Origin of the sequence: Shinella sp., assembly GCF_052438155.1 — a bacterium.
Lineage (GTDB): Bacteria > Pseudomonadota > Alphaproteobacteria > Rhizobiales > Rhizobiaceae > Shinella.
Map to the genome: position 1 here is coordinate 278,401 of NZ_JBQVPI010000003.1, position 110,977 is coordinate 389,377.

A 110,977-nucleotide genomic window follows, 5' to 3' on the forward strand; every position below is an offset into this window, starting at 1 on the left:
GAAGATGCTGGAGATCGACGCCGTCGGCATGTACGACACGGCGGCCGAGGACATGGGCAAGATCTTCATCACCACCGAACTCGGTGGCGGCGGCACGGCCACCGCTAAAAGCGCCGCCATCGCCAAGACGGGCGTTGCCAATGTGCTGAAGGCAGCCGGCCTCCTCAAGGGCACGGCCGCGGCGGCACAAACCACCTGGCTCGACATGCCCGACGGCAATTGCTTCTCCTTCGCCGAGGACGGCGGACTTATCGAATTCTTCTTCGATCTCGGCGACGACGTGAAGAGCGGCGACATCGTTGCCCGCATCTATCCCGTCGGCCGCACCGGTGCCCAACCGCTGGAGGTGAAGGCAAAAATGAGCGGCATTCTCACCGCCCGCCATTTTCCGGGCCTGGTGAAATCCGGCGACTGCGTCAGCGTGCTGGCGACGGTCATAGGCTGAAAAAGAAGCGGGCGGCAAGGCGGCGGGATTGGTCCCGTCAAAACCTCGGGCGAGCCGCTACCGGTTGGCCAGTCCACCGCCGCCGGGACCACTTTCGTCGTGTTGGTTGCCGGGCGTCCGGATTGACCGTTTGCTTGGAGTGCATTGCAGTCCCTGTGGGGAGCTACGCACGGGGAAGTGATGGATGGTATTGAGTGTTTTTCTCGCGGCTTCTTTCGTCGATACGGGCGTGCCAAACGGATGATGTCAAGCGGCGACAACGTTTTCCTCAAAGAGGACGTGAGGGTCACGCAAACCAATGACCCGATGGGCAACGGTGCGGTCATTCTGGCCACCAGCTGCTTGAACCACTTCGCTATCCGCGGTCCGATTCTGGGCAATGGCGTAGCATCGTGCCCGCGACGACGGGGCGAACGCTATATCGCCCCGTCGCTCGTGAACGCCATTTGCGCCTGGATCGACGAGATCGCCCCATGGCGTGCGTGAGTGGTTCTCGGCCGCTGCGGCGCACGGCGATCCTGGTGCGGCATGATCCTTCTTTTCTCTAGCCCGCTACCGTGCGGAAGTCTTCCAGCGGACGATGAGAGAGACGCTGACCAGCAGCAGAGCCGCTGCGAAGACCACCCCGACAAAAGCAGAGTCGAATGCACTGCGGGCGAGTGTGATGATCCGTTCTGCCTGTCCGGGGTCGAGCCGGTCGGCGAGCATCAGGGCCTCGTCCAGGCTGTCGCGCGCCTTCGTGGCGTGCTCGGTTCCCGCGGGCAGAATCATGGAGCGTGAATACAGGGCGGACATAAGGCTGCCCAGCACGGCAATACCGAGCGCGCCGCCGAGTTCGAAGGATACTTCCTCTACGGAAGCGGCCATGCCAGCCCGTTCCTCGGGGGCGGAGAGCATGATCACGGTGGATGCGGCCGTCATGGATGCGCCGACGCCGAAGCCCATCACCGCGAGCGCAGCGAGCCAGAATGCTGTCGGCCCGTTGTGGATGGCGAGGAACACGGCGAGCGCCAGGCCTGTCAGCAGAAGGGAGGCCCAGAGCACGCGTTCGCCACCGAGACGGGGCAGCGCTAGGCCGGTCAGTGGTCCGGCGAAGAAGGACGCGATGGGGATAGGCAGAATGAGAAGGCCTGCCTCGAGCGGGGAATAGCCCAGAACAAGTTGCAGCCGCTGGCTGAAAACCAGCTCCACGCCGATCAGCGCTGCCGAGGCGACAAGCGCCGTTACCACGCCGGCCGAAAAACGCGGATTGGCAAAGAGCGAAAAATCGATCAGCGGCGCGGCACTGCTGCGCTGGCGGCGGATGAACAGGGCCATGGCGGCAAGGCCGACGACAAGAGTAACGCCAGCCATCTCCCAGGAGGGATCACGCCGGCCGGCTTCCTTTATGGCGTAGGTAATGCCCACAAGGCCGATCATCACCTGGATCGAGCCGACAAGATCCCACGGACGGCTCTTGTCGCCGGGGCGCCGGCTTAACAGAAATCCGCTCGCGGCCAGAGCAATCAGCACCACCGGCACATTGATGAGGAAGACCGAACCCCACCAGAAGTATTCGAGGAGCAACCCGCCGACGACAGGGCCGAGTGCCGCACCGCCCGAGGCGACCGCAGCCCAGATGCCGATCGCAAGCGCGCGTTCCCGTTCATCGGTGAAGGTCAGCCGGATAAGCGACAGCGTTGCCGGCATCATCATGGCCGCGCCAACGGCCAGAGTCGCCCGCGCCGCGATCAGCAGCGCGGGCGACGGCGCAAAGGCGGCGCCGATGGAAGCTGCGCCGAACACCACCAGGCCCGCCATGAACATCTGCTTGTGGCCGAGCCGGTCGCCGAGCGTGCCGAGCCCCGGCAAAAGACCGGCCACGACCAGGGGATAGGCGTTGACGATCCAGAGCTTTTGGGATGCATTCGCCGAAAGAGCCTGCGTCAGGGCGGGCAGCGCCGTGTATAGCACCGTCATGTCGATGACGATCAGAAACAGGGCACTGGAGACGACGGCGAGAACGAGCCAGCGTTTACCGCGAGACATTGACGTAATCCTTGGGTTTTGAGCCTTCGCATGGCTTTTACGGTTGCCCTGCGCTCGGGCAGCTATATAAATACGATCGTATTGAAATGGAAGGGGCAAAATGGCGGGACGACCGCGCAGCATAGATCGCGACAAGGTATTGGATGCGGCCGAGAGCATCGTGGTGGAGAGCGGCGCTGCCGGCCTGTCCTTCGAGGCGGTGGCGCGCGCGGCCGGCATCACCAAGGGTGGGGTGCAATATTGCTTCGGCACGAAAGAAAACCTCATCCGGGCGATGATCGAGCGCTGGGGTAACGGTTTCGAGGCCGAAGTGACGGCGCATGCGGGCAGCGACCGGTCGCCCCGCGCGATCATCCGCGGGCATCTGGCCGCAAGCCGCGACAGCGACGAGGCGGAGCATTCCCGCTCTGCAGCCATGATGACGGCGCTGCTGCAAAGCCCGGACCAGGTGGCCTCGACCCGGATCTGGTACACCCAACGCCTTGCGGAACTGGACATGGAGAACGAAGCCGACAGGAAGGCAGTGCTTGCGTTCCTCGCGGGAGAGGGAGCCTTTCTGCTCAAGGCCTTCGGTCTCATCGACCTGACGCAGGCGCAGTGGGCAGCGTTGTTTTCCGATATGCTCGCACTCGCGGGCGAGGGGAAGGACAAGGCGCCGCTCTAGATGCGCTGACCGTCAGCCGTTGTCGTCACGCCCGCCCCCATATTCCAGAGCCTGCTTCAGATGCTGGCGCAGCAAGGCTTCGGCCCAATCAAGGTCAGCGTTTTCCACCGCGTCGAGGATGGCGAGGTGCTCGCGACAGGACTGCTCTATGCGCTCGGCGGGCAGTTCGAAGAAGGCGGCGGATTCCTGCATGCGGCGCAGGTTGTTCTGGTGGCGGACCGAATCGGTCAGGAAGCGGTTACCTGAAAAACCAGTCAGGTTTTCATGGAAGAAGGCGTTGACGCGGAACCATTCGTCGCTGCCCGAGCGGCTGGCCGGGTCGCTGAGGATGCGTTCATGCGCGCGGCGAATCTGCCCGGCTATGTCCTTGTCAACCTTGAAATTTGGTGTGCGCAGCGCCGAACATTCGACAATGGCGCGGAATTCGTAGCTTTCGCGGTAAGCCTCCTCCCCGACCAGCGTGTCGACGAAGCGCCAGCCGTGGCCGGGCAGGCGTTGCGCCAGGCCTTCGGCGGCAAAGCGCATCAGGAGCTTGCGCACGATGCCGCGCGACACGCCGTAGCGCGGCATGAGTTCGGCTTCCGAAACATCCTGCGGCAACGCGCCCTGCGCCCGCTCGCGCAGCATTTGCCGGTACAGATCCTCGATCGGTGAATTCGGCAGGATTTCGCTCAGGTTGAGCGTCGAGACGTCGCGCGCGACGCGAAGCCCCCGTGTTTCCATCGGCTGGAGCACGCCCTTTTCCACGAGAAGATCGAGCGCGCCGGTTATCGGGGAGCGCGATACGCCGAAGATCCGCGCGAGTTCCGGCGCGGACACGCGGGTGCCGACGCTCAAGCCCGCATCACGGATCCTGTCGATGATCCGGCGGGCCAGATCGAGCTGCAAGGTGCTGGGTCCGTCCGAGGGGTCGGCGTCCGAATAATCCATGTCATCCTCATCTCTGTTCGCATTATAGCGATAACACAACGCAACGTGATCTCATAATTTCCCAAAATTAGTGCTTTTCATTTAGACAAAATGCATTACGCTGCAATCAAAGACGGACATCAAGGCACAGGCATATGGCAGAGATCACCCCCTTTCCCCTTATCGAGATCAGTGGTGCGCCGCGGGAGCGTGGCCGGATGTACGGCGAGAAGGCGCGGGAGCGCATCCGCCTCTCCGCCGGCCTCTATACCGAGCAGCTCCACCGTCTCGGCTTCGACGACGCCAATATCGAGCGGCTCGTTACCCTCTTCCTGCCGCGTATCCGTGACTGGGCGCCGGATCTGGTGACGGAAATGGAAGGCATTGCCGAGGGAGCAGGTATCGGCCTGTCTGCCATCGTGCTGGTCAATGCGCGCACCGAGGTGCTGCAGCTTGCCAGGCTCGAAGCAGGTGTTGCCGATGATGAGCCGGACGGCTGCACCGGCGCCGTGCTTCTGCCGGAGGTGACGCGGGATGGCACCGTCATCCATGGCCAGAACTGGGACTGGCGTGCGGAGTGCGCCGACACCTCGGTGGTGCTGCGCATCCTGCGTGACGACGGGCCGGACATCCTCACCTTTACGGAGGCCGGCGGTCTTGCCCGCAGCGGCTTCAATTCCGCCGGCATCACCATCACCGCCAACTATCTGGAAAGCGACCGCGACTATCGGGAAATGGGCATTCCGCTGCCCTTCATCCGCCGCCGGGCGCTGGAGGCACGGCATTTCGCCATGGCGCTGCGCGTCGTCGCCATCACGCCGAAATCCGGTTCGAACAACATGATGCTGAGCACCGCGGAAGGCTACGCGGTCGATCTGGAATGCGCGCCCGACGAAGCCTTCCCGATCCACCCGCAGGGCGGGATGATCGTGCATGCCAACCATTGGCAGAGCGCTGTCGCGCTTTCGAAGTTGAAGGAAACCGGCCTCGCCAACGTGCCCGACAGCCTCTACCGCGATCATCGCGTGCTGAAGGTCTTGCAGGAAAACGGCGGAAAACTTGGTGCGGATGATCTGAAGCGCGCCTTCTTCGACGATTTCGGCGCTCCCTTCTGCGTCTGCCGCGCGCCGCTTGCCAAGGACGGCGGCAACCTGTCGGCGACGGTCGCGATGATCGTCTGCGAACCGGCGAAGGGTGTGATGGAGATCGCGCCGCTGCCGGCGATCAACCGCACGTTCACGCGTTACGAACTGGCGATGGACGAAGACGCTTTGGTTCGGGCGGCCGGCGCTGCCAGTGAAACACTTGGGGGAGGGAAACGATGGTCCGCTTCATCCTGACCCGGATCGCCACGGCGATCCCGACGCTGTTTCTTGTCTCCATCGCCGTTTTCGCGCTGATGCGGATGATCCCCGGCGATCCGGCGGCGCTGATGCTGGGCGATCTCGCCCAGCCGGGCCAGTTGGAAGCCTTGCGGCGCGAAATGGGCTTCGACCAGCCGATCGTGCTGCAATATTTCTACTGGCTCGGCAACGTGCTGAGCGGCGATTTCGGCCAGTCGATCTCGACGCGCCAGCCGGTCCTGCCTTTGATGCTGGAGCGGTTCTCGGTTTCGGCGACCATCGTTGTCGTCGCCGTCTTCTTCGCCACCGTGATTGCCGTGCCGGCCGGCATGTTCGCCGCGTGGCGGCAGAACCGCGCCGGCGACATCGCGGTCATCGCGACCTCGACGCTGCTTCTTTCCATCCCCAGCTTCTGGCTCGGGCTGATGCTGCTGCTGATCTTCGGTCTGCAACTCGGCTGGCTGCCCGTGGTCGGCTACGTGCCCTTCAGCCGTGATTTCAGTAGCGCGCTGCTCTTCATCATCCTGCCGGTCGTGACGCTGGTATTGGTCGAATCCGGCTCGATCACCCGCATGGCGCGGGCAAGCACCATCGAGGTGGCGCGGCTGGAATACATCACCCATGCGCGGGCCAAGGGCCTGTCGGAAGCGACCGTCATGTGGCGGCACGCCTTCAAGAACGCCTTTGCGCCCACCATGACGCTGATCGGCCTCGTTCTCGGCAGCCTGCTTGCCAACATCGCCGTCATCGAGATGGTTTTCACCATTCCCGGCATCGGCCGTCTGATGGTGGATGGCATCTATGCCCGCGACTATCCCGTCGTGCAGGGCTGCATGCTGTTCACCGCCTTCCTTTATGTGCTGGTCAACCTTCTGGTCGATCTCCTCTATCCGCTTCTCGATCCAAGGGTGACGGCATGATTGCGCGGGCGCTCGGCATTCCTGCCATGCGATTCAACGGCCAGATCGGCATCGTTTTCGTTGGCCTCCTCGTTCTCGTCGCGGTCTTCGGACCCTGGCTAGCACCCTACGATCCGCTGAAGCTCGATCTACTTGCCCGATTGCAGGGGCCATCGTCGGCGCACCTGCTCGGCGCCGACGAGTTCGGCCGCGACATGCTGAGCCGGCTGATGTACGGCGCGCGGACCAGCGCCTGGATCGCCTTTGCCACGGTCGTCTTCGCCATCGTCTTCGGCACGATCGTCGGCATCCTCGCCGGCTTCCTGCGTGGCTGGACGGACCGCATCCTGATGATGATCAACGATGCGCTGCTTGCCTTTCCCGCCCTTCTGCTGGCGCTCGGCTTCATGGCTGTGTTCGGCGCCAGCCGCAACGGTATCATCATCGCCCTCGGCATCGCCTACATGCCGGTCGCCGTGCGTGTCGTGCGTGGCACGGTGCTGTCGATCCGCGAGCGGGAATATGTCGAGGCCTCGCGGGTCATGGGCAACAGCGGCATCGTCACCATGCTGCGGCATGTGCTGCCCAATTGTCTGGCGCCGATCATGGTGCTGGCGACGACGATGTTCGGCTGGGTCGTGCTGTCGGAAAGCGCGCTTTCCTTCCTCGGCCTCGGCGTACCGCCGCCGGCGCCGAGCTGGGGCAACATGCTCTCCACCGGTCGCCCCTACATCAACCAGGCGCCGCACATCATCATTCTGCCCGGCCTTTGCATCTCGATCACGCTGCTCGGCGTGAACCTTCTCGGCGATGCGGTGCGCGACTGGCTCGACCCGAAGATGCAGGATTGAACCGATGGCTGTTGCGAAGCAAACTGCGTCCGTTCTCGCCGTCGAGAACCTTTCCGTCCGCATGGGCCCCAACGGCCATACTGTGGTCGATAACCTGAACTTTACGCTGCCGGCCGGCGAAATGCTGGCGCTCGTCGGCGAATCCGGCTCCGGCAAGACCATGGCGGCGCGCTCCTTGCTCGGCCTCCTGCCGCCGCCTTTCGAACCGACGCCGGAAAGCCGCATCCGTTTTCGTGGAACCGACCTCACCACGTTGCCGCCAGCCGGGTTGCGCGAAATCCGCGGCGCCAAGATCGGCATGGTATTCCAGGAGCCGATGGTCTCGCTCAACCCTGCCATGACCATCGGCAGGCAGATGGCCGAGGGGTTGGCGCTGCACCACAAGCTCGGCAGGCACGAAATCCGCGACCGAAGCCTCGCCATGCTGGAGCGCATCGGCATCCAGGACCCGGCCCGCTGCCTCGCCGCGTATCCGCATGAGTTCTCCGGCGGCATGCGCCAGCGTATCATGCTGGCCTCGGTCATGCTGCTGAAGCCTGCGCTCCTGATTGCCGACGAGCCGACGACGGCGCTCGATACGCTGATCCAGCGCGACGTGCTCGATCTGATGGTGGAGCTGACGCAGGAGAACGAAACCGCCGTCCTGCTGATCAGCCACGATCTCGGCATGGTCTCCCACTACGTGCGCAACGTCGTCGTCATGCACAAGGGGAGGGCGGTGGAGCAGGGCGAGGCTGCCCAAGTGCTGCATGCCCCGAAACATGACTATACCAGGCGCCTTGTCGATGCCCTGCCACGTCGCAGCGCGGGCGGCAGCCGGTTATCGAGCGCTTCGGCCGAGCCGCTGATTGCACTCAAGGACATCGTCATCGATTATCCCGGCCGCCCGAAACTCTTCGGCAGGGCGGCGGGCAAACGTGCCGTGCATGGCGTCGACCTGACGATCAACCGGGGCGAGACGCTGGCACTGGTCGGGGCCTCCGGCTCGGGCAAGACGACGCTTGGCCGGGCAATCGTCGGGCTCGTCACGCCCTCCGCGGGCGCGATGGCCTTCCGCGGCACACCTCTTGTCTTTGGACGCGATGCGGCAAGCCGCGCGTTACGACAGCAGATCCAGATCGTCTTCCAGGATCCCTATTCCTCCCTCGATCCGCGTCAACGTATCGCCGATATCGTCGGCGAGCCGCTGAAGCTCGACCCACGGTTGGATGCTCGGCATCGGCAGGCGCGGGTGGAGGAAGTGTTTGCCGAAGTCGGGCTTGCGCCGGAATTTGCGCAGCGCTTCCCCCACCAGCTTTCCGGTGGTCAGCGCCAGCGCGTCGCGATCGCCCGGGCCATCGTCAGCCGCCCGGCCTTCCTGGTCGCCGACGAGCCGGTGTCCGCGCTCGACATGACGGTCCAGAAGCAGATTCTGAAACTCTTTCGCGACCTGCAGGCGCGCTACGGTTTCGCCTGCCTGTTCGTCTCGCACGATCTTGGCGCCGTGGAGCAGGTGGCCGATCGCGTGGCGGTGATGGAAAACGGCCGCATCGTCGAGATCGGCACGCGCGACGAGATTTTTGACAGCCCGCGACACGCCTATACACGCCGCCTTCTCGACGCGGCGATGCTGCTCGACCGGACGTTCGCAGGCGCTTCGTCCGGCGTGGTTAAGCACCCCATCCTGCCGAGCGCGGCAGCTTTGTGAATGATCGGAGAGGAGACTATTTATGCGTAATGTCAGCGGTCACGGCCAGAAACTTTCCTACTATGATTTCGGCCATACGACCGTCTATGCCTCGCGGCTCGACCAGCGCTTTGCCTATTGCGCCTATGTTCCCGATGACTACGAGGAGGACGGCGACAAGACCTATCCGCTGGCGGTGATCGTCCACGGCACGGAGCGCGGCATGCAGGCCTACCGGGATGCCTTTGCCGATTTCGCCGAGGCCAATGGTGTCATCATCCTGTGCCCGCTGTTCCCGACGAACATCTGCTTTCCCGGTGATCTTTCGTCCTACAAGATGCTGCGGGCCGGGGACCTTCATTATGATGCGATCATGCTCGATATGATCGCCGAGATGCAGGAGAAATACCGCATCGAGGGCGACCGGGTGATGATGTACGGCTTCTCCGGCGGCGGGCATTTCACCCATCGGTTCCTGTATCTCCACCCCGAACGCCTGCTCGCCGCCTCGATTGGCGCGCCGGGCGTCGTGACGCTGCTCGATTTCGACCACGATTTCTGGGTCGGCGTGCGCGATTTCGAAAAGGTCTTCGGCAAGCCGGTCGATCTGGAGGCGATCCGCAAGGTCGCGGTGCAGATGGTGATCGGCGGCGATGACCTCGAAACCTGGGAAATCACCATCACCCCGGACGACGCCTGGTACATGCCGGGCGCCGACCGTGCCGGCGCCAACCGCAACGATCGCATGCGCTCCCTGAAACAGAGCTTCGAGCAGCACGGCATTCAGGTGCGTCACGACATCGTGCCGGGCATCACCCATGACGATCATGAGCTTATCGGCAAGGTGAAGGACTTTTTTGCAGAAACGCTGGGCGCAATCCGCGAGCGCTCCTGACGATAACAAAGCGGGGAACAATCGGAGATCACCATGAAGCGCACATTCCTGATTTCGACGGCGCTGGCAGCGGGCCTGCTGTTTGGCGCCGCGGCCGAGGCCGCAACGCTCAACATCCGCATCAATGCCGATATTCGCGGCACGGAGGGCATCGACCGCGATGCCAACACCGACACCGTGCTGCACCACATTTTCGAAACGCTGGTGGGCTTTCGCGCCGATCTGAGTATCGGCCCGGCACTTGCCGAAGCCTGGACTGTTTCGGATGACGGCAAGACCTACACTTTCACGATCCGCGAAGGCGCGACCTTCCACAATGGCGATCCAGTGACCTCGGCGGATGTCAAATGGAACTGGGACCGCCGCGTCGCCACCGGCGTCGAATGGTTCTGCAATGCCTTCTTCGACGGGTCGCAGGGCCTGAAGGTGGAAGCCGTGGAAACGCCCGATCCACGCACCGTGGTCTTCCGCATCAACGAGCCGAGCGCGCTGTTTCTTGCCCAGCTTGCCAACATCCAGTGCAACGGCTGGGTCGCCAGCCCGAAGAATGCCGGCCCGGACGGCAAGTGGATCGCTGATACGGCAATCGGCAGCGGCTCGTTCAAGCTGAAGGAATGGGTGAAGGGCCAGTACATCACGCTGGAGAAATATGACGGCTACAAGCCCTCGAAGGAAAAGGCGAGCGGGTATGCCGGCAACCGCACGGCGCTGGTCGATGAAGCCAAGTTCATGATCATCCCGGATACATCCGCCGCCGAAACCGCGCTCTTTGCCGGTGAGGTCGATGTGCTGCCGAACTTCGAATCCCAGCGCATCGAGGACGCCAAGTCGCGTGGTCTCCAGGTTCTGACGACGGCGGGGCTTTCGCTGACGCCAATGCTGATCCAGACGACCGACCCCTTGATGTCGAACGTCAAGCTGCGCCAGGCAATCGCCCACGCGATCGATTTCAAGCAGATCGCGGCCGCGCGCACGGCGGGTCTCTCTGAGTTCAATCCCTCCGGCGTGCCGCAGGCGAGCGCCTATTTCGATGAGGACTTTTTGAAGTGGCCGGAATACGATCCGGAAGCCGCCAAGGTGCTGCTCGCCGAGGCCGGCTACAAGGGCGAGGTGATCAAGATCCAGTCCAACACGCGCTACCAGGGCATGTATGAGAACAGCATCCTGGTGCAGGCCATGCTGGCGGCCGCCGGCATCAATGCGGAACTGGAAGTGCTGGATTGGGCAGCGCAGCTCGATAATTATCTGGCCGGGAAATTCCAGATGCAGTCCTTCGGCTATTCCGCCCGCCTCGACCCCTCGCAGTTTTACGGCGTGATCATGGGCGACAAGGATGCCGAGCCGACGGCGCAATGGGACAATCCGGAAGCCTGGGAACTCTACATCAAGTCGACCAAGACCACGGATTTCGAGGCTCGCAAGGCCGTGTTCAAGGAAATCCACGTCCTGATGGTAAAGGACCTGCCGATCTTCGGCCTCTACTATGAACCGGTTGTTGCGGCCGTCGGCGCCAAGATCGAAGGCTTCGACGTCTGGGCCGCCGACAAGGAACGGGCCTGGGGCGTGAAGAAGAACTGAGCCCTATCGTGCCGGTGGGGGGCGGGACGGTCCGGCAGGCCGTTTCGCCCTCATCTTCTAGGAGGATAGCGACGCTTTGCAGAAGGCTGCACAAAGATGCGACAACAGCATTCTGCAAAGAGGCCCCTATGACCGCCTATCCCATCGAGTTGATCCGCGCCTCCTTCCCCGCATTGGAGAATTCCAGCACCGCCTTTCTCGACAACCCGGCCGGAACGCTCGTTCCCAAGGTGGTCATCGATGCCGTAGCCGAGGCTATGGCGACGGCATCGTCCAATCTCGGCGGACGGTTTGCCGCCTCGCAGCGGGCGGATGCGGTCTGGCGCGCGGCGCATGAGGCGGCGGCGGAATTCGTCAATGCCAACTCCTGGCAGGAAATCGTCATCGGCCCGAACATGACGACGCTGGCCTTCCAGATGGGGCGGGTAATCGGCCAGTCCTTCGCGCCCGGTGACGAAATCATCGTCACGCGCATGGACCATGAAGGCAATGTCTCGCCCTGGCTCTCGATGGCCGAAGCCTACGGTCTCGTGGTGAAGTGGCTGCCGTTCAACAAGGAAACCTGGCGCATCGAGCCAGAAGACCTTACCGCCCTCCTGACGCCGCGGACAAAATTCCTAGCCCTCAACTATGCCTCGAACATGACCGGCAGCATCAATGATGTTGCCGCGCTGACGGCGGTGGCGCAGGCGGCCGGCTCACTCGTCTGGATCGATGCGGTGCAGCTTGCGCCGCACCGCCTGCCGGACGTGCAGGCGATCGGCTGCGATTTCCTCGTCTGCTCCTCTTATAAATTCTTCGGCCCGCATCTCGGCGTGCTGTGGGGGCGCGAGGCGCTGTTACGCTCGCTGCCGCCGCATCGTGTCCGCTGCCAGAGCGACGATATTCCGGACCGCTTCTGCACCGGTACGCCGCAGACCGAGCTTCTCGCCGGCCTTACCGCGACGATCGACTATCTCGCCTGGGCGGGTGAGATGACGGGGAGTTCGGGCACGCGGCGCGAGCGGATGGCGGGCGCCTACCAGTCCTTCGATGCTTATGAGGCGGGCCTTACCCGGCGGCTGATCGGCGGGCTGACGGCGCTGCCGGGCGTCCGGCTGGCCGGCATCGGAAATCCCAATCTCTTCGCCCATCGCGTGCCGACGATCTCGTTTACGCATGACCGAATCTCGACCCATCGTTTCGCCGATGCGCTGGCGGCCGAGGACATCAATGTCTGGTCCGGCCACAATTATGCGCTGGAGCCAGCCCGTCATCTCGGCCTGTCCGAGGAGGAAGGTGTTGTCCGTATCGGTATCGCTCACTACAATACCGCCGAGGAGATCGAGCGCACGCTTGCGGCGATCGACAAGCTTGTCGCCTAGAGCTGGCTGTCGTAAGGGGTATAAGTAGCCGTTTTCCTTCGGGAAACTCACGGATGGACCCATGACCGAAACAGTCGCCGCCAGTTGGGTCGAGCCCTTTGCGCACGCGCTCGACCGCTACGACCAGCCTGACGGCGCTGCGGCGCTTCTGGCGGCCATCGGTTCCGTTGCGCGCTTCCAGCTGGCCTTGTCGGTGGTTCATCGCAAGAATGGCGGCCCGAGCTACGTCTTCGACACATTCTCCGGCCAGCGGGCGAAGCGGGCAGTGCAGCTCTTCATCGCCGGTACCTATCTGCTCAATCCGTTTTACAACGCTTATCTCGCCGGCCTGCCGGCGGGCATCTACCTGATGCGGGATCTCGCGCCCGACGACTATCTCGGGTCCGACCTCTATCGCGGCCTCGACATCCGTCGCCACGAGGATGAGGAGTTGGGCTACCGTACCCATGGCTGGCCGGAAGGCATGGAGGAATTGCTCATCGCCATGGACTTGCCGGGCGGCGAAATGGCGGAGATCAGCCTGTCGCGCATCCGCAGCGAAGGCGGCTTCGACGCGGCGTCCATCGCCCGGCTGCGCGAAGCGCATCCGCTGATTGCCGCGGTCTTCCGTCGCCTCTGGGGGCACCTTTCGCGCGGAGAAACCCCTCCACAGGCTCGCCCGATCGACCATCTTTTCAACGATTTCGGCCGTGATCTTCTAAGCCCGCGAGAGCGCGAGGTGGCCCTCCTGATCCTCAAGGGCCATTCCAGCGAGTCGATCAGCTATCACCTGGGCATTTCGATCGCGACGGTGAAGACGCATCGCCAAAAACTCTATGCCAAGCTCAATCTGTCCACGCAGCAGGAACTGTTCTCCACATTCCTGCGCAGCCTCAATCTTTGAGGTGAGGAGGGCGAACCGGGTTCGCCCTCCTCTTCTCGTTCAGCCCTTGAGATTTTCGCGGATGGCGGCAGAGATGGCGGCGAGGCCCTTGCGCAGCTCGTCCTCGGTCGGCCAGGCATAGCCGATGCGGAAATGCCGGTCGTTCTGCTCGAACCAGCTGCCGCGGCCGACATAGGCCTGATGGCGGCTGTAGAGGCTGTCATGGAAGCCGGCGAGATCGATATTCGCTGACGGCACGATGCGTGGAAAACAGACGCAGCCGCCCGACGGTTCGATCCATTCGACGAGCGGTTCGGAAGCGATCCAGTCCTTGACGATGGCGAAGGCGCTGGCGATGCGGGCATTGTTGAAGGCGAGCCATTCCGTCCGCTGGCTGAGCGCAACATAGGCGATGTACTCGTCAACCATGCTGCCGGAAATGCCGATCTGCTCACGGGCGGCGAGGAAGGTTTCCATCAGGGCGGCGTCACGCGTGATCAGCCAGCCGATTCGGATGCCGGGGATACCGTAGGTCTTGGAGAGCGAGGAAACGCTGATCACCCGATCGGACAGGCTCGCGGCGACCGGCAGCATCGGGCCGGAGGTCATTTCGCGGTAGGTCTCGTCGAAGAGCAGCCGGGTGCCCTTGCGCTCGATGAGGGCTACCAGCGCCTTCAGCTCGCTCTCGGAGATCATCACGCCCGTAGGGTTGTGCGGATAGGTGACCGAGACGTATTTCGTCTCCGGCCGGATCGCCGCCTCGATCGCCGCAAGGTCGAGCCGGTAGCTGGTCTCGAAGGTGAGATCGACGATGCTCATGTCGGCGCCGATGGTGCGCGGCGTTTCGAGGTTCGTGGCATAGTTCGGCCGCACCACGACGATGTGGTCGCCTGCGTCAAGCATCGAGGTTGCGATGATGAAGAGCGCGCCCGCCGCACCCGCGGTGACGAGCACGTCGTCGGCGGCGAGGTCATCTCCTGTGCCGGCGATCTGCGCGCGCAGGTCCGGCGCGCCACGATGGTCACCGTAGCATAGCAGGATATCATCCAGCTTGAGGTTGAGCTCACCCAGGCGCCGGTCGGCGACCGAGCTTTCCGACAGGTTGTACTGGATCGTGTCGTAGCCAAGCTGTTCCGGCGATTCCAGCTCGATGGGCATGCGGGTATATTTCATGGGGTTCTCCTCTGACCTGTATGGGACAGGGCTAGATCAACCGCGCGTCACATTCTATCCACCCCGAGGGTGATGGCGGCCATCATCCCTTGGGTGGATGTCCTCCTTCTCTTTGCCGGCGCATCGTTGTGCATCGACGGAGTGAGGGCCGTCGCAAGCAACGACTTAACAAAGAAGGGGAATGCCATGAAATTCGTGATCGGTCTGATGTCCGCTGCAATCGTCGGACTTGCCGGCGCCATGCCCGCCCATGCCGAAACCCTGCGCGTCGGCATGGAGTGCACCTATGCGCCCTTCAACTATCGCACGCCCGAAGGCGAGATGGCGGGTTATGACGTCGATGTCGCCAAGGACATCGCGACGCGCATCGGCGTGGAGCTCGACTACGTCTGCCAGGAGTTCGACGGTATGATCCCGGCGCTGCTCGCCAGCAAGTTCGATCTCATCGTCGCCTCCATGTCGATCACCGAGGAGCGCGCGAAGAAGATCAACTTCTCGATCCCCTATCGCGTTTCGCTAGGCCGCATCCTCGGCTCGAAGGACGCGAACCTGAAGCTGTTCGACGACGCCGGCAAGCCGATCCCGGAGGCCTTCACCGGCCTGCGCTTCGGCGTGGAACGTGCTTCGACCTACGCGAAATGGGTGGAGGCGAAGTTGCCGGGCGCGGAAGTCGTGTTCTATGACGGCGCCCAGCCGATGCTGCTCGACCTTCAGAACGGCCGCCTCGATATCGCCATCTCCAATCCCATGAAGGCCTATCTCGATTTCCTCAGCAAGGAAAACGGCGCCGGCTTCGAGTTCGTCTCGCCGCCGATCGACGAGGTCAAATATTTCGGACCGGGCGTAGGCGTGGGCCTGCGCAAGGGCGATGACGCTTTGCTCGCCAAGGTCGACAAGGCACTCGAGGAGATGACCAAGGAAGGCTCGCTCGAAAAGTACGGCATGAAATACTTCCCCTTCTCCATCCAGCCGGGGAACTGGAAGGGCGTTGGTCAGTAAACATGACCTCCGGGCGCCGCGCGAGCTGCGGCGCCCGTTCCGCATGAAGCTTATGGAGGTATGGCATGTCGGTCCTCGACGGCTGGTGGGATGATTTCTTCTTCGGCCTGGTGACGGTGTTACAGGTCTTTTCGGTGTCTCTGGTGATCGCGGTCGTCTGCGGCCTGCTCGGCGCCTCGGCCAAGCTTTCCAAAAACCGCATCCTGCGCGGCGTCGCCCAGGCCTACACCATCGTGTTCCGCGGCGCGCCGGAGCTGCTTTTGCTTTTGCTCTTCTACTTTGGCATGGCGATCGCGCTTACCCAATTGGTTCAGTTTTTCGATCCTTCGGTGAAATTCATCGATCTCCCGCCATTCTGGGCAGGGTCCATCGCCATCGGCCTCATCGTTGGCGCCTATATGACGGAGACGTTCCGCGGCGCCTTTCTCGGTGTCGACCGCGGCCAGGTCGAGGCGGCGCGGGCGCTCAGCTTGAAGCGCCACCAGATCTTCCGCTATGTGCGACTTCCGCAGATGTGGCGGCTTGCCCTGCCGAATTTCGGCAACCACATGCTGTCCATCATGAAGGATACGGCGCTTGTTTCCATCATCGGCCTTGAGGAAATCCTCTTCGTCGCCAAGATGGCCAATTCCCTCCTGCACCGTCCCTTCCTGCTCTACGTGACCGTCGCGCTGATCTATCTGGCGATAACGACAGTGATCACCTTCGCCGTCGGTTGGCTTGAAGCGCGTGCGAACCGTCATCTCAGAGGTGCCCGATGAGTTTCGACCTGTCGCTGATCGCCTCCAGCCTGCCGAAAATTCTGCAGGGCCTCGGGCTGACCCTCAATCTCCTGGTCGTCTCGACCCTGTTTGGCCTGGTCCTTGCCGTCGGCATTCTCCTGATGCGGCTCTCCCGCCGGTCCTGGCTGGTCTGGCCGGCCAAGGCCTATATCTACTTCTTCCGCGGCACGCCGTTGCTGGTCCAGCTCTTCATCATCTATCACGGTCTGCCACAGTTCGGCTTCATCCGGCAGAGCGTGCTCTGGCCGATCCTGCGCGACCCCTATTGGTGCTCGGTGATTGCGCTGTCGCTCAACACGGCGGCCTATGTCTCGGAAATCCTGCGAGGCGGGGTGCTCGGTGTCGACAAGGGGTTCGTCGAGGCGGGCAAGGCGCTCGGCCTTACCAAATTCCAGAGGACGACCCGCATCACCGCCCCGCTCGCCGTCCGGCTGGCACTTCCCGCCTATAGCAACGAGATCGTCTCGATGCTGAAATCGACCGCGCTCGCCTCCACCGTCACGCTGATGGAAATGACAGGCGTCGCCCGCACCATAGTCGCCGACACCTTCGCCCCCTACGAGATCTTCATCGCCGCGACGATCATCTACCTGGTGCTGGTCTGGATCATCCAGACGGCCTTCACGCTGATCGAAACCTACGCGAACCGCCATGTGAGAAAGACCTGATGGCCGATATCATTGTCCTCGAGAAGATGAACAAGTTCTACGGCACCTATCAAGCGCTGAAGGACATCAATCTGACGATTGCCAAGGGGGAGAAGGTCGTGGTCTGCGGTCCTTCGGGCTCGGGAAAATCGACCATGATCCGCTGCATCAACCGGCTTGAAGAGCATGACGGCGGCCGCATCATCGTCGGCGGCGAGGAACTGACCAACGACGAGAAGAAGATCGACCTCGTCCGCCGCGAAGTCGGCATGGTGTTCCAGAGCTTCAACCTCTTTCCCCACATGACCGTGCTGGAGAACCTGACGCTCGCGCCGCGGCTGGTGCGGAAGATGGCGAATGCGGAGGCTGAGGAAATTGCCATGAAGTACCTCAACCGCGTGCGCATTCCCGACCAGGCGCACAAATATCCCTCCCAGCTTTCCGGCGGCCAGCAGCAGCGCGTCGCCATCGCGCGGGCGCTGTGCATGAACCCGGAGGTCATGCTGTTCGACGAGCCGACCTCCGCGCTCGACCCGGAAATGATCTCCGAAGTGCTCGACGTCATGACAGACCTTGCCCGCGAGGGCATGACGATGGTCTGCGTGACGCATGAGATGGGTTTCGCCCGCTCGGTCGCCGACCGCATCGTCTTCATGGACCAAGGCGAGATCGTTGAGGTCTCCACCCCACCTGAATTCTTTGCATCCCCGAAATCCGAGCGGGCTCGCACCTTCCTCGGACAGATTCTTGCCCATTGAGAGCTGACATGACCGATATTGCCGAAACCTTCCTCGCCTTCTCCGAAAAGCTCGCCGACAGCTCGCGCGCCCTTCTTCTGGCCGCCGCCGAGGAAGCGCCGCGCGTCGACCTGAAACAGGATGCCAGTTTTGTCACCGCCACCGACCGTGCCGTCGAGACGCGGCTTCGCGAACAGATTCGCGCAGCCTTCCCCGATCACGGCATCATGGGCGAGGAGTATGGCAGCGAGCAGCTCGATGCCGAATTCGTCTGGGTGCTCGATCCGATTGACGGAACCGCCGCCTGGGTCGCCGGCATCCCCGTCTATGGCACGCTGATTTCCCTTGCGCGCGGCGGCAAGCCGTTGCTGGGCGTGATCGACCTTCCCGCAACCGCCGAGCGCCTGACCGGCATTTCCGGCCGTGGCGCGTGGCACAACGGAAAGCCGATCCGCTGCCGCACGGGCACGGCGCTTTCCGATGCCTACATGACCTCCTCGAATCCCCGCTTCGTTCCCGCGGCGGACCGCGCACCCTTTGCACGTCTCGACGATGCGGTGCAGTTCACCCAATATGGCGGCAGCTGCTACAGCTATGCCTGCCTTGCCCGCGGCCGCACCGACCTTGCCGTCGATGCCGGTTTCGACGCCTACGACCTCTTCGCCCCGACCGCGATCATCGAAGGTGCAGGCGGCATCGTGACCGACTGGCAAGGCAAGCCGCTCGATCTTGCCTGGCAGGGCCGTGTGATCGCGGCTGGCGACCGGGCGCTGCACGCCGCTGCACTCGAACTCCTTGGTTCCCGAACATCTGTCTGAGGACTTCTGAAGGCTCCACTGTTTTCTGTCCGCGCCGTGGTCACCGAGGCCCTGTTGGGTCTCGGTATCAACCGCGTCTGTGTCGGTGTGGGCCTGATCTGAACGCTGGCGATCCGGTCATGTCAGGATCAGGCGCTCCATGAGGGCCTTCAGGTCCCTGGCGATGGCGAAGCTGTTGTCCTGATGTTGCCGGTTGCAGAACAGTTCGCAGCTCCACCAGCCCGCATATCCGGTCGATTTCACGGCATCCACCCAGCTCTGCAGGTCAAGAACGCCCTGTCCGGTGGGGACGTCGCGCAGCACCGGTTCGTTCGGGATGCCGCCGGCATAGGGCAGGGAATCACACAGATGCACGCCGTAGATCAGCTCCTTGTCCAGGCGCGCGATCCGCTCCGGCGTGTCGCCGGATGTGTAGGCGTGCCAGAAGTCGATGACGATCCGCACATTGTCGCGCTTGCAGCGGTCGAGAATGCGCATTTGTGCGTCGATCGTGTTGAGCGGTGTCCAGGACAGCGCCTCGAGGTAAACCAGCAATCCATGCGACGCGGCGATGTCTGCAACGGCCTGAAGATTGGCGGCCGTCAGCTCGCTCTGGTCGTCCGTCGGCAGATCGACAAGGCCTCGGTAAAGCTCGGGATAGCGTGTCGAAGCACCGGCCTCGAAGACCCGGATGTCCAGCGGACCCGTAATGGCTTCGATGCCTTTCGCGCCGGCGGCGGAAGCGAGTACGCAGAGGTCTTCGGCCTCGCGCAGCATCTGTTGGCGGGCATCACCCTGCCGTTCGAGGTCGATCAGGAAGCCGATACCGGGCAGGAAAAGATGACGAAGACGCGCCTCCAGGTCCTGTGTCGTGAAGCCGGCATCGAGAAATGCCTTGATCTTGTTGCCGGAGGTTTCGAGGCCGTCGAAGCCAAGGCTTGTTGCGATCTCGATGTCGATCGCCAGCGTGTTCGGCTTGGAAGCCATCGAATGGAAGATGAGCTGGTTCTGGGTGCGGGGCATGGCTTTGGATCTCTCGTGTTCGATGGTGCGTCACTGACAGCCGGCGGCGACAGGGCGTTTTTTTTGAGCTGCCCAGACCGCTTCTGCGGTGCGCAGGGCGATGACGTTGTCGTCGCCGAGCGACATCCATGTCGCGGGGTTCTGCGGCAGGGCGAGGAAGGCCTCTATCGTCGGGACGTGCTGGTCTCGGTCGCGCACCGGGATGAGTTCGTTGCGGCCGTTCAGCCGACGCACCAGTGTGCCGGAGCCTTTTCCGCTGAGTGTCCCGTGTGCGATAAGCGTTCCGCGATCGCCGGCGAGCATGACGGTGCTCTCGAATTCCGCGGTGGTGAAGCTTTCATAACATTGGAAGATCGCACCACCGGACATCCCGATCGCATAGGACGACTGGCCGGCCTCGGTGCCTGGCGGCGTGGCCGAGAGGGCTGCGACCGTCGCCGGCTCCTGGCCGGTCAGGAATCGCGCCAGGTCGATGCTGTCGACGGACAATTCGAGAAGCGCATCGCTTCGATCGGCACGCTCGTCGAGATGGCGGTTCGGCGGGGGCTGGTAGGGCGCGCCGCGGGCGATGACCAGCGACTGCAGCGTGCCGATCTCGCCGTCCTGCAGCAACCGGCGCATGGTCTGATGGGGCGCCAGCGTGCGAAAGGGCTGATTGAGCGCGAGAATGATGCCAGCCGTCTTGCATGCTTCGACGAGGTTGGCGGCCAGACGGCTCGTGCCGGCAATCGGGCCGTCGCAAAGAACGTGTTTGCGTTCCGCCGCAGCCGCCAGGATGTAGTGCTTGCGGCGGTCGCGAACCGCGCTGACATAGGCAAACCCGACACACGGATCCTGCAAGGACCGCCGGGCGTCGACCGCGACGCCGGGGATTTGCATGTCCTGCGAAAAGTCCGTTGCATAGTGCCTGTTCCGGCTGACGACCCACAGGGGCTGATGTCCGGCCGAGCGGATCGCCGCGACCATGTGCTCTGTTGCGATAGTGCCGGTACCCATGACCGACCATCCAAGTTCTCGCCTGGAATGCACGTCGCGTCCTCCTCTTTGTCATCCGGAGATTGACCCGTCGTCGCGCGCTCTACAACTTCGCAGGCGATTGAAGTCATTAGCGATATGAAGTAAGTTGAGCGTCACAATGCGTCACATATCGGGGACTGGAATGGATCAACTGGGACGAGACGGCGCTGCGCTGGCGGCAAACCTGAAAACGCTTTGCGAGCAGCACGGCTCGGTCGCGGCCGTCTGCCGCAAGATCAACGTCAACAGGCAGCAGTTCAACAAGTACCTGTCCGGCACCCATATCCCGTCGGCCACCAATCTGCGGATCATCGCGAACTATTTCGGCCTCAGCGTGCCGATGCTGTTTACGGACCCGGACGAGTTCCGCACGCTGGTGGAGGGCAATTTCTTCCATGCCATGGCGACCGCGCGCCAGTTGCCGGAGTTTTCGCGTTTCGTCTCGGAGATGATCGTCGAGAACAATGCCGACCACAACGATATCGTGGGGATCTACGACCGCTACCAGTTCTCCTCGATCTACAAAGGGTTTGTGTTGCGGTCCGCGCTCTGCATCTATCGCAACAAGGAGTTTCTGCAGCACTATTACGTCGAGCGGTTCCCGAGCTTCGACGACCCGAAGAAGACGGAGTATGTCTTCAAATATTACGGGTTCTGCTTCCCTCTGGCCGATCGCCTCTTCACAGCGGATTTCGAGGGCATCCAGTCGAACGAACTGACGTTCGGCGTCTATGCGCAGGTCAAGCGGAACTCCAAGAAGTTCATGTTCGGCATTTCCAGCGGCATCGCCGCGACGGTCTTTCGCCAGCCCTATTCCACGAAGGTCGCGCTGCACTACCGAGGTCCAGGCCTGCTGCGCCGCGAGCATCTCAAGGACCTGACGGTTCTCGACCGCAACGACCCCGCGATCCCGCGCGAGGCGCTGCAATATCTCGGCGACGGATCGGATATGATCCAGATGAGCTGATGAAAGCGCCGGCATCGGCCGGCGCTTTCATCAGGGGTGAAGCTCGACGGCGAGCCAGACGCTGTCCGTGTCCGCATAGTAGCGGTGCCACGGATAGGTCCACTGGTTTTCACCCGTCACCCGGCAGAACGGATCGTGCGAATAGCCGATCGGCATCACGACATCCTCATAGAGGGTCGCCTCGTCACGCTGCTTGAACTTCTGCATGCGGCCCAGCCCGTGGATCTGCGTGTGCGTTTCCAGGAAGGGGTGCTCGTTGTGAATGAAGCAGTCGGTATCGCCGGGTGACCACCAAAGATTGAGCTTCATCGTGAAGGTTTGCGGTGCTTCGGCGCTAGCGCGCTCGTTGGTGAAAACGTGCGGGTCGACGGTGACCGTTCCGATTTCGTCCTGCGGCGATATGTAGAGCGGAGTGTCGCGCGGGAAGCTGCGGATCCTGTTACCCAGCCAGTCCCAGCCGCGGAACATGCAGCCGCCGAGATTGGTCGGCTTGATGACCTTGATGATCGCAACACGCTCCGCCGAACGGATGCGGCCACCCTTCAGCCAGGTGGACTTCCAAGCCGGCACGATCGCGGGATGCTCATCGCCCGTTATCATCGGGGACGGGCTGATATTGACCACGACGGCATCGGCCACATCGTAGTCGGAAACGTTCTCAACCAGCTGAGCGGAAATGAAGTCGTCCGCGAAGGCGAGGTCTCTGGTAAGGTTCTGCACGGTGGTGCCCCTGAATTCTGCAAGTGTCCCGATAGAGCAAGCCACAGGGTGCGTCCGGGAGAAAGTGCGCGGCGCATTTTATTTATTCGCACCTTGGCGCGATGTCTGCTTCATAGTGCGAATGGGCATGTGTTTCAGTCGGGATTTCGGCCGCAAGCTTCGGCGGACAATCGTTCCTGTTTCACCTTCTGAAATCGGCCGAGCGAGCCAGGGCACGGCCTAGCCTTCAGCAGGTTCTGACGCGGAAGCACGCGTGTTCTGCGTCAGGTCGCGTCAGCGTTTCGATTGATGCGAACTTGCGGCTTGCCCCGCCCCGTCGAACAATAAGCCCATCGCTGGAAGAGCTCCAATCGTTTGGTCTCCGGCACAGAACGATAACGAGATTAAAGAGGGTCGATCCATGAAACTGACAGGTGGCCAAGTCGTCGCGAAGGCGCTCAAGGAATACGGCGTCGAGTATGTTGCCGGTGTGCCGGGTCACGGCATCTGGTCGTTGTTCGACGCGTTCCTGCAGGAGGGATCCGAGATCCCGTTCATCCAGGTGATGCATGAACAGAGCGCCGTCCACATGGCCGACGGCTACTACCGCGCCTCAGGTAAGCCGATGGCATGCTCGACCTCTGTCGGCCCGGGTGCCGCCAACACGATCATCGGTCTGGCGACCGCCTATTGCGACTCCACCTCGCTGTTTTATGTCTCCGGTTCGCCGCAGACCTACATGCATGGCCACGGCACCATGCAGGAGCTGGAACGCCAGCAGGATAACGCCTTCCCGCGCATCACCGAGCAGGTGACCAAGCGCGCCTGGCAAGCAAATTCGGTGCAGGTCCTCCCAAGCATTATGCACCGTGCCTTCAGCGAAATGCTGACGGGCCGTCCCGGCCCGGTTCATGTCGAAGTGCCGATGAACGTGCAGGTCGAGGCAGCCGACGTTACCATCCATCCGCTCCAGAAGCGTCTGCCGGTCGGAATTGCCTATCCGGACCCGAAGGCCATCGAAGCGGCGGTGAAAGTGCTGTTGAATGCCGAGCGTCCGGTTATCGTCGCCGGCGGCGGTGCGATCACGGCAAATGCCTCGGCCGAACTGACCCGTCTCGCCGAAAAGCTGGGTGCTGCCGTCTCCATCACCTGGAACGGCAAGGGCGCCATCTCCGAGGATCACGCACTGTTCATCGGCGCGGTCGGTCAGACGGGTACGACCTGTGGCAACACGATCACCGCATCCGCCGACGTCGTCGTTTCCGTCGGCTGCCGCTTCACCGACTGGTCGGCGTCGTCCTATGCCAAGGGCGTCTCCTTCTCGATCCCGTCGGCAAAGCTCATCCACATCGATCTCGACCCGCGTGAGATCGGCAAGAACTACGAGACGGAAGTCGGCATCGTCGCCGATGCGAAAGTGACGTTGGAGGCGATCCTCTCGCTGATCTCCGACGCGGATTCGCAGAAGATGCTGTCGCGCCGTGAAACTTTTGTCGCCGATGTGCAGAAGGCGAAGGCCGATTGGCGCGCCCTGGTCGAACCGCGCGAAAACAGCCAGGAAACGCCGTTCACCTCGCAGCGCCCGCTGATGGCGCTGCGCAAGGTTCTCGATCGCAACGGCATCGTCGTCGTCGGTTCCGGCAACACGCAAGGGGCCGTCAAGCAGAGCTTCCCGATCTACGAGCCGCGTACCCACCTTACCTCCGGCTCCTATTCGCCGATGGGCTGGGCGGTGCCGGCAGCGCTTGGCGCCAAGCTCGCCTGCCCGGATCGCCAGGTCGTCGCCATCGTCGGCGACGGGGACTTCATGATGTCGCTGCCTGAAATGGGCACGGCCGTCATGAACGGTATCAACGTCGTGTTCCTCGTGCTCAACAACCAGGGCTACATGTCGATCCGCGGCGGCCAGCGCAAGTTCATGGGCCGCCACATTGCCTCCGAGTTCAACCATCACGCCGGAAATGGCGCGCCTTACTCGGCCGATATTACAGCCTCTGCCCGTGCTTTCGGCCTCCAGGCGTGGAAGGTCGAGAAGAACGAGGACCTTGAAAGCAGCCTGAAAGCGGCGCTGGAATGCGGCGGCCCGGCCCTCGTCGAAGTGATCGTCTCGCGCGATGCCGCCGGTCCGTTCGCCACCGGCTGGTGGGACTTCCCGTCGCCGGCCTACTACGAGAAAGAGCAGGCCGCGTACGAAGACATGCGCGCCCGCGAACAGCACCTCTAAACATCCCGAGCAGGGGAGGCGCAAGCTTCCCTTGCTCTCCCAAGACCCTTGATAGCGCGGCGCCGACGGCGGCCGTGAACGAAGAGACTTTGTCATGATCCGGCACATCAAAACAGCCAAGGCTTCCATCGAACAGGGCGGTATCGACAGCGCAGTCACCAAGGCGGTCGAGGGCCTTCTTGCACAGGTCCGGGACGGTGGCGACAAGGCGGTTCGCGCGCTTTCAGTGCAGTTCGACAAGTTTGACCGCGACTCCTACCGGCTGACGAAGCAGGAGATCGAGGGATGCATCAACGCGCTGACGGTCCGGGAGCGAGAAGACCTTGATTTCGCGCAGGACCAGATCCGCCGGTTTGCCGAAGCGCAGAAGGCCGCGCTAAAGGATATCGAGATCGAGACGCTGCCGGGTGTCGTGCTCGGTCACAAGAACGTACCCATCCAGAATGTCGGCTGCTACGTGCCGGGCGGCAAATACCCGCTGCTGGCATCCGCCCACATGACAGTGCTGACGGCGCGCGTTGCCGGCTGCGAGCGGGTGATCACCTGCGCGCCGCCCTTCCAGGGCAAGATTGCCGACAAGATCGTGGCGGCGCAGGCGCTTGCAGGCGCTGATGAAATCTATTGCCTTGGTGGCGTCCAGGCGATCGCCGCAATGGCCTACGGGACTGAAACGATCGCGCCGGTCGACATGCTGGCCGGCCCCGGCAACGCCTATGTCGCGGAAGCCAAGCGGCTTCTCTTCGGCCGCGTCGGCATCGACCTCTTCGCCGGCCCGACAGAAACGCTGATCATCGCTGACGACAGTGTCGATGGAGAACTGGTGGCGACCGATCTGCTCGGCCAGGCCGAACACGGTATCAACTCGCCGGCGGTTCTCATCACCAATTCGGGGAAGCTGGCGCGCGATACGCTTTCCGAGATCGAGCGCCTGCTCGACATCCTCCCCACGGCGGCCGTCGCCGGCAAGGCCTGGGAAGATTTCGGCGAGATCATCCTCTGCGACACGATCGAGGAGATGCTGGCGGAAGGCGACCGCGTGGCCTCGGAACATGTCCAGGTCATGACCCGTGACCCGGACTACTTCCTCGACAACATGAAGAACTATGGTGCGCTGTTTCTCGGCGCCCGCACGAACGTCGCCTTCGGCGACAAGGTAATCGGCACCAACCACACGCTGCCGACCAACAAGGCCGCCCGCTACACCGGCGGCCTCTGGGTCGGAAAATTCCTGAAGACCTGCACCTATCAGAAAATCCTGACCGACGAGGCGTCCGCAATGATCGGCGCCTACGGCTCGCGGCTCTGCCTGATGGAAGGTTTTGCGGGACATGCCGAGCAGGCCAACATCCGCGTTCGCCGCTATGGCGGCCGGAACGTCGGCTACGCGATGCCCGCTGACCCTGTTTAACAACCGCGCACAAAAGCCCGCCAAGGGCTGCGCTCAAAAACCCAACCAGAGAGGACCAACTCATGTCGAAATTTATAGCTGCCGTTCTTGCGGCGACCATGCTCGTGCCCGTTGCGGCCCGTGCCGAAGGCGAGATCGAGGTTCTGCACCACTGGGTCTCGCAAAGCGAGGTCGACGCACTCAACGTCATTCGCAAGGAACTCGAGGCCAAGGGCTTCACATGGAAGGATTCCGCCGTCGGCGGCATGAGCGGCGCGAACGCGCAGCAGGCGCTGCGCTCGCGTCTTACAGCGGGCAACCCGCCCGGCGCCATGCAGTTTCTCGGCTGGGAAGGCGTGCAATGGGCGGAGCAGGGCGTCGTTCGCGACCTGAACGACCTCGCCAAGGCCGGCGGCTGGCGTGAAGCGCTTGCGCCTCAACTCCTGCCGTTCGTGACGTCGGGCGACGCCTTTATCGCGGCCCCGATCAACATGCACCGTCAGAACTGGGTCTGGGCGAACAAGAAGATCTTCGACGATGCCGGTATCGCCGTTCCCAAGTCGTGGGCGGAGCTGATCACGGCCGGCCAGAAGCTTCAGGAGAAGGGCATCGTTCCCATCGCGATGGGCGATGAGCCGTGGCAGATCGGGATCATCTTCGATGCCCTCCTGTCGGACGTCAACGGCCCGGAATTCTATCAGAAGACGGCGATCGACCTCGATCCCGAAGCGCTCGGCAGCCCGGAGATGGTCAAGGTGTTCGACACGTTGCGCGAAGTGCGCGGCCTCGTCGACAACAACTTCGTCGGCCGCGACTGGGCGGTTGCGACCGGCATGGTCATCAACGGCGAAGCCGCCATGCAGTTCATGGGCGACTGGGCGAAGGGTGAGTTCCTCGCAAAGGGGCTGAAGCCCAACCAGGATTTCTACTGCTTTGCGACGCCCGGCCAGGTCACGTCCTTCCAGTACCTGATCGACAGCTTCGGCACGTTCATCGTCAAGGATGAGAACGTGCAGAATGCGCAGACAGCGCTTGTCGAAACCATCATGGATCCGAAGGTCCAGAAGGGCTTCAACCTGATCAAGGGCTCGATCCCGGCCCGTAGCGACGTCTCGGTCGACGATTTCGACGATTGCGCAAAGCTCGGCTACCAGGAGCGTGCCACCGCAATCGAAAAGGGCAGCATGCAGGGCGCCATGACGCACGGTTTTGCCGCCAAACCGGAATTCGCTTCCGTCTTCAGCGACGTTGCCGCGCAGTTCTTCGTCGGCACCATGAGCTCGGAAGATGCCGTCAAGATGCTGGTCTCCGGTATCGACAACGCTCGATAAACCGAACAGCCAATCGGAGGAGCCGCACCACGTGGCTCCTCCCCATTACCGCCATCGGAGCTGACCCATGAGCGCCTCTACGCGCATGTCATCGCGATTGGCAGCCTGGCTTCCGCGCCTCGTCGTCGCTCCCAGCCTGCTCGTCGTCATCGTCACCGTCTACCTGTTCATCCTCTGGACGGGACTGATTTCCGTCACCTCGTCGAAATTCGTGCCGACCTACGATTTCGTCGGCCTTGAGCAATATGTCCGCCTCTGGGCCACGCCCCGCTGGCACACGGCTGTCGCCAACCTGTTCATCTTTTCCGTGCTCTTCCTTGCGCTGTCGACGGGCCTGGGTCTCCTCATGGCGATCCTTCTCGATCAGAACATCCGCGCAGAAGGGGCCTTGCGGGCGATCTACCTCTACCCGATGGCGCTGTCGTTCATCGTCACGGGAACCGCCTGGAAGTGGATCATGAATCCCGGCCTCGGCATCCAGCGGGTCGTGAACGATCTCGGCTGGACGGATTTTCGGTTCGATTGGATCACCAATCCGGACATGGCGATCTACACGGTCGTCGTGGCCGGTGTCTGGCAATCCTCGGGCTTTGCCATGGCGATTTTCCTCGCCGGCCTTCGCGGCATCGACAATTCCGTCATCAAGGCGGCACAGATCGAGGGCGCCACGCTGCCGCGGATCTACCGACAGATCATCATTCCCATGCTGCGTCCGGCCATGCTGAGCGTGATCGTCCTGCTCAGCTACATCGCCATCAAGAGCTTCGACCTGGTCCTGGCGCTGACGAACGGCGGCCCCGGCACCGCAACCGAACTGCCATCGACCTTCATGTTCTCCGCCACCTTCCGGCGGAACCAGATGGGCGTCGGTGCCGCAAGTGCCGTGATGATGCTCATGACCGTCGCGGCGATCATCATTCCCTACCTCTATTCCGAGCTTCGGGAGAAAAACGATGGCTGAAGCACTCTCCCAATCCGGCAAGATGCGGCTTGGCCGTATCGCCATCTATGCCTGCCTTGTCATCGTCGCATTGCTCTATCTGATGCCGCTCTGGGTGATGGTCACGACATCGCTGAAGCCGCTCGACGAGATCTATGGTGGTTCCTTCATCGGCCTGCCCAAGGTGGTGACGCTCGATGCGTGGCGGGCAGCGTGGTCGCAGGCCTGCATCGGCACCGAATGCACGGGGCTGAAGCCTTACTTCCTCAATTCGTTGCTGATGGTGATCCCGGCCGTGGCCCTTTCGACGGGCATCGGCGCCATCAATGGTTACATCCTGACGAAATGGAAGTTTCCCGGCGCCAACTTCGTTTTCGGCCTCATGCTGTTCGGCTGCTTCCTGCCCTACCAGGCGATCCTCATCCCCATGGCACGCACGCTCGGGCTATTGGGTCTCGCCGGGTCCATTCCCGGGCTTGTCGCCGTCCACGTCTCCTATGGTATCTGCTTCACGACGCTGTTCTTCCGTAACTACTTCGTATCGTTGCCGGATGAACTGACGAAGGCGGCGATGGTCGATGGTGCCGGCTTCTTCCGCATCTTCTGGAGCGTCATTCTGCCGACCTCGATCCCGATCATCGTCGTGTCCTGCATCTGGCAGTTCACGCAGATCTGGAACGACTTCCTGTTCGGCGTGTCCTTCACCTCCGGTTCGAGCACTCCCATCACCGTCGCGCTCAACAACATCGTCAACGTGACCACCGGTCGCAAGCAATACAACGTCGACATGGCCGCCGCCATGATCGCCGCCATCCCAACTTTGGTCGTCTACATCGTCGCAGGCCGATATTTCGTCCGCGGCTTGACGGCCGGCGCCGTGAAAGGCTGAGGCTATGTCCACTCTTGAAATCGATCGCGTCCGCAAGGCTTACGGCCATCTCGAGGTTCTGAAGGAGGTTTCGATCTCCATCGGCACCGGCGACTTCCTCGTGCTGCTCGGCCCTTCCGGCTGTGGCAAGTCCACGCTTCTCAACATGATCGCTGGCCTGGAAACGATCACGGGCGGCGAGATCCGTATTGCCGGGAAGGCCGTCAACGATCTCTCACCGAAGGACCGCGACATCGCCATGGTGTTCCAGTCCTACGCGCTGTACCCCACGATGACCGTGCGCCAGAACATCGAATTCGGCATGAAGATCCGCAAGGTCGCCCAGGCCGATCGCGCCAAGGCCGTGAAAACCGCGTCGGACCTGTTGCAGATCACGCATCTGCTCGATCGCAAGCCGTCGCAACTGTCCGGCGGCCAGCGCCAGCGCGTTGCCATGGGCCGCGCGATCGTCCGCGAGCCGAAATTGTTCCTGTTCGACGAGCCGCTCTCGAACCTCGATGCCAAGCTGCGCGTGGACATGCGCACGGAGATCAAGCGCCTCCATGCCCGCCTCGGCACGACGATCGTCTATGTAACGCATGACCAGATCGAGGCCATGACGCTCGCCACGCGCGTGGCGGTCATGAAGGACGGCGTCGTGCAGCAGCTCGACGAGCCCCAGGCCGTCTATGACCGGCCAGCCAACGTCTACGTCGCGCGCTTTGTCGGTTCTCCCGCCATGAACATCGTGCCAGCCGTTCTCGAGGCACAGGGGTCGACGGTGACTGCCGTCGTCGAAATCGCCAACAGGCCAGCAGCCCGCATCGCGGGCATCGCCCTCTCACCGGAGGCCGTGCGACGCTACGCCGGCAAGAAAGTACTTGTCGGAATACGACCCGAGAATTTCTCGATCGCGAGCGGCGATATCCCTCCGTCGCTGACCATCGACTTCGACGTCGTCGAGCCGACGGGGCCTGACACCTTGGCCGTCTTCCAGCTCGGCGGCGTGGAGGTGACCGCCCGTCTTCCGCCCAAGCAGGCGCATGCAGGCCAGGAAGCCGCCTTGTCCGTCGATACGTCGAAGACCGTGCTGTTCGACATCGATACCGAAACGCGCATCGACTGAAAGACATCATGACCCAGACCGCAGACATCGTCATCATCGGCTCCGGCATTGGCGGAGCGTCCCTGGCGCACAGCCTGGCGCCCTCCGGCTTGCGGGTCGTCATCCTCGAGCGTGGCGATTACCTGAAGGACAGTCCGGAGGCGCGCGATGACCGTGCGATCTTCCAGAAGGGTTTTTATCGGTCTTCGGAGGAGTGGCTGGGCACGGACGGAGAGGGGTTTCTCCCCGGCAACTACTACTATGTCGGCGGCAATTCGAAGTTCTTCGGTGCCGTCATGTATCGCTACCGCAGCGAGGATTTCGCGCCACGGCCGCACATGGATGGAGCATCCCCGGGCTGGCCGATGTCCTATGAGGAGTTGTCACCCTGGTATGATGCAGCCGAGAGCATTTTTCGGGTGCGCGGTTCGGTTTCCGGCGATCCGACGGAGCCGGCGCATGCCAAACCCTACGTCTATCCATCGGTGCCTGACGAACCGTCGATCGCCGCCGTTCGTCGCCGGCTGGAAAAGGCCGGAATCCACCCGGCTGCCCTGCCGCTATCGATCGATATCGACGCGTGGCTGAAGCGGGCACCGACGGGCTGGGATGCGTTTCCGAACACCGGCACCGGCAAGATCGATGCGGAGGTCGGTCCGCTTGCCAGTGCGCTCACCCATCCGAATGTCAGCCTCGTGACCGGCGCCTCCGTGACCCGCCTCGAAACCGACGTGATGGGCCGCCGGGTCGTGTCCGTCGTCTATGTGAAAGATGGCGTGGAGCAGCGTATCTCGGCCGATCGCTTCGCGGTGGCGGCCGGCGCGGTACAGAGTGCAGCACTGCTCCTGCGCTCCGCCAGCAAGGCGCATCCGACCGGCCTCGCCAACGGCTCGGATCAGCTAGGACGCAATTTCATGAACCACAACACGACGGCGATGCTGACGATCGATCCCTTCGCCGCCAACACGTCGGTCTACCAGAAGACCATCGCCTTCAACGATTTCTACAACGCGGACAACGAATACGGCGCCCCCCTCGGCAATGTCCAGCTTCTCGGCCACATCACGGGCAACATCCTCAAGGCCAACCTACCGTTTCCGGCGCCGACTTGGGTCGCCAGGCTCATCGCCCGCTACGCTTATGGCTGGTTCCTGACGAGCGAAGACCTTCCCAATCCCGAAAGCCGGGTGATGGTGCGCGACAACCGCATCGTCATGCACTGGATCCGCTCGAACATGCGCGCGCACGAGGCGCTGATCGCCAAGACGCGCGCCGTCATGCGCAAGGCCGGTTTTCCGATCGTGCTGACGCATACCTTCGGCCGCAAGACGACGTCACACCAATGCGGCACGGCCCGCATGGGCCGCGACCCGAAAACCTCGGTCGTCGATCTCGATTGCCGCAGCCACGATGTCGAGAACCTCTACATCACGGATGCGTCCGTGCTGCCGACTTCTGCTGCCGTCAACCCGGCTCTGACCATTGCTGCCCTCGCGATCAAGGCCGGCAGCGCCATTTCAAGGGGGCAATGATGGGACTTCGAGACATGGGATCGGCGCGCTATGGCATCTCCCCTCGGCATCCGGATGAGATAACCACATTCGACTATATCGTGGTCGGTGGCGGCTCGACGGGCTGCGTCATTGCTGCCCGGCTTTCGGAAGATCCTGCCGTCAACGTGCTCCTGCTGGAGGAGGGACCGCGCGACCGCAGCCCCTACATCCACATTCCCGGCGCCTACTACAAGACCGCGCAGGGCGACCTCCTGAAGCGCATTCCCTGGGAACCGATGCCCGAGCAGGAGCGCACGGAAACACCGACCATGGTGCAGGCGCGGGTTCTCGGCGGCGGCAGTTCGGTCAACGCGATGATCTACATTCGCGGCGTGCCGTCCGACTATGAGCAATGGGTCGGTATGGGTGCCGAAGGCTGGGGCTATGCCGACGTCCTGCCCTTCTTCAAGCGCGCCGAGGATAATAACCGCTTCTGCAACGAAGCCCATGGCGTCGGCGGCCCGCTTGGCGTTTCCGACATCGACTATATTCATCCCTTGACCCGCGCATGGCTACAAGCCTGCCAGCAGGCCGGGCTGCCCTACAACCCGGATTTCAATTCCGGCGATCCGGAAGGCTGCGGTCTCTACCAGATAACGGCCCGCAACGGGCGCCGGAGCTCCGCCGCGGTGGCCTATCTCAATCCGGCCCGCAAACGGCGCAACCTGCGTGTGGAAACCGGGGCCATGGTCACGCGGGTGCTTATAGAGAACGGGCGCGCCGTCGGTGTCGAGTGCGTGAAGGGCAAGCGCATCGTTGTGTACCGGGCCGACCAGGAGGTCGTCCTTTCCACGGGCGCGATTGCCACGCCGAAGCTCCTGATGCTGTCGGGCATTGGGCCGGCGGACCAGATCCGTCGGCAGGGCATCGACGTCAATGCCGATTTGCCGGGTGTTGGCCAGAACCTGCAGGATCACATCGAGATTTCGCTGGTCTACCAGCTCAATGGCCCGCACAGCTACGACAAGTACAAGAAGCTGCATTGGAAGGCGCTTGCCGGCCTGAACTATGCGTTGTTCCGCAACGGTCCTGCGTCCTCCAATCTCATTGAAGGTGGTGCCTTCTGGTGGGGCAACAGGGGCGAGGCGAGCCCGGATATCCAGTATTTCATGGTTGTCGGCGCCGGCATCGAGGAGGGCGTCGATGCGGTTCCCGGCGGCAATGGCTGCACGGTCAATCTCGGCCAGATCCGGCCGCGTTCCAGGGGAGAGGTCACACTCCTGAGCGCCGACCCGGCGGCACATCCGCGTGTAGCGCCGCGCTATTTCTCCGATCCTTACGATCTCGACGCGATGACCGAAGGGGCGATGGCCGCCATCGACATCATGGCGCAACCGGCGATCGCGAAATTCGTGACGGCACGGCACGCACCATCGCCGCCCCTCAAGACGCGCGAGGATATCAGGGCCTTCTGCGTCAAGGACGCACATGCTGCCCTTCATCCTGCCGGCACATGCCGGATGGGTGGCGATGACATGGCGGTTGTCGATCCGAAACTGCGCGTTCATGGCATCGAGCGGCTTCGCGTTGCCGATGCGTCGGTCATGCCGACGCTGATTTCCGGCAACCCGAATTCCGTCTGCATCATGATCGGCGAGCGGGCCGCGGAGTTCATGCGTTCCTAGCGTGGCGAGGCTGCCGCATAAATTCGCGCACTCGTGATGCTTTTTATTGCGTATATATGCCTGTTCGTGCATTGTAAGAATCAATTCACGCACAAAAAGGCAAAAAGAATGAAACCGAATGTTGTGGTCTTCGATATCGGCGGCGTCCTGATCGACTGGAATCCCGCCTATCTCTATCGCAAGCTGCTGCCGGACGAGGCGGCCGTGTCGGCCTTCCTGAGCGAGGTCTGCACGTCGGCGTGGAACGAGCAGTTCGATGCGGGCGTGCCGTTTGCCGAAGGTATCGCAGAACTTGCGGAGCGCCACCCAGAGCGGGCGGCCCTCATTGAAGCCTACTGGCTGCGCTGGCATGAAATGCTGGGGGGCGAGGTGTCCGGGACGGCTGACATTCTCTGGCGCCTGAAAGACGCGGGCGTTCCGGTGCACGCCATTTCGAACTGGTCGGCCGAGACCTTCCCGAGTGCAAAGGACATCTATCCATTCCTGGGCGCGTTCGACGTCCTCGTCGTTTCCGGCACGGAGAAGCTTGTGAAGCCGGGTGTCGCGATCTTTGAACGCTTTCTGGAGCGGGCGGGTGTGCGCGCCGAAGAGTGCATCTTCATCGACGACAATGCCGCAAATATTGCCGCTGCCGCAGCACTCGGCTTCCACACCGAGCATTTTCGCACGGCCGAGGCGCTGGAAGCGCGGCTGACCGAGCTTGGACTTCTCGCGCAGGCAGAAAAGGCGCGGGCATGAGCGCGGACAAGGCAGAACTGTCGGCGCTTTCTCCGGAAGAGCGACAGGCCGTCATCCTCGACAAGGTGAATGCGGCAGGGCGGGTCCTTGCCACCGGGCTCGCGCAGGAATTCGGCGTGTCGGAAGATTCGATCCGCCGCGATCTGCGCGATCTCTCGGATGCCGGTCTGGTGCAGCGCTTTCATGGCGGCGCGGCGCGGCTCGTGACACCTGCGCTCGATTTCCATCGCCGTGAGACGCTGCATGCGGGAGAGAAAGAGCGGATCGGCCGCGCTGCGGCGGCGATGATCCCGGACGGCGCGACGCTGCTTGTGGATTCCAGCACGACGGTCGTGCAGTTCGTACGCAGCCTGTCGCCGGCACTCTCGTTGCGCATCATCACGACCGCAGTCGACGTTGCCGCTGCCGCGCTCGACCATCCGTTTGCCGAGGTGATCATGCTGGGCGGTCGCCTGGGCAGGCTGACGCGCAGCGCGGCCGGCGCAGGCGCAATCGATGCAATCCGGGCATTGCGGGTTGACTATTGTGTCCTCGGCACCTGTGGCGTCGACCATGATCTGACGCTCCGCGCCGACGATTTCGAGGATGCCCACCTGAAGGCCACAATGATCCGCGCTGCAAACAAGACCCTGCTTCTGGCGACGGCCGACAAGCTTGGTCAGGCCGCAACCTACGAAGTGGCCCCGATCACCGCCGTATCAGCGCTTTTCACCAGCAGCACGGATGCTGCCATCCTCAAATCCATCCGCGAAACCGGTGTCGATGTCGAAATCGTCTGACAACGCCCGCCCTCTCATCGCACGGAGACAATGATGACTTTTTCACTGGATCAGGACGCCAGGGCGATCCTTTTACCCGCCTTCGACACGTTCGACTTCATGGATGTCATGGAACCCTTTCTCGAAAAGGGCGGTTGTTCCGTTCTGGTCGGGGAAAGCCGGGCAGAATATGTCGCGCGGGCCATGTCGGCGGAAAGGCTTGCCGGCGAGACGGCGGATGTCTTTCGCGGTCACATCGCGCGTCTGAAAGCCGTCCGCCCTCAGTTGATCGTTGCCGTGGATCAGGAACTGGGCGGCATCCAGAGGCTTCAGGGGTTGGTTCCATCGCTTCCCTCGCTTGATGAGGCCCATGCTCTTTCCGATGAGGCTCTTGCAGAGCGATGCCGGGTGACGGCCGTGGCTGCGCGCGAACTCGGCGTGTCGATGTTCCTCGCCCCGATCGCAGACGTGATTGACGGCCAGAACCCCTGGCTGCGCGGACGGACAATGGGGACCTATCCGGAAGCCGTTGCAAGGCTGGTGTCGGCCTTCGTAAAGGGTGTCCAGAGCGCCGGGGTCACCGCGGTGACCAAGCATTTTCCCGGTTTCAACGATCTGGAACATGACCCGGCACTGGTGGATGTTTCCCTGCACACGCCGCTGGATCGACTTCTGCACAATGCGCTGCCATTCAAGGCCGCGATTGCTGCCGGAACCAGGGCGGTCATGACAGGACCGGCGCCCGTTGCCGCGATCGACAGAGAGAATGCCGCCAGCACGTCGCCTGCGGTCATGACGATGTTGCGCGATGCTTTCGGGTTCAAGGGCCTGATCGTCAGCGACGACCTCGACGCTCCGGCCACCATGCGCGGTCGTTCGCTTCTTGAAACCGCCATCGCCGCGGTGAGTGCGGGTGCGGATCTGCTGCTCGTGGGAGGAGGGCTGCACCTTGAGGATCTGTGCGACGGCATTGCCGCGGCGGCGCGATCCGGGCGAATATCTCCGGACCGCCTGGCGGAGGCTGCAACGCGCGTAAGGCGCAATGCTGTCGATCTCTAAGAGAGCGACGAAAAAATCAGGCACAGGAAACCTTCTTGAAATGGCGTCCAATCCCATCACGATAAGCGGGCTTTGCAGATCGAGCCGGCTGCATTGCAATCTGTTCTTCCTTGCCGCCGGCATCGGCATTGGCGCTTGGGCGTCCAGCCTTCCGCTTCTTGCTGCTGGCATGGGGCTGAACAAGGGGCAGCTCGGAACGGTGCTTCTCTGCTTTGCCTTCGGCGCCATCGTCCTGATGATCAATGTCGGCCGCTATATCGACCGGGTGATCAGCAACCAGGTGCTGAGCCTGTGCGGTAGCGTGGTCTTCGGCGCTGCCTTTCTGGTCATCCCCTTCATCGAAAATCCGATTGTTCTCGGCGGCTGCGTGTTTGTCGCCGGCGCGGCATTCGGGACGCTCGATGTGGCGATGAACACCGAAGCTTCGCAAATCGAGCTGGAGACCGGACGGCACCTGATGTCGTCGTTTCATGCGGTCTTCAGCATCGGCAATCTCGCCGGCGCATTCCTCGTGGGCCAACTGATCGGCCACGGCGGCGGCCTGCAGGCTTGCCTCGGGGCGACCGGTCTCCTCGTCGTGGCCCTTGCGCTATCAACCCGCACGATCGCGACGAATGCCGCGCATCGATCATCGAGCCAGCACCCCGAAGGCATGCCAGCCGCCAATACGTCGCTTGACGCTTCGCAACGCGCCCTCATCCTCGTGCTCGGAACCATTGCGTTCCTGGCTTTGCTTGCAGAAGGCGGCATGATGGATTGGACGGCGATTTACATGATCGACATTCTCGGCGCATCCGAAAGCCATGGCGCCTATGCGTTTGCAATCTTTGCCGGTGCCATGGCGTGCGGGCGTCTTGTCGGGGATGCCGTGACGCGGCGCGTCGGGCACATGCCGCTGATAAGAATCGGCAGTGTCCTCTGCGCCGTGTCGGTCGCCATTCTTCTGTTCGCAAACAGTGCGGTATTGTCCCTGGCCGCTCTTGCTCTTTGTGGTCTCGGCGTCGCGAACATGGTGCCGGCGGTGTTTGCGAGTGCCGGCAATGTCGGCGGAGCGGTCGCCGGCAGGGCGATTTCCATCGTGACCACCATGGGCTACAGCGGCCTGTTGCTCGGCCCGGCCCTGCTCGGCTTCCTCGCGCAGGCAACGAGCCTTGTCGTCAGCTTCGTTCTGATCATGCTGGCGTTCCTGCTCATCGCAGCCGTTACCTTCCAGCTGGGGCACCGTCTGAAACAGCGTCAGGCGGGCCTTTGAGTCGCGGCCCGGCGGGTTCGGATCCCTAAACCAGGCCGAGATCCGAATAGCTGTCGTGCAAGGCCCAATCGGCCGGGCTGAAACGGTCCTTGGCAAAATTGTGCTGGTGCCAGTAGGGGTAGAGGTAGGCGGGGCGGCTGACCCTGTTGAGGGTATCCAGCTCCTCGTCGCTAAGCTTCAGGTCGACGGCGGCGATATTGTCGCGAAACTGGGCTTCGCTGAGGCCGCCGACGACCAGGCTTGCCACGGCGGGGCGTGATAGCGTCCAGGCCAGCGACACCTGCGCGACGGAGACGCCGCGGGCCTTTGCAATGACGTCCAGAGCATCGACGATCGTCCAGAGGCGCTCTTCGTCACGGATCGGTGGCTCGCTCCAGCCGGCAGCCTGACGCGAACCGGCCGGTGACCTGTCGCGGCCGAAGGCGCCGGACAGGAGGCCGGCCGCCAGCGGGCTCCAGACCATCGCGCCGAGGCCCTGGTCGACGGAGAGCGGCAGGAGTTCGTATTCGGCCTCGCGGGCTTCCAGGGTGTAGTGGATCTGCTGGGTGACGAAGCGAGGCAGGTTTTTCGCCTCGGCGACGCCGAGCGCCTTCATGATGTGCCAGCCGGAATAGTTCGAGCAGCCGATATAGCGGATCTTTCCCTGCTGCTGCAGCGTGTCGAGGGCAGACAATGTTTCCTCGACCGGCGTCACGCCATCCCATTCGTGCATGAAGTAAATGTCGATGTGATCCCGGCGCAGGCGCTTCAGGCTGCGCTCGCATTCGCGGATCAGGTGATAACGCGACAGACCCTCGTCGTTCGGGCCGTCGCCGATGCGCATGCGCGCTTTTGAGGAGATGAGCACCTCGTTGCGCTTGTCGCCGAGCGCCTCGCCGAGGATTTCCTCCGACCGGCCGAGCGAATACATGTTGGCGGTGTCGAAGAGATTGATACCACCATCGATGCAGCAATCGACGAGGCGGCGGGCTTCCTCGACGCCCTGATTTGCGACGCGTGCGAAGGCGCCGACGCCGCCGAAGGAGAAGGTGCCCATCGCGATGGCCGAAACCTTGAGCCCCGAACGGCCGAGTGTCCTGTATTCCATGTGCAAGCTCCTACGGGAAAGTATGGTCGAGTTGGCGATCGTCAGACGACTCGGGGGTGATGCCCGGCACGGCGCCAGGGGCTACTCCGCTGGTTGCCGTACAGTCGTCGGCAGCCGGCTCCGGGCCGGCTGCCACAGGCCACGTTCATGGCTTGCCCGCAGGACGAGGTCGGCACCGACGAGAATCTTGACCGGTGGCTGCGGCTCGGCGGCAGCGATCAGGTCGTTGAGGACGGTGACGGCGAGACTGCCGATCTTGCGCTTCGACACGTCGATCGTCGTCAGGCCCGGCTCCATCGTCGCGCTCTGCGGCAGGTTGTCGAAGCCGATGATCGAGACGTCGTCGGGTATGGCAACGCCATGCTCGCGAAGCGCGCGGATAAAGCCGTAGGCGATGATGTCGTTCGTGCAGAAATAGCACTCGGCAAGGTCGAGGCCCGTCGACAGCAGGGCGCGCGTGTCGAGATAGGCGCCGTCATGGGTCGATTCCACCGAAAGGATGTCGGCTTCGTTCACCAATAGGCCGAGCCGCGCCATATTCTTGAAGAAGGCTTCGCGGCGCAGGCGAAAGTTCGTCGTATCGACATGGGACGCGACGAAGCCGATGCGCTGGAAACCCTGCTGCTGGAAGCGGGACACGACTTTGTAAACAGCGTCCTCGTTGTTCATGTCGACGAAGTTGGCATCGAGGACATCGTAGAACGTGTCGATGAAGACGGTCGGCAGGCCGAGGCCCTGGATCAGCCGGATATCGGCTTCCGTCAACTCCGTGCCGAGCGCGATGACGCCGGAAATGGGCGCACCCGCAAGCGATTCCGCAACCGAGCTGATCGGTTGCCCCTCGAAGCTCACGACTTCGAGCGTGTAGTTGCGCCGCGTCGCCTCCGCGGACATGCCGTCGATGTAATCGGAGATGAAGACGCTGTGGTCGCGATTGACCGTATGACCGTGCTTGGCGATCTTCAGGAAGCGCAGCGTTTCGCCAGGCTCTGCGCTGCTTCTCGCCGCGCGCGGCACATAGTTCAGGTTTGCCACTGCCTCCAGCACGCGCGCCCGTGTCACACCGGAAATTTCCCCCTTGCCGTTCAGCACGAGCGAAACGGTTGCCGGCGATACGCCCGCGGCCACCGCGATGTCCCTGATGGTCAGTTTTCCCGGTTTCTTCATGCGGAACTGAAGGCCCTTTTATGCTGCAGCTGCGAGAAAGTTTACTAAACGATTTAGGTCGTCTTTGCGAGACCTAGGGCAATTTCAGGGTGTTCGCAACCGATATGCTGCACGAACAGGGCTTGTCAGCGCAAAATTCCTTTGCTAGCGTTTTAGTGAAGTCAAGGTTTGTTTAGTAAACAAACGGGAGGGGAACATGCGAAATACCGGCGGACAGCTGGCGATGCTGGCTGTCATAAACGGCCTTCTGCTCGTTGCGGGAGCCATGATCTCCGGCGGCTCCTTCCTGTCGATTTTCAATCTTCAGTCCATGGCAAGCCAGGTGCCGGAAATCGGTCTTCTGGCCATCGGTGTCATGCTGGCAATGTGCGCCGGCAATGGCGGCATCGATCTGTCCGGCATCGCCCTTGCCAATCTTTCCGGCGTGCTTTCCGCCGTCATCGTGTCGTCTTTCCTGTCGGTGAACGACAGCGGAACGGCCTTCAGCCTCGCCTTCATCGCAGGCGCCATCCTCACCGGCCTTGCGGGTGGGGTGATCAACGGCCTTCTGATCTCGCGGCTGAACATCACGCCCATTCTCTGCACGCTCGGCACGCAAATGGCCTTCATGGGACTTGCCGTCGTGGTGTCGGGCGGCAAGGCCGTGATGGTCGGCAGCCCTGCGTTGCTCTCCAGCATCGGCAACGACATGCTGTTCCAGATTCCGATCAGTTTCCTGCTCTTCGTGGTCGTTGCAGGCGTGGTCGCAGCGCTGCTGAAGTTCACGCCCTACGGCCTTTGGCTGATGCTGATGGGCACCAATCCCAAGGCCGCAGTCTATGCAGGCTTCCCAAAGAATGGCGTGCTGGTCGCGACCTATGCGATCTCCGGCATGCTGTCGGGTCTTGTCGGCATCATCATCGCGGCGCGCAACGTCAACGTGAAGTACGATTACGGCAGCACCTACCTGCTCATCGCGATCCTCATCGCCGTGATGGCCGGCGTGAAGCCGGAGGGTGGCTATGGCCGTGTCATCTGCGTCGTGCTCAGCGCGATCGCGTTGCAGCTCATGTCGAGCCTGCTCAATTTCGGCGGCCTCTCCAATTTCGTGCGCGATTTCGCCTGGGGCCTGCTGCTGCTCACCTTCCTGGCCGTCGGCCGGTACGACATCTCGGGCTTCCTGTCGCCAGGTCGCCGCTCCCAAATCCCTTCGGTGCCTGTCCCTCAAGCGCCGAAGTGAAACAATGAGGGAAAATTAGTGGAGGAAAACATGAAATCGTTTTCGAAGAAGATGCTCGTGGGAACGACGGTTGCCGCCGTTGCGCTCGTTGGTTCCATCGGCACGCTGGTCGCGCAGGAAAAGCCGGTCATCGCCACCGTCGTCAAGATCAGCGGCATTCCGTGGTTCGACCGCATGAACACCGGCGTCGTCGCCTACCAGGAAGCCAACCCGGATGTCGTCGCCAGCCAGAGCGGCCCGGCAACGGCGGACTCCGCCCAGCAGCTCCAGATCGTCAACGACCTCGTTGCCAAGGGCGTCAACGCGCTGGCCGTGGTGCCGATGGATCCGGCCGTTCTCGAAGGTACCTTCCAGCGCGCCATGGAGCGTGGCATCGTCGTCGTCACCCATGAAGCTGACAACCAGACGAACACGCACGCCGACGTCGAGGCCTTCGACAATGCCGATTACGGCGCAGCGCTGAACGAGCGCCTGGCCGAGTGCATGAACAAGGAAGGCAAGTGGACGACCTTCGTTGGTTCGCTCGGCAGCCGCACACACATGCAGTGGGTCGGTTCTGGCGAGGAGAATGCCAAGAAGTATGCCGGCATGGAACTCGTCGATCCGAACAACGAATCCTTCGACGACGCCAACGGCACCTATGAAAAGGCGAAGGAAATCCTGCGCAAGCATCCCGACCTGAAGGGCTTCCAGACTTCGGCCGGCAATGACGTGCTCGGCGTCGGCCGTGCCATCGACGAAGCCGGCCTCAGCGGCAAGGTTTGCCTTGTCGGCACCGGTCTTCCGAACCCGTCCGCCGATCTTCTCGAATCCGGCGCCATCACGGCGATCGGCTTCTGGGACCCGCAGAAGGCCGGCATGGCGATGAACGCCGTCGCCAAGCTGCTGCTGGAGAAGAAGGAAGTGACCGACGGCATGGACCTCGGCGTCGAGGGCTACAACAAGGTCTCGGTCAAGCAGGGTCCCGGCAAGGGCCTGCTCATCCTCGGCAATGGCATGGTTCTCGCCGACAAGGCGACCTACAAGGAACACATGTTCTAGTCCGATATCCGTCAAGCCGGCCGGGGGCTTTGCCCTCCGGCCGGAACCGTCCGGCGCGGTAGCGTGCCGGTCAGCATGAGGACAATTTCCGTGGCGGCACAGACAAATCCCGCGCAGCATTCGGCGGCGCTCCTTGAACTCAGGAACATCCAGAAATGGTTCGGCGGCGTCCATGCCCTGCGCGGCATCGACTTGACGCTCCAGCCGGGTGAGGCCTATCATCTGCTTGGCGAGAACGGCTGCGGCAAGAGCACCGTCATCAAGATCATGTCGGGCGCGCATGCGCCGACGTCCGGAGAAATCGTCCTTGGCGGCGAAACCTTCGCGTCGCTGACGCCGATCCAGTCGCTGGCCGCCGGCATAGAGACCGTCTACCAGGATCTCTCGCTGCTGCCCAATCTGACGGTCGCCGAAAACGTCGCGCTGAATGAACAGCTAGTCAGCGCCAATGGCCGGCTGGCGCGCCTTTTCGATCGCAAGAGGCTGAAGGAGACGGCGGAAAAGGCTCTTGCCGCCGTAGGACTTCCGACCGACCGCGCCTTTCTCAACACGATCGTGTCCGACCTGCCGCTTGCTTCCCGCCAGCTCGTCGCCATCGCGCGGGCGATTGCGACCCGCGCCAAGCTCGTCATCATGGATGAGCCGACCACGTCGCTAACGCGCCGCGAGGTCGACAATCTCATCCACGTCGTCGAGCGGCTGCGCTCCGAAAACGTCGCCGTGCTCTTCGTCACGCACAAGCTGGACGAATGCTACCGCATCGGCGGGCATGCCGTGGTCTTCCGCGACGGCCAGTGCGTTGCCCAGGGACCGATCGAGACATACAGCAAGAAAGAGCTTGCCGAGCTGATGACCGGCCGGTCCATCGATGCGCAGCGTTATCGCACCGGAAAGCCGTCTGACACCGACCGCCTCAAGGTCGATCGTCTCGTCGCCGATGGCGTGCGGGAGATCAGCTTTTCCGTGAAGAAGGGCGAGATCCTCGGCATTACAGGCCTCGCCGATTCTGGCCGAAATGAGCTTGCCATGGCCTTGACCGGCGTCGTTCCGGCAACCGGCGGCGTGCTGACACTCGATGGCAAGGCCGTCTCCGTGCGCTCGCCTGCCGAAGCGATCCAGCAGGGCATCGGCTATGTGCCGGAGGATCGGCTCGCCGAGGGCCTCTTCCTCGACAAATCGATTTTCGAAAACGAGATCGCGCTCATCGTCGCGCGCCTTAGCAATTCGTTCGGCGTCGTCGACCGGGAGGAGGGGCGCAAGATTGCCATCCGCCTTTCGGAAGAGATGCGGTTGAACACCAGGGATATCGACCTTCCCGTTGGCGCGCTTTCCGGCGGCAACCAGCAACGCGTGCTGATCGGCCGCTGGCTGAGCATCGCACCAAAACTGCTCGTGCTGCACGGCCCGACCGTGGGTGTCGACGTTGGATCCAAGGATACCATCTACCGCGTCATCCAGACGCTTGCCGAAGCAGGCATGGGCCTCGTCATCGTCAGCGACGACCTGCCCGAACTCCTGCAGAACGCAGACCGCATCCTCGTCATGAACAGCGGCCGGGTGGTCGCCGAAATGGATGCGGAGCAGGCGACCGAAGACCAGCTTTACAAGGCGATGCTGACCACCATGACGGAGACTGTGCAATGAGCGCTTCACGGACCGAAGACCTTCCCGGGGCCGCCGCGCAGTCTCGTTCCTTCAGCCTCGGTGAACTCGTGCGCCGTCGCCCGGAAACCATCACCTTCACGCTTCTGGTCGCGATCTGCGTGATCGTCACGATCGTGAATCCGGCTTTCCTGCAGCCGTCGACCCTCATCGACATCGGCCGCGCGAGCGTGGTCATGGGGCTTTTCGCGCTCGGCGTCTTCATCATCCTGGCAGCGGGCGGCATCGACGTATCGTTCACGGCGATCGCGGCCTTCACCATGTATTCCATGACCGTGCTGGTGCAAACCTACCTGCCCAACCTGCCGATCGCCGTCGTCATCCTCATGGCGATGTTTGGGGGTGCTGCGCTCGGCATCATTAACGGCCTGCTCGTCCATCACCTGAAGGTGCCGTCACTGATCGTCACGATCGGCACGCAGTATCTCTTCCGCGGCTTCCTGCTCTCGTTCATCGGCACGGTCTGGATCATGTCGCTGCCGCCGCAGATGGGCGCCTTCGGCCGCATGCCGCTGTTCCAGATCGAAGCTGCCAATGGCGCACTCATCACGCTGCCGTTCTATTTCCTCGTCCTGCCCATTGCGGCGGGCGTGACCTGGTGGATCCTCAATCGCACCCTCATGGGGCGCGCCATCTTCGCCGTCGGCGGCAATGCCGATATCGCAAGCCGCCTCGGCTACAGCCTGCGCACCGTGCATGTCTTCCTGTTCGGCTATGCGGGTGCGCTCGCGGGCCTCGCCGGTATCATTCATGTCTGCGCCAATCGCCAGGCCAATCCCTTCGATCTGGTCGGCACGGAAATCAACGTGATCGCCGCCGTCGTGCTCGGTGGCGCGCGCATCACCGGCGGCACGGGCACGGTTCTCGGCACGGTTCTCGGCGTGCTCCTGATCGTCGTCATCAACAGCGTGCTCGTCATGGTCGGCATTCCCAGCACGTGGCAGCGGCTTGTCGTCGGCAGCTTCATCCTGTTGGCAGCCGCCTTCTTCGTCACAGGCCAGCGCAAGAAATAACCATCCCTTCCCGGAGAAAACCCATGAAGAAGTTCCTGAACGATCCCGTCAGTTTCGTCGACGAAATGCTGGAAGGCATCTACAAGGCGCATCCGGCCGTCACCTACACGGCCGGTGACCTGCGCTGCCTCGTCACGGCAAAGACAAAGCCCGGCAAGGTCGGCATCGCCACCGGCGGCGGTTCCGGCCACCTGCCGACGTTCCTCGGCTTTGTCGGCGATGGCATGCTTGACGGTGCCGCCGTCGGCGGCGTCTTCCAGTCGCCCAGCGCCGAACAGATGTACCAGGTGACCAAGCACATCGATCAGGGTGCGGGCGTCCTTTACATCTACGGCAATTACACCGGCGACATCATCAATTTCGACATGGCGGCGGAACTGGCCGATCTCGACGGCATCGCGGTGAAGCAGGTCGTCGGCAATGACGACGTTGCCTCCTCGGTGGTCGGCGAAGAACACAAGCGCCGCGGCGTCGCCGGCATCTTCTTCATCTACAAGGCTGCCGGCGCGGCGGCGGCCGAAGGCCTCTCCCTCGACGAGGTCACACGCCTTGCCGACAAGGCGCGGCTGCGCACCCGCACCATAGGCGTCGCTCTTTCGAGCTGTGTCGTGCCGGAAATCGGCCATGCCACCTTCTCGATTGGCGAGGACGAGATGGAAATCGGCATGGGTATCCACGGCGAGCCCGGCATCAGCCGCAAGAAGCTGGCGCCTGCAGATGCGGTCGTCGACGAGATGATGGACCGCATCTTTGCGGAAACGGACTACAAGCAGGGCGACACCGTTGCCGTGCTGATGAACGGGCTCGGCGGCACGCCGCTGGAAGAGCTCTACATCCTCTTCCGCCGCGTCTCGCAGCTTCTCGAAATGCGTGGTGTTACGGCCAAGCATGTGTGGATCGGCGAGTTTGCCACCTCGATGGAAATGGCCGGCGCCTCGATTTCGATCCTGCACCTCGACGAGGAGCTTGACCGTCTCGTCGCCGCCCCGGCCAACACGCCATTCTTCCAGCACGTAGTCGGGTGACGGCATGACCATGCAGACATTGAACGCAGCCGGCCTGATCGATCTCTTCAAGAGCTGGAAGGAACTTTTTGCCGAACAGCGCGAGTTCCTCATCGCGCTCGACGGCAAGGTGGGCGACAGCGACCTCGGCATCACCATGAGCAAGGCCTTCGCCGCCGCCGCCGAGGCGCTCGACGCGGAAGGCGAGGAGGCCGGCATCGCCAAGCTCCTGCGCACCGCAGGCGCGACGATGGCGCGCACGGCACCCTCCACCATGGGCACGTTGACGGCGACCGGTTTCCTGCGCGCCAGCAAGGCCGTCGAGGGTAAGGACGCCCTTGGGACGGCGGAGATCGCTGCTTTCTGGCGCGCCTTCCGCGATGGCGTGGCCGAGCGCGGCAAGGCCAAGGTCGGCGACAAGACGCTGCTCGATGTGCTCGACCCCATTGCCGTGACGCTGGAGGCACAGGCGGCAAGCGGAGTGCCCCTCTCCGATGCGCTGGCGGCAACGGCGCAGGCCGCCGAGCAGGCGCTGGAAGCCACGAAGTCCCTGGTTGCGCAACACGGCAAGGCGGCTGCATTCCAGCAAAAGACGGTTGGCCTGCAGGATGCCGGGGCAACCGTCGGCTACTTCCTCATCCGTCGTATGGCGGAATTCCAGGCCGGCCGATAAATCGCCAAAAGTGGACGGGGCTTCAAGTCAAACCGAAGCCCTGTCCGGCGGATTCAGCACACTCATCGGCGCCGGTGTCGGAATTCACTCGGTGAACTTTGGTACTTCTTGCGGAATGCTGTCGCCAGATGCGCTGAATCGGAAAAGCCCGTTTCATGGGCGATCGCGGTGACGGGCAGCACGCTGTTGTCGAGCAGGAAGCGCACGTAGCGCAGCCTCGTCTCCAGAATGAAATGTTTCGGCGTCATGCCGATATGCGCCTGGAACAGGCGTATGAACTGGCGGGGCGACAGGCCGATCGTACCGGCGATGCGCTCGGGCGATACGTCCCGGCCCTTGCGGCTCTCGATCAGCACGATGGCTCTTTGCACGCGGGCATCCCCGACATGCCGGAACGCGGAGGCGCGTTCGTGGTCGAAGGCGCTCATCGTCTTCTGATCGGTCAGCGAAAGCTGGTAGACGGCCTTCGCCGCGCGGTCCGGACCGCAGTGCTTGCGGATGAGTTCGGTCATCAGAGAAAGCACCGATACGCCCCCCGGCACGGTGATGCGGCCGTCTTCGGCGAGAAAATCGTCCCGGGTTGAAAAAGGCTGCCGTGGAAACGCCACCCGGAAATCCTCCGCATGGAAGGGGTGGATTGCGGCCTTGCGCCCCACAAGCAATCCCTCCTGGGCAAGGACGAAGGAGCCGGTGCAGGCGCCGATGATGGGAACACCGGCGGAAGCGGCGACGCGGAGATAGTCGCGGTGCGAAGCCGGGGCCGCCTGGAGATGTGGAAGCAGGCCGCCGATCACGACGATATAGTCGAAGTCGGTGGGGTTGATGTAGGGCGCGTCGGCGTGGATGCGGATGCCGCAACTCGCTACCGTCGCGTCGCCGGGTTTACCCATGATCGACCAGCGGCAATGGAGCGGGCGGGAATTGTCCGCGAAATCCGCCGCGTGGCGGAGCGGTTCGACGACACCGGTCAGCGACATCATCGGAAAGGTCGGCCACAGAAGGATGCCGACCGAAATGTCCGGTTTCCGATCGCGCGCCGCCAGCAGCCTCTCCGTCCAGAGGCTATCCAGCCAGCTGATGTAGTCGGCCTCGGTCTCCGTGCGTGAAGCATCGTTCTGTGCAGCCATTTTGCGCCCCTTCCGTGGCTACTATGAATGGCCCGTGTCATTTTTCAAAGAAAAAGTCCGTTTTTTAAAATCCAGCAAGTTCCATCAGTGGCAACATCCTTTGCGTTGAATGCAACACCGGTCCGCGAACGTGGCCGGTCAGGGGAACCAATAACTTCAAGGATCGAACAGATGACACTTTCTCTTTCGAGAAGGCTGGTGGTGTGCGCGCTGCTGGCAAGCGGGAGCTTTTCGCTATTTTCCTCCACGGCGCAGGCCTTCGACCTCGCCGAGCAGGGTAAATTGACGGTCGCCTTCACCGGCGACATGCCCGGCTCCGGCTGGCAGGACGGCAAGCTGATCGGCTATGACGGCGAGATTATGCAGAAGGTGGCCGAAAAGCTCGGCCTCCAGGTCCAGCCGGCGCTGATGGAATGGTCTGGTACCATCGCATCGGTCGAGGCGGGCCGCGTCGACGTGATGCTGGGCACGATGGGGTGGACGGAAAAGCGCACGCAGATCATGAGCCTTTCCGAACCGATCCATTACTTCAAGAACGGCATCATGCAGTCCTCCGGGACGAACTGGGACAAGCTGTCGGATCTCGAAGGCAAGAAGGTCGGCACGATCACCGGCTTTTCCTTCGTGCCGGAGCTGAAGAAGATTTCGGGCCTGGAACTCTCGCTCTACGACACGTCCGACGCCGCGGTGCGCGACCTGATCGCCGGCCGCATCGATGCCGTCATCGGTGATCCGCCGGTCGTGTCCTATGCGATCAAGCAGAACCCGGACTGGAACATGCATTTCCTCGCCTTCACCGATACGAGCTCCGACTTCCCCCTGCTGACGGGTCTCGGGCAGGTGGTCTACGGCTTCAACAAGAAGAACGACGACCTGCGCCAGAAGGTGGACGGCATCATCGCCGAGATGTGGAAGACCTGTGAGATGAAGGCGATCGGCGAGCGCTACGGCCTGTCCGCCGATGTCTGGTACACGCCGGCCGGCGAGAACTTCCGCGCCGGCGTCGACCGCGCGGCGGATTACAAGCTGCCATCCTGCGCCGCCGGCGGCTGATGTGCGATCCGGGCGGCTGCCACAGCGCGGTCGCCGCCCGACGCTCTCTCAATCATAAAGGGGAATGCCATGAACCCGCTGCTGAGCGTGACGGGCCTGACGAAGAGCTATGGTCCGGTCGAGGTGCTGAAGGGCATCGACTTCGACGTGGCTGCGGGCGAAAAGATCGCCCTGATCGGCCCCTCCGGGTCGGGCAAGTCGACCTGCCTGCGTTGCCTGAACTTTCTGGAAAAACCAAGTGCCGGCGAAATCCATCTCGACGGCGAACGGATCGGCGTTCGCCTCGACCGGCCGATGACCGACCGGCAACTTGCGCCGCAGCGGGCCGAAATGGGCATGGTCTTCCAACTCTTCAATCTCTGGCCGCATCTCTCCGTCACGGAGAACGTCGCGATCGCCGCGCGCAAGGTGCGGGGACTGTCGGCACGGGAGGCGCGGGAGCTGGCGCTCGACATGCTGGCGAAGGTGCACATGACCCATCGCGCCGACGCGTCGCCGTTGGAGCTTTCGGGTGGCCAGCAGCAACGCGTCGCCATCGCCCGCGCACTTGCCCAGAAACCCAAGCTGATGCTGTTCGACGAGCCGACTTCGGCGCTCGATCCCGAACTGGTGCATGAAGTGCTGAAGGTGATGGAGGAACTCGCCGCCGAAGGGCGCACCATGCTGATCGTCACGCACGAGATCGCGTTTGCTCGCGACATCGCCGACCGTGTGCTGTTCCTGGATGGCGGCAGGATCGTCGAACAGGGGCCGGCGCGCGAGCTGATCCTGTCGCCACGGGAGCCGAGAACGCAAGCCTTCCTCCGCCAGATCCGGCATTGAGGGGCATGCCATGACCGAACCATCGACCTTCATCCTGATTTTGGAAGGGCTTCTCACCGGGGCTGGCGTCACCGTCGTCGTCACGCTGGTGTCCTTGTTCTTGAGCGTATCCCTCGGCTTCGGCCTCGCCCTTGTGCGGCAGTTCGGAAAGCGCCGCGCGCTGCACGCCCTGATCGATGTCTACTGCGAGATCATGCGCAACATCCCAGCGCTGACCCATCTGTTCATCCTCTATTTCGGGCTGGCCAGCATCGGGTTTCGGCTTTCATCCATAGCCGCCGCGATCCTCGGCCTGGGGCTGATCGGCGGCGCCGTCACCTGCGATCTGTTCCGGGCGGGCTTTGCGGCCCTGCCGAAAGGCCAGGCCGAGGCAGCACTCGCCGTCGGCTTCACGCCCACCCAGACGATCCTCGATATCCTGACCCCGCAGGCCATGCGCCTCGCGCTGCCATCGCTTGGAAACTATGCCGTGCAGCTTCTGAAAGACACATCCATCGTTTCCGCCATCGCTGCACCGGAGATCATGTTCTACGCACGCTCCCTGGTGACCTCGTCTTTCCAGACCACGCTGATCTACACCATGGTTGCCGTGCTTTACCTCGCGCTCGCCCTGCCTTTGATGCAGGCGATCCGTGTTCTCGAAACCCGGTACGGAAGGCTGAAGGCATGACCCGATTCATCCAGCCCTATATCGACCATGCCGGCGAATGGCTGCCGCTTCTTCTGCAAGCGATGGGCAAGACGGCGTTGCTTTCGGTCTCGGCCTTTGCCTTGTCGCTGGTGTTCGGGCTTCTCTTGGCGCTCTGCCGCACCACACGGTGGCGGGCGCTCGAGCGGGGCGTGGCGTTCTACGTTACGGCCGTGCGTGGTGTGCCGCTTCTGGCCATTCTCTTCCTGCTCTATTTCGGACTGCCGGGGATCGGCATCACGTTCGACGCCTTCACAGCGGCCATCCTCGGATTGGCGCTCGCCTTCGCCGCGCAGGTAGCGGAACTGTTCCGCGCTGGCCTGATGGCGATCCCCGCCGGCCAGCGTGAAGCGGCGCTCGCCGTCGGTTTCACGCCCTACCAGAGCTTTACGCTGATCGTATTGCCGCAAGTGGTGCGCATCAGCATCGCCCCGCTCATCGTCACCTTCGTTTCGCTGCTGAAGGACTCTTCCCTCGCATCGCTGATTACGGTGGACGAACTGGTGCTGACAGGCCGCGCCATGGCGACGGAATACTTCCTGCCGTTGCAGATCTATGTCGCGGTGGGCGTCTGCTACTTCCTGATCGCCTGGCCCTTTTCGCTTCTTTCCAAGCGCCTCGCGCCGTCCGCGGCCCGCTAACTTCTATTGAAAGACAAGACAATGACGACTCCTTCCCATGAAGGCCGCCCGACCCGGCGCGCCGTCATCCTCATGACGCCGGATATAGAGGATCCGGCCGGCATTCCGACCGAGAGGACCTATGCGGTGAGGGCCAACTATGCAGAAGCGATCAGCGAGGCGGGTGGTGTGCCGCTGATCCTTCCCTATGAAACACATGCGCTCGCGGCAGCACTTGATCTCGCCGATGGCGTGCTGATCACGGGCACGACACCCGGTGCCGAAGGGGTGGCCGAAAGGCGGTCGTTCGAATTGAAGCTCGTCGAGCACGCGGTCAATGCCGGAAAGCCGCTTCTCGGCATCTGCCACGGCATGCAGCTCATCGGCGAATGGCTGGGCGGCACGTTTGCAAGGAGCCTGCCGGCTGAAACCGTCGACCACATGCCGAGCGCGATGGCGGATCGCATTGCCCACGAAATATCGGTGGAGCCGGGGAGCGCGCTTGCCGACGTACTTGGCGGCCGCACGGCCAAGGTTAACAGCCTGCATCGGCATGCCCTGACCGGTGTCGGCCGGTTCCGCGTCACTGCCCGTGCCCGGGACGGGGTCATCGAGGCCTTCGAAGGGGAAACGCCGGGCTTTTGCCTCGGCATTCAATGGCATCCCGAATACCGCCTGACGGATTTCGACCGTGCGATCTTCCGCACGTTCGTGGCGCGTAGCGCGGCGCGCGGAACGGAGGATGGTCTTCCGAAAAAACCCTGTCCAGTGCGGGCGCGTCTTGCCGCACTCGGCTTCGCCCTGCCCGAAGCGTCCGCGCCGCCTGGCGCTTTTGTCGGCGCGATCAGGGTAGGCGATACCGTGACTGTATCCGGCCAGGTACCCTTGAAGGACAAGACCGTTCTCCGAACGGGCCATCTGGGAAACGGCGTATCGCTCGAAGACGGGCGCGAATGTGCCCGCTGGGCTCTTCTCAATGCGCTGGCGCACCTGGAGCGGGTCGCCGGGAATCTCGACCGGGTGAAGGGATTTGTGCGGCTTGCCGGCTATGTGGCCACAGCGCCCGACTTTACGCAGCACGGGGCGGTGGTCGATGGCGCGTCGGAATTGCTGCGGGAGATTTTCCCGACGTGCTGGCCGCATGCCCGCCTCGCTGTAGGCGTCGGGTCGCTGCCGCGCGGCGTGCCGGTGGAGATCGAGTTGACGGCGCTGCTTGGTGATGCGGAGGGCTGACGCGATGCACATCGCCGTTATCGGGGCCGGCGTGGTCGGCGTTTCATCGGCCTATCTGCTGGCGCGGGCCGGGCACCGCGTCACGTTGATCGATGCGGAGGCGGCGCCGGGCAGGGGGGCAAGTGCGGCCAATGCGGGTCAGTTGTCCTGGGCCTATGGCGATGCCATGGCCTCACCCGCCTTGCTACGGCATTTGCCGGCTATTCTGGCTCAGCGCGATCCGGCGTTTCGCGTCCGTCTGCGGCTCGATGCGGATTTCTTGCTCTGGGGTCTCCGGTTTCTCAGCCATGCGCCGTCGCGGCGCTGGTGGAAGAACACCAGCGACATTCTTCGGCTTGCCGATGAATCTCGACGGGAATTGGCGGCGCTTCTGGGGGAGGCGGATCTGACTTTCGACTACCGTGTCGCCGGCAAGCTGCATCTCTATCCGGATTTACCGAGCCTTGTCGCGGCCCGGCCCACCGTTGAGCGCAAGCGGCAGATGGGCCTTGACCAGCGCATACTGTCCAGGGCCGAGGCTGAGGCTGTGGAGCCGGCCCTGAAAACCTATCAGGGCGAGATCGCAGGCGCCGTCTACACCCCGGACGATGCGCTCGGCGATGCAGCGGCATTTTGCCGACAATTGACGGACTTCATGGTTCGCCGCTATGCCGTCTCGACGGCTTTCGGAAGAAGGGTTGTCGGGTTCGAGCAGCATGCCGGGTGCCTTTCGGCTGTCCGCTTTGCGGATTGCGAGCCGCTGCGGGTCGATGCATCGGTCGTTACGGCCGGCCCGCTGATCCGCACCCTTACTGCGGCCCTGCCGGAAGCGCGGGCGGTCCAACCCGTCGCCGGCTACTCGCTAACCGTGCCCTGGCGGCAGGGCGCGCCTCGCGTCAGCCTGACGGATGTGAAGCGCAAGCTCGCATTTGCGGCGATCGGCGATCGGTTCCGCGTCGCGGGCCTTGCCGATATCGTGACGCCCGGCTCGGGCTTTGCGCAGGATCGCTTCGCAACGCTGCGGGAGACGGCGCGTTCCGTGCTGCCCGGTTGTTTCGACCAGGCGGAATGGGCGCTGAACTGGTCCGGCGAGCGCCCGATGACACCAACCTCCCACCCGCTCATCGCCCCCTCACGAAAAATCCGCGGCGTCTACCTCAACGCGGGACACGGCATGCTCGGCTGGACGCTCGCGCTCGGGTCCGCACGGCGTCTTGCCGACATGCTGGCTTGAAGGCTCTGGCATCTTCGGCGGGGCCAAGGCGGAACAGGGGGGATCCGCATGACCACCGGCTTTCCGTCAGGTCTGCGTCGACGATTGCGCGACGAGCTTTTCCAGACGCCCGATGACGAGGTCGAGGGTTCCGGTGAACTCTTCCAGCTTTGTGGGGCTTATGCCCTGGAAAAGCGCCTTTGCGAGTTCGCCTGTCTCCCGCTTCAGTCGGTCGGTGATTTCTACGCCGGCTGAGGTGAGGTCGAGAAGGATCGCGCGCCGATCGTTCGGATGATCTCTCCGTTTTACGAAACCGGTCTTTTCCAGGCCGTCGATGAGCGTGGTGACGTTGCGCGGGGTGACCTTCAGCGCATCGGCAAGTTCGCGCTGGGTAATGGTGTCCCGGTGCGAGATTGCCCAGAGCGCGGAGGCCCGCGCCCGGGTCAGGCCTCGCTCTTCCAGGCCGCGCTTCATGTCGTCCGACAGGATCACCGTCACCAGGAAGAGACGCGCCAAGGCGATCTCATCTGGCGCAGATGATGTATCATTGTCATTATGTATATTATTCATTATATCGCGATGTGCACTTCTCGATTTAGGAGCTTCGCATGACGATACCGCTTTCCACCCCTCAATCCAACATCGCGCTGATGCGGACGGCCTTTGCGGCGTTCGGCCGCAAGGACGCGGATGTGGTCGTCGATCTGATGCCGCCGGATTTTCTCATCAACATTGCCGGCGTGCCCTACCAGAAAAAGGGAACCGCAACCTGGCGCAAGCATGCCGCACTGATCTTTTCCGCCTTTCCAGACCTCCAGGTGAGGATCGAGGAAATCTTCGCCGCCGAGGACAAGGTCGCTGTCCGGCTGCGCATTACCGGCACCCATGCCGGCGAGTTCCTCGGCATCCAGCCAACGGGCAGGAAGGTCGACTACGAGAGCACCGAGATCTACCGCATCGCTGATGGAAAGATTGCCGAAGAGTGGATCTGCTCCGACATGCTGACCCTGATGGCCCAGATCGGCGGCCAGGGCCTGTCGATGGGCAAACTGGCCTCGATGTGGCTTGCCGGCTATCGCGCATGGTTCGCACTCGGCCTTGGCGTCGTTCTCGGCGCCCTCGGCACAGCGCTCGCGTCATTCTGAACGAAAAGCCCCCGGATGTTTCCACATCCGGGGGCTTTGCCTGTCGTCATCGGCGTATGCCGGCGTTTACTTAACGCCGTTAGCGGCATCCTCGATGATCTTCGCAACGGCCTGTGGCTGGGAGACATAGACGGCGTGGCTGCCGGCCTGGTCGACGGTGGTGGCACCGGCACGCTTTGCCATGCCGCGCTGGGCGTCGACCGGGATCATGTGGTCTTCGGTGGCAACGAGATACCAGCTCGGCTTTTCCTTCCAGGCGGGAACAGTCACTTCACCGGCGAGCGCCTCGACACCCCACGGAACCTGCGAGTCGGCCATGAAGGCAGCAAGCTCTGGCTCGACGCCGGCGGCGAAGGCGGCTGCGAACTTTGCCTTATCGAGGAAGAGGAAACCATCCTGCGGCGGCAGGATCGGCGGAACGGCAGCACCTTCCGGCGGGTTGGCGATGAGCTTCGCGATGGATTCGCCGGCATCGGGGGCGAAGGCGGCGATATAGACGAGACCCTTCACCTTGGGATCGGTACCGGCTTCCGAAACGACCACACCCCCATAGGAGTGACCGACGAGGATGACATCGCCTTCGGCAGCAGCGATGGCGCGCTTGGTAACAGCGACATCATCGGCAAGCGAGAGGGTAGGGTTCTGGACAATGGTGACGTTGTAGCCGTCCTTCTTGAGGATGTTGTAGACGCCCTGCCAGCCGGAGCCATCGACGAAGCCGCCATGGACGAGCACGATGGACTTGGCGGGAGCGGACTGGGCGTGGGCGGCCGGCACGACGGCGGCAGCGACGGCGAAGAGGGAAGCGGCGGTAGCGAGCAGGGTGTTGACGATGGACATTGGGTCTCTCCTTTGATCTGATGCGATAACCGTTATCGCGATAATCATTTGATATGCGCATTCCGCACCTTTGTCCAGATGTTTTTTATCGCGATAATCATTTTTTGTGGTATGTTGCCCTCATGAACCCAAACCGGAGACCCGCAATGACTGCCCCCCAACCCATCCCGCTCGATAGCCAGCTGTGCTTTTCGCTCTACGGCACGACCATCGCCATCAACCGCACCTACAAGCCGATGCTCGATGCGCTGGGCATTACCTATCCGCAATATCTCGTCCTCAGCGTCTTGTGGGAGGCGGATGGCCAGACGATCTCGGTCATCGCCGACCGCCTCGCGCTGGAGCCCAGCACCATCACGCCGCTGGTCAAGCGCCTGGAAGCGGCCGGTTTCGTGGTGCGCCAACGCTCGACGAAGGACGAGCGGCTGGTCGGCGTGCATCTCACCGACAAGGGCAGGGGCCTGCAAGCGCAGACCGGCTGCCTGACCGATACCCTGCTGCAACGCTCCGGCATGACGGTGGAGGAAATCATCGCCCTCAACGAAAGCGTCCAGAAGCTACGGGATGCGCTTGTTGCCCCAGCTTCGGAATAAGCGAGAACATCCTTGACCGTTTTTGCGGTCAACGGTGGAATTGATTGGAGTGGCCAATCAATTCCACCGTTTTGTGAATTGGAGCTAATCACCGGTTTGCGTTAGCGTTTGGTCATCGGATGCATGCCAGCATCCGCATGGGAGGAGACCAGATGCTGGACGTGTCGTCGCGAAACGGCCGGACCTTTGCCGAGCGCCTGCGCGCCGGAGACCCCTGTTATACGCTGGGGATCCGCACCGCCCGTTCGGTGGATTTCGTGCGCATGGCGGCGAGTTCCGGCTACGACGCCATCTGGATCGACCTCGAGCACAGCACCATTCCGCTCGACACCACCGCCCAGATGACGGCGACGGCGCGTGACCTTGGGCTCGACGCCTGGGTGCGCGTGCCGGAGGGTGACTTCGGCGTGATCGGCCGCGTGCTCGATGGCGGCGCCTCCGGGCTGATCATTCCTCAGATCGAGACGGAAGAGGACGCGCAAAAGGCTGTCAGCTATTGCCGCTACCCGCCGGAAGGCGGGCGCTCGCACAATGCGCTAACCTCAAGTTTCGGCTTCCGGCGGATCGATCCCAAGGAGCGGGCGGCGGCGGCGAACCGGTCCGTCTTCCTGCAGGTGCTGCTCGAATCCACCAAGGCGGTCGACAATGTCGAGGCCATCGCCGCCGTCGAGGGCGTCGATGCTATCGGGCTTGGCCTCAACGATCTCTCCGCCAATATGGGCATGCTCGGCGATGTCGAGGCCGAGCCAATCATGGCGCTGTGCCGGCGCGTCATCGCGGCCGCGAAAAAACACGGCAAGCTTGCCATCATCGGCGGCCTCAAGGGGCCGGAGCAATATCGCCGGCTCGTCGATCTCGGCGCTGCTCCCTACGTCTTCGCCGCCATCGACACCGACATTTTCGTCGACATTCTCGACCAGCGGATCGCCAGGTGGCGGGCCGCGGTCTCCGCCTGATCCACCATGCCCATTTGCCAAGGATTCTTTCATGACCGAGCCGCTGACCTCCGAACCCATGCTGCCGCTTGCCGGCCTGACGCGTCCGAGCTTCGACGTGCCGAAGGGCGCCTGCGACGCGCATATGCATGTCTTCGGGCCGCTTTCCCTCTATCTCCATGTGGCAAAGCCGCATTACACGCTGCCGGATGGCAAGCTCGATCATTTCCATGACCTGATGAAGGTGTTGCATCTGGATCGCTACATCATCGTGCAGCCGAGTTTCTACGGTACGGACAACCGATGCATGCTCGACGCCTTGAAACTTGGCGGCGGGGCGTCGCGCGGCGTCGCCATGGTGGAGGACGACGTATCCAACACCGAGCTGGAGGCGCTGCACGAGCATGGCGTGCGCGGCCTGCGGCTCGACCTCTTCAAGCGTGCCGACCAGCCGATCGAGGATATCGAGGCCTATATCACCCGCATGGCCGCAAAAATCGCGCCGTTCGGCTGGCACCTGCAATTCTACGTGCCGGGCCGCGTGGTGCGTGACCTCATCGGCTTCCTCGGCACGCTGACGGCCCCCTATGTCATCGACCACATGGGCTACATGGCGGAAGAGGACGGACTGACGGAGCGCGACTTCCAGAAGCTTCTGACGCTGATGGTGGAAAGCCACTGCTACCTGAAGCTCAGCGGCCCCTATCGCATCGCGAAGGACAAGGGCTATGGGGCTGTCGCCCATGTGGCGAAGGCCATCGTCGAGACGGATCCGCGCCGCGCGATCTGGGGTTCGGACTGGCCGCATATCCCGAAATCCGGCCGAGACACGGGCGAACTCCTGAACCTGCTCGTCGAATGGGCGCCCGATCCGGCCGACCGCCAGAAAATTCTCGTCGACAATCCCAACAGGTTGTTCGGCTTCGCGTGAGCGGCCGGCATGGACAGGACGGGGAGGAGACGCGCATGTTCATCGAATCACCCAGCATAGCGGCCCTGCAACGCGGCGCGACTGAGGCCGGAACCATGCAAGCTCGACCCGATACGGCGGCGGAACCGCTTCTTTCCGTCCGCAACCTCAACGTCCAGTTCCGCTCGAACGACCGGCTGCTGCATATCGTGCGTGACGTCAGCTACGATGTGCACGCCGGCGAGCTGGTGGCGCTGGTGGGGGAATCCGGCTGCGGCAAGTCCGTCTCCTCGCTTGCGGTGATGCGGCTGCTCCCCGATCCCCAGACGGCGCGCTTTTCCGGCGAGGTGCGGCTCGCGGGACGCGACTACCTTCGCCTGCCGGAAGACGCGATGCGGCGTCTGCGTGGCCGGGACATCGCCATGGTGTTCCAGGAGCCGATGACCTCGCTCAATCCGCTGATGACCGTCGGCCGGCAGATCATGGAGCCGATGCTGGAACATCTCGGGCTCGATGCCATGGCCGCCCGCAAACGTGCTGTCGATCTTCTGACGCGGGTCGGCGTTACCGATCCGGAACGGCGGATGGACCAGTATCCGCACGAGTTTTCCGGCGGCATGCGCCAGCGCGTCGTCATCGCCATCGCGCTCTCCTGCAATCCCAAGGTCATCATTGCCGACGAACCGACCACGGCGCTCGACGTCACCATCCAGGCACAGATCCTCGATCTGCTGCGCTCGCTGGTGAAGGAGACCGGCGTCGGCCTGGTGCTGATCACCCACAATCTGGCGCTGGTCGCGCGCTATGCCGACCGCGTCAATGTCATGTATGGCGGGTGCATCGTCGAATCCGGCTCGGTGGAAGAGGTGCTGCGCCGGCCGCGCCATCGCTATACGGCGGGCCTGCTGATGGCCGTGCCACGGCTCGACCAGCCACGGCAGGCACGCCTGCATACCATTCCCGGACAGCCGCCTAGCCCGGCGCGCTTCCCCGCCGGCTGCGCTTTCAGCCCCCGCTGTGGCGCGGCGACGGCGGCCTGCGGCAGTGTACCGACCGATACGGTTGCCGGGGGCCGGCACTATGCCTGCTTCCATCCGGTCGTAGATGCGCTGCCGCAGGACGGCCATCCCGCGGCGGCTGGCTCTGAACGCAGCCTTGGCGAAACCGTGCTCAGCGTGCGTGGCCTGACCCGGCATTTTCCTTTGAAACGCGGCGCGTTGGTGCGCGCGGCCGAAGACGTCTCCTTCGACATTCCGCAAGGCGGCACGCTCGGCCTCGTCGGGGAATCGGGCTGCGGCAAGACGACGGTGGTGCGCACGCTGCTGCGCCTCCAGGACGCGACAGGCGGCCGTGCCGATTTCGAGGGCCGCGACATCCTGACGGCCGGCAAGCGCGACCTTCTTGCGCTGCGCCGCCAGATCCAGGTCGTCTACCAGGACCCCTCCACCTCGCTCAATCCGCGCCACCGCATCGGCTCCATCCTCGCCGAGCCGCTCCTCGTGCATGGCATCTGCAAGGACCAGCGGGAAGGGCGTGCGCGCGTGGAGGAATTGCTCGATCTCGTCGGCCTGCCGGCGGAGATGGCCGAGCGCTATCCGCACCAGATGTCCGGCGGCCAGCGCCAGCGCGTCGGCATCGCTCGCGCGCTTGGCATGAACCCGCGGCTCATCGTCTGCGACGAACCAGTCTCGGCGCTCGACGTGTCGATCCAGGCGCAGATCATGAACCTGCTGGCGGATTTGCAGGCAAAACTCGGCCTCAGCTATCTCTTCGTCGCCCATGACCTCGCCGTCGTGCGCCACATTTCCGATGTCGTGGCGGTGATGTATCTCGGCCGGGTGGTGGAGACGGCGACGCGGGCCGAACTCTTTTCCAATCCCCGCCATCCCTACACGAAGGCACTGCTCGCTGCCGTGCCGTCCTTCGCCGCGGATGCAGGCGCGCCGGAGGCAAAAATATCCGGCGAACTGCCGTCACCCCTCAATCCGCCGAGCGGCTGTGTCTTTCGCACACGCTGTCCCATGGCGGTGGAAGCCTGCGGAAAGGCGGTGCCGAAATCCGTCGCCTTTTCCAAGACGCACCACGCCGACTGCATAAGGGCCTAACGCCATGCTTTCGTTCATCGGCAGACGTCTCCTCCTCGCCATCCCCACGCTTCTCGGCGTGGCGACGCTGACCTTCTTCATGCTCAACGTGCTGCCCGGCGACATTGTGGAGACGATGCTGCGCGCCGAGGGCGGCAACCCCACGGTCGAGCTGGTCGCCGCCGAGCGAAGCCGCCTCGGTCTCGACCGGCCGCTCGTCGTGCAATATGCCGATTTTCTGAAGGACCTCGCGACCTTCGATCTCGGCCATTCGCACTGGACGGGAAAACCCGTCTCGGAGGAGATTTTCTCCCGCCTGCCGGTGACACTCCAAGTGGCGGCGCTCAGCATGATCGTCGCGATCCTCATCGCCATCCCGCTTGGCACCATCGCCGGCATCTATCCGGGCAGCATCGTCGACTATGCCATCCGCACCTTCGCCATCGCCGGCATGGCGCTGCCGTCCTTCTGGTTCGGCATGGTCGTAGCACTCGCCATGCTATGGTATTTCAACTGGCTGCCGCCGCTCGGCACGGCCTCTTTCTTCACAGACCCGCTGACCCTCCTGCAGCAGCTGATCCTGCCCGCTGTCGCCGTCGGCTATCGCTATTCGGCGATCCTCATCCGCATGATGCGCTCCTCGGTGATCGAGACCATGCACGAGGATTTCGTGCGTACCGCCCGCGCCAAGGGGCTGGCCGCTGCCACCATCATCCGCCGCCATGTCATTCCCAATTCGCTTTTGCCGACGATCACCATGATCGGGCTGGAATTCGCGCTGCTCGTCGGCAGCCTCGTGGTCATCGAGCAGGTCTTTTCGCTCAACGGCATCGGACGCCTGTTCATCGAGTCCGTGTCGCGCAGCGATTTCATCGTCATCCAGGGCATCGTCCTGGTGCTAACGGTCATCTTCATCGTGGTCAATTTCCTGGTCGATCTCGCCTATGCGGTCATCGATCCCCGTATCCAGTTGGGTTGAAGCCATGCGCAAATCCGTCGCCACCGAACTTTGGATCACACCGCCCAAACCGCGCGGGTCGATCGCGAAACTCGTGCTCGGCCAGCCGCTCGGCGCGCTCGGCCTCGTGCTCATCGTGTTGGGCTTTGTCGTCGCCTTCGCCGCGCCCTGGATCGCGCCCTATGATCCGCTCGCCACGGATTACGGCAATGCCATCGCGCCGCCCTCGCTCGCACACCTGATGGGCACGGACAGTTTCGGCCGTGATCTCTTCTCGCGCGTGCTCTATGGCGGGCGCACGGCCTTCCTCATCGGCGTCTCCGCCAGCTTCATCGGCTGCACGATCGGGCTGTTCGTCGGCATCACCTCGGCCTATGCGGGCGGCTGGGTGGATACCATCGTCGAGCGCTTCATGGAGATCCTGCTGGCGATCCCGATCACGGTGCTTGCGCTGGTGCTCGTCTCCAGCCTCGGGCGCAACCTGGTCTTCGGCATCGACCTCAACCTCGTGCTGGCGATTGCGCTGCCCATCGTTCCCAAGATGGCGCGTGTCGCCCGCTCGCAGGCACTCACCATCCGCAATCTTTCCTATATCGATGCGGCGGTGACGCTCGGCTTCAGCGACCTGCGCATCATCGTGCGTCACATGGCACCGAACATTTTCGGGCCATACATCGTCATGCTCACCGCCTTCATCAGCCAGGCGATCCTGATCGAGGCCTCGCTGTCCTATCTCGGGCTCGGCGTCACCGAACCCACCCCGTCCTGGGGGCTGATGCTCGCCGGCAACGCCTTTAACACCTCGATGACCGCGCCGTGGATCGTGCTCTATCCGGGCCTCGCCATCGCGCTCGTCGTCTTCGCCTTCTCGATGTTCGGCGACGCATTGCGCGACGTGCTGGATCCGAAGGCGCGCTCGGACCGCTGACAGAATTTTCACGTTTCAGGGAGGAAACGACATGGATATCCGAAGGAAAATCGTGGGGCTCGCCGCTGTTGGCGCGCTCCTGCTCAACGGCGCGGTGGCCGCTGCGCAGGAAACGCCGAAGTCCGGTGGCATTCTGCGCTATGCGGTAAGCGACGATCCGGCCAATTTCGATTGCCACGGCGCCAATCACTTTGCCGCGCTGATGCGGCTTGCCCCGCATTATTCGACGCTGCTGCGCTTCAAGCCGGGCAGCTATCCGGATATCGAGGGCGATCTTGCGGAGGGCTGGGAGGCCAATCCGACGGACCTCACCTATACGTTCAAGCTGCGCCAGGGCGTCAAATTCCACGACGGTACGGATCTGAAGGCGACGGACGTCGCCGCGACCTATGAACGGCTGGCATGGCCACCGGAAGGTGTTATCTCCGAGCGGCTGGAAGCCTTCCGCCAGATCGACAAGATCGACATCGTCGATGACTATACGGTGCGCTTCAAGGTGAAGGAATGGGACGAGTCCGTGCTCGGCACCTTCGCCTCGCCGTTCAACTGCGTATATTCCGCTGCACTCCTGAAGTCGGACCCGCAATACCCCAAGCAGAAAGTCATGGGCAGCGGCCCCTACGTCTTCGATGAATTCGTGTCCGGTTCCGTCTGGAAGTCCTCGAAGTTCGACGGCTATTTCCGCACGGGCCAGCCCTATCTCTACGGGCTGGAATCCTACACGATGGAAGGGCCGGCCGTAGCGAACGCCATCCAGGCCGGGCAGATCCATACGGATTTCCGCGGCGTCAGCCCGCAGGGTGCCGACCGGCTGAAGCAGAGCCTCGGTGATGCCATCAGCATCGAATCCGGTCCCGCACTCACCCATTTCCTCGTGACCTTCAACGCGGAAAAACCGCCCTTCGACGACGAGCGCGTGCGCCGCGCGCTGAACCTCGCCATCGACCGCTGGGGTGGCGTCAAGGGTCTCGGCCGCACGACGGAGATGCGTTATGCCGGCGGCATCTTCCTGCCCGGCGGGCAGTTTGCCGCCTCCGATGCCGACCTGCAGAAGATGGCCGGCTTCGGCACGGATATCGCCGCTGCGCGCGAAGAGGCGAAACGCCTCCTCAAGGAGGCCGGCCAGGAGAACCTGAGCTTCGACCTCACGGTACGCAACGGCCCGCCGATCGTTGTCGATTTCGGCGTCTTCCTCACCGACCAGTGGCGGCAGATCGGCGTCAATGCCCGCAACGTCGTCGTCGAAACGCCACCATGGGCGGCGGCGATTTCCGACGGGTCGTACCAGGCGATCGTCGACATCTATTCGGCGCTGCGCGAAGAGCCGACCGAGCAGATGACGAAGTATATCTCGCACGACGTCTCCGCCCGCTCGGCCGGCCGCTTCACCGACCGGGAGCTCGACGACCTCTGGCGCAAGCAGGCGCTGGAGCAGGACAAGGCGAAGCGCATGACGCTGCTGCGCGACTTCGAAACCCGGCTCTATGAGAAGTCCTATTCCGTGCCGGTCGTCTGGCTGGAGCGCATCGTCGCCATGAACGCCGCGCTGAAGGGCTGGACCTTCAACCCCAGCAACTTCCTCTATCTCGACCAGTCCTCGACCTGGCTTAACGAATAGGCAGCGCAAAAACCGTTTGAAACGAAAGGCTGGGGCGGCAACGCCTCAGCCTTCCTGGTTGTGAAAGGCCGTCTGTGCCAGGCGGATGAGATGGGCGATGCGGGGATTTTCCTCGCCGGCGCGGAAGGCGAGAAAGAGATCCGTCTCGGCATCCGCGTCGGCCAGCGGCATGAAGGCGACATTCGGGATCTTGATGAACTGCAGCCCGGACGGGACCACGGCGATGCCGAGACCGGAGGCGACCAGCCCGATGATCGTCGTTGCCTCCTGTGCTTCCTGCACGATGTTCGGGAAGAAGCCGCGCTTGCCGCACAGTTCGATGAACTGGTCATAGATGCCGACGCCGATCTTGCGCGGATAGAAGATGAAATTCTCCTCCGCGAGGTCGGCGATGCGGATTTCCGCCTTATCGAGCAGCGCATGGCCGCGATGGGCCGCCACCACCAACCGATCCGTCGCGAGCTTGCGAAACGAAATGCCCGTGACCTGGTTGCGTTGCGGTCGGCGGATCACGCCGACATCCAGCTCCCGTTCGCCGATAGCCTGCAACTGAGCGATGCTGGTGTGTTCCTTCAGCGTCACGTTGATATCGGGATAGTGGTCACGAAAGGCGTGGATCAGCGCGGGGAAGGGCGAGAGCAGCGAGGAGGCGGCGGTAAAGCCGATGCGCAACTGCCCCGCCTTGCCGCCCGCCACCGCCTTCATCTCCTGCTCACAGCTTTCGATGCGCTCCAGGATGCCGAGCGAATGGTGATAGAGCAGCCGCCCGAATTCGGTGAGCTGCACGCTGCGCTGGGTGCGCAGGAAAAGGGGCGCTCCCAGTTCCTCCTCCAGATTCTGGATGGCGATCGACAGGGGAGACTGGGTAATGTTGAGTTTTTCCGCCGCACGCCGAAAATGCAGTTCCTCGGCCAAGGTGCGGAAATAGGTGAGATGCTTGAAGTTCATGGCGCTGTCTCATCCGGTGTTTTAGGTCGTGCGATAATAAATGCTCATTGATATATTTTGCAAAACAAAACGCGCAAAAATTGAATTGGCTGGAGCGGCCGAATTCTCCCAATATCGGGCAAGAACAGCATTCTGGCAGGGAGGCCGGCATTCGTGGACACACCAATCGCGACGAAGGAGAAGACCCACATGGACGGGCGCTCCGAACAAGGGCTGCTGCGCCAGGTCGGCATCCTGCCGACCTCCGGGGCCCGCGCCTGCGAAATCTACTCGATCGATAGCCGGCTTTTCCTCGCCGTGCCGCAGCTTGCCTATGATGTGGCGGGCACGCCGGCACATATGAATGGCGGAGACAGCAACACTGATCTGCTGATCTTCGAATGGGAGAATGGTCGTTTCGCGCCGGTCTCCCGCCTGCCGGTTCCCGGCGGGGAAGATGCTGAATTCTTCGCGATCGGCGACCGGCGCTTCCTTGCCACAGCCAGCGCCCGCACGGGGGCGGGACCCTATCAACCCAACATCGATTCCGTCGTCTACCATGAAGTCGGTGGAGAGTGGCTGCCGTTCCAGCGCTTTCCCGGCTTCCTCGCCAAGCAATGGAAGGCTCTCAGCTTTGGCGGGCGGCAATTCCTGGCCTTTGCGCTCGGCGTCACCGTGGAAGGCGTCGAGGCGAGCAATCCGCGCAACTCGACGATCTTCGAATGGGATGGCGCCGGCTTCGCGCCGTTCCTGACGCTCGATGGCCTCTGGGGCTACAACTGGACGAAGATTGCCGTCGGTGACCGCGAATTCCTCGCCTATGCCGATCATACCGGCAAATCCGTGCTGCTCGAATGGACCGGCGAGACATTCGAGGTGTTCCAGCGTTTCGAGGGCAAGACCGGCCGCGCGTTCCATGTCCTGCCGGTGCCTGGCCCGGTGCAGGTCGCCTTCGCCGCCATTGCTGATGATACGGTCGTCTACCGCTGGAGCGGCGAAAAATTCGCGGAGATGCAGGTGCTGAGCGGCCCGGGCGGCCGGGAGTTCGCCTCCATCACGAAGAACGGGCGTTCCTATCTCGTGCAGGTGAATTTCATCGAGGGCTCGCCGAAGGCGCCGAAGACCGATCTGCTTTCCGTCATCTACGCTTGGTCCGGTGAGGAATGGCAGCCTGTCGACCGCTTCAAGACCTTCGGCGCCACCGATGCCGCCTTCTTCGAGGCGGATGGCAAGACGCATCTCGTCGTGACGAACAGCTTGACGCCGGATGTGCGATTTTCCCAAGACACCGTCATCTATGAATTTCTAGGTTGAGCGGCGCCCGCGCCGTTTCAGGAGCAGTTCTTCCATGCCTTACAAACCCGATCCCCGTTTTGTCGATCTCTACGACCTCTATACGGGCCCGAACAGCATTGCCGCCGAACTTGCACAGCGCAAGCGCGACGCGACGGCCGATACGCCCATCCTCATCTCGACGGGGTCCGACCTCGTGCTGTTCCCCGGCCGCGATCGTGAGCCAGTCTATGAAAGTTTCCGCCACAGCACGCGCGGCTTCAAGGAACTGACCGCCATCTCCCATCTCGGCACGGCCATGGCGTGGCTTGCCGAAATGCAGGAAGAGGGCATCGACGGTTGGCAGGCCTGGGCTCGCCGTTTCCTTGCCCAGTGCGAGGCCGTGCGTGCGGTTTCCATCGTTTCCTACTGGCAGACCGAGGTGGCGGTGGATGCATGGAAAGGCTGGGAGCCGAAGATCGTCGACCTGGTCGATTATGCCTGCCGCACGGTCGAGGACTTCCTGCATGCCGGCCTTGCTGATCCCTCCATCTTTACCTACCGGGCACTCCGGGAGCGGCTTCTGGAACCGCCGCAACCGGGCCGCCTGCCGGTGCCGTTCAACGACGTCATGGTCGCCACCTTCGCGCTGACCTTCCTCGACATCACCCACCGCATCATGCGCTGGATCAACACGCTGGATCTCGATTGGCGAACACTGATGGTGATGATCTGCGGCAGCTCCGGACGCCCGACGGCGGGCCTCACCTGGGCCACCAACAATATGTGCCACCTCCTCTGGCGCGCCTCGCAAAAGACCCTCCGACCGGAATACCTGCTGATTTCGCCGCACGCCCCCAGCCTCAACCTCGACATGATCAAGAGCGGCACCGACCTCAAGGATCTGGAAAAGGCCTATCGCACGCTGTGGTGCAAGACGCGGGTGACGGCGGAGATCGGCGCAAAGATGTTCGACGGTTTCCCGGCCTTCGTGCCGGATATCGGCACGGCCCCGGTCATCACCGATCCGGCTGGCACGCTCAGTGAAATGCCGCGGCTGAAACATCCAAACGACCGTTTCACCGCTATTTCCCGGCTGCGCATGGTCATGGAAGACCCGCGCCAGCTGCTCTCAAACTCAGTTGCCGAATTCATTATCGACGAACTGAGTGACAAGAACCTCGACCCCGGCGCGATCACCATCCCCTGTTTTACCGACACCGTCTATCCGCCCGCCGGGTCGCGTATCGTGGCCGACTATCCACCCGCCGCCTGAAACTTAAAGGAGCACCCGCATGCAGAATCTCGATGCCGAGACGGCACCCGCACGTCTTCAGAACCTCTACGTTCCCTCCCTCGCGCCGCTCTACGAGCGGTCCTTCATCGGTGGAGAAACATTTTTGCGCGTGGTGGCGGGTGCGTTGCTCGTCACGCATGGATTTCCGAAAATCCTCGACCCGTTCGGTGCCTCCGGCCTGATGGAGAGCATCGGTTTCTATCCCGGTACTTTCTGGTCGCTGCTGCTCTCGGTGAGCGAGTTTTTTGCCGGCGTCTGCCTGACGCTCGGGCTGTTCACCCGGGCCGCTGCGCTCGTGGCGACGGTCATCCTGCTCGTCACCGTCTATTTCCACGGCATCGTGCAAGGGCAGGGCCTGTTCGGCGCGGAAAAATCGATCCTCTGGGCGGCGATCACCATCTTCTTCCTGCTGCGCGGCGCCAACCGGCATTCGCTGGACCACCGTATCGGCCGGCAGCTTTGACCGGCTGAACTTTCAGGGCTGCATCGCCGAACCGCAGGCACGGATCATCCGATCGAGGCCAGCTCCTGATCCCCGCACTCGACCTCGAAGAAGAGCGAAGTCGAGTGCGGTGAGGCTGGGCTTCGTGTCAAGAGTGGCACAAGCATAGAGTTAGCTGCATTTGACCCGTCGGTATCGTAGTAGAGCTTTCCGTCTCGCCCTGCTGGAAGAATTGCAGCAGGAGGCCGACATGGCCGCGCTCATCATCACGTACGACCTTGGTGTCGTCGCCGAGATCGCGAACCGCGTCGTGGTGATGGAGAAGAGCGTATTCCTCGATTCCGGCCTCGGCAATGCCATGCCGAATGTGCTTGCCGGCATCCTGAAGGGGGCAATGCGGGTGATATCGCCGAGGTGGAAAAGCAGTAGGTGGTCTTCGCTGCCTTCCGCACGGATCTCTACGCTCTGGGTTTTGCACCCGCCATGGTCAAACGTGCCCTCTACCTGCAAGACGCCTCCATCGGGGCCAGCCGCCCGTCGGCTCTGCTGCCGAATGCGGAGCAGAACACGCACATTGCGGATATCCTGCGCCAATACGGGCGGCTTTGAACAGGCCGAAATGTGATGGCTCGCGCCTTTGAAACGGGGACGGCGGCACGGCGCTTCCCCTGCCGTTCGGCGCGGTCCACATTGGTGAAATCGCCGTCGATTATCTGCTGCTTGAAGCCAGCTCCGCTACAAGAAATGACGGTGCATTTTTCAAGTCGAAAAATTTACTCAAAATTGATTTTCATCAACCATCTCTGACACCTATCAAATTTTATCAAGGTGATGGTATGCCCGAGATCGATATTAAACGTCCTTTGTGGATTACGATAACAGCCTGCGGCTTTGCGGCAGTGCTATTTTCCAGCGTTGCGATCGGAGGGACGGCCTGGTACCGGCAGTCGATTGCGACCAACGACGCCTTGCAGCGGGAAGTCGCGAGCGACCTGGCGCTGATCGAGACCGACATGGCAGCCCAGCGCAAGGCTGCTTCAGCTCTCGCGCTGACACTTGCCGCCGAGCCCGAGGTCGCCGGCCTGATCACCAGCAATGCCCGCGACGAGATCATTGCCCGGCATGCGGCCGCCTGGCCCGCCGTTGTCAGCGAAGGCGGCCTGCAGCTGATGACCTTCATCAATGCGAAGGGCGAGGCCGTCGCACGCATCCATACGCCGGATAAGTTCGGCGACGACATGAAGGGCCGCCGCAAGACCGTTGTCGAGGCCCTGTCGAGCGGCAAGCTCGTGGCGGGCATCGAGCCGGGCCGCACCGCGGTCAGCATGTTCGCTTCTGCGCCCGTCGTCAGCGGCGGCGAGACCGTCGGCGTCGTGGACGTCGGGACCAGCTTGACGAACGCGTATTTCGAGCCGCTCGCAGCGCGCATCGGCGGCGAGGTTGCGGTCCATATCCTTGTGGACGGCAAGCTGGCAAAGCAGGCATCGACGACCGAGGCTTCATTGCTTTCCGAAGACGACCTGACGGCGGCCTTCGCCGGAGAGGCCATTCAGAAGCGCGTGAGCGCCGGCGACACGACGTTCGTCGTCAAGGCCGTGCCGTTCAACAACTATTCCGGCACCAAGATCGGCATCATGGAGATTGCATCCGACGTCAGCGCTGTCGTCAACGACGGCAAGACCGCCGTGTGGATGACGGTCGCCGGCACGGTCGTGGTTTCGCTGCTGTCGCTTCTCGGCTTCTTCCTCTTCGCCCGCGCGCTGGCCGGTACGCTCGGTCGCCTCACCGGCACCATGACGCGGCTGGCCGGCGGGGATCTCACGGCGACCGTCGAAGGCGACGCGCGTCCCGACGAGGTCGGCGCGATGGCACGTGCGGTCAAGGTCTTCAAGGATAACGGCCTCAAGGCGCGCGAACTCGAACAGCAGGCGGAAGCCCTGCGCGATCAGTCTGAAGAGCAGCGGCGCATCACGGCCGAACAGGAACGCATACGCGCGGAGGCGATGGGACTGGCGACCAGCGGGCTTGCTGGCGGTCTGCAGCAGCTCGCTTCCGGCAATCTCGCCGTTCAGCTGAACCAGTCGTTCTCCGAGGAGTTCGAGAGCCTGCGCGATGACTTCAACCGCGCCGTGCGGCAATTGCGCGATACGATGTCGGCCGTGGCGGACGCGACGGGCTCCATCGACAGCGGCTCTCGCGAAATCAGCCAGAGCGCCGACGACCTTTCCAAGCGCACCGAGCAACAGGCCGCGTCGCTGGAAGAAACCGCCGCCGCCCTCGACCAGATCACGACCAATGTCGCGAACTCTTCCAAGCGCGTCGAGGAGGCCCGCACGGTCGCCATTCAGGCGAACCAGAGTGCAAGCCAGTCGGGCGAGGTGGTTGCGAAGGCTGTCGATGCGATGGGCAAGATAGAGCAGTCTTCAAACCAGATCTCCAACATCATCGGCGTCATCGACGACATCGCCTTCCAGACCAATCTTCTCGCGCTCAATGCAGGCGTGGAAGCGGCGCGTGCGGGCGAAGCCGGCAAGGGGTTTGCCGTCGTCGCACAGGAGGTCCGCGAACTGGCGCAGCGTTCAGCGATGGCCGCAAAGGAAATCAAGGGCCTGATCAACAATTCGTCGGTCGAGGTCGAAAGCGGCGTTCGTCTCGTCAGCCAGACGGGCGCGGCTCTCAAAACGATCGAAAGCTACATCGTCGCCATCAACCAGCACATGGATGCGATCACGACCTCATCCCGCGAGCAGTCGATCGGGTTGACCGAGGTAAACACGGCCGTCAATCAGATGGACCAGGTGACCCAGCAGAATGCGGCGATGGTAGAAGAAGCCAATGCCGCCGGCTCGACCCTGGCGAACGAGGCGGCCCGGTTGCGCGACGTGGTTGCGCGGTTCCAGCTGGGAAGCGGCACTTCCGCGGGTTCCCCGGCACGCCGGGCGGCACCCGCTTTGGCTGCCGCGCATGCAGCCCCTTCGAACTCGCCGGCCCGCAACATGGTCAATCGCATTGCCAGCGCCTTCACCGCCCGAGGCTCGGCGGCAGTCGCGGTCGACAAGGATTCCTGGGAAGAATTCTAAATCCATCACTGGCGCCGCTCCGAGACCAGACACTCAGGAGCGGATAGACCACATCACTGCTGATACGACACGCGTCGAACCCGATAGGTTCGGCGTGTGTCGTGCCGTGCGGCTTTGCCGTAAGCCTTTTGCCTCGCGATGATGAACCTTGAGTTGGCCGAAGCCTTCGGACCCTCGATGCCTAAAGCCGCGCCAACCGCGCCCGGCGATAGGCATCCGGAATGGACAGGGCCCAGATGAAAAGGCCACCGGCGTGCCGGCCAATGAACGATTGATCCGGCGTCGTCGTCATGAAGGTGAGGATCGAGAAGAGCATAACGAAGAGGGCGAAGGTGAGCCCGCGCCGTGGCTCTCCTATCGCCACATGGCCCGCGCCCGGCAAAGCGACGGCAAGGGCGAGAACGAGATAGGGATTAGGTTCTTTTCCCATTGCGCAGTCCTTAGCTAACACCGACCGCTGCGCGTTGCGCAGCATTGCCCGCGAGCGAGCGGAGTTCCATGGCAAGATCGAGCGCCTGGCGTATCGTGCGTTGGGGCACGGTATCGACAGCAAAGCGCGCCTGCCGCAGCAGGAGATGGGCCGATCGCTCGCCTTCCGCTGCCTGCACCACCACGCGGATCATGCGTGGCGTGACGACGGCCTCCTTCAGCCGCGGGTCGGTGACAAGGCTGGCAAGGCCCTGCCGCAAAGGCTTCCATCGGTCATCGGCTGCGTCCGCGCTGCCGCGCATGAGCATGGGAACCTGCGTGGTCGGCGGGGTCAGCCACTCTTTCAGGCCATGCACTGCCGAATAGTATTCCGACCCGGTCGGCCGCGCGAGCACGCCGATTGCCGGCCGGAGGTGGGGAACGCCGTCTTGCAGCGTGACCCGCAGCCAAAGCTGCGGCAGCCGGCGTGTCACCATCGTATCGGTGACGACATCGAGCGTGACCTGGGTTCCGTCCTCTAGAAACGCGCTCACCACCGGATGGTGATCGGCGGAAAGCCCGAAACGGGGGGCTTTCAGGACCGCTGCCGCTTCGTCTAGCAGCCGATGCCGCCGCGTCATCGTCTTGCGATGCTCTCTGGTCGCGAGCACCGCGAGAAGGGCGCATGCGGCCAATGAGAGGATCAGGAACAGGGCCTGGGAAAGAATCATGTGACCATACAGCAGGAAGTGTCAGGCGTTGGCGGCCGCATGGCCGCCAACGGTCTCGTCAATAGCCTTCGGGCCTCGGCCACGGCATGGTAAACTGGTCGCCGCGCCGCACATAGCGGTAGCGACGGAAGTGGAACCACAGCGAAGCCACAATGTAGAAGCCCGTCATGGCGATGAGCTGCGTGCCGTACCCCAGGAACACCGCGAAGTAGGCCGTGCCGCAAAGCAGCAGCAACACGATGGTCGGCAGGGGATGGAACGGGTGGACATATCCGCGTTTGATGCTCCCCAGCGGCCATTTGTTACGGAACATCACCATGTTGAAGGTCATGAACGTATAGCCGAGCAGGCCGGACAGGATCGAGAAGGTCACGACCTGGTCGAGCGGTGCGCCCAGCGCGAAGATCAGCGCGATCGGCACGAGAAAGACGATCGAGCGATAGGGTGTGCGGTAGACGGGATGCACCGCGCCGAACCAGATCGGCAGGTAGCGGTCGCGGCCCATGGAGAACCACGCGCGGGACGCATCGTTGATGCAGCCGTTGGCCGAGGCGAGGGTCGAGAACATCGTGCCGACGAAGAGCAGCACCATGAGGCCGCTGTTTCCTGTCACCCGGGCGGCGTCGAACAGTGGCGTGCCGGCCTGGCCAAGATATTCCCAGGGGATGAGGCCGGAGCATACATACCAGGTCATCGTGGCGGCAATCAGCAGCGTCATGATCCCTGCCATCGTGCCGTAGGGCAGCGAACGGGCGGGTGAGCGCACTTCCTCGGCCGCCTGGCAGGTGCCTTCGATCCCGAGATAGAACCACAGGCCGAAATGCAGCGCGGCGATGATGCCGACCCAGCCATAGGGCATCGGATCGGTCGTCACGGCGGAAAAGTCGAGCGGCACGGCGGAGCCGCCGAATTGCACGACCAGAAACAGCGTGACGATAGCGAGAAATGCGATCGCCGTGATGACGAGGTTGAATGTCAGCGTCGCAAGGACGCCGCGATAGTTCAGCCAGGCAAGGAACATGATCGCCAGCACGATGAAGGGTTGCTGATTGAGGCCGCTGTGCCCCTGCAATCCGGCGACGGTATCCAGGAGGAAGCCGATCGTGATCGCATTGCCGGCTTCGAGCATCGTATAGGCCATGACCAGAAAGAGGCCCACATTGAAGGCCATGAGCGGGCCGACGATGTGTTTGGCCTGGGCATATTGTCCGCCGGCCGCCGCAACCGTCGAGGTTACCTCGGAATCGATCATGGCGACGCAGGTGTAGAGCAGGCCGGCAACCCAGCAGGCGACGAGGCCGGCGATCATGCCGCCTTTGCCCACCGAGAAGTTCCAGCCCATATATTCGCCGACGAGAACGATGCCCACGCCAAGCGCCCAGATGTGGGCGGGGCCGAGGACGCGCAAAAGCTGTAGTCTTGCCGGTTGGCCGGCATTCGCATTGGTGTTCGACATTGCCGCGGCCCCCTCAGATCACGTGTCGTTCGGCCTCGGCCTCGATCTCGCCTTCGCGCGATGAGGTCAGCAGGTCGTTGTCATAGGTGGTGTCGATGCGCGCCATGTCGGTGAGCATCAGGATGGCGAAGAGCGCCGAGAGCGTCCACGCGGCGTATTCCAGGATGTTCCAGGTATCCATGTCGTCGCCTATTTCTTTTTTGGGCCGAAGCGCTCTTCGATCACGTCGCGGTACTCCTTGTCGGAGAGCCTCACCACGAGGATGAAGTAGCCGATGACGAGGACGGCCATGATGACGAGAGCCGACCAGCTGAAGGAATAATCGAAGCGGGCGGTGATCATGTCGTTGACGGCGGCAGGATCGGTATAGCCGAGTGCCGCCCACTGGGCCTGTTCGTTGGCGTTCTGGCCGAGCGCTTCCCACGTCGGGTTCTCGATCGGCGCCGGCGTCTTGGCCGCCCCGGCGAGGCCGAGATAGAGCGGGATGTACAGCGCGCCCACGGTCAGCGCCAGAAGCGTCAGCACGTCGAAGATCTGTCCGCCGAGGCTTTGTTTCGGGGGCTTATACGCCATGGTGGTCCCCTCCGCGCCGGCGGGCCCGCATCTCGTCGAGATGCTTGAGATCGAGGCCGTAAATGAACTCTTTGTCTTCGACGTAGTGCCGCAGCATGGCAACGATCGCCGCCGTGTTGAAGAGCAGGACCAGCGCGCAGAAGACCGCAAGAATGATGCGAATGGCCGGCACGGAAATAAACGGCCAAACAATGAAAAGTGCAAAGAGCATCGTGCACCACAGCGCGACGACGAATACAATGAGGCTTGCCCGGTCGCGCGCGTGCATCTGGTCGATGCGCCGCGCGAAGTGCACGTCAGCACCTCCGCTATGCGATACCATTCGTTCTCCTCCCGAAGCGAATTTTGCCTTTCAGGCAATTTAATTTCGCTGGAGGAATATGAACTCGTGACCTCAGAAGTCAAGCGACGCCTGCGCGATTTTGTCGCATCTCGGAACGAATCCGCTGCCGCTGCCGCGCGCGATCGTGCAGCGGAGAATGGTGAGACGAATTGTGCTGGTTACCAACGTTCAGGACGTGGCGGTCCGTCGGAGCGCCAATCAATTGGCGGGGGTGACCGCCGAACGCTCCGGCGATCACCACGGGCAAATTGGTATCAGGCGGCTTTTCGAGCGCGACAACCCGCGCCTGTTCCCGAACCAAGCTCGAACTGGCTCAGCAGCCGGTTCAGTGCGTTGACTTCCATTGCGAGATTATGGCTTGCGGCCGTCGTTTCCTCGACCATTGCCGCGTTCTTCTGTGTGTCCTGGTCCATCTGGTTCACGGCCGTATTGATCTGTTGGAGGGCCGATGCCTGCTCCTGCGCGGATTCCACGATCGCCGAGACGTGCAGGTTGATCTCCTGTACCTCTCCGACGATAGCATCAAGAGCCGTGCCGGTATTGCCAACCAGTTGTACACCTTCCCCTACATGGAGATTTGAAGTCGATATAAGCGCCTTGATCTCCTTGGCGGCGTTCGCGGAGCGCTGGGCAAGCTCACGGACTTCCTGTGCCACGACCGCAAAACCCTTGCCGGCGTCGCCGGCCCGGGCCGCTTCCACGCCCGCATTCAAAGCCAGCAGGTTGGTCTGGAAGGCGATTTCGTCGATGACGCTGATGATGTTGGAAATTTCGTTCGAGGATTTTTCGATACGCTCCATGGCGCCCACGGCCTGACGAACGACTTCTCCCGAGCGCTCTGCTCCGATGCGGGTGCGAGAGACCAACTGGCCCGCCTCATGGGCGCGCTTTGCTGCGTCTTGCACTGTTGTCGTTATCTGTTCCAGAGCGGCTGCGGTTTCTTCCACGGCGGCGGCCTGCTGCTCGGTACGCCGCGCCAGATCGTCGGCGGCGGACTTGATTTCATTGGCGCCGGCATCGATGCCCCGCCCATTCTCCGATACGTGGATCAGCGCGTCCTGCAGCTTGGCGGCGGAGTTGTTGAAATCGTTTCGAACGGAATCCAGCTGTGCCACGAACGGCTGCGCGATGCGGAAGGAGACATCGCCCTCCGAAAGCTTCGCCAGTGCGCCCGCCAGACTGTCGACGGCAAACTTCACATCAGCCGCTTCCTTTGCCGCTCTTTGCTGTTGGGTCGCGCGCTCTTCTTCGCTGAGGCTGCGATTGGATTCCGCCTCGCGTTCGAGCCGGGCCTTTTCCCTGTTGTTCTCCAGCAGCACCTCGAGCGAGCGGGCAAGATCGCCGATCTCGTCCTTGATCCCGCTGTCCTTCAAGCTGAGTTGAAGGTTGCCCCGCGCTATCTGCGCCGTCTCGTCGATGATGTTGGAGATGCGGCCTATGAAACGACGCGCGATAAGCCAGCCGGCCAGGGCAAGCAGCACCGTGGCTGTAGCGATGATGGCCAGCGCGTCACGCATCATGGAATCGAGCTGCGCAAGCACCGTGCTCTTGGGTACCGAGACGATGGCATACCACTTCATGTCGGCAGTCAGCGTGACAGGGGTGGCCACCGCGAAGTGAACCGTCCCATCCGCTGCCTTTACCTCACGCTCAACACCGGGATTTGCAATGAGTGCGTCCCAGTCCGCCGTTTGCGAGCCGCCATCGGCCAGGCTCTTGCCGATCAACGCAGGATCTGGATGGCCGACGATCTTGCCGGCACTGGTAACGAGGCTGAGGAAGCCCGTGCCCATGGGACGGACGGCCGCCAGCGCCTTGCTGGTTTCCCCAAGGGAGAGATCGAGGCCGGCAACGCCGAGCGTCTTGCCATCGATGACGATCGGTTTTGCGACCGAGGTGATCAGGACGTCCTTTCCGTCGATCGCATAGGGATATGGTTCGATGACGACTGTCTTCTGCGTTGTGAACGGAAGCTGGTAGTAGTCGCCGGGGCCTGCCGTCGCGTAGTCGGTGAGGGCCGTGTTGGTGATCTGGCCATTGCCGCCGCGAACCCAGTAGGGAACGTAACGTCCCGTCGCATCGTATCCTGCTTTTCCGGCGAAGTCGGCATCCTTGCCGTCGAATGCGTCAGGTTCCCATCCGGTCCAAAGTGCCAGAATGTTCGGGTTGCTTTCGAGCATGTCATGCAGAATATCGTCTGCCTTGCCGCGGGTGGCGTCGCCGCCTTCCTTTATCGTCTCAAGAACAGACGCCAGATTGTTTATGATGTGCACCGTGCCGCCGATTTCCTTCTCGGAAACCAGAGCCTCGGCCTTTGCGATCTGCAGCATGCGCTCCAGGCTGGTGCTCCGTACGTCCTCATAGGATCGATAAAAAAGCACGGCCGAGGCCGCGATCGTTGCGATGACCCCGCATGCGGCAACAGAAAGAATATTACGGCCAGTGGCCGATCGGAAAAGCATTCTTAATCCCCCAAATGCCCGCCCTCGATTGTTTCGCTCTTGGACGAGACTCCTCCCATGAAGCTGGTAACAGCTCATTCGGCGAAGCTTAGGGTTTTATGCTTAATGAATTGCACTCTGGCAGCGGCAACGGCCGCGCTGGCAATCGGTCGACAATCATGCCTGATAGGGGCTCGCCATTCGCAGCAAGCGGACTTCCAGATCGCCGGCGAGTAGCGTGTGGCGCGTCTGAAGGAAACTCTGCACATAGGGTTGCGAGAGGTGAGCCTCGAGGTGGGCAACGCTCGCCCAAACCTCGTAGAAGACAAAGACGTCGGGATCATCCCGGTCGCGGTGCACATGGTATTGCATGGCGCCGTCTTCTTTGCGCGTCGGTCCGACAAGCGCGAGGAGGGCGGCCTGTAGCGCTTCGGCTTTTCCGGGCTTGGCGCGTGCCTGGCCGACAAGCGCATAGGGGCTCGCTTCGTCTCGTTCTGGCGCCGGGAGGTTCAAGGCAGGGCTCGACATGGGATCTCCTTATGGTACGGTTAAATCCGTACCTATCATTGCAATAGGTATGATGCAATCCGTACCTTTGGGATGAAGATCATGGATAAGGAAGGCCATCCGGACGAGGACGAAATCACGCTCGGCGCTGTCTTGTCAGCACTGGCCGATCCTCTGCGGCGGCGCGTCGTCATGGAACTGGCCCAGGCACCTGCCGGCACGGATCGTACCTGTGTGTCATTCGGGCTTCCGGTCAGCAAGGCGACGCTGACGCATCATTTCCGTGTTCTTCGGGAGGCCGGGCTGATCCGTCAGGTCGATCGCGGCAACAGCCGGGCGGCGACCCTCCGGCGTGATGAGATCGACAGGCGCTTACCCGGCCTGCTCGACCTGGTTCAAGCGGAAGGGGACGGCGAGCCGGCCGCTTGACCATGATCGGCATGGCCGAGCTGCTATCAGCGTAGCAGTGGGTTTCACGGCGAGGCCCCGTGCGAACCGGCGGTCCGATCGCGGCGCACTGGAGCGTTCTTTTCCACAAAGCGTCCGCGAAAGAGTGCCTGATTTCTTTAATTGACAAAATTTATAGAGAATTATCAAGCCAGATTGGAGGATACCGATGTCCACATTCAGGCTTGTCCGCCTTGTAGCCAGTTTCAACCGTGCGTCCGGTACATGTGCCCCCGCGGGTCATGTCTCGTCGATGAGCGAGGCGCGATATGCGGTGGCGCCAGAAGTTTGCGATCTGAACGACGTCGGTCCTTCGCGTGGCAAGGCGTTACGGTGCAGAAATGTGCGCCAGCAGGCCTTGCATGCCGATCAAGTTTCCGTTGCAAGAAGAAGGACTGCCTGATGGATATCCGCAAGATCAATGATGACTACTCGGTGTCGCCCCAGATCGAGGCCGAGGACGTCGATATCGTCAGCCTGCTGGGTTTCCGGTCGATCGTCTGTCATCGCCCGGACCATGAGCACGCCGACCAGCCTGAATTCTCCACGATCGCCGCGCGTGCTGCCCAACTCGGCATAGAGGTGCGGCATATACCCGTCGTTCCGGCAGGGCTGACGCACGAAGCGGTCGACAGCATGGCTCAGGCGCTGCGTGAGCTGCCAGGGCCTGTTCTCGGCTATTGCCGCTCAGGCGCGCGCTCGACGAAGATCTACGAACAGGCGCTTCAGCCACTTTGATCCACCGCAAATCATTGGAGCCGCCCATGTCCGGACAGGAAAGCAATGTCGTCTTCCTCCCCGTCGAGGACGTCGCCCGCCGTGAGGTCACGGCACTTTGGGACACTCTGCGGCTGGAGGCGGGTGCGGCAGTCCACCGCGACCAGGCGCTGGCCCGGGCCATGGGGTCCGCCGTGCTGATGCATGCGAGTTTCGGCCATGCGCTCTCGCACCGCTTGGCGGTCAAGCTCGCCGACCACGACGTCGATCGCGACGAGTTGCTGGCGCTGATCTACGGCGCCTATATCGATCGGCCGAGCCTGCTCGGCGCGGCGACAGCCGATCTCCAGGCGGTAAAAGACCGCGATCCGAGCAACAGCGAGGTCTTGATCCCCTTCCTGTATTTCAAGGGTTTTTCCGCCCTGCAGGGCTACCGCGTCGCCCACTGGCTCTGGACGACGGGCCGCCGCCATCTCGCCCGCCACATCCAGAGCAGGATTTCGGAGGTCCTCGCCATTGATATCCATCCGGCCGCTGAAATGGGGCGCGGCATCATGCTGGACCACGGCAGTGGCCTCGTCATCGGCGAGACGGCCGTTGTGGAGGACGATGTCTCCATCCTGCAGAACGTTACGCTCGGCGGCACCGGCAAGGACACCGGTGACCGGCATCCGAAAGTCCGCCGCGGCGTCCTGATCGGTGCGGGCGCGAAAATCCTCGGCAATATCGAGATCGGTATCGGCGCCAAGGTTGGCGCGGGCAGCGTTGTCGTCGCGCCGGTCGCACCTTATACCTCGGTCGTCGGCGTGCCGGCGAGACCGATCGGCAAACCGCACACCGCGCTGCCGGGTATCACCATGGACCAAACGCTCAGCGAGCCGGAATACATGATATGACGAGGACATGGCGGCCGAATTTGCAAGCCTTCCCCCGTTCCTGAAATCTCCCGAACACGCCGCCTGTCAGGCCTTCGCCACGACGAGGTCGATCTCCACCAGCGCGTCTCGCCCGAGTGCCGCGACGCCGACGGTCGTGCGGGCCGGCAGATGGTGATCCTCGCTGAAATGCTGGTGGTAGACCGCATTGAGGCCGGCATAGTCGCGGGCGAAATTCGTGAGATAGATGCGGGCGAAGACGGTGTCTTCCAGACGGTATCCCGCGGCGTCGAGGATATGGCGGAGATTGCGGAAGACGCGTTCGGTCTGGGCCTCGATCGAGGCGGGGAGGGGCGCCTGCGGATCCTCTCGATCAATCGGCAACTGGCCCGTCACGTGGAGCAGGCCTCCCGCTTCCACGGCGTGCGCATAGCGGGCGGTTTTTGGCGGCGGGGCGGCGTCGGCGACGAAGTGGCGGCGCAGTGTCGGCATGGGGGCAAAAATCCAGTTTGAAGATCGGGCGCCGGCGCGGCGGCCGGCACCCGATCCGCTGTCAGCTCCAGGGATGGCGCGGCGGGTTGATGCCGTTGAGATAGAAGTTTCCGACGTGGAAGAACTTCCAGCGCACGGGATCGTGCAGTGTATGCGCCCGCGCATTGCGCCAGTGGCGGTCGAGATTGTGTTTTGCGAGCGTGGAGCGCGTGCCCGCCAGTTCGAACAGTTTGTTCGTGGCAAGGATCGCGATTTCCGTCGTCAGCACCTTGGCCTCAGCGGTCTTGACGGTCGCGTCTGCAATCGTCTCCTCCGTCGAATTCTCGAGGCCGGCGTCGATGGCCTCGCCGGCGATGCCAAGCAGGGCTTCGGCCGCATGCAGCCTGATCTTCAGGTCGCCGATGGCGGCGATGGTGAAGGGGTCCTCGCCTGCGGTCTCCTTGCCGCTGTCGATCCACGGCCGACTCTGCGTCTTAATGAATGCGATCGCGTCCTCGATCGCCCCGCGCGCGATACCCGCGTCGATGGCGGCCTGGATGATCTGCGAGACGGGGCCGGCGATGGTCGGCCGGTCGAACGCCGCAACGGGCAGCAGGCGGCTCTTTGGCACGCGCACGTTGTCGATCCTCACCGAGCCCGAGGCGGTGGTGCGCTGGCCGAAGCTCGACCAGTTGTTCGTCACCGTGATGCCGGGCGTGTCCCGTTCGGCGAAGACAAGATAGCCCTGTTCCTGCGCATCGACCGCGACGATCGGGATGAAATGGGAGAGGAGGGCGCCCGTCGTATAGAACTTTTCGCCGTTCACCACAGCCTCGTCGCCGTCAATGGTGACGTGCGTCTCGAAGGCGGCGACGGTCTTGCTGTTGAGCTCCGAAAAGGCATTGCCGAAGCGAAGGCCGGAGAGAACCCAGCCGAAGAACTCCTTTTTCTGTTCTTCCGTGCCGTCGAGATCGATATGGCCGTTGATGGCGAGGTGGTTCTGCGTGATCTGGGCGATCGACGGATCGGCGGCGGCGAGAATTGCGATTACGCGCGCCAGGGTCTTGTAGGATACGCCGGGGCCGCCATAGGCCTTCGGAATGTTGATGCCCCACAGGCCGCTCTGCGAATAGGCGTCGATCTCGGCGATCGGAAGCAGGCCCTCCCTGTCGCGAAGGGCGGCGCCCGGCGCGAAATCGGCGGCAAGACGCCTGGCAACGGCGATCGCCTCGTCATCGCTCTTGATGATATGGGCGGGCACCTGCGGCCGCGGCCGCGGCGGAACCGGATCATCCGAATTCACGCGCGGATGCTGCGTGTAATCGATAGGCTGTTTTTCGATAATCCCCATGGCGATGCTCTCCTGTCTGGTCAGGCGAGAGTGGCAATTTAAATATAAAATCCATAGATATTATATATTATAAGAAAGCCGACTTGTGGAAAATTCTTCGAAGGATACTCTCCCGCCAGCGGCGTTCGATGCCTTTCATGCCTCTTGCGCCTGCGAAAGCGGCGGGGCTGGACGACGGCAGCCGTGCCGGCACTTCAACCTCGGTTTACCTATTGCCGGTAAAAGGGACCTTCGCCTCCCATGGCGTTGCACGTCCCAACCTCCGGTGACTCATGTCCGAGACCTTCGATTCCGATATCTTCAACCTCGCCCCCACAGCCATGTGGATCGAGGATTTCAGCGAGGTCAAGGCGCTCTTCGACGCGTGGCGCGCCCAGGGCGTGACGGATATCCGGACGTTTCTCAACGAGGACAGGGACCGCGTTGCGCAATGCTCGCAGCGTATCAAGGTGCTTGCCGTCAACAGGAAGGTGCTGGAACTCTTCGAGGCCGATGATCTCGACCATTTGCGCGCCAACCTGTCGACCATCTTCCGCGGCGACATGCTCGAGACGCATGTGATCGAGCTGGCGAAGCTGTTTGATGGCGAGCTGGGTTTCGAGAGCACCACGTCGAACTATACGATTTCCGGCCGCCGCCTCGATATCCAGCTTCGGGGAACCGTCATGCCGGGCTACGAGACGTCGCTCGGCAAACTGCTGTTGACGACCGAAGATATTACCGCACGCGAGGATGCACGGCGGGCGGAGGCGATGCAGAGACGTCACGCGGAAGGCATTTTCGAGCATTCGCCCGTCTCGTTGTGGATCGAGGATTTCAGCCGGATCAAGCTGCTGATCGAAGACATCCGCGAGCGCGGTATCACCGATTTCCGCACGTTCATGGACGTCCATCCTGAATTCGTGCGCCAATGCATGAGCGAAATTCGCGTTATCGACGTCAACCGCGCCACGCTCGACCTGTTTTGCGCAACCGAGCGAAACCAGTTGCTGCATCGTCTGAGCGATATTTTCCGCGACGACATGGAAAAGCCGTTCCGCGAGCAGCTCATCGAATTGTGGAATGGAAACCTCTTTCATCATCGCGAGGTCGTGAACTATGCGCTCGATGGCACCGTGCGCCACATCTTGCTGCATTTTTCCGTCTTCCCGGGACACGAACTTGATTGGTCTCGTGTGCAGGTCGCCCTTACCGACATCACCGCGCGCAAGAAGGCGGAGGCCTATCTCGAATATCTCGGCAAGCACGATGTGCTGACCAAGCTCTACAACCGGGCCTTCTATGCCGAAGAGATCAATCGGCTGGAACGAAAGTCGCTGCGTCCCGTTTCGACGATCATCTTCGACCTCAACGGCCTGAAGGAAGCCAACGACCAGCTCGGCCACGATGCCGGCGACGCCTTGCTGCGCCGCTTCGGTGAAATTCTGAACGGCGCCGTAGCGCAGCCCAACCACGCCTGCCGGATCGGTGGTGACGAGTTCGCCGTCCTCATGCCCGGCGCGGACGCGAAGGCGGCGGCGACCATGGCCGAAACCATCAGCGAGCTGCTCAAGATCAACAACCAGTTCTACTCCAGCGCGCCGCTCCGCATGTCGTTTGGAGCAGCCACCAGCGAGGGCGGCGAAACGATCGAGAGTGTAGTAAGGCGCGCGGATGTTCAGATGTACGAGCATAAGCGGGCCTATTACGAGGCCAATGGTGCCAGCGGCGTTGCCAAGGCGCGATCAGCGCGACGCGCCACCTGATCATCGGACATCACGTCGGGAGCGGCTATAGATGTCTTGAATTGAGGCGATCGAGTCGATATCGAACGTACTCGAACGTATCCGCAAAATTTCCGAAAGTTTGACCGGTATGACCCCAGAATTTCTCGTCACGCATTCCGGGGGCTTCCACGCGGATGAACTTCTGTCGAGTGTCGTCCTGACGCGCCTGTTTCCTGACGCGCGCCTGATCCGCAGCCGGGCGCCCGAATGGATCACGCCGGGCACCGACAGGATCATCTACGATGTCGGCGGGGCCTACGATCCGGATGCCGGGATTTTCGATCACCATCAGCGCGGGGCACCGCTCCGCGATGACGGCCAGCCGTTCAGTTCGTTCGGCCTGATCTGGCGCCAGTTCGGGCGGGACTATCTCGCTGCTTTCGGTGTTCCGGCCGAGGATATCGAAACCGTTCATGCGGGCTTCGATGCGGACTTCGTCTTGCCGGTCGATCTCATGGACAACGGCGCGTTGAGCCCATCGGCCGCCGGCGCAATGGCTAAGCTGACGCTGCCCGTTCTTCTGGAAACGCTGAAGCCCGTGTTCGACGAGACGGAGCCGGATGCGGACAACCTTGCATTCCACGACGCGCTTTCGATTGCGCGCAGTTTCGTGGAGGCGAGCATAAGGCAGAGTGCCGCGAAGCTGCGGGCACAATCGATCGTGCGCCAGGCAATAGAGGCGACGGGAGATGGCCAAGTGCTGGAGCTTCCCATGGGGATGCCCTTCCGGCCGGCGATCGTAAAGGCCGGCGCCGACCATATCCTCTTCGTCGTCCATCCGCGCGACACCGATTGGTGCCTGACAGGCGTTCGGCGGTCGAGCGAAGGGTTTGAGCTGCGCGCCGATCTGCCGGCGGCCTGGGCCGGCCTGACCGGCCAGGATCTCGAAACCGCCTGCGGCGTTGTCGGCGCAACATTCTGCCATAACGGCCGCTTTATCGCCGCTGCAAAAACGCGCGAGGCTGCGCTTGAAATGGCAAGGATCGCGGTCGCACAGGCCCTGAGTTCACAGTCGCCAGCCGCTCTCACCGCATGATCCTGCGGTGAGGCAGCCTTCTAAGCCGTATTCGCCCCATGCTGAACCGTAGGGCGAACGTGCAGCAGGCCTTTGCAAGCGCATCTCTACGCCGGCTTTCCTTTATCCAGGCGGACAGATCGCCCCGGTATCGACCCACGCCTGGATGATCTTTCCGAACTCTTCCTGTGTGCCCGGAGCCGGTTCGCGGCCATCGCCGGGATGCCATCCCCATCCGACCAGGTCGTCCTTCGCCATATGCTCGACGATTTCGACCATGGTCTTGTCGCCATTGCGTGCCGGGTCCTTCAACTGCGTGCAGATCTGGCCAAGCGTCTTGCCCTCCCAGGCCATCTCGATGGGGGCGAGGTGCCAGGCGGGATTGCCGGGGATGCTCTTCAGGGTATCCGCCTGGCCGATGACCGGCGTGTTTTGCTCGCTGTGGCAGGTGTTGCACTGCATGCCCACGAGGCCCATGCCGCCATCACCCCGGAAGACCGGCGGCTGGTGCGGATGCATCGACATGCCTTGCAGTGGGCGATCCGTCGCCGGATGACAATTCACGCACCGCGGATGCTGGATGACCTTGCCGGCCTCCTCGAAGAGGGCGAGCGAGCGCGCCCGTTCATCGGAAATCGACTGGAAGGATTCTGCAGGACGCAGCGAATTGGTGTTTTGCGCCACGACCGCCGGAGCGAGCAGGATGCCCGCGCCGACGATAAGACAGTATGCTGCGACGCCCGAAAAGAGAAGTTTGATTTTCATCTGACGGTATCCCTCACGCGGAAATGAGACTGACGATGGGAAGCTGACGCACCGGAGCGTTTGTCAGCTTTCGCCACGCATTGGCGACCGCCGGCCCCACGGGAGGTACGCCGGGTTCGCCGACACCGGTCGGACTTTCCGCAGATCTGATGATCTCCACCGCGATATCGGGCATTTCGTTGATGCGGATCGAACGGTAGTCGTGGAAGTTCGACTGCATGATCCGCCCACCCTTGCCAAGGGTGATGGCGTCGAAGAGCACGGCACCCAGCCCGTAGCCGATGCCGCCCTCCATCTGCGCCTTGATGATGTTGGGATTGACGGCGACGCCGCAATCGACCGCACACCACACCTTGTGCACGCGTGGTGCGCCATCGGACCCGACGGAGACCTCGGCCACCTGTGCGACGAACGAACCGAAGCTTTCGACGACCGCCACGCCGCGGGCTCGCCCCTCCGGCGGGGTCGATCCCCAGTCCGCCATCTCGGCCGCCTTGCGCAGAACGCCGGCATGGCGCGACTCTTTGTCAAGAAGCGCAAGCCTTCCCTCCACCGGGTCGCGGCCCACACGCGCCAGCAGTTCGTCGACGAAGGTCTCGACGGCGAAGCCGGTATGGGTATGCCCGACGGAGCGCCACCAGAGCGGCGGGATCGGGAGCGTCACATTGTGCGAGGTGACCTTCAGATTGGGAATGCGGTAGGGCAGGTTCGAGGCACCCTCCACCGAAGTGGTATCGAGGTCTGCCTTGGCCATGATCGACTGGCCGACAATGACCTGCTCCCAGGCCGTGATCCGGCCCTCGGCATCGATCGCGCCGCGCATCTTGTGGGCATACATCGGGCGGTAGAAGCCGCCCTGGATGTCGTCCTCGCGGGTCCACATGTGCTTGAGCGGCCGGTCGTCGCCGATCGCCGCATAGACCATCGCGGCTTCCTGCATATAGGGTGAGCCGAACTGCGCCTTGCGGCCGAAACTGCCGCCGGCGAGCTGGGTGTTCACGCGGACCTTCGATTCGTCCAGCTTGAGGATTTCTGCCGCCACCTGCTGGTCGAAGCCCGGGAACTGTGCGCCGTTGTAGATATCGACAGAACCGTCCGCCGCCTTGATGAACACCGCATCGAGCGGCTCCATGGGGGCATGGGCGAGGAAAGGAAAGACGATTTCGGCTTCCACCGTCTGGAGCCCGTCCTGCCGGAAGGCCTCGTCGACATTGCCGGTATTCGTGGCTTCGAGGCCCGGCTCCTTGAAGTGCCTGATATATTCGGCGGCCAGTTCCGCCGAAGACCGGGTCTCCGCCTTGGCGAGGTCCCATTCGATCTGGAGCGCATCGCGCCCCTTCAGCGCCGAAAAGGTGTTGTCCGCATAGACCGCTATGCCCTGCGGGATCTGCTCGACGTCGACCACACCGCGCACCTTTCGGGCCTCGCTGTCGTCGAAAGATTTCACCGTTGCGCCAAAATGCTTGGGATGGGCGACGACGGCGGTGAGCAGGCCATCGGGCGTGATATCGAGTGTGAAGATCGCCGTGCCGTTGGTCTTGCCAACGGTGTCGAGTTTCGGCAGGTCCGTTCCAATCAAAACGAAGTCCTTGGGATCCTTCAGTTTCGGGTCCTGAGGCACCGTTTGTGTCGCGGCCTTGTCCGCGAAGGCGCCGAAGCCGCTTTCTCTGGACGATCCGGCATGTTTCAGTCGGCCTTTCTCGACGGTGATTTCCGTCGCCGGCACGTTCCATTCCTCGGCGGCGGCGGCGATGAGCATGGCGCGCGCGGTGGCACCCGCCTTGCGCATCTGCTCGTAGGCATTGGCAATCGAGCTTGACCCGCCCGTGCCCTGCAGGCCGAAGGCGAGATTGGCGTAGATCTTGTTGTCGGTCGGCGAGTGGACCGCGCGCATCTGGCTCCAGTCGGCATCGAGCTCTTCCGCGACAAGCGTCGCCAGTCCCGTGAACGGCCCCTGGCCGAACTCGATATGTTTTGACAGCACGGTGACGGTGTCGTCCGTGCCGATCTTGACGAAGGCGTTCATCGGCACGAGCTCGGCTGCGCCGCCGGCGGGAACGCCCGTTGGTGCGGCCGAAAGGAATTTTGGCGCGATCGCCACGCTGATGACAAGGCCGGCTCCGGCGAGGAAACCGCGACGGGTGGTTGTGATGTCATGGATTGTCATCGCTCAACCCTCCATCGAATTGGCGGCATTGTGGATGGCCGCCCGAATGCGATGGTAGGTGGCGCATCGACAGAGATTTCCGGTCATGGCGCCGTCGATCTCATCGTCGCTCGGCTTGGGCACCATCTGCAAGAGAGCCACCGCCGACATGATCTGGCCGGATTGACAGTAGCCGCATTGCGGCACATCGAGCCCCGTCCATGCGGTCTGGACGGCTTGCGCCTCCTTGCCCGAAATTCCTTCGATCGTCACCACGTCCGAGCCATCGATCATCGCAATCGGCGTGATGCAGGAGCGCCGCGGCATGCCGTCGAGATGCACGGTGCAAGCCCCGCACTGTGCGACGCCGCACCCGTATTTCGTGCCTGTCAGCTTCTCGAAATCCCGGATGACCCACAAAAGCGGCGTATCGGGATCCCCATCGAAACTGCGTTCTTTTCCATTGAGCGTGAAAGTCACCATGTCCATGCTTCCTTCCAAAGGAACCGAGTGGGGCGGGCTTATCGTCAAAGACATATGGCGTCAGTCGAAGATGAAAAGGGACTGAGCGAAAGAGAGGATTAAGGCGGTTCGGTGTTGGCGGATCAAGTCAAATGCGTGTGACAGCGTCCGGGGACCGAGGCCGCAGATTTGACGTGAACCGCCGGCATCGCGCGACGTGGAAGTTGTGATGGATTGATCAGCGACATCGGTGCAGCATGTGACAGCATATAGTACCCTGGGGTTATTGGCTTCACCGCTATCTTCCTTGACCCTTCACGTTGTTATTTGGAGGAGGGGAGCATGACGCAGACTATCAAACTCGACCGGACCCTTGGCTTGTGGTCCGTCGTATTGTTCGGCCTTGCCTATATGACGCCGATGATCGTGTTCGGCACGTTCGGCGCCCTGGCATCGGCGAGCCAGGGAACCACGGCGATGGCCTACTTCATCGCGGCGCTGGCGATTTTCCTGACGGCGGCAAGCTACGGCATCATGGCAAAAGTCTATCCGGTCGCCGGATCCGCCTATAGCTATGCGCGAAGATCGTTGAACCCGGGCGCCGGCTTCCTCGTCGGCTGGGCGGTGCTGCTCGATTACTTCTTCTTGCCCATGGTCATCTGGCTGATCGGCGCGGCCTATCTGACGGCCGCCTTCCCGGCGGTGCCCGCCTGGCTCTGGATCGTCGGCTTCATCGTCCTGACGACGGCCGTCAACGTCATCGGAATCGCCTTTGCCAACCGGGTGAATGTCGTACTGATGCTGGTCCAGCTTTCCGTGCTGCTCATCTTTCTTGCGCTTGCCGCGCGCTATGTCGTGGCGCTCAACGGCGTCGGCGGGCTCGCCTCTGTGCGACCGTTCTTCGAGCCCGGGGTGCCGTTCAGCGCCTCTGTCGCCGGTGCGGCGATCGCGGCTTATTCGTTCCTCGGCTTCGATGCCGTCTCGACGCTGACGGAAGAAACCCGTGAGCCGACGCGCACCATGCCGAAGGCGATCATGATCATCGCGGTGATCGGGGGGCTCATTTTCACCGGTTCCGCCTATATGACGCAGCTTGCGCATCCGGGCGGCGAGTTCACTGCTGTGGATTCGGCCGCCTCGGAAATCGCGCTGATGATCGGCGGCGATCTCTTCGTTACCGTGTTCCTGGCAACGCTTGTGGTCGCCCAGTTCACCTCCGGCCTCGCGGCGCAGGCAAGCGTCGGCCGGCTGCTCTTCGCCATGGGCCGCGACGGCGTGCTGCCGGCCAGCATCTTCGGCCAGTTGCATGAGAAATGGCGCACGCCCGTGCTCAACCTCGTCTTCGTCGGCATCGTCGGCCTGCTGGCCCTGACGCTGGACGTGACGACCTCCACGTCCTTCATCAATTTTGGTGCGTTCCTTGCCTTCACCGCCGTCAACGTCTCGGTCATTGCGCTCTATCTCAAGGGCAATGCCATCGTCCGGCCGCTTGGCCCGATGCTAGGGCTCGTGATTCCTGCGGCCGGCGCGCTCTGCGACCTGTTCCTGCTGTGGAACCTCGATGGCCACGCCAAACTTCTCGGCGTCATCTGGCTGGTGATCGGTCTCGGCTACCTTGCCTATCTTACGCGCTTCTTCCAGCTTGCTCCGCCGGAAGTGGAATTTCAGGAATGATTGCAGGAATTGCCTAGCGCCGGCTGAGGAAGAGATGAAACAGTTCCGCCTGGCTGGAAATGGTGAGCTTGGCATAGGCCTGGCGGCGGTGGACCTTGACGGTGTTGGGCGAAAGGCCGAGCGTGGCGGCGATGGAATAGCTCGAATGGCCCTTGAGGATGAGGGTCACGATCTCCAGCTCCCGTTTGGAAAGTAGGGGATGGCTGATCGTCGGCGCTGCCCGTTCATCTTCCCCCGGCAGGGTGAAGCGCTCACGCCAATGGCGTTCCGCCAGCGCCTTGAGGAGAGGGGCTGCACTTTCCAGTCGGGTGATGTCCCGGTTGGAAAAGGGCCGCGCTTCGCCCATGCGCGACAGCGAGAGCACCGCATCGGCATGGCGCAGCTTCAGGATGAAGCCGATCTCGTCGACGATGCCCGTCGCCCGGTAGTGGCGGCGGTAATATTCCGTCTCGGCAAAACGATCGGGTGCCAGGCGGCGCATGACCAGCACGCCGTCGCGCCCGGAGCGCACCGCATCGTAGAAGGGATCGAGAATGTAGGCGCCAGCGAGATAGTGGTCGACGATGGTGGTGCGGTCGCCGACAATGCGTGCATTGTCGAGGTCGAAGGCCTTGCCGCCCGGGGCATAGGCAAAGCCGTTCATCATCTCAAAGGAGACGAGATGACGAAGCGAACGCTCCAGCGCCTCGGGAAATGCAGGTTCCCCGAGCGCCACCACGGCCTCGGCGAGGCTTGAATGCCACAGGCCGATATAGGCGCCCGCTGCGCCGGATCTTGCCGCCACGTTCTTTCCCCTTGTCTTTTCAAGGAGACCTAGCACGGGATCCGCGATCCCGACAGGACCAGCCCGTTCGACATGTTGTCGATCGGGCCGACGTCACGGCGTTGTCGGTTGCTCGATCAGGTGACGGGCCACCGCCTCGTAGGCTGGCAGCGATGTCGGGTCATTGGCGGCGTTGCCGGCGACGGGGTGCGAGGAGAAGCGGGCGATGACCATATCGGCAGTGGGGTCGATGTAGATCGCCTGGCCGTGCACGCCGCGCGCCATGAAGGCGCCGTTGGCATTATGCGTGATCCACCACATCGCGCGATAGCTCCATCCCTTTAGCGCTGGGTAGCCGCCTTTCTCGAAGGCCGCCTTGTCGCCGCCGGCGCGGATGCTGTCGATCGCCTTCTGCGGGATGAGGCGCTGGCCACCTGCCATGCCGCCATCGAGCAGCAACTGACCGATGCGCGCCATGTCGCGCAGGCCGGCGTTCAGGCCACCGCCTGCGAAGGGTGTGCCGGTGGAATCGACTGCGTAGTAGGCGTCCTGCTCGGCGCCCATCTTGCTCCAGATCCGCTCCGACAGCAGTTCCGCCACCGATTTTCCCGAGGTGCGTGCGATGATCCAGCCAAGCGCATCGCTGTTGATTGTCTTGTAACCGAAGGCCGGACCGTGTTCGCCCTGCTTCACCACTGTCTTCAGGTAGTCGAAATAGCTGCGGGGGCCGGTATAGCCCTCGGGCTTGGGAAGGGGATTGCCGGCGGCCGAATAGATCCACACGTCGGCATTGGGATCGGCATAGTCTTCGCTGTAGCGCAGGCCCGTCGTCATATCGAGCACTTGCCGTATCGTCGCATCGCCGAAGGCGCTTTGTGCGAGTTCGGGAACGACGGTCGCGACCTTGGCCTTCTCGTCGAGCACGCCTTCGGCAACCAGAACCTCGCCCAGAAGGCCAGTCAGCGATTTCGTCACCGACATGGCGCCATGCTGTCCCGCTTCGTTGAGGCAACCGGAATAGTGCTCATAGACGAGCACGCCCTTGTGCAGCACGACGATGCCGTCCGTGTAATTGGCCGAGAGCGATTGCAGCCAGGTCATGTCCTGGTCGGCACCGGTCGGGCGGAAGGTGACGCCGTCGATGGCGGGATCGATCTTCCGTTCGAGCATCGTCGGCGCGCCGAGGCCGCGGCTCACATTGGTCGTCGGCATCAGCTGGCGGAAATGGCAGACCGTCCAGCGCGATTTCGGGAAGCTGAAATAGTCGCTGTCCGAAAAGCGGATGATCTTGTCTTCCGGCGGTGGAAAGCCCTGCATCCAGCCGAGGGTGCGAGGGTCCGACTGTTCTGCCGAAAGCGGCGCGGCGTCCTGGCCCGAGGCGCTGAGTGGCGATGCCAGAACCGGCAGGGCGACGGCGAGCGCGACCGACAGGGTTTTAGAAATTGACGATGACATTGACGAAGCCTCCAAGCCAGTTCGGCGAATTTTCCTTGGTCAGGGAATCCATGCCCTTGCCGGGAATGGAAATGCTGACGCCGGCCGTCAGAAAGGTGTTGGGATTGATGACGCGCGAATATTCGAGATAGACGTCGTCCGCGAGATGGTAATCGCCCACGCCGGCGATCGGGGTGGGTGTACCGTCGATGATGTCGAGGCGCGTGCCCTGGCCGAACTGGATCGGGCTGTTCAGTTCATTGGCGCGGATATGCGCATAGCGCAGCGTCCAGGTGTCGGCCTCCGTCGGCCTCACCTGCAGGCTGAGCTGGTGCGCGTTGACGTTCGAATTGAGGAACATCATGGACGACTTCGTGCCCGTCGACCAGGCATTGGGATTGCCTTCATAGTACAGGGGGTCGAAGCGCTCCACGCGCGAGGTCGAAGGATCGTCGCCGGAGAAGGTCTGGTAGCTGTAGGCGATCGTCGGCGCCCAGGACAATTCCTCGAACACATAGCCGATCTGGATGCGGCCGCCCCATGCCTGCAGGTCGATCTCAGGATTCCACTGGTAGGCGAGGTCGCCCCCGATGAAAAACCCCGCCATCGCCCCATCGAAGGGCTGGGTCCGGCCATAGGCGTTGACGAAGCTCAACCCGTCGCGCGCGCCCGGCATGATCACTGGTGGGCCGATACCGCCGTCCGCAGCCCGCGGATAGGGCGAGTTGGATTCCAGGACATGCCCGATCGTGAGGCCGCCATACTGTCCATCGTCCGTCTCATAGCGCAGGTCGCCTCCGGCGATCTTCGTTCCGCTGTCCGTGTCGGACAGTTCGTTCGCGTCGATGAAAAAGGCCGTCGCGGTCACGTCGTCCTGGCCGAACCGCAGGAGGGCCGCCTGTTCCCACGCCGTGCGGGGTCCGAGCTTCAGGGCGCCGCGTTCGAAACCGCTCGACCCGCCATTGGCGATCAGCATGCCTGTTCCTGCCTTGAACGGACGCGGCCCGACGGAAATATCGAAGAAAGGGCCGGTTTCCGCCGTGGAGCGCAGGCCGAGATAGCCGTCTTCGAGCGTGATGGCACCCGTGCCACCAGCGTCGAAGGCATCCGTGCCCAGGGTGCCCGAGGCGACGAAGGACAGCTTTCCGTAGATTGCCAGCAGGTCGCCCGCATCCGCGGTGAAGCTGATGCCGGGCATCAGGTACCCTTCGAGCCATCGCGTATCGCTATCGAAATTGGCCTCCGGCGCGAAGGTGTCGGCGAAATTCCAGAACAGGTTCTGCTCAGCCACGACATTGACACCCGCCTGAAAGTGTAGCCGCACTTCCAGGCCCGGCTCGTCGATCAGGAGCATCGGATCCTTGGCGCTTGCAGCAGCGGGCACGAGCCCCAGACCGATGGCCAGCAGGGTTGCGGTCGTCCGCCGACCGTCCCTCACATTTCCCATGCCGCACTCCGATACCGGTTTGGATGCCAAAACATAGATGACCGCGCCAGCATAGGCACGGATTCGCGAGAATAATCCATTCAATCTCAATTGGAGCGCAAAAAGATCGTTTCCGGTTCTGACGGGGTACGATGGCTGCTCGGAGTTGCGCCTTTCGCGTCATGACGTACGACGATTGCGGGGATGTTTGAGGCGCGGGTCGCCGGTCATGGCAACGTGGCCGAATGGTCGGCAGCGTGATCATTCGTCCGCATCAGCCGGCGGCGGCCGGAAATAGGGCCAAAGATCGGGTGCCGGAACGTTCCCGACGCGGTCTGAGCGCCGGGGCCATGCTGCTTGATTTCGACAATCAGGGTGGGTGGCCAGCATTCTCATCGACCTGACGGGTCTCTGCTCGCCTATGCCGCATGCGATCGCTCGCCTCCGCCAAGGGTGAAGACGGCGTGATCGCCTACGAAATGGCGCCCTTCAGTCGGGTCGAACAGTCCGCCTTCGATCGCGAGGCCCCCAAATACGGCATCAAGGGTTTCCTTGCACTCGCATTTATCTGGTGTGCAGTGGGCAGATGGCGTGTGAACGCCCTTTCGACCTCGGCTTTGTACAGACGGGGCGAGGGTGGTTTCCGGCTATGGTTTATCCAGGGGGAATGCAAACACAGTCCGAAGGCAATTCAACGGATTGAAGCCCGGCTCTTAATGCCAGTGCGCTTAGGATTGGCACCGTCTCGTTAAAGGCTGGTGGTGTGGACGCGCGGTCTCGGCCCCGCGTCCACACAATACTTAACTGCCAGCTGGCTCAGGTGGATCGAATTTCGCGTTGCGGTCGACCCAGACCCGACGGTACATCAGAGAACGCGAACGTTTTCGGCTTTCGACTTCCCGGTCTTGCGATCCTGGCCGACGTCGTAGCTTACGCGTTGACCTTCGCTCAGCGAGCCGCCCTGAAGCGCGGATACGTGTACGAACACGTCCGTTCCTCCGTTTTCAGGCGTGATGAACCCGAAACCCTTTTCTCCATTGAAAAACTTAACTGTGCCAGTGGCCATAACTTATCCTCGACGATTCTACAGCTGATTGCCGCGGAGAAAACCTATAGCTGTTGCGCGTTATTCGCAAGACGTTCGTAGATGATAAAATTTCTTGCGCGCGCCGCCTCCAAATCGAACGAGTTGTGTCTCGCATGTCCATAGCAGCCTGTTGGATTTGGATGCGCAAGTGTTAGGCGTGATTGCAGCGACCGCATAGAGATGCTACCGGCCACCCGCTCGGAGCTGATTTTCGCATTTTATCTCTACGGGCCATGTACTTACGGCCGTTTCAGGAGAAAGTGGATTGTATAAAGCGATCGGGCCTAAGTCCTCTGGCGAAGGCTCATTCAGCGCCCGGCTATAATTGTTGGAACGAGCGCCACAGCAGGCAGGTAGTTTGCGGCAAAGCGGTCGTATCTTGTTGATATCCTCTCCGATCGGCTGCTTGCGCATCGGCATCACCGAAGTGTGGATGGGGAGATGCAGGCTACACCTGCGTTGGCATCGGCCGCCCCTCGAAGTGCACCTTCGCCATACTCGTCGACAAGAACGGTACGGTCTCCTCGCCGAGGATTAGGTGGGCGGCGACTTGGTTACGTCCGAGATATCGACCGCAACGCCGGCGCCATCTTTCTATCCGGCACAGTCGACCAAACGAATTTCTGCTTAAAGGCGGCGATGGGCTCTTCACCTTGTCTTTGCCCTTGGGTTCGGAAAGCAGTTTCCCGCGCGGCATGCGCGTGCTAGGCAGTCGCGCTTTGATCGAAGGACAGCGGGCGAGATTTCATGAGCGTTGGATTGTATGCTGACTACGTCACGGATTTGAGGAGGCTGTTTTCGGAACTGGATCGTCATCCGGACCTCTTCCAGAGTTTTGACGCGCGCCTCGAACTGGCAGCAGCCGGTGGCCTTGTCGTCTACGAGACGAAACGGCGCAAAGGTCAGACAGACAGCCTCTACTATGGTCGCTCCGCTGCGACTGTCGCCAACCAGCAGATTTCACAGGCGGCATCCTTCGCTGCGAGCGACCGGTTTTTCGCTCTTGGCCAGTTCGTGGCCTTGACCGGTATCGGGGCGCAGACGCGTGCGTTGGACGGGCAGTATCCGCATTGCGCTGTCAATTTTTCCTATCGCAAGAAGGGGCAACCCAAAGCCATGTCCATGCTCATGGTGTTCATCGGGTTCAACGATGAAGCGGACGCACTGGCGTATGTGTCGGCGAGCGACGATGCATCTGTCTTTGTTGCCGAGCGGCCGTATCGCGGGGTGCGGGCTTACGAGTGGAAGTGAAGAAGCCGGGGCGCTCTGTGTTTATAGCCCGGCTGATCACCGGCGCGCAGAAAACAGGCACGATTCGAGCGGCGCCCATGGCCCGTCGAGATATTGCCAGATATCGATGCCGATGATCCTGATCTTGCCGGGAACGAAGTCCTCCGAAAGCATCTCGAAGAGCACATCGGCCTGGGTGTGGGGCACGCCGTTCTGCACGGTGATGTGAGGTCGCCACCTCTGAAGGTCCTGTGGGCCGAGCGACGGTAAAAGATGCGTCCGGAGATTTGACCGCATTTCCATGAGCTCCGGGGATGTGATCGTGAAAGCCGTTCCCGCACCGAGATGACGAACGGCGCTGACCTCTGCCAGGATCTGCCGGTGTCCGACTGTCTCGATGCGAACGCGCGTGCGAATGTTTTCAACATCTTCGCAGGGCAATTTATGAAACATGGTGAGGTGGGCGCGCAGAAAATTGCGTTTGGCTGGGAAATGCCGGCTGCGAAGCACGTCGAACGGAAAGAGGTCCGCCTCCTCGATCCGCGCCGTGATGATGACCGGAGCCTTCATAAGCGGCGCCTCAAAAAGATTGCCGCTCTGACGGCTTCGCGAAGCAGGGTGTACAGACCCCATATCCCGGGAATGGGGAGGTGCGCAATCTCGGGCGGTTCTGTGTGAAGGGCGTGGTGTGTCGCATCTTGTACGCTACGGAGCAGAAAAAACGGCTGCGGCCGAATCCACGACGGGGTCGACGCCGGCGGGTAGGGGCATTCCCGCTTTGCGAAGCGCGGAGAGCAGGCGCAACTGGTCCTTTGACGGGATATTCCTTATCTTGAGCTCCGCCGCAATATTCCGGATGAAATCCGGCCGTATCCGAATGAATGTCTCGCCTGCCTGTCGCGCGTCCTCCGGCAATCCGGCATCCGCATAGATAGTGGCCGCCACGACATGGAAGAGGGGAAACTTCTGTAGATCCGCTTGCCGGATTCCGAAGGCCGCCGCCTGAGAGTTACCAAGCATATAGGCCGCGAATGCGCGAGTTCCGCGATAATATCCGCCTCCGCCCGGGTTGAGGGCAAGCGCCTGATCCAGAAGTGCCGCGCCTCGCTCCCATTGACCACCGATGGCCAGCCTGGTTCCGAATTCCCCGATCAGTTCCGTATCGTTCGGATTCGTCGCCAACGCCTGCTCCCCGATCCGTATCGCCTCGGCTAATTCCTGATTGAAGAACAGCGCCGTCATCAGTGCCTGAAGGCCACGAACGTTGGCGGGGTCCAGCTGGATGGCAGAGCGTGCTGCCTGAAGCGCTCGCCGCAGAGGTGCATCGGCGTCGGATTTCGGATTGAATTTAAACCGCTCCTCATCGAGATACAGAATGGAAAGCATTGCCCAGGCAGTGGCATATCCCGGATAGCGTGCGACAGCCCCTTCCAGACAGTCACGAACCTCCGCATGACGCTCGGCGCTCAGCTCCGCCCGATAGGCGTAGAAATTCAAGGTGCAGGTGTAAGCTCCAAGATCATCGGGCGGCATTTTGGCGTTACTCGCCCGGGCAATAATGCCGTATGGCTGCGCGATGGTCGCCGCCACCTTGTTTGCAACGTCGGTCTGGATAGCGAAGAGGTCGCGGGACCGCAGATCATTCTCATAATCCTGCGACCACAGGATTGCACCGTTGCTGGTGTCAAGAAGCCTTGCCGTCACCCGGATGCGACTGCCAGCCGTTCGCACGCCGCCGGAGAGCAGATAGGACGCATCGTAGCCATCCCGAACCTGCGACACGCTCACATCCGGCGGCAGGGACTGCGACGTTTCGCGGCCGAACACCCTTATCTCCTTGAAACGGGGGAGGGCGGTCAGCAGTTCTTCGGTCAAGCCGTGTGTATAGATTTGAGCCTCGGGACCGTCGCCGAGGTTGGCAAAGGGGGCGATGACGAGCGTTGGGAGTGCAACCTCAAGCATATCCGTCTGCTGGATGGAGGTGTCTCCCATCATTACACGGCTGATCCCGTAGGCCGAAGCGACCAGCCCGGCAATGACAACAACCGCAACCAGCATCCGGCTTCTGACCTGCCAGCGAGGGCCTGTGGGCGGATCGGCGTGTACAAACGACCGGGACTGGCTGTCGGTCGGCGCCTCCGAACCCTCGCTGTGCCAGGAAAAGACCGGAACATATCCACCCTTCGGCATGTCAATTCTTACGGGATCGTGTTGTCCGGCAACGAGATAGTAGCGTTCCAGTGCGCGTCGCAGCCGGCCCGCTTCGATCCGCACGACTGGGTCGTCCTGCGAGAAATTCTCGGATCGCTTGAACACTTCGATCGCGATGGAATACCCTTTAATTCGCGCTTCGCGCCCTGCCAGGGCCTCTTCGACGATATAGGTCAAGAAAAGGCGGGCTCGCCCCGTTTTGGGGAATTCGAGGCTTGAATCGAGACGCGCCAGCTGAGCGCGAATGTCCTGCGGCCCCGGCGGCGGGCGCCTAGACGACCCGCTGCGTCGTTCGAGTGCCCCTCCGTCCGCGCATCGCTGCTCGTCTATTCTGGGAGGCGCATCGTCCGGCATGCTTCTTATGGAGAAGCTCGGAACATAGCTGCCCTTGGGAATGTCGATGACGATCGGATCTGCCTTGCCGGACGTCAGGTAGTATCGTTCCAGGGCGCGGCGGAGATGGCTGGCAGCAATGCGGACGATTGGATCTGCCTGTGGATCGAAGGTATCGCTCCTTCCGAACACCTCAAGCGCAATGGTATAGGCCTTTATGCGATTGCCACGGCCCGACAGTGTCTCCTCGACCACATATTCGAGCAAGCGGCGCTCGCGGTGGGTTGCATCCAAGGCAGCATTCTTTTGTATCCGCGCGAGTTGGCCGCGGCACGCGATGGCGTCTGGTCGCGATCCTTCCGCCCCAGAATAGGCAGTATAAATCATGACGTCCCCCGAGTGTGAAAGCACGGGGCCGCGCCGGCCACGGCTTTGCCTCACACCAACTTCCGACGAAATGCTATACATTGCGGGTGTGGGTCGCAAGAGCGACAACCACCGCGTGGTTACTGGATAACAGCAGGCCCGTTTTTCAGAGTTGCGGTTTCCAGACATCAACCTCGCGTCGGCAGCCCACAGGCACGGAGTCTCGGCGCAGAAACGTCATCAACGTGCTGATCCTGCTTGCGCGGATCAGCACGGTCATGCGGGCGAAGCAAGCGGATGGCTGAAATCAGCCCCGCCGCGCGACAAGGATGCCCGCAAGCACGATCAACCCGCCCACAGCCTGCATCATCCCGACCGGTTCAGAAAGCAGGAGCCATGCAAGGATTGCCGCGACGACGGGCTGCAACAACAACGTCAACGATGAAAAGGCTGTCGGCAGGTAGGCCAGCGCGTAGGTCACGAGGCCCTGGCCACCGACATGGCAGATAAAGGCGAGGCCGACGACCATTGCCCAGCCGAAGAGGGTGACGGGCACAACGCTGCCTTCGAAGAACAAGGCGATCGGCAATAGGCAGACGGCGGCAGAGAAGGTGGTCCAGACCATGATGCGCAGCGTTGAAAAGCGCGACCGGATGCGTCCGACCGAAAGCATGTAGCAGGCGTAGAAGAGGGCCGCGACGATTGCCGTCGCATCGCCCGCTAGCTGCCCACCGCCAATGGCCGCCGGTCCACCTTTCAGTACGATGACGCCGATCAGCGCCAGGGCCAGTCCCGTGAGGAAGATCGGCGTGATGCGCGTACGAAAAATCAGCCAGGAGCCCAGCGTCACGAAGACCGGCGCCAGATTGGCAAGAAGCGTCGCATTGGCGACGGAGGTCATTTGCAGCGAAAGGTGCCAGGCGCCCAGATCACAGGCAAGAAAGACGCCAGGCAGCAACAAGAAGAGATAGTCGCGCAGGCCGGAAGGCTGCTCATCTCCTTGCTTGGTCGTCTGCGACATCAGGAGGAACGGCAACAGGGCGAGCGAGACGCGCCAGAACGCCGTTGCCATCGGCCCCATTTCGGAAAGACGCACGAAGATCGGCGAACCGCCTATGGCAATGCCGCCAATCAGGAGGGCTGCCAGCGCAAGGCGGTTTTGCGGGGAGGAGGCAATCTGGGACAAGGCAGCAGTCCGATGGGCGGGAAAGCAGCGGGCTATCAGACCGGGCCGGCTTGAACCAGATGGATCGTGCTAATTTAGCGGAAAAGTTTGGCCGTAATCGAAAGACGGCGCTCCTTCAAGCGCCGTCTCCAGATCGTTGACCAGGCTAGTCTCAGGCCGCGTCGGGGCGGTGAACGGTCTTCACTTCAAGGAAGTCTTCCAGCCCGAACATGCCGCCTTCACGGCCGTTGCCGGACTGCTTGTAGCCGCCGAACGGGCTGCCATAGCGATGCGGTCCGCCGTTGATGTGCACCATGCCGGCGCGCAGCTTTGCGGCGACGCGTTCCGCGCGGTCGGGATTGCCGGTCTGGAGATAGGCGGCAAGGCCGTAGGCGGTGTCGTTGGCGATCGCGATTGCTTCCTCTTCGGTGTCGAAGGGGATGATCGCGAGCACGGGACCGAACACCTCTTCACGCGCGATGCGCATGTTGTTGTTGACGTCGGCGAAGATCGTCGGCTTGACGAAGTAGCCGGTCTCGAAACCCTCCGGCTTGCCGGGGCCGCCGACCAGGACACGTGCGCCTTCCGCCACGCCCGCCTCGATCAGCGCCTGAACGCGGCCGAACTGGACGTGCGAGACGAGCGGACCGATATGTTCGCCGGCCTCTTCCGGATTGCCGACCTTGGCTTCCTTGCCGGTGCGTTCCGCAATTTCGACAACCTTGTCATAGACCGAACGCTCGACGAGCATACGCGTCGGCGCATCGCAGGACTGGCCGGAATTGTTGAAACATTCGCGCACGCTGCCGGCGACGCGATCTTCAAGGTCGGCATCGGCGAAGACGAGGTTCGGCGACTTGCCGCCGAGTTCCAGCGTCACGCGCTTGACCGTCTCGGCTGCATCCTTGCTGACGGCGATGCCAGCGCGGGTGGAGCCGGTAAAGGACATCATGTCAACGTCCTTGTGCTTGGAAAGGGCTGCACCGCACTCCAGGCCATCGCCGTTGACGAGGTTGAACGTGCCCGCCGGGAAACCGGCCTCGTGGACCATCTCCGCATAGAGCAGGGCATTGAGCGGGGTGAACTCCGAGGGCTTCAGCACGCAGGTGCTGCCCGTCGCCAGTGCCGGCACGACCTTCAGCGCGATCTGGTTGATCGGCCAGTTCCACGGCGTGATGAGACCGCAGACGCCGATCGGTTCACGGCGCACGACGTCGCCGTTCGGCAGCACTTCGCGGGCCTTCAGGCGCTTCAGGCCGTCGATGAAGCCCTGGAGGTGGCCGACGCCGACATCCGCCTGCTGTTCGGTGCTCATAGAGATCGGCGCGCCGAGTTCCAGCGTGATGGTGCGTACCATTTCCTCATAGCGGCGTTTGTAGATTTCCAGCAACTTTTCGAGCAGTGCCAGGCGTTCTTCGACGCTGGTCTGGCTGTAGGTCGCAAACGCCTTCTTGGCAGCGGCGACGGCGCGATCGATATCGGCGGCGGTGCCCATGGAGATGACCGCGATCGGCTTTTCCGTCGCCGGATTGATTACCGGAAGGTCATTGGGCTTCAGCGGATCGACCCACTGGCCATCGATGTAGAATTTGCGCTTGTCGAGCATTCTGGTCTCCCGTCAGTTCTTCAGTTTTTCATCGAGCCAGCCCTTGATGAGCTGGCGGTATCGTTCCCCGCCGAAGCTTGGGAAATGGCCGCCATGGACCAGCCGCACCGGCAGGGTCATGAGCCGCTCCATCGAGGCGATGTAATCCGCCAGGTTGGAATGGTAGGTGTCCTCGATCAACGGTCCATCGTAGACGATGTCGCCGGAGAAGAGAATTTCTGTCGCCTTTTCGTAGAGCGCAATACCCCCCGGGGAGTGGCCCGGCGTGTGGATGACCTCGAACTGGCGGTCGCCGAGGTCGATGACGTCACCGTCTTCGAGGATACGCGTCGCCGGGGCTCGTTTCACCGCATAACATTTCGAGCAATAGGGTTCGGGCGGCAGCGCGTCGAAGATGTCGTCGGTGACGTAGGGGTCGGCGAGCGTGTTTTCCCGTGTCGGGTTGGCGAGAAGATCGGCCTCGGCCGAATGCACGGCGCGGCACTCGAACTCGTGATGGCAGCCGATATGGTCGAAATGCGTGTGGCTCGCCACCGCGATCAGGTCACGCTCCGTCACAAGCGGCACCCATTCGCGCAGGGAAACGACGCCCATGCCGCTATCCACCAGCATGTCGCGCTCACGTCCGCGGATGTGCCAGACATTGCAGCGATAGAATTCCTGGATATAGTGCTCGGAAATAGCCGTCACGTCGTCGTCGAGGCGACGCACGCTGTACCAATCCTCCGGGCGGATGCGCTGCATTACTGTCCCACTCCCGCTCCGTCCTGAAGCACGACGATGCTATCCGCCTTCAGCCGAAGGTCAAGCTCTGCGCCGACTTCCGGCATCTCTGTTTGTGGCAGGTGCGCCGTCAGCGCCAGACCGTCCGCCGCGACATGGCAGCGATGATGCGTGCCGAAGAAGGCGCTGCCGATAATACGTCCGCGGCCGAGCGAGACGGTCGGGGTTACTGCATTGGCGCTGCGGAAATGCTCGGGTCGGATGCACAGCGTCACGTCGCGGCCCGCAACGGGAAACCCGGATACGAAGGCGGAGGCGGGCAGGGCGACGCGGCCGAGCACGGTTTCCACTTCTGCTTCGTTTGCCGCCGTGCCGCAGATCTTTGCGGGCAGGAGGTTCACCTCGCCCATGAAACCTGCGGAAAACAATGAGCGCGGACGCATGTAGATCGAGGCGGGGGTGCCGACATCCTCGATGCGGCCCTTGTTCATCACCACGATGCGGTCGGCGATCGCCATCGCTTCCTCCTGGTCGTGAGTGACATGCACGAAGGTCGTGCCGACACGCTTCTGGATCGCCTTCAGCTCATCCTGCATCTGCCGGCGAAGCTTCAGGTCGAGTGCGCCGAGCGGCTCGTCGAGCAGCAGCACGTCCGGATCGACGGCAAGCGCGCGGGCAAGCGCCACGCGCTGTCGCTGGCCGCCGGAAAGCTCGTGCGGCTTCTTGGCGGATGATGCCTTCAGGCCAACGAGGCCGAGCAGCGAAAACGCCTTCTCGTATCGTTCCGCCTTGCCCATGCCGCGCATGCGCAGGCCGAAGCCGACATTGTCGCGCAGGCACATATGCGGGAAGAGTGCATAGTCCTGGAACATGGTCGTGGTGGGCCGCTTGGCTGGGGAGACATGGGTCATGTCACGCCCGCCGATCGCGATCGTGCCGGAGGTCGGTTCGATGAAGCCGCCGAGGATGGAAAGCAGGGTCGTCTTGCCGCAGCCGGAAGGGCCGAGCAGAACGATGAACTCGCCGGCGGCGATATCCAGCGAGACATCGTCGAGTGCCCGGAAGGCACCGAAGACCTTGGTGGCGTTACGAATGGAAACGTCGGCGGTCATGAGGATTTCCCGGTTTTGCGGAAGACGGTGAGTTCCATGAGGATGAGGAACGCGACCGAGATGAGGAAGACGACGCTGCCGATGGCATTGGTCCGGGGATCGAGACCGGAGCGCAGCATGCTCCAGATCTCGACCGGCAGCGTGACGTCGAAGCGCGACAACAGGAAGGCGACGATGAACTCGTCCCAGCTGAAGGTGACGGAGAGGAAGAAGGCGGCGAGGATCGACGGCAGCAGCATGGGCGCGGTGATGAGCAGCATGACCTGCCAGTCCTTTGCGCCAAGATCACGCGCCGCTCGCTCGATATTCACCTGATGTCCGCCCATGGAGGCATAGATGATGGCAAAGCAGAGCGGCAGGTTGATCACCACATGGCCGATTCCGACGGTCAGGAGCGAAAGCCGCATGCCGGTGAGGTTCAGCACCGAGAGCAGGCCAAGGCCGATGATCAGCGTGCTGACCGTCATCGGCGCGACGATAAGGCCGCGCAACAAGCCTGAGGCCGGCAATGTATAGCGGGCGAAGGCGTAGGCCGCGAGGAAGCCGAGGATGCAGGCGACCGCCGAGGAAAGGACCGCGACGATCAGCGAGTTGCCAAGCGCCGCCATCAGCTTGCCATCGGAAAAGATCGCCTCGTACCAGCGCAGGGTCAACCCGTTGAGCGGCGGCACGGGAAGCGTACCGTCCTGGAAGGAGAACAGCACCAGCACGATGACCGGCAGGAAGATGAAGAGGTAGATCAGGCCGGCATAGAGTACGGCGAGCGTCGTGGTGAGGTGTCGCATGTTACGTCCTCTCCATCTTCAGCCAGCGCGCGCAGGCGATATAGGCAAGCGTGACGACGGCCATCAGCACCAGCGACATCGCGGCCGCCATCGGAAAATCAGCGCGCCGGCCGAGTTGCAGCATGATGACCTGCGGCAGGACCAGTTCGTTGTTGCCGCCGAGAATCTGCGGCGTGATGTAGTCGCCGATGCACAGCACGAAGGTCAGGAATGCGCCGACCATGACGCCCGGCAGCGTCAGCGGCAGCACGACATGCCAGAAGGTTTGCAATGCGTTGGCCCCGAGATCAGCCGCCGCGCGCCGATAGTTCGGCGAAAGCTGGATGAGGTTGGCATAGATCGTCAGCGTCAGCAGCATGACGAAGAAGTGCACGAAGCCGATGACCGTGCCGGTGCGGTTGGCGGAGAGCTCCAGCGGTTCGGCGATCACGCCGAGCCAGAGCAGCGCCTGGTTGACGACGCCGCCCTTGGAGAGAACCAGCAGCCACGAATAGGAGCGCACCACATAGGACGTCCAGAACGGCAGGATCGCCATGACGAGGGCAAAGCGCTGCCACTTTTTCGGCACGCGCTCGGCGATGATCCAGGCGAGCGGGTAGGCGAGGACGATGGAGATGACGGTGACGACCGCGGTGATCTCGAGCGAGACGACGAGGCCTTTGAATAGGTGCGCCTTCCCGAAGAAGGCGATGTAGTTGTCGAGCGTCCAGGTGGCGACAATCTCGCGCCCCTGCCGCGTCCAGAAGCTGATCGCCGCCATGTAGGCGAAGGGCACGAGGAAGAAAAACCCCGTCCAGAGCAGCGCCGGCAGGGCAAAGGCCCAGGCCTTGCGGCGTTCCGCGCGCTCATAGGCAGTGGCAGTCATGGGGGCAGGTCCTCGTCGGTGCTCGGAGCTTGGATTCTCGGGTCAAGCCCGAGGATGACGAAAGAAGAGAAGCGGGGTAACGCAGAAACGATATCGCAGGCCGCACCGTTCGGTGGGGCGGGCTAACACCCTCCCCACCGTCATCCTCGGGCTTGACCCGAGGATCCATGCTTCCCCAAGATCCTTACTGCTGCAACATCTCCGTCCAGACATCCTGCATCGCCGCATCCATGTCGGCGTCGGCCACCGGGTAGAGTTGCGAGTTCTTCAGGTATTCCGGCTGCTTGTCCCAGCGCAACGCCGCCTTCTGCGGATCGGTGAGGTGCGCGCCCGCCTTGGCATTTGCCGGCATCGCCCAGTAGCAGGAGGAGGTGGCAAGCCGCGCCTGGCCCTCGGGGCTGACGATATATTGCACGAATTTCAGCGCGAGATCCTGCTTTTCGGAGGTCTTGAAGACGCCGATAGACTGTGCCCAGCGCAGCGCACCCTGCTTGGGGATCGTCCAGTCGAGATTCGGCTTCTCCGCCGAAAGACCGGCTGTCAGCCATTCGCCGCCACCGACGACGATATCGACTTCGCCAGTCGCAAGTGCGGTCTGCGAGGCGACGACGTCGCTCACCTGGCGGGCGACCTTCTTCATCTCGAAGAGCTTTTCCTTGATCGCCGGCAGGTCGTCCTGCTTGAGATCCGCCGTCTTCTTGCCGATGCCAACGCCGGTCAGGCCGACCATCGGCAGGTAATAGTCATAGAGCGCGATGCGGCCCTTGTACTTTTCCGACCAGATGACCGAGAGGTCGTCCATGTCGGCCGGGTCGACCTTCGTTTTGTCGTAGGAAATCGTGTTGTAGCCGAACTTTTCGGTAATGGCGTAGACCTTGCCGTCCTTGGTGGTCGTCTCTTCCATGCGCACTTCCGGGAAGAGATCGCCGAGCGGCAGCTTGTCGGCCGGCATTTCGCCGAGAATGTCCATGTCGATGGCGCGCGGCACGTCGACGGCGTCGATCACCAGTACATCCCAATCGCCGGGGCGGGACTGCTCGATGATCGAGATCGCAGCCCCCGTGCCTTCATATTCCTTGAGATTGACCTTGACGTTGTTGGCCTTCTCGAAGGGCTCGACCAGTGCCGGATCGGTATGGTCGCACCAGACCAGCGCGTTCAATTCGTCCTGTGCCTGCGCGGCGGCCGATGACAGGGCGATGGCGCCTGCGGCGGCGAGAAGCATGCGGCGGCGGAGACCGCCGGAAACGGTTTTGCTCATTATCTTTCCCTCTGGTGCAGGCTTTCGGCCTTTGCGGATGGCACTCGTCGCGATGCCTTGAGAAAAAGATTGAACGAGTTCATTTTTTAAGTCAATCTCATTTTTGAGGAGATTCCAACGGAGGATTCCATGGCTGGATTGCGTGCAAAACAGAAGGCGGACAAGACGCGTCGCATTCTCGAATCCGCGACCACGCTGTTTCGCGATCAGGGCTATGACAGTGCCCGCATCGAGGACATCGCCGAGATGGCAGAAGTCTCCGTCGGCACGCTCTACAACTATTACCAGAACAAGGGCGACATCCTTGTCGCGACCGTGGCCATGGAAGTCACGGAAGTGCTGGAGGCCGGCGCCCGCATCGTCGCCAACCCGCCGCTAAACGTTGCCGAGGCGTTGCGCACGCTGATCGAGCAGTACTACGACCACTCGCTCTACTATCTCTCCAAGGAGATGTGGCGCACCGCGATGGCTATCTCCATTCAGCAGCCGGACACGCCGCTTTCCCGGCGGTACACGGAACTCGACGGCCAGCTTTGCGCCCAGGTGGTCCAGCTCATCGAAACATTGCAGGTGCGCGGCGTGGTCCATGCCGGCGTGGACGTGAAGGCTATGGGTGAGGTTTTCTTCAACAACCTCAACATGATGTTTATCGAGTTCTGCAAGGTGGACGCCATGCCGCTGGAAGACTTGAAGACGCGGGTCAATGCCCAGCACGCGCCGATTGCCACCCTTATCAGCAGCATCAAGATCGTTTGAGGAACGCATGACCGAAACGGAATCCACCGTGCTTTCCGCCGCCGATGCCTTGGTCAGCGCTTTCGCGCGGCACGACCGTGATGCCTATTTCGCCGCCTTCGCACCCACCGCGACCTTCCTCTTTCACAATCTCGCCCATATGCTCGAAGACCGTGCCGCCTACGAAGAGGAATGGGCGCTCTGGGAGAGCCGCGACGGGTTTCGCGTGCTCGGCTGCCGCTCGACGGACCGCCAAATCCAACTCGTCGGCGATGTCGCGATCTTCACCCACGCCGTCGAGACCGATATCTCGATGGGCGGCGAGACGATGACGAACAACGAGCGTGAAACCATCGTTTTTTCACGCGATCCGACAGGTCGGTGGCTCGGCGTGCACGAACATCTCTCGGTTCGCCCCTGAAGCGCCGAGATTTCGTACTCGCGCCTATGCGCGGTTTTCCATGCGCTTAATCAATTAAAGATTGCGATGTCGAGGCAGAGTGATATTCTGCCCGCTAATATACGAAAATGCAGGTCTGGAGTTTTCGCGCCGTGGTTTCACGACGCGGACGTGCCTGTTTATGCCCGCAGCAAATTGATTTCGGGGGCCGCCATGCTTTGCATCGGCGGGGATATTTTCGCATCGGTTCGACATCAACCGTCCATTCCACGGGAGCGCTTCCATGGATACGAAATACGGCTTTACACGTTTCACCCTCACAGAATTCGAGCAATGGCTGGGAACGATCTCGGTGACCCGCGTGATCGACAAGGTGCAGGAACACCACACCTGGAGCCCTCGGTATGCGCAGTTTACCGGCAACAACCATTTCGAGATGCAGAAGGGCATGCGCGATCATCACGTCAACCACAATGGGTGGGCGGACATCGGCCAGCATTTCTCCATTTTCCCGGATGGCATGATCGTCACTGGCCGTCCGCTGAACAACACGCCGGCCTGCATTTACGGCAACAACAGCCGGTCGGTGTGCATCGAGAATGTCGGTGACTTCGACACGGGAAAAGACCAGATGGCCGACGCGCAGAAGGAGGCGGTCGTCAAAGCCACCGCCGCACTGGTTCGTCGGTTCAACCTCGCTCCGGTGACCACCAACAATATCGTCTACCATCACTGGTACGATCTCAACACGGGTCAGCGGACGAACGGCACGGGCGTCACAAAGTCCTGCCCCGGCACGGCGTTCTTCGGCGGAAACACCGTTGCCGACTGCCGGAATAATTTCCTCCCGCTTGTCGAGCAGGCCTTGACCGGCGTGCCGTTCTCGCCATCGGCTGCAACGCCCACCTATGGCGTCGTCGTTTCCGACACGCTGAATGTCCGGGTCTCGTCAAGCGCCTCGGCCGCTTCTGCCGCAACACAGGGGCCGCTCGAGGCCGGCGCGATCATCCGCGTTTTCCGGGAAGAAAACGGCTGGTACAAGATCGCCAATTCCAAGGAATACTGGGTCTATGGAAAATGGGTCAAACCGGTGACCCAGCGCATCGTGAACACGGACGATTCGAAAGGGCGTGCCGGCCCCGGAACCTCATTCGAAATCCTGCGGAGCTTCATGAAGGGCGAGGTGGTCTATGTCCACGAGACATCCGGCAACTGGTCGCGGATCGCACTTGACGAACTCTGGGTCAATTCCTCGTTGATCGGCTGACGGAGTGATGCCCCGCCGTGCGGCAGCTGTCGCCGGTGATCAACGCGCCTTCGATGCCGAGCGCCTCCGGGTGACGCCTGCATCCTTATAAAACGCGCTCCAGACGGTTATCTCAGGAGCGCGTCATTCAACCGGTAACAAACACCGGATCAGCCAAGGACGAATCGATTGAGCCGATCCTTCAAGAGAGCGATCGTGTCGACGTCTGCATTGGCGAAGGCGAAGCGCAGATATCCTTCCTGCCCTGCGCCAAAGTAGCTGCCCGGCAGGCAAAGCACGCCGGCTTCCTTGGCGAGCCTTTCGGCCACCACGGCGGACGGCGTTTCGCCGAACGGATGGCCGATGAAGGCAAAATAGGCGCCGACAGCACCGACACGCCAGGCGGGTACGGCGGCCATGGTGGAGAGCAGGCCTTCGACGCGCCGCGCAATTTCGCGACGGTTTTCCTCGCGCCAGTCGGCCAGCAGGGGCAGGGCGGTGGCAACCGCGGCCTGGGCGGAGCGCGGCGGACAGATCTGCAGGTTGTCCATGATCTTTGCCACCTGCTCGACAACCCCGGCGCCGGCCGTGATCGCACCGAGACGATGGCCGGGGATGCAGAAGGATTTCGAGAAGCTGTAGAGGCTGATAAGCGTGTCTTCCCAGCCCGCCCGACCGAAGAGGTCATGTGGACGACCGGCTCCGGCCGGCAGAAAGTCACGATAGGTCTCGTCGAGGATCAGCCAGACGCCGCGTGCGGCGCAGAGTTCGTAGATCGCTGCAAGCAATTCCGGCGGATAGACGGCCCCGGTCGGGTTGTTCGGCGAGACCAGGGCGACGGCGCACACATCCGGCGTGATGCCGGCGGCGAGCGTTGCAATGTCCGGCAGGAAACCCTTTGCCGGGTCGCAGGCGGCGAACCTGGTCTTGATACCCAGCATGGCCAGGGTGGTTTCCTGGTTGAAATAGTAGGGGTCGGTCATCAGCACGGCATCGCCGGCGCCAGCCACGGCCATGGCGGCGCAGATGAAGGCCTGGTTGCAGCCGGCCGTCACATGGATGTTGCCGGCGGAGAGCGCCACGCCGTAACTCTCGGAAACATGCGCCGCATAGGCCGCGCGCAGCGAATCCTCGCCCTCGATCGGCCCGTAACCGGTATAGGCGCGCGAGGCGGCATATTCGCCAAGCAGGCGCAGCATGTCCGGGTGCGGCGGATAGCCGGGTACGGCCTGCGAGAAATCAATCATCGGGCCACTGCGGCCATCATAGGCATCGCCCCAGGCGAAAACCGAGGGGATGGGCGGGGCGGCGAGGGTTTCGACGAGCGGATTGAAGCGAGGCATGGTCATTTCCGTTAAAATCAGGCGCGGGTCTTGCGTTGGGGATTGGCGGTGGCCCGGCGTTTGGCCGGGGCCGAAACCGGACGATGGGCCTCGACCAGACGGTTGCCGCGGCCGCGCAGATGCGTGCGGGCGGAGGCCTGCGGTTCGGGCAGGGTTTCTTCGAGGGCGGCGAAGACCCAGTCGATGAACACTTTGACGAGGGGTGACTGGCGGACGGACGGACGGCAGGCGACATAGAAGGCGTCGTTGGCCGGCACCGTCAGATCGAACGGCACGACGAGTTCGCCGCGGGCGATCAGGTTGCTGGCGGTGATCGTATCGCCGAGCGCAATGCCCTGGCCGTGCAGCGCAGCCTCGGTGGAAAGGCGGGCGTCGCTCATGAAATGCTGGCGGCCGCGCACCATGTCGAGCGCATCCGCTGCCGCCAGCCAGGTGTTCCACTCCCTGCCGTCGTCACCATGGAACAGGGTGTGGTCCGCAAGGTCGCGTACGGAGCGCAGCGGCCGGCTGTTGAGCAGCGTCGGGCTGGCGACCGGGAAAAGCTTGAGATGCGACCACAGCCGCGTCCAGCTATCGGGCCAGTTGCCGTCCCCATAGAGCATGCAGACATCGGTATCGAGCGAACGCAAGTGGTCCGGATCGTTGGAGGCGATCAAGGTGACGCGCACGCCGGGATACTGGTCGGTGAAGGTGTTGAGGCGTGGGATCAGCCAGAGCGAGAGAAGTGCGGGCACGCAGGTGACGGTGAGATCGCCATGGGCTTCCGGCTGCTTCATCAGGGCCGTCGCCGCCGCGATCTCGCCGAAGGCATTGGTGACGGCGGGCAGCAGCAGCGCACCCTGCGGCGTCAGTTTCAAGCGTTTTCCGCCGCGCTCGAAAAGCGTGGTTTCGAGAGATTCTTCAAGTGCACGGATCTGGTGGCTGACGGCGCCGTGTGTGACGTTCAATTCCCGCGCCGCAGCCGAAACGGCGCCGCGGCGGGCGGTCGCCTCGAAGGCGCGGAGCGGGTTGAGCGGTGGCAGGCGCGAGGCCATATAGGGGGATCTCACATGTGAGTTTTTCTCACGGCAATTTCTATAACAACGCTAATTGCTTTTCCAAGCGTTTTATTACGATACTGTAAAAAACGAGGGCAAAGCCCCGGGGGACAATCAGGAGGCTTCAGGCGCTGGAGACGGCGTGGCACGCGTCAAATGGCGTGCAAAAATCTTCTCGAAAATCCGAACCCGATTGCTTTCAGGCCTTCCGTGGCGCAAAGCGCCTGGCGTAGAATACGACAATGGGAACGCTCCGATCGGATCAACGGTCGGCCTAACAGGAGAAAGACGACTATGCGTGACATCCTCAAGACCAATGTCAGCCGCCGCGCGGTGCTGGGCGCCGGCGTTGCCGGTGCTTCGCTGCTCGCCATGCCGGCCGTGCTGCGTGCACAGGACAAGTCGCTGAAGGTCGGCGTCTACGGGGGCTACTTCAAGGACTCCTTCGACAAGAACATTTTTGCCGAGTTCACCAAGCAGACGGGCATTGCCGTGGAATCGGTCGCCGAACCGACGGGTGAGGCCTGGCTCGTCCAGCTCGAACAGGCCGCCAAGGCAGGCCTGGCGCCCGCCGACGTCTCGATGATGTCGCAGGTCGCCATGCTGAAGGGCCAGTCGACCGAGCTCTGGGCACCGCTCGACATGGCGAAGATCCCGAACGGCTCGAACCTGATCGACCATTTCGTCAACAAGTATCCGGACGGCCGTGTCGCCGGCATCGGTGCTGTCGCCTGGTACATCACGCTCGTCACCAACACCGATGTCTTCAAGGAAGCGCCGACCTCCTGGACCGCGCTGTGGGACCCGGCGAATGCCGACAAGCTCGGCCTGCTCGCCCTCGTCTCCAACTCCTTCCTGCTCGAAGTGACGGCAAAGACCCATTTCGGCGGCACCAATGCGCTCGACACTGAGGAAGGCCTCCTCAAGGCCTTCGAAAAGCTTGCCGAAGTCAAGCCGAACGTGCGCCTGTGGTATCGCGACGAAGCGCAGTTCGAGCAGTCGCTGAAGTCCGGCGAAATCCCGATGGGCCAGTACTACCACGACGTGACGGGCCTTGCCGCCGCTGACGGCCAGCCGGTCCGCTCGACCTTCCCGAAGGAAGGCGGCATCATGGATTCCGGTTGCTGGGCGCTGTCGCGCGCTTCGACAAAAGTCGAGGAAGCCCACATCTTCATCAACTACATGAGCCAGCCGTCGATCCAGGCGATCCTGTCGCGCAAGGTCGGCACGGCGCCGACGGTCAAGCGCGACCTCATCGACCTGACCGCCGAAGAGTTCGCCGCGGTGTCCTCGGATATCGAGCCGATCATTCCGCGCTACGACCTCTACACCACCAAGGCCGACTGGCTGAACCAGAAGTGGACGGAAATGATCGCAGGCTGATGCCTGTCCATTTGTGAAGACAACCGACCGGCTGCCAATGCCGGTCGGTCCTCAAACCGTAAGCGCCGAACGGAGCTAAAATGTCCGGATTGACCCTCCAGAATATCGTCAAGCAGTTCGGCCAGTTTACGGCCGTCAAGAATGTCGAACTGACGGTGCCGCATGGCACGTTCGTCTGCCTTCTCGGCCCCTCCGGCTGCGGCAAGACCACATTGATGCGCATGGTCGCCGGCCTCGACCTGCCGACGAGCGGCGCGATCAAGCTGGACGGCAAGGACATTACCAACGTTCCGACGCACAAGCGCGACCTCGGCATGGTCTTTCAATCACTGGCGCTCTTTCCCCATCTGACGGTCGGCGAGAACATCGCCTATTCCCTGCGCATCCGCGGCATCGGCAAGGAAGAGCAGAAGAAGCGCGTCGACGAGCTTCTCGCGATGATCCATCTGACGGGCTATGCCGACCGCCCCGTGGCAAAACTTTCCGGTGGCCAGCGCCAGCGC

At 62.5% G+C, this 110,977-nt stretch carries 105 protein-coding genes and 1 pseudogene (2 of these 106 running past the window's edge); 66 read left to right on the forward strand and 40 right to left on the reverse strand.

Translation table 11 applies throughout. The features are described 5' to 3' along the window. Positions 1–445, forward strand: the end of a protein-coding gene (gene doeB, locus ACT6VE_RS08250) for a N(2)-acetyl-L-2,4-diaminobutanoate deacetylase DoeB (protein WP_444798125.1). Its footprint begins 563 nt before the window's first position; the window shows 445 of its 1,008 coding nt (coding positions 564–1,008); the start codon falls outside the window, past its left edge; the stop codon is at positions 443–445. 180 nt (positions 446–625) lie between these two features. Continuing rightward, entirely contained in the window at positions 626–931 is a 306-nt protein-coding gene (locus ACT6VE_RS08255; protein ID WP_444798126.1) for a hypothetical protein, read from the forward strand. Between the two features lie 66 nt (positions 932–997). Here ACT6VE_RS08255 and ACT6VE_RS08260 read toward each other — a convergent pair whose 3' ends face one another. Continuing rightward, positions 998–2,473 carry an MFS transporter gene (locus ACT6VE_RS08260; RefSeq protein WP_444798127.1) on the reverse strand — a complete coding sequence of 492 codons (1,476 nt, stop codon included), beginning with the start codon at positions 2,471–2,473 and terminating at the stop codon, positions 998–1,000. Positions 2,474–2,573: 100 nt separating this feature from the next. Between ACT6VE_RS08260 and ACT6VE_RS08265 the strand changes: the two genes are divergently transcribed. Continuing rightward, positions 2,574–3,137 (forward strand): TetR family transcriptional regulator, encoded by a 564-nt coding sequence (locus ACT6VE_RS08265; protein ID WP_444798128.1) that lies wholly within the window; start codon positions 2,574–2,576, stop codon positions 3,135–3,137. A 12-nt stretch (positions 3,138–3,149) separates the two neighbouring features. On the opposite strand, the gene ACT6VE_RS08270 is transcribed toward ACT6VE_RS08265, so the two are convergent. Next, a complete protein-coding gene (locus ACT6VE_RS08270; RefSeq protein WP_444798129.1) occupies positions 3,150–4,067 on the reverse strand; it encodes a GntR family transcriptional regulator in 918 nt (305 codons plus the stop codon). A 134-nt stretch (positions 4,068–4,201) separates the two neighbouring features. On the opposite strand from ACT6VE_RS08270, the gene ACT6VE_RS08275 reads away from it, so the two are divergent. From ACT6VE_RS08275 to ACT6VE_RS08310, 8 genes are all read left to right on the forward strand, one after another. Continuing rightward, positions 4,202–5,386 carry a C45 family autoproteolytic acyltransferase/hydolase gene (locus ACT6VE_RS08275; protein WP_444798130.1) on the forward strand — a complete coding sequence of 395 codons (1,185 nt, stop codon included), beginning with the start codon at positions 4,202–4,204 and terminating at the stop codon, positions 5,384–5,386. Next, positions 5,368–6,309: an ABC transporter permease gene (locus tag ACT6VE_RS08280; protein ID WP_444798131.1), complete on the forward strand. Its 942-nt coding sequence runs from the start codon at positions 5,368–5,370 to the stop codon at positions 6,307–6,309. Before ACT6VE_RS08275 ends, ACT6VE_RS08280 begins: the two co-directional genes overlap by 19 nt. Then, positions 6,306–7,139, forward strand: a complete 834-nt coding sequence (locus ACT6VE_RS08285; RefSeq protein ID WP_444798132.1) for an ABC transporter permease — start codon at positions 6,306–6,308, stop codon at positions 7,137–7,139. The genes ACT6VE_RS08280 and ACT6VE_RS08285 overlap by 4 nt, the downstream gene beginning before the upstream one ends. A gap of 4 nt (positions 7,140–7,143) precedes the next feature. Continuing rightward, positions 7,144–8,826, forward strand: a complete 1,683-nt coding sequence (locus ACT6VE_RS08290) for an ABC transporter ATP-binding protein (protein ID WP_444798133.1) — start codon at positions 7,144–7,146, stop codon at positions 8,824–8,826. A 22-nt stretch (positions 8,827–8,848) separates the two neighbouring features. Then, positions 8,849–9,700: an alpha/beta hydrolase gene (locus ACT6VE_RS08295; RefSeq protein WP_444798134.1), complete on the forward strand. Its 852-nt coding sequence runs from the start codon at positions 8,849–8,851 to the stop codon at positions 9,698–9,700. A gap of 33 nt (positions 9,701–9,733) precedes the next feature. Further along, positions 9,734–11,278: an ABC transporter substrate-binding protein gene (locus tag ACT6VE_RS08300; RefSeq protein WP_444798135.1), complete on the forward strand. Its 1,545-nt coding sequence runs from the start codon at positions 9,734–9,736 to the stop codon at positions 11,276–11,278. A gap of 128 nt (positions 11,279–11,406) precedes the next feature. Next, positions 11,407–12,642 carry a cysteine desulfurase-like protein gene (locus ACT6VE_RS08305; protein ID WP_444798136.1) on the forward strand — a complete coding sequence of 412 codons (1,236 nt, stop codon included), beginning with the start codon at positions 11,407–11,409 and terminating at the stop codon, positions 12,640–12,642. A 61-nt stretch (positions 12,643–12,703) separates the two neighbouring features. Beyond that, positions 12,704–13,525 (forward strand): helix-turn-helix transcriptional regulator, encoded by an 822-nt coding sequence (locus ACT6VE_RS08310; protein ID WP_444798137.1) that lies wholly within the window; start codon positions 12,704–12,706, stop codon positions 13,523–13,525. Between the two features lie 39 nt (positions 13,526–13,564). On the opposite strand, the gene ACT6VE_RS08315 is transcribed toward ACT6VE_RS08310, so the two are convergent. Next, positions 13,565–14,677, reverse strand: coding sequence for an aminotransferase class I/II-fold pyridoxal phosphate-dependent enzyme (locus tag ACT6VE_RS08315; RefSeq protein ID WP_444798138.1), 1,113 nt, complete (start codon positions 14,675–14,677; stop codon positions 13,565–13,567). A gap of 186 nt (positions 14,678–14,863) precedes the next feature. Between ACT6VE_RS08315 and ACT6VE_RS08320 the strand changes: the two genes are divergently transcribed. The 5 genes from ACT6VE_RS08320 (at position 14,864) to ACT6VE_RS08340 (ending at position 18,660) form a co-directional block, all read left to right on the forward strand. Further along, positions 14,864–15,676, forward strand: a complete 813-nt coding sequence (locus ACT6VE_RS08320; protein WP_444798139.1) for a transporter substrate-binding domain-containing protein — start codon at positions 14,864–14,866, stop codon at positions 15,674–15,676. Positions 15,677–15,741: 65 nt separating this feature from the next. Then, positions 15,742–16,437, forward strand: a complete 696-nt coding sequence (locus ACT6VE_RS08325; protein WP_444798140.1) for an ABC transporter permease — start codon at positions 15,742–15,744, stop codon at positions 16,435–16,437. After that, complete coding sequence (locus ACT6VE_RS08330) at positions 16,434–17,126, forward strand: ABC transporter permease (protein WP_444798141.1); 693 nt, start codon at positions 16,434–16,436, stop codon at positions 17,124–17,126. Before ACT6VE_RS08325 ends, ACT6VE_RS08330 begins: the two co-directional genes overlap by 4 nt. Continuing rightward, the gene (locus tag ACT6VE_RS08335; protein ID WP_444798142.1) at positions 17,126–17,863 is read left to right on the forward strand and encodes an amino acid ABC transporter ATP-binding protein; all 738 of its coding nucleotides are present in this window, start codon (positions 17,126–17,128) and stop codon (positions 17,861–17,863) included. Before ACT6VE_RS08330 ends, ACT6VE_RS08335 begins: the two co-directional genes overlap by 1 nt. 8 nt (positions 17,864–17,871) lie before the next feature. Further along, positions 17,872–18,660 carry an inositol monophosphatase family protein gene (locus ACT6VE_RS08340; protein ID WP_444798143.1) on the forward strand — a complete coding sequence of 263 codons (789 nt, stop codon included), beginning with the start codon at positions 17,872–17,874 and terminating at the stop codon, positions 18,658–18,660. A 117-nt stretch (positions 18,661–18,777) separates the two neighbouring features. Here the strand turns inward: ACT6VE_RS08340 and ACT6VE_RS08345 are convergent, their stop codons facing one another. Beyond that, complete coding sequence (locus tag ACT6VE_RS08345; protein ID WP_444798144.1) at positions 18,778–19,662, reverse strand: sugar phosphate isomerase/epimerase family protein; 885 nt, start codon at positions 19,660–19,662, stop codon at positions 18,778–18,780. Between the two features lie 30 nt (positions 19,663–19,692). Beyond that, positions 19,693–20,658 carry a Gfo/Idh/MocA family protein gene (locus ACT6VE_RS08350; RefSeq protein WP_444798145.1) on the reverse strand — a complete coding sequence of 322 codons (966 nt, stop codon included), beginning with the start codon at positions 20,656–20,658 and terminating at the stop codon, positions 19,693–19,695. A gap of 163 nt (positions 20,659–20,821) precedes the next feature. Between ACT6VE_RS08350 and ACT6VE_RS08355 the strand changes: the two genes are divergently transcribed. Further along, entirely contained in the window at positions 20,822–21,646 is an 825-nt protein-coding gene (locus ACT6VE_RS08355) for a helix-turn-helix domain-containing protein (RefSeq protein WP_444798146.1), read from the forward strand. Positions 21,647–21,676: 30 nt separating this feature from the next. Here ACT6VE_RS08355 and ACT6VE_RS08360 read toward each other — a convergent pair whose 3' ends face one another. Further along, positions 21,677–22,366, reverse strand: coding sequence for a hypothetical protein (locus ACT6VE_RS08360; RefSeq protein ID WP_444798147.1), 690 nt, complete (start codon positions 22,364–22,366; stop codon positions 21,677–21,679). A gap of 400 nt (positions 22,367–22,766) precedes the next feature. Here ACT6VE_RS08360 and ACT6VE_RS08365 point away from each other — a divergent pair, with 400 nt between their 5' ends. From ACT6VE_RS08365 to ACT6VE_RS08420, 12 genes are all read left to right on the forward strand, one after another. Continuing rightward, positions 22,767–24,569, forward strand: coding sequence for a thiamine pyrophosphate-binding protein (locus ACT6VE_RS08365; protein ID WP_444798148.1), 1,803 nt, complete (start codon positions 22,767–22,769; stop codon positions 24,567–24,569). A 94-nt stretch (positions 24,570–24,663) separates the two neighbouring features. Beyond that, positions 24,664–25,977: a histidinol dehydrogenase gene (gene hisD / locus ACT6VE_RS08370; protein WP_444798149.1), complete on the forward strand. Its 1,314-nt coding sequence runs from the start codon at positions 24,664–24,666 to the stop codon at positions 25,975–25,977. A gap of 62 nt (positions 25,978–26,039) precedes the next feature. After that, complete coding sequence (locus tag ACT6VE_RS08375) at positions 26,040–27,287, forward strand: ABC transporter substrate-binding protein (protein ID WP_444798150.1); 1,248 nt, start codon at positions 26,040–26,042, stop codon at positions 27,285–27,287. Positions 27,288–27,354: 67 nt separating this feature from the next. After that, entirely contained in the window at positions 27,355–28,248 is an 894-nt protein-coding gene (locus ACT6VE_RS08380) for a carbohydrate ABC transporter permease (protein WP_444798151.1), read from the forward strand. Then, a complete protein-coding gene (locus tag ACT6VE_RS08385; RefSeq protein ID WP_444798152.1) occupies positions 28,241–29,116 on the forward strand; it encodes a carbohydrate ABC transporter permease in 876 nt (291 codons plus the stop codon). The genes ACT6VE_RS08380 and ACT6VE_RS08385 overlap by 8 nt, the downstream gene beginning before the upstream one ends. A gap of 4 nt (positions 29,117–29,120) precedes the next feature. Next, positions 29,121–30,221 carry an ABC transporter ATP-binding protein gene (locus ACT6VE_RS08390; RefSeq protein ID WP_444798153.1) on the forward strand — a complete coding sequence of 367 codons (1,101 nt, stop codon included), beginning with the start codon at positions 29,121–29,123 and terminating at the stop codon, positions 30,219–30,221. 8 nt (positions 30,222–30,229) lie between these two features. Next, entirely contained in the window at positions 30,230–31,732 is a 1,503-nt protein-coding gene (locus ACT6VE_RS08395; RefSeq protein ID WP_444798154.1) for an FAD-dependent oxidoreductase, read from the forward strand. After that, positions 31,729–33,378, forward strand: coding sequence for a GMC family oxidoreductase (locus tag ACT6VE_RS08400; protein WP_444798155.1), 1,650 nt, complete (start codon positions 31,729–31,731; stop codon positions 33,376–33,378). Before ACT6VE_RS08395 ends, ACT6VE_RS08400 begins: the two co-directional genes overlap by 4 nt. A 108-nt stretch (positions 33,379–33,486) precedes the next feature. After that, complete coding sequence (locus ACT6VE_RS08405) at positions 33,487–34,116, forward strand: HAD family hydrolase (protein ID WP_444798156.1); 630 nt, start codon at positions 33,487–33,489, stop codon at positions 34,114–34,116. Continuing rightward, positions 34,113–34,895, forward strand: coding sequence for a DeoR/GlpR family DNA-binding transcription regulator (locus tag ACT6VE_RS08410; protein ID WP_444798157.1), 783 nt, complete (start codon positions 34,113–34,115; stop codon positions 34,893–34,895). The genes ACT6VE_RS08405 and ACT6VE_RS08410 overlap by 4 nt, the downstream gene beginning before the upstream one ends. Positions 34,896–34,928: 33 nt before the next feature. Further along, entirely contained in the window at positions 34,929–35,933 is a 1,005-nt protein-coding gene (locus tag ACT6VE_RS08415; protein WP_444798158.1) for a glycoside hydrolase family 3 N-terminal domain-containing protein, read from the forward strand. A gap of 40 nt (positions 35,934–35,973) precedes the next feature. Then, the gene (locus ACT6VE_RS08420) at positions 35,974–37,185 is read left to right on the forward strand and encodes an MFS transporter (RefSeq protein WP_444798159.1); all 1,212 of its coding nucleotides are present in this window, start codon (positions 35,974–35,976) and stop codon (positions 37,183–37,185) included. Positions 37,186–37,210: 25 nt separating this feature from the next. On the opposite strand, the gene ACT6VE_RS08425 is transcribed toward ACT6VE_RS08420, so the two are convergent. Then, positions 37,211–38,272, reverse strand: coding sequence for an aldo/keto reductase (locus tag ACT6VE_RS08425; protein WP_444798160.1), 1,062 nt, complete (start codon positions 38,270–38,272; stop codon positions 37,211–37,213). A gap of 81 nt (positions 38,273–38,353) precedes the next feature. After that, positions 38,354–39,439 (reverse strand): LacI family DNA-binding transcriptional regulator, encoded by a 1,086-nt coding sequence (locus ACT6VE_RS08430; protein ID WP_444798161.1) that lies wholly within the window; start codon positions 39,437–39,439, stop codon positions 38,354–38,356. A 196-nt stretch (positions 39,440–39,635) separates the two neighbouring features. On the opposite strand from ACT6VE_RS08430, the gene ACT6VE_RS08435 reads away from it, so the two are divergent. From ACT6VE_RS08435 to ACT6VE_RS08460, 6 genes are all read left to right on the forward strand, one after another. Continuing rightward, complete coding sequence (locus ACT6VE_RS08435; RefSeq protein ID WP_444798162.1) at positions 39,636–40,658, forward strand: ABC transporter permease; 1,023 nt, start codon at positions 39,636–39,638, stop codon at positions 40,656–40,658. A 30-nt stretch (positions 40,659–40,688) separates the two neighbouring features. Further along, positions 40,689–41,699 (forward strand): substrate-binding domain-containing protein, encoded by a 1,011-nt coding sequence (locus ACT6VE_RS08440; RefSeq protein ID WP_444798163.1) that lies wholly within the window; start codon positions 40,689–40,691, stop codon positions 41,697–41,699. Between the two features lie 75 nt (positions 41,700–41,774). After that, positions 41,775–43,343: a sugar ABC transporter ATP-binding protein gene (locus ACT6VE_RS08445; RefSeq protein WP_444798164.1), complete on the forward strand. Its 1,569-nt coding sequence runs from the start codon at positions 41,775–41,777 to the stop codon at positions 43,341–43,343. Beyond that, on the forward strand, positions 43,340–44,374 hold the full coding sequence (locus ACT6VE_RS08450) for an ABC transporter permease (RefSeq protein WP_444798165.1): 1,035 nt from the start codon (positions 43,340–43,342) through the stop codon (positions 44,372–44,374). The genes ACT6VE_RS08445 and ACT6VE_RS08450 overlap by 4 nt, the downstream gene beginning before the upstream one ends. Positions 44,375–44,397: 23 nt before the next feature. Then, on the forward strand, positions 44,398–45,399 hold the full coding sequence (locus tag ACT6VE_RS08455) for a dihydroxyacetone kinase subunit DhaK (protein ID WP_444798166.1): 1,002 nt from the start codon (positions 44,398–44,400) through the stop codon (positions 45,397–45,399). A gap of 4 nt (positions 45,400–45,403) precedes the next feature. Beyond that, entirely contained in the window at positions 45,404–46,051 is a 648-nt protein-coding gene (locus ACT6VE_RS08460; protein WP_444798167.1) for a dihydroxyacetone kinase family protein, read from the forward strand. 62 nt (positions 46,052–46,113) lie between these two features. On the opposite strand, the gene ACT6VE_RS08465 is transcribed toward ACT6VE_RS08460, so the two are convergent. Beyond that, positions 46,114–47,178, reverse strand: coding sequence for a GlxA family transcriptional regulator (locus tag ACT6VE_RS08465; RefSeq protein ID WP_444798168.1), 1,065 nt, complete (start codon positions 47,176–47,178; stop codon positions 46,114–46,116). 171 nt (positions 47,179–47,349) lie between these two features. On the opposite strand from ACT6VE_RS08465, the gene ACT6VE_RS08470 reads away from it, so the two are divergent. From ACT6VE_RS08470 to ACT6VE_RS08495, 6 genes are all read left to right on the forward strand, one after another. Continuing rightward, positions 47,350–48,231, forward strand: a complete 882-nt coding sequence (locus ACT6VE_RS08470) for an ABC transporter substrate-binding protein (protein WP_444798169.1) — start codon at positions 47,350–47,352, stop codon at positions 48,229–48,231. Positions 48,232–48,300: 69 nt separating this feature from the next. After that, positions 48,301–49,053, forward strand: coding sequence for an amino acid ABC transporter ATP-binding protein (locus ACT6VE_RS08475; protein ID WP_444798170.1), 753 nt, complete (start codon positions 48,301–48,303; stop codon positions 49,051–49,053). 10 nt (positions 49,054–49,063) lie between these two features. Beyond that, on the forward strand, positions 49,064–49,723 hold the full coding sequence (locus ACT6VE_RS08480) for an amino acid ABC transporter permease (protein WP_444798171.1): 660 nt from the start codon (positions 49,064–49,066) through the stop codon (positions 49,721–49,723). Then, positions 49,720–50,382, forward strand: coding sequence for an amino acid ABC transporter permease (locus ACT6VE_RS08485; RefSeq protein ID WP_444798172.1), 663 nt, complete (start codon positions 49,720–49,722; stop codon positions 50,380–50,382). The genes ACT6VE_RS08480 and ACT6VE_RS08485 overlap by 4 nt, the downstream gene beginning before the upstream one ends. A 21-nt stretch (positions 50,383–50,403) precedes the next feature. Further along, a complete protein-coding gene (locus ACT6VE_RS08490) occupies positions 50,404–51,594 on the forward strand; it encodes an Atu1372/SO_1960 family protein (RefSeq protein ID WP_444798173.1) in 1,191 nt (396 codons plus the stop codon). 4 nt (positions 51,595–51,598) lie between these two features. Further along, positions 51,599–52,807: an FAD-dependent oxidoreductase gene (locus tag ACT6VE_RS08495; protein ID WP_444798174.1), complete on the forward strand. Its 1,209-nt coding sequence runs from the start codon at positions 51,599–51,601 to the stop codon at positions 52,805–52,807. A 66-nt stretch (positions 52,808–52,873) separates the two neighbouring features. Here the strand turns inward: ACT6VE_RS08495 and ACT6VE_RS08500 are convergent, their stop codons facing one another. Further along, entirely contained in the window at positions 52,874–53,302 is a 429-nt protein-coding gene (locus ACT6VE_RS08500; protein ID WP_210187420.1) for a MarR family winged helix-turn-helix transcriptional regulator, read from the reverse strand. A gap of 92 nt (positions 53,303–53,394) precedes the next feature. Between ACT6VE_RS08500 and ACT6VE_RS08505 the strand changes: the two genes are divergently transcribed. Beyond that, positions 53,395–53,931 (forward strand): ester cyclase, encoded by a 537-nt coding sequence (locus ACT6VE_RS08505; protein ID WP_444798175.1) that lies wholly within the window; start codon positions 53,395–53,397, stop codon positions 53,929–53,931. A gap of 66 nt (positions 53,932–53,997) precedes the next feature. On the opposite strand, the gene ACT6VE_RS08510 is transcribed toward ACT6VE_RS08505, so the two are convergent. Next, entirely contained in the window at positions 53,998–54,771 is a 774-nt protein-coding gene (locus ACT6VE_RS08510) for an alpha/beta fold hydrolase (RefSeq protein WP_444798176.1), read from the reverse strand. 146 nt (positions 54,772–54,917) lie between these two features. On the opposite strand from ACT6VE_RS08510, the gene ACT6VE_RS08515 reads away from it, so the two are divergent. From ACT6VE_RS08515 to ACT6VE_RS08545, 7 genes are all read left to right on the forward strand, one after another. Next, positions 54,918–55,364: a MarR family winged helix-turn-helix transcriptional regulator gene (locus ACT6VE_RS08515; protein WP_069063102.1), complete on the forward strand. Its 447-nt coding sequence runs from the start codon at positions 54,918–54,920 to the stop codon at positions 55,362–55,364. Positions 55,365–55,516: 152 nt separating this feature from the next. Next, complete coding sequence (locus tag ACT6VE_RS08520) at positions 55,517–56,320, forward strand: HpcH/HpaI aldolase family protein (RefSeq protein WP_444798177.1); 804 nt, start codon at positions 55,517–55,519, stop codon at positions 56,318–56,320. A 31-nt stretch (positions 56,321–56,351) separates the two neighbouring features. Further along, positions 56,352–57,230, forward strand: a complete 879-nt coding sequence (locus ACT6VE_RS08525; protein ID WP_444798178.1) for an amidohydrolase family protein — start codon at positions 56,352–56,354, stop codon at positions 57,228–57,230. Between the two features lie 35 nt (positions 57,231–57,265). Then, on the forward strand, positions 57,266–59,314 hold the full coding sequence (locus ACT6VE_RS08530; protein ID WP_444798179.1) for an ABC transporter ATP-binding protein: 2,049 nt from the start codon (positions 57,266–57,268) through the stop codon (positions 59,312–59,314). Between the two features lie 4 nt (positions 59,315–59,318). Next, positions 59,319–60,272 carry an ABC transporter permease gene (locus ACT6VE_RS08535; RefSeq protein WP_444798180.1) on the forward strand — a complete coding sequence of 318 codons (954 nt, stop codon included), beginning with the start codon at positions 59,319–59,321 and terminating at the stop codon, positions 60,270–60,272. 4 nt (positions 60,273–60,276) lie between these two features. Beyond that, positions 60,277–61,179, forward strand: coding sequence for an ABC transporter permease (locus tag ACT6VE_RS08540; RefSeq protein ID WP_444798181.1), 903 nt, complete (start codon positions 60,277–60,279; stop codon positions 61,177–61,179). Positions 61,180–61,210: 31 nt separating this feature from the next. Further along, positions 61,211–62,797: an ABC transporter substrate-binding protein gene (locus ACT6VE_RS08545; protein WP_444798182.1), complete on the forward strand. Its 1,587-nt coding sequence runs from the start codon at positions 61,211–61,213 to the stop codon at positions 62,795–62,797. A gap of 45 nt (positions 62,798–62,842) precedes the next feature. Here the strand turns inward: ACT6VE_RS08545 and ACT6VE_RS08550 are convergent, their stop codons facing one another. Next, positions 62,843–63,745 carry a LysR family transcriptional regulator gene (locus tag ACT6VE_RS08550; protein ID WP_444798183.1) on the reverse strand — a complete coding sequence of 301 codons (903 nt, stop codon included), beginning with the start codon at positions 63,743–63,745 and terminating at the stop codon, positions 62,843–62,845. 153 nt (positions 63,746–63,898) lie between these two features. On the opposite strand from ACT6VE_RS08550, the gene ACT6VE_RS08555 reads away from it, so the two are divergent. From ACT6VE_RS08555 to ACT6VE_RS08575, 5 genes and pseudogenes are all read left to right on the forward strand, one after another. Continuing rightward, positions 63,899–65,038 carry a hypothetical protein gene (locus tag ACT6VE_RS08555; RefSeq protein ID WP_444798184.1) on the forward strand — a complete coding sequence of 380 codons (1,140 nt, stop codon included), beginning with the start codon at positions 63,899–63,901 and terminating at the stop codon, positions 65,036–65,038. Between the two features lie 34 nt (positions 65,039–65,072). After that, complete coding sequence (locus tag ACT6VE_RS08560) at positions 65,073–66,272, forward strand: DUF5624 domain-containing protein (RefSeq protein ID WP_444798185.1); 1,200 nt, start codon at positions 65,073–65,075, stop codon at positions 66,270–66,272. Positions 66,273–66,291: 19 nt separating this feature from the next. Then, entirely contained in the window at positions 66,292–66,756 is a 465-nt protein-coding gene (locus ACT6VE_RS08565; protein WP_444798186.1) for a DoxX family protein, read from the forward strand. A 319-nt stretch (positions 66,757–67,075) separates the two neighbouring features. Beyond that, positions 67,076–67,344: pseudogene (locus ACT6VE_RS08570) on the forward strand (dihydrodipicolinate synthase family protein); the annotation flags it as partial. Positions 67,345–67,571: 227 nt separating this feature from the next. Continuing rightward, on the forward strand, positions 67,572–69,815 hold the full coding sequence (locus ACT6VE_RS08575) for a methyl-accepting chemotaxis protein (protein ID WP_444798187.1): 2,244 nt from the start codon (positions 67,572–67,574) through the stop codon (positions 69,813–69,815). Between the two features lie 181 nt (positions 69,816–69,996). On the opposite strand, the gene ACT6VE_RS08580 is transcribed toward ACT6VE_RS08575, so the two are convergent. The 8 genes from ACT6VE_RS08580 to ACT6VE_RS08615 form a co-directional block, all read right to left on the reverse strand. After that, on the reverse strand, positions 69,997–70,245 hold the full coding sequence (locus ACT6VE_RS08580) for a hypothetical protein (RefSeq protein WP_069063084.1): 249 nt from the start codon (positions 70,243–70,245) through the stop codon (positions 69,997–69,999). Positions 70,246–70,255: 10 nt separating this feature from the next. Beyond that, on the reverse strand, positions 70,256–70,954 hold the full coding sequence (locus ACT6VE_RS08585; RefSeq protein ID WP_444798188.1) for a hypothetical protein: 699 nt from the start codon (positions 70,952–70,954) through the stop codon (positions 70,256–70,258). A gap of 58 nt (positions 70,955–71,012) precedes the next feature. Further along, positions 71,013–72,410 (reverse strand): APC family permease, encoded by a 1,398-nt coding sequence (locus ACT6VE_RS08590; protein ID WP_069063082.1) that lies wholly within the window; start codon positions 72,408–72,410, stop codon positions 71,013–71,015. A gap of 13 nt (positions 72,411–72,423) precedes the next feature. Continuing rightward, positions 72,424–72,591: a hypothetical protein gene (locus ACT6VE_RS08595; protein WP_444798189.1), complete on the reverse strand. Its 168-nt coding sequence runs from the start codon at positions 72,589–72,591 to the stop codon at positions 72,424–72,426. Positions 72,592–72,599: 8 nt separating this feature from the next. Further along, positions 72,600–72,983 carry a hypothetical protein gene (locus ACT6VE_RS08600; protein ID WP_444798190.1) on the reverse strand — a complete coding sequence of 128 codons (384 nt, stop codon included), beginning with the start codon at positions 72,981–72,983 and terminating at the stop codon, positions 72,600–72,602. After that, positions 72,973–73,305: a hypothetical protein gene (locus tag ACT6VE_RS08605; RefSeq protein ID WP_444798191.1), complete on the reverse strand. Its 333-nt coding sequence runs from the start codon at positions 73,303–73,305 to the stop codon at positions 72,973–72,975. The genes ACT6VE_RS08600 and ACT6VE_RS08605 overlap by 11 nt, the downstream gene beginning before the upstream one ends. A 275-nt stretch (positions 73,306–73,580) precedes the next feature. Then, the gene (locus ACT6VE_RS08610) at positions 73,581–75,788 is read right to left on the reverse strand and encodes a methyl-accepting chemotaxis protein (RefSeq protein WP_444798192.1); all 2,208 of its coding nucleotides are present in this window, start codon (positions 75,786–75,788) and stop codon (positions 73,581–73,583) included. 156 nt (positions 75,789–75,944) lie between these two features. Further along, positions 75,945–76,295: a putative quinol monooxygenase gene (locus ACT6VE_RS08615; RefSeq protein WP_444798193.1), complete on the reverse strand. Its 351-nt coding sequence runs from the start codon at positions 76,293–76,295 to the stop codon at positions 75,945–75,947. 81 nt (positions 76,296–76,376) lie between these two features. On the opposite strand from ACT6VE_RS08615, the gene ACT6VE_RS08620 reads away from it, so the two are divergent. The 3 genes from ACT6VE_RS08620 to cysE all read left to right on the forward strand — a co-directional run bounded on the left by ACT6VE_RS08620 (position 76,377) and on the right by cysE (position 78,334). Then, entirely contained in the window at positions 76,377–76,703 is a 327-nt protein-coding gene (locus ACT6VE_RS08620) for an ArsR/SmtB family transcription factor (protein WP_444798194.1), read from the forward strand. Positions 76,704–77,123: 420 nt separating this feature from the next. Further along, positions 77,124–77,459 (forward strand): TIGR01244 family sulfur transferase, encoded by a 336-nt coding sequence (locus ACT6VE_RS08625; RefSeq protein ID WP_444798195.1) that lies wholly within the window; start codon positions 77,124–77,126, stop codon positions 77,457–77,459. 26 nt (positions 77,460–77,485) lie between these two features. After that, complete coding sequence (cysE, locus tag ACT6VE_RS08630; RefSeq protein WP_444798196.1) at positions 77,486–78,334, forward strand: serine O-acetyltransferase; 849 nt, start codon at positions 77,486–77,488, stop codon at positions 78,332–78,334. Between the two features lie 66 nt (positions 78,335–78,400). Here the strand turns inward: cysE and ACT6VE_RS08635 are convergent, their stop codons facing one another. Continuing rightward, a complete protein-coding gene (locus tag ACT6VE_RS08635) occupies positions 78,401–78,805 on the reverse strand; it encodes a RidA family protein (protein WP_444798197.1) in 405 nt (134 codons plus the stop codon). Positions 78,806–78,866: 61 nt separating this feature from the next. Continuing rightward, on the reverse strand, positions 78,867–80,135 hold the full coding sequence (locus tag ACT6VE_RS08640; protein WP_444798198.1) for an SfnB family sulfur acquisition oxidoreductase: 1,269 nt from the start codon (positions 80,133–80,135) through the stop codon (positions 78,867–78,869). A gap of 272 nt (positions 80,136–80,407) precedes the next feature. Between ACT6VE_RS08640 and ACT6VE_RS08645 the strand changes: the two genes are divergently transcribed. Together ACT6VE_RS08645 and ACT6VE_RS08650 are read left to right on the forward strand one after the other, a co-directional pair. Continuing rightward, a complete protein-coding gene (locus tag ACT6VE_RS08645) occupies positions 80,408–81,880 on the forward strand; it encodes a diguanylate cyclase domain-containing protein (protein WP_444798199.1) in 1,473 nt (490 codons plus the stop codon). 109 nt (positions 81,881–81,989) lie between these two features. Next, positions 81,990–82,937, forward strand: a complete 948-nt coding sequence (locus ACT6VE_RS08650; RefSeq protein ID WP_444798200.1) for an MYG1 family protein — start codon at positions 81,990–81,992, stop codon at positions 82,935–82,937. 102 nt (positions 82,938–83,039) lie between these two features. On the opposite strand, the gene ACT6VE_RS08655 is transcribed toward ACT6VE_RS08650, so the two are convergent. From ACT6VE_RS08655 to ACT6VE_RS08665, 3 genes are read right to left on the reverse strand one after another with little or no spacing between them, the layout of a single operon-like run. After that, entirely contained in the window at positions 83,040–83,681 is a 642-nt protein-coding gene (locus tag ACT6VE_RS08655; RefSeq protein WP_444798201.1) for an Isoquinoline 1-oxidoreductase subunit, read from the reverse strand. A 13-nt stretch (positions 83,682–83,694) separates the two neighbouring features. Further along, on the reverse strand, positions 83,695–85,848 hold the full coding sequence (locus tag ACT6VE_RS08660; RefSeq protein WP_444798202.1) for a molybdopterin cofactor-binding domain-containing protein: 2,154 nt from the start codon (positions 85,846–85,848) through the stop codon (positions 83,695–83,697). Between the two features lie 3 nt (positions 85,849–85,851). After that, positions 85,852–86,310, reverse strand: a complete 459-nt coding sequence (locus ACT6VE_RS08665; RefSeq protein WP_444798265.1) for a (2Fe-2S)-binding protein — start codon at positions 86,308–86,310, stop codon at positions 85,852–85,854. A 321-nt stretch (positions 86,311–86,631) separates the two neighbouring features. Here ACT6VE_RS08665 and ACT6VE_RS08670 point away from each other — a divergent pair, with 321 nt between their 5' ends. Further along, entirely contained in the window at positions 86,632–87,963 is a 1,332-nt protein-coding gene (locus tag ACT6VE_RS08670; RefSeq protein ID WP_444798203.1) for an APC family permease, read from the forward strand. 13 nt (positions 87,964–87,976) lie between these two features. On the opposite strand, the gene ACT6VE_RS08675 is transcribed toward ACT6VE_RS08670, so the two are convergent. From ACT6VE_RS08675 to ACT6VE_RS08690, 4 genes are all read right to left on the reverse strand, one after another. Continuing rightward, positions 87,977–88,747, reverse strand: coding sequence for a response regulator transcription factor (locus ACT6VE_RS08675; protein ID WP_444798204.1), 771 nt, complete (start codon positions 88,745–88,747; stop codon positions 87,977–87,979). 93 nt (positions 88,748–88,840) lie between these two features. Continuing rightward, positions 88,841–90,181 carry a serine hydrolase domain-containing protein gene (locus tag ACT6VE_RS08680; RefSeq protein WP_444798205.1) on the reverse strand — a complete coding sequence of 447 codons (1,341 nt, stop codon included), beginning with the start codon at positions 90,179–90,181 and terminating at the stop codon, positions 88,841–88,843. Continuing rightward, a complete protein-coding gene (locus tag ACT6VE_RS08685; protein ID WP_444798206.1) occupies positions 90,162–91,607 on the reverse strand; it encodes an alginate export family protein in 1,446 nt (481 codons plus the stop codon). Before ACT6VE_RS08685 ends, ACT6VE_RS08680 begins: the two co-directional genes overlap by 20 nt. An 844-nt stretch (positions 91,608–92,451) precedes the next feature. Beyond that, positions 92,452–92,652 carry a cold-shock protein gene (locus ACT6VE_RS08690; RefSeq protein ID WP_069063067.1) on the reverse strand — a complete coding sequence of 67 codons (201 nt, stop codon included), beginning with the start codon at positions 92,650–92,652 and terminating at the stop codon, positions 92,452–92,454. A 768-nt stretch (positions 92,653–93,420) separates the two neighbouring features. Between ACT6VE_RS08690 and ACT6VE_RS08695 the strand changes: the two genes are divergently transcribed. Then, positions 93,421–93,924 (forward strand): hypothetical protein, encoded by a 504-nt coding sequence (locus ACT6VE_RS08695; protein ID WP_444798207.1) that lies wholly within the window; start codon positions 93,421–93,423, stop codon positions 93,922–93,924. A 36-nt stretch (positions 93,925–93,960) separates the two neighbouring features. Here the strand turns inward: ACT6VE_RS08695 and ACT6VE_RS08700 are convergent, their stop codons facing one another. From ACT6VE_RS08700 to ACT6VE_RS08740, 9 genes are all read right to left on the reverse strand, one after another. Beyond that, positions 93,961–94,473: a 2'-5' RNA ligase family protein gene (locus ACT6VE_RS08700; RefSeq protein WP_444798208.1), complete on the reverse strand. Its 513-nt coding sequence runs from the start codon at positions 94,471–94,473 to the stop codon at positions 93,961–93,963. Between the two features lie 135 nt (positions 94,474–94,608). Then, positions 94,609–96,834 (reverse strand): adenylate cyclase, encoded by a 2,226-nt coding sequence (locus ACT6VE_RS08705; RefSeq protein WP_444798209.1) that lies wholly within the window; start codon positions 96,832–96,834, stop codon positions 94,609–94,611. A 286-nt stretch (positions 96,835–97,120) separates the two neighbouring features. Beyond that, positions 97,121–97,999, reverse strand: coding sequence for a DMT family transporter (locus ACT6VE_RS08710; protein ID WP_444798210.1), 879 nt, complete (start codon positions 97,997–97,999; stop codon positions 97,121–97,123). A gap of 151 nt (positions 98,000–98,150) precedes the next feature. Continuing rightward, complete coding sequence (locus ACT6VE_RS08715) at positions 98,151–99,584, reverse strand: aldehyde dehydrogenase family protein (RefSeq protein ID WP_444798211.1); 1,434 nt, start codon at positions 99,582–99,584, stop codon at positions 98,151–98,153. 12 nt (positions 99,585–99,596) lie between these two features. After that, positions 99,597–100,328, reverse strand: coding sequence for an MBL fold metallo-hydrolase (locus ACT6VE_RS08720; RefSeq protein ID WP_444798212.1), 732 nt, complete (start codon positions 100,326–100,328; stop codon positions 99,597–99,599). Further along, a complete protein-coding gene (locus tag ACT6VE_RS08725) occupies positions 100,328–101,419 on the reverse strand; it encodes an ABC transporter ATP-binding protein (RefSeq protein WP_444798213.1) in 1,092 nt (363 codons plus the stop codon). Before ACT6VE_RS08725 ends, ACT6VE_RS08720 begins: the two co-directional genes overlap by 1 nt. After that, the gene (locus ACT6VE_RS08730; RefSeq protein WP_444798214.1) at positions 101,416–102,204 is read right to left on the reverse strand and encodes an ABC transporter permease; all 789 of its coding nucleotides are present in this window, start codon (positions 102,202–102,204) and stop codon (positions 101,416–101,418) included. The genes ACT6VE_RS08725 and ACT6VE_RS08730 overlap by 4 nt, the downstream gene beginning before the upstream one ends. A 1-nt stretch (position 102,205) precedes the next feature. Then, on the reverse strand, positions 102,206–103,069 hold the full coding sequence (locus ACT6VE_RS08735; RefSeq protein WP_444798215.1) for an ABC transporter permease: 864 nt from the start codon (positions 103,067–103,069) through the stop codon (positions 102,206–102,208). Positions 103,070–103,253: 184 nt separating this feature from the next. Beyond that, entirely contained in the window at positions 103,254–104,330 is a 1,077-nt protein-coding gene (locus ACT6VE_RS08740) for a polyamine ABC transporter substrate-binding protein (RefSeq protein ID WP_444798216.1), read from the reverse strand. 129 nt (positions 104,331–104,459) lie between these two features. On the opposite strand from ACT6VE_RS08740, the gene ACT6VE_RS08745 reads away from it, so the two are divergent. The 3 genes from ACT6VE_RS08745 to ACT6VE_RS08755 all read left to right on the forward strand — a co-directional run bounded on the left by ACT6VE_RS08745 (position 104,460) and on the right by ACT6VE_RS08755 (position 106,732). Then, entirely contained in the window at positions 104,460–105,086 is a 627-nt protein-coding gene (locus ACT6VE_RS08745) for a TetR/AcrR family transcriptional regulator (RefSeq protein WP_444798217.1), read from the forward strand. A 7-nt stretch (positions 105,087–105,093) separates the two neighbouring features. Beyond that, entirely contained in the window at positions 105,094–105,486 is a 393-nt protein-coding gene (locus tag ACT6VE_RS08750) for a YybH family protein (protein WP_444798218.1), read from the forward strand. A gap of 262 nt (positions 105,487–105,748) precedes the next feature. Beyond that, positions 105,749–106,732: an N-acetylmuramoyl-L-alanine amidase gene (locus ACT6VE_RS08755; RefSeq protein WP_444798219.1), complete on the forward strand. Its 984-nt coding sequence runs from the start codon at positions 105,749–105,751 to the stop codon at positions 106,730–106,732. Positions 106,733–106,881: 149 nt separating this feature from the next. Here the strand turns inward: ACT6VE_RS08755 and ACT6VE_RS08760 are convergent, their stop codons facing one another. Beyond that, complete coding sequence (locus tag ACT6VE_RS08760) at positions 106,882–108,054, reverse strand: aminotransferase (RefSeq protein ID WP_444798220.1); 1,173 nt, start codon at positions 108,052–108,054, stop codon at positions 106,882–106,884. A gap of 17 nt (positions 108,055–108,071) precedes the next feature. After that, positions 108,072–109,088: a LysR substrate-binding domain-containing protein gene (locus ACT6VE_RS08765; RefSeq protein ID WP_444798266.1), complete on the reverse strand. Its 1,017-nt coding sequence runs from the start codon at positions 109,086–109,088 to the stop codon at positions 108,072–108,074. 297 nt (positions 109,089–109,385) lie between these two features. Here ACT6VE_RS08765 and ACT6VE_RS08770 point away from each other — a divergent pair, with 297 nt between their 5' ends. Together ACT6VE_RS08770 and ACT6VE_RS08775 are read left to right on the forward strand one after the other, a co-directional pair. Next, complete coding sequence (locus tag ACT6VE_RS08770) at positions 109,386–110,474, forward strand: ABC transporter substrate-binding protein (protein ID WP_444798221.1); 1,089 nt, start codon at positions 109,386–109,388, stop codon at positions 110,472–110,474. An 80-nt stretch (positions 110,475–110,554) separates the two neighbouring features. After that, on the forward strand, positions 110,555–110,977 hold the 5' portion of the coding sequence (locus tag ACT6VE_RS08775; RefSeq protein WP_444798222.1) for an ABC transporter ATP-binding protein. It continues 612 nt past the right edge of the window; only the first 423 of its 1,035 coding nucleotides appear in the window; the start codon lies at positions 110,555–110,557; its stop codon lies beyond the right edge, outside the window.

What these genes read in the sequence shown, in the direction of transcription:
- ACT6VE_RS08740 (WP_444798216.1), bottom strand. Translation starts at nt 104,330, where the DNA reads ATGAGCAAAACCGTTTCCGGCGGTCTCCGCCGCCGCATGCTTCTCGCC.
- ACT6VE_RS08540 (WP_444798181.1), top strand. Translation starts at nt 60,277, where the DNA reads ATGCGCAAATCCGTCGCCACCGAACTTTGGATCACACCGCCCAAACCG.
- ACT6VE_RS08400 (WP_444798155.1), top strand. Translation starts at nt 31,729, where the DNA reads ATGATGGGACTTCGAGACATGGGATCGGCGCGCTATGGCATCTCCCCT.
- ACT6VE_RS08395 (WP_444798154.1), top strand. Translation starts at nt 30,230, where the DNA reads ATGACCCAGACCGCAGACATCGTCATCATCGGCTCCGGCATTGGCGGA.
- ACT6VE_RS08450 (WP_444798165.1), top strand. Translation starts at nt 43,340, where the DNA reads ATGAGCGCTTCACGGACCGAAGACCTTCCCGGGGCCGCCGCGCAGTCT.
- ACT6VE_RS08260 (WP_444798127.1), bottom strand. Translation starts at nt 2,473, where the DNA reads ATGTCTCGCGGTAAACGCTGGCTCGTTCTCGCCGTCGTCTCCAGTGCC.
- ACT6VE_RS08635 (WP_444798197.1), bottom strand. Translation starts at nt 78,805, where the DNA reads ATGCCGACACTGCGCCGCCACTTCGTCGCCGACGCCGCCCCGCCGCCA.
- ACT6VE_RS08730 (WP_444798214.1), bottom strand. Translation starts at nt 102,204, where the DNA reads ATGCGACACCTCACCACGACGCTCGCCGTACTCTATGCCGGCCTGATC.
- ACT6VE_RS08380 (WP_444798151.1), top strand. Translation starts at nt 27,355, where the DNA reads ATGAGCGCCTCTACGCGCATGTCATCGCGATTGGCAGCCTGGCTTCCG.
- ACT6VE_RS08455 (WP_444798166.1), top strand. Translation starts at nt 44,398, where the DNA reads ATGAAGAAGTTCCTGAACGATCCCGTCAGTTTCGTCGACGAAATGCTG.
- ACT6VE_RS08765 (WP_444798266.1), bottom strand. Translation starts at nt 109,088, where the DNA reads ATGGCCTCGCGCCTGCCACCGCTCAACCCGCTCCGCGCCTTCGAGGCG.
- ACT6VE_RS08460 (WP_444798167.1), top strand. Translation starts at nt 45,404, where the DNA reads ATGACCATGCAGACATTGAACGCAGCCGGCCTGATCGATCTCTTCAAG.
- ACT6VE_RS08435 (WP_444798162.1), top strand. Translation starts at nt 39,636, where the DNA reads ATGCGAAATACCGGCGGACAGCTGGCGATGCTGGCTGTCATAAACGGC.
- ACT6VE_RS08290 (WP_444798133.1), top strand. Translation starts at nt 7,144, where the DNA reads ATGGCTGTTGCGAAGCAAACTGCGTCCGTTCTCGCCGTCGAGAACCTT.
- ACT6VE_RS08310 (WP_444798137.1), top strand. Translation starts at nt 12,704, where the DNA reads ATGACCGAAACAGTCGCCGCCAGTTGGGTCGAGCCCTTTGCGCACGCG.
- ACT6VE_RS08685 (WP_444798206.1), bottom strand. Translation starts at nt 91,607, where the DNA reads ATGGGAAATGTGAGGGACGGTCGGCGGACGACCGCAACCCTGCTGGCC.
- ACT6VE_RS08315 (WP_444798138.1), bottom strand. Translation starts at nt 14,677, where the DNA reads ATGAAATATACCCGCATGCCCATCGAGCTGGAATCGCCGGAACAGCTT.
- ACT6VE_RS08620 (WP_444798194.1), top strand. Translation starts at nt 76,377, where the DNA reads ATGGATAAGGAAGGCCATCCGGACGAGGACGAAATCACGCTCGGCGCT.
- ACT6VE_RS08715 (WP_444798211.1), bottom strand. Translation starts at nt 99,584, where the DNA reads ATGCTCGACAAGCGCAAATTCTACATCGATGGCCAGTGGGTCGATCCG.
- ACT6VE_RS08605 (WP_444798191.1), bottom strand. Translation starts at nt 73,305, where the DNA reads ATGGTATCGCATAGCGGAGGTGCTGACGTGCACTTCGCGCGGCGCATC.
- ACT6VE_RS08350 (WP_444798145.1), bottom strand. Translation starts at nt 20,658, where the DNA reads ATGGGTACCGGCACTATCGCAACAGAGCACATGGTCGCGGCGATCCGC.
- ACT6VE_RS08425 (WP_444798160.1), bottom strand. Translation starts at nt 38,272, where the DNA reads ATGGAATACAGGACACTCGGCCGTTCGGGGCTCAAGGTTTCGGCCATC.
- ACT6VE_RS08750 (WP_444798218.1), top strand. Translation starts at nt 105,094, where the DNA reads ATGACCGAAACGGAATCCACCGTGCTTTCCGCCGCCGATGCCTTGGTC.
- ACT6VE_RS08365 (WP_444798148.1), top strand. Translation starts at nt 22,767, where the DNA reads ATGAAACTGACAGGTGGCCAAGTCGTCGCGAAGGCGCTCAAGGAATAC.
- ACT6VE_RS08330 (WP_444798141.1), top strand. Translation starts at nt 16,434, where the DNA reads ATGAGTTTCGACCTGTCGCTGATCGCCTCCAGCCTGCCGAAAATTCTG.
- ACT6VE_RS08420 (WP_444798159.1), top strand. Translation starts at nt 35,974, where the DNA reads ATGGCGTCCAATCCCATCACGATAAGCGGGCTTTGCAGATCGAGCCGG.
- ACT6VE_RS08295 (WP_444798134.1), top strand. Translation starts at nt 8,849, where the DNA reads ATGCGTAATGTCAGCGGTCACGGCCAGAAACTTTCCTACTATGATTTC.
- ACT6VE_RS08280 (WP_444798131.1), top strand. Translation starts at nt 5,368, where the DNA reads ATGGTCCGCTTCATCCTGACCCGGATCGCCACGGCGATCCCGACGCTG.
- ACT6VE_RS08690 (WP_069063067.1), bottom strand. Translation starts at nt 92,652, where the DNA reads ATGGCCACTGGCACAGTTAAGTTTTTCAATGGAGAAAAGGGTTTCGGG.
- ACT6VE_RS08375 (WP_444798150.1), top strand. Translation starts at nt 26,040, where the DNA reads ATGTCGAAATTTATAGCTGCCGTTCTTGCGGCGACCATGCTCGTGCCC.
- hisD (WP_444798149.1), top strand. Translation starts at nt 24,664, where the DNA reads ATGATCCGGCACATCAAAACAGCCAAGGCTTCCATCGAACAGGGCGGT.
- ACT6VE_RS08760 (WP_444798220.1), bottom strand. Translation starts at nt 108,054, where the DNA reads ATGCCTCGCTTCAATCCGCTCGTCGAAACCCTCGCCGCCCCGCCCATC.
- ACT6VE_RS08300 (WP_444798135.1), top strand. Translation starts at nt 9,734, where the DNA reads ATGAAGCGCACATTCCTGATTTCGACGGCGCTGGCAGCGGGCCTGCTG.
- ACT6VE_RS08340 (WP_444798143.1), top strand. Translation starts at nt 17,872, where the DNA reads ATGACCGATATTGCCGAAACCTTCCTCGCCTTCTCCGAAAAGCTCGCC.
- ACT6VE_RS08415 (WP_444798158.1), top strand. Translation starts at nt 34,929, where the DNA reads ATGACTTTTTCACTGGATCAGGACGCCAGGGCGATCCTTTTACCCGCC.
- ACT6VE_RS08305 (WP_444798136.1), top strand. Translation starts at nt 11,407, where the DNA reads ATGACCGCCTATCCCATCGAGTTGATCCGCGCCTCCTTCCCCGCATTG.
- ACT6VE_RS08720 (WP_444798212.1), bottom strand. Translation starts at nt 100,328, where the DNA reads ATGCAGCGCATCCGCCCGGAGGATTGGTACAGCGTGCGTCGCCTCGAC.
- ACT6VE_RS08650 (WP_444798200.1), top strand. Translation starts at nt 81,990, where the DNA reads ATGACCCCAGAATTTCTCGTCACGCATTCCGGGGGCTTCCACGCGGAT.
- ACT6VE_RS08700 (WP_444798208.1), bottom strand. Translation starts at nt 94,473, where the DNA reads ATGAAGGCTCCGGTCATCATCACGGCGCGGATCGAGGAGGCGGACCTC.
- ACT6VE_RS08520 (WP_444798177.1), top strand. Translation starts at nt 55,517, where the DNA reads ATGCTGGACGTGTCGTCGCGAAACGGCCGGACCTTTGCCGAGCGCCTG.
- ACT6VE_RS08320 (WP_444798139.1), top strand. Translation starts at nt 14,864, where the DNA reads ATGAAATTCGTGATCGGTCTGATGTCCGCTGCAATCGTCGGACTTGCC.
- ACT6VE_RS08660 (WP_444798202.1), bottom strand. Translation starts at nt 85,848, where the DNA reads ATGACAATCCATGACATCACAACCACCCGTCGCGGTTTCCTCGCCGGA.
- ACT6VE_RS08590 (WP_069063082.1), bottom strand. Translation starts at nt 72,410, where the DNA reads ATGTCGAACACCAATGCGAATGCCGGCCAACCGGCAAGACTACAGCTT.
- ACT6VE_RS08515 (WP_069063102.1), top strand. Translation starts at nt 54,918, where the DNA reads ATGACTGCCCCCCAACCCATCCCGCTCGATAGCCAGCTGTGCTTTTCG.
- ACT6VE_RS08355 (WP_444798146.1), top strand. Translation starts at nt 20,822, where the DNA reads ATGGATCAACTGGGACGAGACGGCGCTGCGCTGGCGGCAAACCTGAAA.
- ACT6VE_RS08410 (WP_444798157.1), top strand. Translation starts at nt 34,113, where the DNA reads ATGAGCGCGGACAAGGCAGAACTGTCGGCGCTTTCTCCGGAAGAGCGA.
- ACT6VE_RS08440 (WP_444798163.1), top strand. Translation starts at nt 40,689, where the DNA reads ATGAAATCGTTTTCGAAGAAGATGCTCGTGGGAACGACGGTTGCCGCC.
- ACT6VE_RS08390 (WP_444798153.1), top strand. Translation starts at nt 29,121, where the DNA reads ATGTCCACTCTTGAAATCGATCGCGTCCGCAAGGCTTACGGCCATCTC.
- ACT6VE_RS08430 (WP_444798161.1), bottom strand. Translation starts at nt 39,439, where the DNA reads ATGAAGAAACCGGGAAAACTGACCATCAGGGACATCGCGGTGGCCGCG.
- ACT6VE_RS08465 (WP_444798168.1), bottom strand. Translation starts at nt 47,178, where the DNA reads ATGGCTGCACAGAACGATGCTTCACGCACGGAGACCGAGGCCGACTAC.
- ACT6VE_RS08665 (WP_444798265.1), bottom strand. Translation starts at nt 86,310, where the DNA reads ATGGTGACTTTCACGCTCAATGGAAAAGAACGCAGTTTCGATGGGGAT.
- ACT6VE_RS08475 (WP_444798170.1), top strand. Translation starts at nt 48,301, where the DNA reads ATGAACCCGCTGCTGAGCGTGACGGGCCTGACGAAGAGCTATGGTCCG.
- ACT6VE_RS08610 (WP_444798192.1), bottom strand. Translation starts at nt 75,788, where the DNA reads ATGCTTTTCCGATCGGCCACTGGCCGTAATATTCTTTCTGTTGCCGCA.
- ACT6VE_RS08485 (WP_444798172.1), top strand. Translation starts at nt 49,720, where the DNA reads ATGACCCGATTCATCCAGCCCTATATCGACCATGCCGGCGAATGGCTG.
- ACT6VE_RS08745 (WP_444798217.1), top strand. Translation starts at nt 104,460, where the DNA reads ATGGCTGGATTGCGTGCAAAACAGAAGGCGGACAAGACGCGTCGCATT.
- ACT6VE_RS08580 (WP_069063084.1), bottom strand. Translation starts at nt 70,245, where the DNA reads ATGGGAAAAGAACCTAATCCCTATCTCGTTCTCGCCCTTGCCGTCGCT.
- ACT6VE_RS08270 (WP_444798129.1), bottom strand. Translation starts at nt 4,067, where the DNA reads ATGGATTATTCGGACGCCGACCCCTCGGACGGACCCAGCACCTTGCAG.
- cysE (WP_444798196.1), top strand. Translation starts at nt 77,486, where the DNA reads ATGTCCGGACAGGAAAGCAATGTCGTCTTCCTCCCCGTCGAGGACGTC.
- ACT6VE_RS08275 (WP_444798130.1), top strand. Translation starts at nt 4,202, where the DNA reads ATGGCAGAGATCACCCCCTTTCCCCTTATCGAGATCAGTGGTGCGCCG.
- ACT6VE_RS08525 (WP_444798178.1), top strand. Translation starts at nt 56,352, where the DNA reads ATGACCGAGCCGCTGACCTCCGAACCCATGCTGCCGCTTGCCGGCCTG.
- ACT6VE_RS08550 (WP_444798183.1), bottom strand. Translation starts at nt 63,745, where the DNA reads ATGAACTTCAAGCATCTCACCTATTTCCGCACCTTGGCCGAGGAACTG.
- ACT6VE_RS08490 (WP_444798173.1), top strand. Translation starts at nt 50,404, where the DNA reads ATGACGACTCCTTCCCATGAAGGCCGCCCGACCCGGCGCGCCGTCATC.
- ACT6VE_RS08655 (WP_444798201.1), bottom strand. Translation starts at nt 83,681, where the DNA reads ATGAAAATCAAACTTCTCTTTTCGGGCGTCGCAGCATACTGTCTTATC.
- ACT6VE_RS08705 (WP_444798209.1), bottom strand. Translation starts at nt 96,834, where the DNA reads ATGATTTATACTGCCTATTCTGGGGCGGAAGGATCGCGACCAGACGCC.
- ACT6VE_RS08535 (WP_444798180.1), top strand. Translation starts at nt 59,319, where the DNA reads ATGCTTTCGTTCATCGGCAGACGTCTCCTCCTCGCCATCCCCACGCTT.
- ACT6VE_RS08255 (WP_444798126.1), top strand. Translation starts at nt 626, where the DNA reads ATGGATGGTATTGAGTGTTTTTCTCGCGGCTTCTTTCGTCGATACGGG.
- ACT6VE_RS08505 (WP_444798175.1), top strand. Translation starts at nt 53,395, where the DNA reads ATGACGATACCGCTTTCCACCCCTCAATCCAACATCGCGCTGATGCGG.
- ACT6VE_RS08385 (WP_444798152.1), top strand. Translation starts at nt 28,241, where the DNA reads ATGGCTGAAGCACTCTCCCAATCCGGCAAGATGCGGCTTGGCCGTATC.
- ACT6VE_RS08565 (WP_444798186.1), top strand. Translation starts at nt 66,292, where the DNA reads ATGCAGAATCTCGATGCCGAGACGGCACCCGCACGTCTTCAGAACCTC.
- ACT6VE_RS08615 (WP_444798193.1), bottom strand. Translation starts at nt 76,295, where the DNA reads ATGTCGAGCCCTGCCTTGAACCTCCCGGCGCCAGAACGAGACGAAGCG.
- ACT6VE_RS08670 (WP_444798203.1), top strand. Translation starts at nt 86,632, where the DNA reads ATGACGCAGACTATCAAACTCGACCGGACCCTTGGCTTGTGGTCCGTC.
- ACT6VE_RS08335 (WP_444798142.1), top strand. Translation starts at nt 17,126, where the DNA reads ATGGCCGATATCATTGTCCTCGAGAAGATGAACAAGTTCTACGGCACC.
- ACT6VE_RS08755 (WP_444798219.1), top strand. Translation starts at nt 105,749, where the DNA reads ATGGATACGAAATACGGCTTTACACGTTTCACCCTCACAGAATTCGAG.
- ACT6VE_RS08640 (WP_444798198.1), bottom strand. Translation starts at nt 80,135, where the DNA reads ATGGGGATTATCGAAAAACAGCCTATCGATTACACGCAGCATCCGCGC.
- ACT6VE_RS08575 (WP_444798187.1), top strand. Translation starts at nt 67,572, where the DNA reads ATGCCCGAGATCGATATTAAACGTCCTTTGTGGATTACGATAACAGCC.
- ACT6VE_RS08325 (WP_444798140.1), top strand. Translation starts at nt 15,742, where the DNA reads ATGTCGGTCCTCGACGGCTGGTGGGATGATTTCTTCTTCGGCCTGGTG.
- ACT6VE_RS08405 (WP_444798156.1), top strand. Translation starts at nt 33,487, where the DNA reads ATGAAACCGAATGTTGTGGTCTTCGATATCGGCGGCGTCCTGATCGAC.
- ACT6VE_RS08645 (WP_444798199.1), top strand. Translation starts at nt 80,408, where the DNA reads ATGTCCGAGACCTTCGATTCCGATATCTTCAACCTCGCCCCCACAGCC.
- ACT6VE_RS08595 (WP_444798189.1), bottom strand. Translation starts at nt 72,591, where the DNA reads ATGGATACCTGGAACATCCTGGAATACGCCGCGTGGACGCTCTCGGCG.
- ACT6VE_RS08510 (WP_444798176.1), bottom strand. Translation starts at nt 54,771, where the DNA reads ATGTCCATCGTCAACACCCTGCTCGCTACCGCCGCTTCCCTCTTCGCC.
- ACT6VE_RS08265 (WP_444798128.1), top strand. Translation starts at nt 2,574, where the DNA reads ATGGCGGGACGACCGCGCAGCATAGATCGCGACAAGGTATTGGATGCG.
- ACT6VE_RS08725 (WP_444798213.1), bottom strand. Translation starts at nt 101,419, where the DNA reads ATGACCGCCGACGTTTCCATTCGTAACGCCACCAAGGTCTTCGGTGCC.
- ACT6VE_RS08600 (WP_444798190.1), bottom strand. Translation starts at nt 72,983, where the DNA reads ATGGCGTATAAGCCCCCGAAACAAAGCCTCGGCGGACAGATCTTCGAC.
- ACT6VE_RS08445 (WP_444798164.1), top strand. Translation starts at nt 41,775, where the DNA reads ATGAGGACAATTTCCGTGGCGGCACAGACAAATCCCGCGCAGCATTCG.
- ACT6VE_RS08480 (WP_444798171.1), top strand. Translation starts at nt 49,064, where the DNA reads ATGACCGAACCATCGACCTTCATCCTGATTTTGGAAGGGCTTCTCACC.
- ACT6VE_RS08285 (WP_444798132.1), top strand. Translation starts at nt 6,306, where the DNA reads ATGATTGCGCGGGCGCTCGGCATTCCTGCCATGCGATTCAACGGCCAG.
- ACT6VE_RS08770 (WP_444798221.1), top strand. Translation starts at nt 109,386, where the DNA reads ATGCGTGACATCCTCAAGACCAATGTCAGCCGCCGCGCGGTGCTGGGC.
- ACT6VE_RS08680 (WP_444798205.1), bottom strand. Translation starts at nt 90,181, where the DNA reads ATGTCATCGTCAATTTCTAAAACCCTGTCGGTCGCGCTCGCCGTCGCC.
- ACT6VE_RS08560 (WP_444798185.1), top strand. Translation starts at nt 65,073, where the DNA reads ATGCCTTACAAACCCGATCCCCGTTTTGTCGATCTCTACGACCTCTAT.
- ACT6VE_RS08545 (WP_444798182.1), top strand. Translation starts at nt 61,211, where the DNA reads ATGGATATCCGAAGGAAAATCGTGGGGCTCGCCGCTGTTGGCGCGCTC.
- ACT6VE_RS08470 (WP_444798169.1), top strand. Translation starts at nt 47,350, where the DNA reads ATGACACTTTCTCTTTCGAGAAGGCTGGTGGTGTGCGCGCTGCTGGCA.
- ACT6VE_RS08495 (WP_444798174.1), top strand. Translation starts at nt 51,599, where the DNA reads ATGCACATCGCCGTTATCGGGGCCGGCGTGGTCGGCGTTTCATCGGCC.
- ACT6VE_RS08735 (WP_444798215.1), bottom strand. Translation starts at nt 103,069, where the DNA reads ATGACTGCCACTGCCTATGAGCGCGCGGAACGCCGCAAGGCCTGGGCC.
- ACT6VE_RS08625 (WP_444798195.1), top strand. Translation starts at nt 77,124, where the DNA reads ATGGATATCCGCAAGATCAATGATGACTACTCGGTGTCGCCCCAGATC.
- ACT6VE_RS08585 (WP_444798188.1), bottom strand. Translation starts at nt 70,954, where the DNA reads ATGATTCTTTCCCAGGCCCTGTTCCTGATCCTCTCATTGGCCGCATGC.
- ACT6VE_RS08530 (WP_444798179.1), top strand. Translation starts at nt 57,266, where the DNA reads ATGTTCATCGAATCACCCAGCATAGCGGCCCTGCAACGCGGCGCGACT.
- ACT6VE_RS08695 (WP_444798207.1), top strand. Translation starts at nt 93,421, where the DNA reads ATGAGCGTTGGATTGTATGCTGACTACGTCACGGATTTGAGGAGGCTG.
- ACT6VE_RS08345 (WP_444798144.1), bottom strand. Translation starts at nt 19,662, where the DNA reads ATGCCCCGCACCCAGAACCAGCTCATCTTCCATTCGATGGCTTCCAAG.